The sequence below is a fragment of the Fusobacteria bacterium ZRK30 genome (genome assembly GCA_024628785.1).
In the GTDB taxonomy this organism is placed as follows: Bacteria; Fusobacteriota; Fusobacteriia; order Fusobacteriales; family Fusobacteriaceae; genus Psychrilyobacter.
On sequence record CP102405.1, the window covers coordinates 2,249,188 to 2,364,530 of the forward strand.

Here is a 115,343-nt window from a genome sequence, read left to right on the forward strand (position 1 = left end):
AAAGGAAAATCATGATTATTTAAAAAGTTATCTAAAAATTAAAAATAAGTATTTTGCAGGATATATAAGAAATAATAGAAATCACGTAATAATTGAAGAATATTATAACAATGAATATCTTAAATTACCTGAAGAATTTCTAACAAAAAATCCTAAAAAGATTACATTTTCCAAATTAGGAGACTATAAAAATAATTTTATAGTCAATATTATGGCACCTATCTATGGAAAAGATAATGTTCCCTTGGGAACTATCTCCCTCTATGGTAGACAAACTTATATTGATAATATTTTAGAAAAATACAGATCTATAAATTTAATATCTGAAGGAGATTTCTATTGGTTTGGGTTAGATGAGAATAATAAAATTGATGAATCAAAAAAAACAGAGATCTTAAAAAAAGAGGAACTCCTCCCTATGAATTCTAATAGTGGTTCACTTCTCAGTAAAGATGTCCTATATACCTTCGATACCATAGATTTTAAGAAGCTTCTGCCCAAATTAAGTTTTGGTGAAAATACAGATTCTACTTGGAGGTTGGTTATTAAAGTCCCAGAAACTGAGATAATTGCCATGAAAAAACATTTTTTAGACGGGTACAGACTACTCAGTTTATTTATTTTTTTCATGCTCTCCATCACTATATGGGTTATTTTAAAAGAAACCAATAAACGTAAATTTTATGAAAATAAATTAGAATTACAAAATCAAAAACTAATAGAAAATAATAAGACTAAAGATAAATTTATATCTGTTTTAGCCCATGATCTAAAAAGTCCATTTACTGGAATTACTGGAATTTTTAGTATTTTAACCAGAAAATACGATTCTTATGATGAGGCAAAGAAAAAAAAATTAATCTATTCTATCAATGATTCTATACAGGGAATAAATGCACTTTTAATCAATCTATTAGAATGGTCTAAAATACAGAGAGGACATGTTATACCCTCTCCTATGAAGGTTAAGATAAATGACCTCACTGCTTCAGCATACCAAATTTTAAAATTAAATTTAGAGTCTAAAAATATTAAGTTTTCAAATAATATCTCAGATAAACACTTTATTTGGGCTGATAAAAATATGATAGATGCTGTTTTTCGTAATATTATCTCCAATGCTATAAAGTTTACTCCTAATTCTGGAAAGATTGAACTCTATAGTGAGCGAAAAGATCAGTTCATCTATATATTTATTAAAGATAACGGGGTAGGAATGAATTTAGAGGTTCAGTCTAAGTTATTTAAACTAGATCAGCATCTGACTACTCTGGGAACAGAAAATGAAAAAGGTACCGGTTTAGGTCTTATCATCACAAAGGAATTCATCCACCTTAACAGAGGAAGTCTGGGAGTGGATTCTATTAAAGATCAGGGAACGACTTTTATTCTCAAACTCCCTGCATATAAAGAAATATAAAAATTAAAAGTATTACGTGCAACTAGTTATTCAAAGAAAGGTATAAAGATGAAATATAATAAAATTAAAAATATAGATAAAGAAATATCTCTTTTGGGTTTTGGCTGCTGGGCTCTATCCAAACACGGATGGAAAGATGTTAACCAGGAAGAAGCTATTAAAACTCTGGAGAGGAGTATTGAACTAGGTGTAAACTTTTTTGATACTGCACCAATCTACGGATTTGGGAAATCAGAGGAGATCCTAGGCGAAGTTACAAAGAGTATTCGTAAAGATATAGTTATAGCCAGTAAATTTGGTCTTCGATGGAATGAATGGGGACATGTTACCCATGATATATCCAGAGATTCAATTTTGTTTGAAATAGAAGCTACTCTAAAGAGGTTAAAGACCGACTATATCGACCTCTACCAAGTTCACTACTTAGACAACAAAACATCATTAGAGGCAGTATTTGGGACTCTCAGCGAGTTAAAAGAACAGAACGTAATAAAAGGTGTAGGCGTATCTAATTTTAAGCTGGAGGATCTGAGACAGGCGTCCAATATATGTGATATCAGTAGTATTCAAAATCAATATAATATGTTACAAACCAATGATGAAAAAGATATCCTGCCTTTTTGTCAAAGTAACGATATTGGATATATCTCTTACAGTACTCTAGCTCAAGGGTTACTGTCAGAGAAAGTAAAAAAAGGATATAAATTTGCCAAAATGGATATAAGGAAATTTAATGACTTATTTCATGACAGGGAAACCTTTGATAGAATCGAAACCTTGAAATCCCCTGATAAACCTCTGATAGAAAGTGCTTTTGAGTATGTTATGAAACAAGAACCTCTCAAATCTATCTTAGTCAGCACCACAAAGGTTAAAAATTTAGAAGAAAATATAAGGCTGATAAAAAAATTAAGCAATAGGTAATAAAATAAAAAGCAGAAATTAGAATTATCTAATCTCTGCTTTTTATTTAAATTATATTTGGAAATTAATGCTCAAATAACATGTGAGGCTACTTTTTTACAAACTTAGCCAATACACCATTTACAAATTCATGTGATGTTGCATCCCCATAAATTTTAGCTAATTCGATAATCTCATTCAATACAATTTCAAAACCAGTTTCTTCGTACATCAATTCATATACACCAAATCTAAGTAATGATCTCTCTACATTTCCTACAGTTTCTAACGACCATTCATCCATCTTTTCAGCTATCTCTTGGTTTATAGTACCATAGTGTTTGTCTATTCCTGCTGCAAATTCTTTAATGAATTCCACTTCTGTTTTAGTCAAAGTAAGTTCTTCAACGTTGTTAGAAGTTTCTTCATCTTCCGATATTTCCACTCTTCTGTTCCCATCTTCTAAAAATTCTTCCAATCTTTCTAATGGTGTTACCTTGTTCATGTCAGCTTCAAATAAAAGCTTGAATAACTCTTCTCTTGCGATCTTTCTACTCATAATTTTCCCTTCCTATTCTTCTTTTAATCTATTAATCAATATTTTTTTTAGCTTTTTAATATTTTCCTTATCTCCAAAGATAGACCCCAATAAAGTTGTCAACATAACTACTATCATAGGTATAATACCATGGGTTATAAAGATATAACCAAAAGCAAATCCCATCAGTCCACCTATATATTTTTTACTATTTATTGCTAATCTTTCTATCAATTCCTCTAACATAATTAATCACCTCTTCCATTATTAGATTTATCTTTAATTAACTTAGTTACTCTAAGTTCAATTTCTGTAATACTCAAATCTAAATAACTTTCAATCCGATCTTTAATATCTTGCTGGATCAAATTAAGGTCATCTGAAAGGGACTGACTAGACATTATATCAATAGATACAAAAATTTTCAATTTTTTTCCATTAGTTTTATTTTTTACTTTTAAATTTCTAACTTTTGGATGCTCTCCTACCACTTCTTTCACTATATTATTTACAGAATTTGAAGATATTTTTAACATTCCATTAGGAGTTTTCATCCTTAATTCTTTTGGTCTTTCAAAAAGATTAATCAATTTTTCTACAAATAGTAATAGATAAACAAGTGATATTCCTGCTACAGCACCTCTGGTTATCAGGCTGTTAAAATCCAATATCTCTAAGTATGCCGGAAACATCCCTATATATATCCCAAGTACAGCCAGGATGAAGATCCCTATCCAAGCTATTCCAAAAATAAATTTCATAAACATATCCATTCCCCCAAATTTAAACCTTAAAAATATAAGAGGCGTATAACGCCTCTAGTCTAATATTACTTCTTCTTTTGAAATTTCTTTCACCTTAACATCCTGAATATAGACATTTACTTCTACAACTTTAAGACCAGTCAATTCTGTAATATTTTTAATTATATTTTCCTGTACATTAGTAGCTACTACTGGGATTGGAAAACCATACTCTACAACTATATGTACATCTACACTACACTCTTTCTCTCCTACTTCAACCTTTACTCCCTTAGTCATCTTATTGATACCTAAGATCTTATTCACTTCATCAGTTACTCCACTTGTCATCTTGTAGATTCCATCCACTTCTATTGTTGCTTTTGCTGCTATTACCTTTACTACGTCATCAGCTATTTTAATGTTTCCTAATTCAGACATCTGTCCACCTCCAAAATTATCTTACACTTATAAACAGTTACACTTATAGTATATCATTTTTTTTATCATTTCCTATCTTTTTTATTAATATATACTAAATTAAATTTTGATTTTATTATTTTAAGGAAAAAGGAGGACCATATCCTCCTTTTAAATTTTTATCCCTTTAAATATTCAGGAAAATTTTTCTCTATAAAGTTAGTTGAATAATTTCCACTTTTAAACTCTTCATTTTCTAATACTTTTTCATGGAATTTAATAGTAGTTTCTACTCCCTCTATCTTGTACTCTTCCAGTGCTCTCTTCATTCTGATGATAGCTTCCTCTCTGTCTACCCCATGAACTATTAATTTTCCGATCATAGAATCGTAATATGGCGGTATGCTATAACCTTGGTATGAATGAGAGTCTACTCTAACTCCTATTCCACCTGGAACGATATATCTTTCCAACGTTCCTGCTGAAGGCATAAATCCATTTTCCGGGTCCTCTGCATTTATTCTACACTCAATAGAGTGCCCATGAAGTTCTATGTCTGATTGTTTCACATGGAGTTCATGACCTGATGCTACAATTATTTGAGCTTTAATTATATCAAAACCTGTAATAGCTTCAGTAACAGTATGCTCAACTTGTACCCTTGTATTCATCTCCATAAAGAAAAAGTCATTATTTACATCTACTAAAAATTCCAAAGTTCCAACAGAATCATAGTTTATGGCCTTAGCTAATTTTACAGCTGCTTCCCCCATCTTTACCCTTACATCTTCCGGTAAAGTAGCTGATGGTGCTTCCTCAACTAATTTTTGATGTCTTCTTTGAATAGAGCAGTCTCTTTCTCCTAAATGAACTACATTTCCAAATTTATCTCCTACAATCTGAATCTCTATATGTCTTGGATTTTCTACATATTTTTCCACGTAACAATCTGGATTTCCGAATGCTGCATCGGCTTCATTTTGAGCTGCTCTAAAATTCACTGCAAACTCATCATCATCTCTAGCTATTCTCATCCCTTTTCCACCACCACCGGCAGTGGCTTTTATCATTACCGGGTAACCTATCTTCTCATGAACTACCTTTTTAGCATCTTCCATTTTATGTATTATTCCAGTTCCATTAGTAAGAGGTACTCCATTTTCTACTGCTGTGGCACGAGCTGTAGCTTTATCTCCCATGTTGTTGATACACTCTGGACTAGGTCCTATAAATACTATTCCATGTCTTTTGCAGATCTTTGCAAAGTCAGCATTTTCAGCTAAAAATCCATATCCTGGATGGATAGCTTCTGCACCTGTAGCCTCTGCTGCTGCGATTATATTTGGTATTTTTAAATATGATTCAGTACTCATTGCAGGCCCTATACAAATAGCTTCATCTGCTAAGGTTACATGCAAACTATCTTTATCTGCAGCAGAATATACAGCAACTGTCTTTATTTCTAACTCCTTTGCTGCTCTGATTATTCTAACTGCTATCTCTCCACGGTTAGCGATTAATATCTTCTTAAACATCTTTTTTCCTCCTAATTATTCTCCTATTTTAACCAATACTTTTCCGTATTCGGCAACCTCTCCATTTTTTACTAAAATCTCTTTTATTTCCCCATCAAATTCACTTTTTATATCTGTTTTAATACCTATTGCTTCTACATAACCAACTTTTTGACCTTTTTTTACAGTCATTCCTACTGTAATCATAGGTTTTTCATCTTTATCTATATAGTAAAATCTTCCTACACTTTCAGATATTATCTCTTTTACTTCTTCTGCCGCAGCTACTTCTTCGGCTGCTTCTTCTATTTCTTCTACCTCTTCTACTATACTTCCCCCTAATACTAACTTAGGCTTCTTTATAAGAAGTTTAAAATCTTTTTCCTCTATAGATATCTCTGTAAGTTGTGACTCACCTATTACTTTTATTATCTCATTGATAGTATTCATATCGTTTTTCATCTTGCCTCCCCATAATCTCATTTAGTCGCTCTAAATTTTAACACATATAATATCTTCTTTCAAGAAATAAAATACACCTGTTATTTAATCTTCATTTTATCAATTCCCAGGAGTTCTGCTACCTGATGGATAAATTCTGAGCTAGGTTCTACTTTATATTTTTCTCCTAACTCTACCACTCTGTTCCCGTCTTTTTCCCTAAGTGCAATGTAGACCTTATGCTTTCCCCTGTGATTCAATAATATCTGCTTTAATTTGGGCAGCTTTATCTTGGTTTCTTCATCCACTAATATATATACCTTAAAACTTGGCACTTCTACTATATCTTCTAAATATTTCACTTCTCTCACAACTATCTTTTTTTCTTCGTTTCCACCAAAAAAGTCCAGCTGTACACTGCCCTCTAAATATACAGTATTTCCCTCTACAAGGTAGTTGGACAACTTGTCAAATTCATTAGGGAATACAGTACAGCTAACTGTTCCAAAGTGATCCTCTAAAGTAAATACAGCCATCATCTGTTTATTTTTTTTAGTTATTATCTTTTTTATCCCGCTGATTATTCCGCAAGTCCTTACATGATGTGGTCTGTCGACTTTTAATTCCACCAATTTATCCAGTTCATAGACATTTAGCAGTTCATTGTATTTATCCAATGGATGCCCGGTAAAGTAAAATCCAAGGTACTCCTTTTCTCCCTTTAGAATATTTTCTATCTTATATTCTTCCATAGTTCCCATGGTAAAACTCTCTATAGTAGCACGAGCTTCCCCAAACAGGTTCATCTGCTGAATCTCGTCTTCCTTGGCTACACGAGCTGCATAGACCAAAGATTTTTCTATACAACTATATTTTTCCCTTCTATTCCCTGGTAGATTATCCAATGTCCCTGATAATACCAGTGCTTCCAAAGCTTTTTTATTCATCCCTATCTTCTTGGTCCGAACAACAAAATCTTCAAAAGTTTTATACATACCAAACTCTTCTATATCTTTACTGAGTTTATCTATTATTCCTTCACCTAAGTTTTTTATGGCAGACATACCAAATCTGATCTGATCCCCATCCACTATAAATTTATTGTTAACTTTATTTATATCAGGCAAGCCTACATCTATCCCATGACTTTTAGCATCATCTATATAGATAGCCAGCTTATCGTTATTACCACGTTCAGAGGTCATAAGAGCCGCATAGTAGTATTTCGAATAGTACTCCTTAAAGTACGCTGTCCAATAAGCTATAAGTCCATAAGCTGCCGAATGAGACTTGTTAAATCCATACCCGGCAAATTTATCTATAAGATAGAAAACATTTTCTGCCACCTTTTTTTCATATCCGTTTTTTACTGATCTTTCGATAAAGGTCAGTCTATTCTCTTCCATCAGTTCTGCTATCTTCTTTCCCATGGCACGACGAAGGAGATCAGCTTCCCCTAAGGAATAATTTGCCATAATAGAAGCTATCTTCATTACCTGTTCCTGGTATAATATTACTCCATATGTTTCCTTCAATACCTCTTCCAGACTTTCATGAGGATATTTAGCATCCTTCAATCCATTTTTTACACCTATATAATCGTCTACCATACCCGATCCCAGAGGCCCCGGCCGATATAGGGCTAAAACTGCAATAACATCATCAAAATTATTAGGTTTTAATTTTTTCAATAACTTTCTTACCCCTCTGGATTCCAATTGAAATACTCCTAAAGTATCTCCCCTTTGGAGTGCATCATATACAAGTGGGGCATCTAACGGGACATCACTGAGTTCTATTTTTATCCCCACTCCATCCTCTATATAATCTATAGTTCTTTGAAGTATCGTCAGATTCCGCAATCCCAAGAAATCCATTTTTAATAAACCCAAATCCTCTAACTCTTTCATTTGATATTGGGTACAGACCTGTTCACCTTTAGAATCGGAATATAGCGGCACATCATTGGTCAGAGGATTTTTAGTTATCACTACACCTGCTGCATGAACAGAAGCATGCCTTACCTTATTTTCCAATCCTCTGGATATATCTATTATTTTTTTAGACTCGTCATCTGTATCATAGGCTCTTTTAAACTCACCTATATCACGAATAGCTCTATCTATTGTATAAAACTGGGGGATTAATTTGGCCAATTTATCGACCTTGTAAAGAGGTATATTTAAAGCCCTTCCTACATCTCTTATGGCAGCTCTGGCCTTCATCGTTCCAAAAGTAATTATCTGAGCTACTCTGTCTCTGCCATATTTTTTCCCTACATATTCTATGAGTTCATGCCGTCTTTCCTGGCATATATCTATATCTATATCTGGCATAGATATCCGTTCAGGATTGAGAAATCTTTCAAATATAAGGTTATACTTTATGGGATCCAATTCTGTTATCCCAAGGGTATAAGCGACCATACTACCTGCAGCAGATCCCCTTCCGGGACCTATAGGTATATTCTGTCTTTTAGCATAATCTATGAAATCCCAGACAACAACAAAGTACTCCTCATACCCCATTCTGCTTATGATCTCCAGTTCATACTCTACTCTTTCTATGGCCTTTTCCTCTACTCCATTGGGATACCTTTTATCCAATCCATCATAGACTAATTTTCTAAGATACTCATGTACACCTTTAAATTCTTTTTCGACTTCATATTCCGGGAATTTAAATTTACCAAATTCAATCTCTAAGTTACATTTTTCCGCTATCTTTACTGTATTTTCCAGGGCACCTTCATATTTTCCTAATTTTTCTACCAATTGATCCCTGCTTTTCATAAATAATTCAGTGGTATGGATTCTCATCCTCTTCTCATCATCTACCTTGCTTCCTGTCTGTATACAGATCAGGACATCCTGTAACCCATGCTGTCCATAATGAGCGTAGTGAACATCGTTTGTTCCCACTACTTGAAGATCATATTCCTTTGCCACCTCATATAATTTATCGTTCATAGGGTATTGTTCAGGAATTCCATTATCCTGTAACTCTATATAAAAATCTTCCCTTCCAAATATATCTATATAGGAATTTACAACATCCCCTAACTCCTCAGCAGTTTTTTCATCTGTGATGCCATGGGCTATCTCCCCCTGCATACAGGCTGATAATCCTATGAGTCCCTCACTATATTTTTTCAAAACAATTTTATCTATCCTGGGCTTATAGTAAAATCCCTCTAAGTACCCTATAGATGATAGTTTCATAAGGTTTTTATAACCTACTTCATTTTTAGCTAAAAGTACCAGATGATAGGTTGTTTTTTCCTTTTCTTCCATAGAGCCCAAGCTTATATATGCTTCCATTCCTAAGATTGGTTTTATCCCTCTTTTTCGTGCTTTCTTATAAAATTCTATGGCACCAAACATATTTCCATGATCGGTAATTGCCACACTATCCATCTTTAGTTCCAGAGCACGATCCAGATACTCATCTATCTTCCCCACTCCGTCTAGGAGGCTATATTCTGTATGTAGGTGTAGATGCACAAATTTATTTTTCATAGTTCCCTCCCTTTCTGCTGTTAGTAGTTATGACTTTTTTACTATTTATTAATTAAATAATCATTATTCATTCTCTTTTATAATCTTATTTTAGCACATTTTTTCTAGGGTTTCCTAAAAAACCTTAATTTTTTTATCAATTAAAAAATCCTCCTACAAAACTAAATCACTTTAGATCGTAGGAGGTTTCAATTTTTATTTTATCTTTCCTAAAATGTCTCTTACTGCTAATATTCCCATTACTGCTGCGATATTTAATCCACTTCCATAACCTGAGCTATCTCCTACTGAGTAAAGACCCTTTACAGTCGTTTCCATATTTGAATCGATAGTCATCCTTGTACTTCTAAACTTGATCTCTGGGAAATATAACAATAGATCGTTAGATGCAAATCCAGGAGTTACCTTATCATGTACTTCTATAAATTCCATGATGTTATCTAAAATTCTCTTTGGACAAGCCAATGAAATATCTCCTGCTACGTAATCTTCCGTTGTAGGTTCTATATTCAATCTAGACATTCTCTCCTCTGTAGATCTTCTACCTGCTTTTAGATCCCCATATGACTGGCATAATACCTTTCCACCTGTTAGCATAGTGGACATCTTAGCAATAGAAGCTGCATATTCAAAGGGCTGATTAAATGGCTCTGTAAATGATTTAGTACATAACAATGCTAAGTTTGTATTAGTTGATTTTTTATTCTTATATGCATGACCATTAGCCAGCATAATATTATCACTATGCTTTTCTACAGCTATAAATCCACTGGGATTACTACAGAAAGTTCTCATCTTATCATTGTATTTTTTTGTGTAAAATACCATCTTTGCTTCATAGAAATTTTTGTTGATAGTTTTCATTACTACATCAGGGATCTCTACCCTTACACCGATATCTACCGATCCTGCACTATATCCTATCCCATGTTTTTGGCACATTTTCATCATTTGCTTAGCTCCACTTCTACCTAGAGCTGTTATGATTTTATCACTATAAAAAGTTTTTTCCCCTTCTTTAGTCTCAATAACTGCACCTTTTACCTTCCCATCTTCAATTATTAAATCTTTAAAATCTGAATTTGAGCTAAATTCTACACCTTTTTCTAAAAGAGTATTTATTAATTTAGAGTATAATTCTCTAGAACCATCAGTTCCTAAATGCATAGTAGGGGTATCTACTAATTGAATATCGTTTTCAATACACCTTCTCTTTATTAATTCCATCTCATCATTATAAACTAACCCTGTAGGCTCATCATCAAATCCAAAATTTTTATAGATGTCCGCAACATACTGAATAGTCTCATTAACTAAAGTTTTACTAGTTATAGTATGTACGTCTCCTCCTACCCTGTAGTCCATATTAAATTTTGAATCCGAATAAGCTCCTGCTCCACTCACACCATAAATGATAGCACAAGTAGGACATTTTACACATCTACCTAGCTTCTCTTTAGGACATACTCTTTTATCCAACATTTGACCCTTATCTATCACCATTATCTTAAGGTTTGGATTTTTATTGATAGCTTCATATGCTCCAAAGACACTAGCTTGTCCACCACCAGCAAATATAATATCATATTTCATTTTATACCTCCTAAAAATTAAAAAAATCTAAGTATATACATCTATATTAGTATACACTTAGATTATGTTTTATGTTTTCAAAGTTGCAAGTATCTATCTCATATTTTAACATGAGATTATTTAAACCTATATAGTTTAAATCCAATACTTTGTTCTTCATTTGTTTTTCTCCTAAACTTATCTTATTTTTTAAGCAGTGAATATTTTATCATTTTTTATACTTTTCTACAAGGATTTTTTTTATTTAAGAGATCTGAATAGACAGATTATTCTAATCTATATAAATAAAAAATACTGAATACTATATTACTTTTTATTTATATACATAGGTCATATTTTTACCATTCTTTTTAGCAATATATAATGCTTTATCCGCTTGATTTATAAATTCTTTTTTTTCAATAAATCTCGTAGGTATAACACTGGAAACCCCTATACTGATAGTTACAAATCTAGAGGTGTCTACCCCTTCATTGAGTATCTGTAACCCCTCTACATTTTTTCTTATTTCCTCTGCAATTAACTCTGCTCCTTCAGAATCAGTTTCCGGCAGCAATACTATAAATTCCTCCCCACCTAATCGTGCAACTTCATCAGTTATTCTTCTCAATGTTTTCTCAATTATTTTAGCAACATCTTTTAGACACTCATCTCCTTTAAGATGACCATAGGTATCATTAAAGTTTTTAAAATTATCTATATCAATCATCAATGCTGAAAAAGATCCATTGCTTCTAATGGTTCTAGCCCACTCTAAATTAAACATCTCCTCAAAGGCTCTTCTATTAAAGACTCCTGTCAATTCATCAATTCTTACAAGATGATTAAGTTTTTTTTCTACCAATTCCAGTTGGGTTATCTTTTCTTCTAATGCTCTTGTTTTTTCTTCAATTATTTTCGTCTGTTCATTGAGTTTAACAAATACCTTTACTTTACTTTTTAAAATTTCATTACTTATTGGTTTATATAGATAATCAACCGCTCCTAATTCATAGCCCTTAAATATGTATTCTTCCTCTTTATTGATAGCCGTAATAAAAATAATCGGGATATCCCTTGTTTTATTATTAGCTCTCATCAATTCAGCAACCTCAAATCCATTCATTCCAGGCATCTGAACATCTAAAAGAACAATATCAATTTTTCTTTTTAATAATATTTTTAGAGCATCATTTCCATTAGAAGCAGTCAGTATATTTAGATTTTCACCTTCCAAGATCGCTTCCAATGAAATTAGGTTTGCCCTAGTATCATCTACAATAAGTATATTAGTGCTATAGTTACTCACAGTTGTTTCCTCCTAATTTTTTTATGTACCTATTAATCGAATCTAAGCTCATAAGTTTACATGCGGGAATATATTTTAACGCCGATCGTGGCATAATATCAAAATAGGCTTCTTCGGGATCTTGTACAATGCATTCTCCGCCTAATTTTTCGATTTTTCTAAGTCCTAAAGCACCATCTGAATTAGCTCCAGTCAAGATTATCCCCAAGAGGTCATCTGTATATACCTCTGCTGCAGATTCAAAAAGTATGTCGATAGATGGCCTTGAATAATTAACTTTTTCTTCTACTGATAAAGAAAAAGTATAATCATCTTCAATGGACAGGTGGTAATTTGAAGGAGCAAAATAAATAACACCATTTTTTATATCCTCTTTATCCTCAGCTTCTTTTATTGTCAGTCTGTTCAACCCTTCATATATCTTTGAAAATCCATCTGTTCTTTCCTTGACATGGATAACAATAATTATAGGCAGTTCTATTATTGGCTCTATATCTTTCAATACAACTTTTAATGCTTCTACTCCCCCTGCAGAAGTCCCTATTACAATGGCTTTATATCTCATATTAACACCCTATCTTCTTTTTGTAAATTTTTGTAGTAACAGTAATACTTTCAAATTTTTCATTTACACTGGTAAATCTTAGGTTTTCTTTAGACCCGATACCGATCATCCCTCCCGGTATCAAACTTTCTTCAAATAACTCTAGAACCTGATTTTGTAATTCCTTATTAAAGTATATCAATACATTTCTACAGATGACTAAATTAGCATCAATAAAAGTTTTATCGATCACCAGATTATGTTCTAAAAATGTTACATTTTTCAATAAATCCTGATCAAATATAGCATGATCATATTTTGCAACATAATAGTCTGAAAAAGATTTTTTTCCTCCTGCTTCCTGATAGTTTTTTGTCCATTTTTTTACATCTTCTATTGTATAAATCCCCTCTTTTGCAATATCCAGTACCTTTTTGTTTATATCTGTTGCATATATATTTACCCTATTTAACAGCCCTTCCTCCTTTAATAAAATTGCCATAGAGATAACTTCTTCACCGGTAGAGCAACCAGCATGCCATATATTTATAGATGGGTATGTTTTCAAAAGGGGAATAACATCTTCCCGTAAATCTTTAAAAAATTTGGGAAACCTGAACATCTCCGTTACATTTATAGACAGGTCTAATAATATTTGTTTTAACACCTCTCTATCATAGAGAATCCTTTCTGTTAATTGAGTTATAGTTTTTAAGTTATCTAATTTAACTCTTCTTAATATCCTTCTTTTTAAATGACTTTTTGTATAATTTTTAAAATCATAACCATATCTTGAATAGATGGCTTCAATTAATAATTGTAATTCTATATTCTCTATTTCCAATAATTCTTTTTCATTCATAATTTACAACCAAACCCTGAGTAAAGACAATAATTTATTTGTTTCAATTGGTTTAGAAAGATATTCATTGGCTCCAGCTTCAAGACATGAATCTCTATCACCTTTCATAGCTTTTGCTGTCAAAGCAATAATAGATAGTTCTTTAAATTCATTCATTTTTCTTATCTCTCTAATAGCTTCATATCCATCCATAACCGGCATCATAATATCCATTAAAACTAAATCTATTTTTTCCATATCCTTTAATTTTTCCAATGCTTCAATTCCATCGTTAGCTATTTCTACATCAATACCATTCATCTCTAAAATACTAGATAATGCAAATACATTCCGCATATCATCATCTACAACTAATATTTTTTTGTCTTTAAATATTTCATCGTCATTACTTGTTACAACATTCTTATGTTTTTTTACATTATGAACAAATAGTTTGATCTCATCTAATAATCTCTGGCTTGATCTGTCTCCCTTAATAATAATATTTTCTACTTTATTTCTTAATTTTTTTTCTTCATCCATACAAATTTCTTTACCTGTATAAACTATTATTGGAATATTTGAAAAGTTTTCATCTTCTTTGAGTCTTTCTATAAATTCAAAATCATTATAATCTAACAGTCCTAAATCCAATATCAACAGATCTACACTATTTTCAGTTAGAACTTCTAACGCATCTTCTCCCGATGTACTAGATAAAATTTCAATATCTTTATAATCATGCTTTATTAATTCTGTAAGTGCATCGTTCTGTATTTTATCATCTTCAACTACTAAGATCTTATTAATTTTATACCCATTTAACCCTGCCCCTTCTAATATATTTTCAATTTGAGTTTTACTTACAGGTTTTTTTAAAAATTCAACATCTTTTTCAAACATACTTTTTTCATAATCGCCACCACTAATGATATTAACAGGAATATTCTTTGTTCTTTTGTTATTCTTCAATCTTTCCAGTACTTCTAAACCATCAATTTTTGGCAGTCCTATATCCAATATAATTCCTGTAGGCATATAATAATCCGCGAGATATAACCCTATTTCTCCAGTTTCAGCAACAATCACTTTAAAGTTTTTTGCTCTACTAATATCCATTATGACCTTTGCAAAATTTGGATCATCATCAATAATGAGTAATATTTTATCATTGTCATTGATGTCATGCCTATCATCTAATACATAAGGAACTTCAAAAGGTTTTTTAAATAGTTTTTCCCCCTCTTCCTTATTGATTTCTTCTATCAATTCATCGGATACTTTCTTTACAACATTTGTTTTTTCCTTTTCAAAATGAAAAGTATCGTATGTCACAGGCAGAGTTAAAATAAATTTACTTCCAACATCTTTAGTACTTTCAACCTCCAATGTCCCGCCTAATAAATTGGCATATTCCATAGAAATTGAAAGACCTAATCCTGTCCCGCCAAATTCTCTGCTTATAGTCCCATCCTCTTGCTGGAAAGCATCAAAAATACTTTTAATCTTATCATCTGAAATTCCAATCCCGGTATCATTTATTTCAAATTTAATTTTATTATCATATTCTCTGATGTTTAAATTAACACTTCCCTGTTTTGTAAATTTAAAAGCATTTGATATTAAATTTTTAATAATTTGTTTAACTTTAACTTCATCGGTCATTACATTTTCAGGTAATTTATCTGAAATATCGATTGAAAACTGCAGATTGTTCTTAATAGATATTTGTTCAAACATCCCAAATATTTCACTTTTAAAATCCTCAATATTCATCTTTGAGATATTAACTTCCATTTTCCCCGCTTCAACCTTGGATAAGTCTAAAATATCATTGATTAGTTTTAATAGATCACTTCCTGATGTATTAATAGTTTTTGCAAATTCCCTCTGTTTTTCAGTTAAATTTGAATTTTTTTCACCTAATAGTTCTGAAAGTATCAATATACTATTTAAAGGCGTTCTCAATTCATGACTCATGTTTGCAAGAAATTCAGATTTATATTTATTTGATAAAACTAAATCTTTAGCTTTTTTTTCTAATTCTTTCTGACTGATATTAAGTTCATTATTTTTATTTTCCAGTTCTTTTTTTTGTATCTCAAGCATCTCTGTATTTTCTTCTAACTCTTCATTTATAACCCTTAATTCTTCCTGCTGACTTTCAAGTTCTGCTTGGGAATCTTTTAATACAACTGATTGCGTTTCTAATTCTTCATTTGTAACTCTTAGTTCTTCCTGCTGTACCTGGAGTTTTTCAGCATATTCATTTGCAGCAACCAATAATTTTTCCACAGCTTCAAAATTTAAAATATTATTAATCGCAATTCCTATACTTATTTGAGCCAATTCTAAAAATTCAATCACAAGATCGGAAAACTCCGATGTTGAAGCTATTTCTAACACTGCTACAACTTTATTTTGATAGTTACATGGTATAACTACAATATTAGTCGGAGAACTGCTCCCTACTCCAGAATTTATAGATATATAATCTTTTGGAAGATCCGAAACCACTATTAAATCTTTTTCTAAAGCTGCTTGTCCTACTAAACCTTCACCAAATTTAAAGCCATTGGGTAATCCTTTTCTCCTCTTAAATGCATAGCTGGCAGCTAATTCATATTGTTTTTCATCTGATTTTTCATTCAGTAAATATAATACTCCTACCTGTCCATCGATCTTTTTAGTGACAAAGGAAATTAACTGGCTGAGTAAATTTTGTAAATCATGAGTTGTCTGGGAGATATGATTGATATCCATCTGTCCTTTTTGAATCCAATCTCTGCGTTTTCTTTCATCTAAATTTTCTTTCAACTTATCAATGAGCGAGGCGTATCCCTTTGATAACTCAACAAATTCAGTAGATGAATTCTTTTCAATATCCAATTTTACATCTAATTTATTAAAATCAAAATTTTTCATCCTTTTAACAAAATCAATGATCGGTGAAGTAATTTTATTAATCGCAATCCATAACAATCCCAGTGTTACAATCAATATTATTATTCCTGCTGTAATACTTCTATATGTTGTTTTCACAGTTTTATTTGTCAATACTTTTAAATCTGTAAAAAAATAAATATACCAATTGGTACTTACCTGAGGGATCTCTATCTTTGAAATCACCTCATACCTATCTTTATTTTCCCTTGAAATTATTTTTTTTAGCTTTAGTTCATCAACAATAGAAGTTATCTCTAATCTAATTTTATAAATATTATTCCCGTTTAAACCAGAATTAAAATTATTAAATATAATCTTTCCCTTATCGTCTATCAAGGCCATATTTTCATTTGTGTTAATAAATTCAGATATCAACTTTTCAAAATATTGCATTGAAATGTCTATCCCTACAACTCCTATAAATTTATTCCTGTCATATAGAGGCTTTGCTATTGTAATTATTAACCTTTTTTCCCCGTTTACAACAAAGTTATAGGGTTTTGAAATAATTGTGTCTCCTGCTTTTTTTGCTTCTAAATAAAAATCGTAATTTACAGCATCATTAATCGCAATGATATTAGCTTTACCTTCTTTTATAGTAAGATATGAAATATACTGGCCGTTTTCAGCATATTTTTCATTATTGATATAATCCGAATCTTTCCCCCCAAACATATTCGGTTCCATTATAATGTTATAACCGATTATATTAGGTCGTTTAATCATACTTCTTTCAATAATTTTTTCAAAATTTTGCCTTTTATCACCTATATTATCATTAGCCCTTATTGACATCAATACATTAGAGAACTCCTGATTTATATCTGCAGTATGATATATTTTTTGCTGGATTTTTAAAGTATTTATATTTGCTTTGTCCTCTAATTTTATTACTCCATCTTTAAATTCTAAATCTCTGCTATTTTTATATGAATATCCTATAAGTGTCATTCCTACAAAAAGTATTATACTAAAAGCCCATATAAAACTCTTTATTTTTACAGATCTATGTTTTTCCAATTGAAATTTCCTCCTAATTTTAATTTTGTATATATCTAGTTATTAAAATAAAAAAATGGGGATTCCCCATTTTTTTATTTTAGATTTTTTTAGTATATTCATTTTCATCTAATTTTTTTATTACTTCCTCTAATTTTTCTGGTTTACCGTAGTAATACCCCTGGAAAATTTCTACTCCCATCTCCTTTAACATATTTATCTCTTCTATGGTTTCTGTCCCCTCTACGATAACCTCTAAACTCAAACTCTTACCTAACTCGATGATGGTTTTTATAATCTTCATATTTTCAGTACATTCAAACATATTGATTACAAATGATCGATCAATCTTTAAAGTGGTTATGGGTAGTTTCGACAGATAGGAAAGGGATGAATACCCAGTACCAAAATCATCTATTAAAAAATTGATCCCTATTTTTTTTAAATTTTTCATTTTTTCAATAGATTTATCAATATCGTCTATAAATGCACCTTCAGTAAGTTCAAAATTAATGCCTTTTAAGGTCCCGTGTTTAGTTATTATCTCCTCTGAAAAATATTTTTTATTAAAATGTATTGGAGATATATTCAATGATACAGGAGTTTTTAATTTTACTATATCTTTTTTTACCTGCTCTATTAAAAAATAAGTAAGATCTATAATTAAAGAAGATTTTTCAGCTATAGGTATAAATATTCCTGGAGAGATGTTACCTTTTTCAGGGTGATTCCACCTCATAAGTGCTTCAAATTCAACTTTTTTAGTCTTTAAATTTACTTTAGGCTGATAGTAAATTTTAAACTCCTCATTTTCTATTCCTTTCTTTATATCATTTCCCAACAGATAGAACGCTCCATCTCCATGTTTTTTTTCAAAATCAAGCTGATCAAATAAAGTTTTCATAGCAGTTTTTATAGACAGGTCTCTCTTATATTCCTTAAAAACTTTACAAATAAATATCTTATATTCATTTCCCTTCATCTCATTGAATTTTTCTAGATTTTCTAAAAACCTTTTTTCTAATTTTATTATTTCTCCTGAATCAACTGAACCTTCTATAACCACTAAAAATTGGTCTCCATTTAACCTTATAATTTTATCGCTGCTCCTAAAAGTTTCTCTCAATATAGAAACCAAAGAAATTATAGCTTTATCACCTATTTCCATACCAAATTCATTGTTAATATAAGTTAGATCTACTATATCAAACAATCCAAAATATACCTTTTTATTAATTTTATTGGCATTGTTATAATCTATTAATTCATTTAATTTTTCCATACCTTTTTCTCTTTTTAATACCCCTGTAAGGTTATCAAAGTTAGATTTTATATAGAGTTCTTCGGTGATCTTTTCTTTCTGGCTAAGTATTCTCCTTGTAGTAGAGATCAACAAAAGAACCAGCAATATTATTAAAACACCATTTAATATTATGTAGGTAAATTTTTCTAAAATTCTTAAATTTAAATTTTTCATCTTTATATCTGCACCGGCAATATATTTTCTTCCGTCTTTAGATTCCAACACCAGATATACAGACCTAAATCCTCCACCTTTATCTGTACTATCTATATAATGAATACTTTTATTTTTCAATACATCGATAGTTTCCTTTATAGAGTCATCTTCTAAATCTTGAAAATTTATCCAATAAAGCTCTGTTGGATCCCTGTCTCTTACCTTTCCTAGATATTCCTCAACATCTCCTCCAACTGCTGTATAAGTCGGCATACCTTTTTCATCTACTATAGTATATAGATAGTCAACCTTGTTTGCCTTTGACATCTCATTTAAAATTTCTGTTGTTCTCAATGCTTCTTCATCGGTATGTGAGTTCTTATCCATATTTTTAAATGTATAATCATTTCCTAGATAATATGGTATATTTTTTGCCGCTCTATAGAGGTTAGAATTTATTTCCTGTAACTCCTTATCTCTCAAATACGAATATCCTAAGTATCCATAGATAAATATTCCTATTGTCAGTAGTATAAATATTTTTACATTCTGCTTAACCTTCATCTATTCTCCTTTATTTAAATTATTTATTAAATAATCATACTTTACAGCTATTAGTTATTACACCTGTATTTTTTTCTTACTATTAAATATATATTTTATTTGTAAGTTTTGCAAATTAAAATTCCAATTATTAAAAGAAATTAATTTGTTTTCCAGTTTTTTCATTCTATTTTTACACAAATATTCCTTTATTTACACTTTTTTTGTTCTATGGTATATTTAATTATAAAATAAAAGGGGTTTTTTATTATGACTTATATTGTTGAAAAGTTACATCTAACTAATGAAGAAGAAGTAAGTGAAGTTAGGTCTTTCCTGTCTACATTTCAATTAGATTACGAAAAAGATATCGATTACACTGTTGTAATCAGAGATAAGAATAAAATTATTGCTACCTGCTCAAAAGCTAAAGATGTTTTAAAAGGGTTTGCTGTAAATCATTTGGTTCAAGGAGAAGGAATTACTAATCTCCTCATTACAGCTATCCAAGACAGACTATTTCAAGAGGGAATTTTTCATTCCTTTATCTTTACAAAACCAATCTATGAAACTACTTTTAAGTCCTTCGGTTATAAGGTTGTAGCCAGTGTAGAAGAGGTTACATTATTAGAGTATGGCTTTAATGATATCCATAAAAGCTTGGCTACTATGAAAAAATTATATGAGATTGATAGTTCTATTCCTAAAACAGCACTTGTTATGAATTGCAATCCCTTCACTTTGGGACATCGACATCTCATTGAAGAAGCCAGCTTAAAATCAGAGGAAGTGCTTGTCTTTATAGTTGAAGAAGATAAATCACTTTTCCCATTTGTAGATAGATATCACATGGTAAAAGACGGAGTGGCAGACTTAAAAAATGTTACAGTTATTCCTGGAGGAAAATATATAATCTCCTCTGCGACCTTTCCGGCATATTTCTTGAGGGAAGAAACTAAAGTTTTAAGTGCATATACAAAATTAGATGCTACTGTTTTTTCAAAATATTTTTGTAAACAATTTAATATAACTAAAAGGATGCTTGGAGAGGAACCCTATTGTCCTGTCACAAGAAATTATAATGAAGCATTAGTAAATGTCCTGGAAAATCACGGAGTTGAAGTAGAGGTTATCCCCAGAAAGTGGATATCTACACCTGAAAATTATATAAGTGCTTCAAAAGTTCGAAACCTTATAAAAAAAGAGGGCAGGGAAGCTTTGGATAAGCTTTCAGAATTTATTCCAACAGTAACACTAAACTATTTAAGATCAGAGGAGGGTAAGGACGTAATTAAGAAAATTATAAATTCTAATACTCCCCATTAACTATTATGATAAATCCAATGGACATTTTAGATGCCAGAGAAAATCGTGCTTATTTACAGGAGGAATTAATTAAAAAGTTTAATCTTCCCCTCCTTGTAATACGGGCTAACTACCCGGGAATAGATAAAAATAATAAAACAACTACATATATTATAGAAATGATGTATGAGACAATCTTATCTAGGGTTTCTCCTATTAATATAAAAAAAATCGATTCCTTTGAAGGGATTGTCTATCTTTTAAGTATCGACACTCCTCCTTCTCAGTTAAAAAAAATGACAGTAGATATAGAAACTACCCATCCTTTAGGAAGACTGGTAGATATCGATATATTAGATCTGAAAAACCATACTTTGAGCCGGACTGATCTCGGATCTCCTCCAAGAAGATGCTTTATTTGTTCCGACTCTGCCCATAATTGTGTAAGAAGTAAAAAGCATAGTTTAGAGGAAATTTTGAAATATATAGACATTAAGGTTTCTGATTATAAAAATTTAACTGCAAATTATATAGATAGGTATAAATAAAAAAGGCATCTGACGTTCCATCCAATTAGTCACATTCTAGATATTTACAATCTTTTATTCATTATAAAATTTTATTGTAAAGTTCTATATTTCTAAAATAAACTAATATTTCAAGGTTCTTAAATTCTGTAATGATCTTTATCGGGTAGAAATCTTGGGGATACCCCTTGTGTATATAATTTTCTAGACTAGAATAATAAAAGGAGTTAAAAATGTATAACGACATAATATTTAAATTAGGTGAATTCGCCACTGAAGCTATGATCTACGAAGTTTCCTGCTTCCCCTCCTTTGGTTTAGTTTCCCCTGTGTCTTCTGGAAGTCATACAGATATGGATTACTTTACCTTTATAGACAGTACCACTGCCCTAAACAGATATTTTTTAGAGATGGCTTCTGCCGGATATTCTAACGATCCTATTGATAAAATTTTTGCCGACGCCAGAAAAATTGGTGAAAAAGCTGAGAAGGCTATGTTCAGCAAAACCAATGGTGTTAACACTCATAAGGGGATGATCTTTGTTTTAGGTCTGGGGATAACTGCCAGCAGCAAAATTTTATATGATGGTGGAGATTTTAGTGAGATTTCAAAACTGATAAAAGATATGACCACTGGTATAGTAGAGAGTGAGCTTAAAAATCTCAGCATTAAAACCAGCCTTACTCATGGGGAAAAAATCTTTTTAGAGTATGGAATTAGCGGAGTTCGTGGAGAAGCAGAGATGGGATTTCCAATAGTTTTTGACTACGCCTTGGATCTCTATGATTCTACCAAAGAATTGGGACAAAATAATCGTTTAGTCCAGGCACTTTTAGGGATTATGAGCCGATGTAAAGATACTACTATCCTTCATAGACATGACTATGATACCCTTCTAAATTTACAAAAAAACTCTGAAAATTTAATAAATTTAGGAGGATTTAATAATTTAGATAACATCTCTGAGATTAATAATTTAAATTATCACAATGAAAAAAATGGTATTAGTCCCGGAGGATGTGCAGATCTATTGGCTTTAACAGTTTTTATCAGTAAACTAAAAGAATCTTTTTTTTCTTAAATAAAAAAAAATAAATTTAAGTTGCAATTATTAAAAAATTTTAATATAATAACTTTAAGAAATAAATATTCTTTCCCTAGTAATAATCTTATTTCTTGTTTGGCTCACACAATATTTTTCTTCCCTAGTAAAATTATTGTAATATGGTGAGTCCAAAATAAAAAAACCATACTGAAAAGTGTGGTTTTTTTTATTTATTTTTTAAATTCTTGATTAAAAAAATCAAATATTATATAATTGTTTATAATCTAAATACCTTATTTTTATATCTAAACTAAAAAAAAGGTTTTAAAAGGAGAAATATAAGATGAAACAATTTAGCAGGCAGTCCCTCCTAATTGGAGAGGAAAACACAAAAAAATTAATAAATTCTTCGGTAATTGTCTTCGGATTAGGTGGTGTAGGAGGATTCACTATAGAATCATTGAGTCGTGCAGGTATCGGGACTATAACTTTAGTTGATTTTGATACTGTGGATATCACTAATTTAAACAGACAAATTATAGCTACACATAGCTCTATCGGCGAAGAAAAAACAAAGTTATTTAAAGATCGTATCCTGGATATAAATCCTAATGCTGTAGTTAACATCCATAATCTTAGGGTTACACCTGAGAATGCCAAAACTTTATTTGATCATATGAAATATGATTATATTGTAGATGCCATAGATACTGTTTCCGCTAAATTAGCTTTGATAGAGATCAGCAAAGACAGAGATATCCCTATAATCTCATCTATGGGATTCGGCAATAAATTGGACCCTACAACTATACAGATTTCAGACATCAGTAAAACCAGTGTCTGTCCTTTGGCTCGTACTATAAGACAGGAGCTTAAAAAAAGAAGGATAAAAAAAGTTAAAACAGTTTTTTCTACAGAGATTGCCATAAAGCCTAAGAATCCAAATGGTTCCAGGGAAAAAGCTGTAAATGTAGGAAGTGTCTCCTTTGTCCCTTCAGTGGCAGGACTTATTATAGCCGGAGAAGTAATTAAAGATCTAATAAAAAGTTAAATAGGAGTTGATATAGATGAAAAAAATAGGATTATTTTATGGTACTACCGGAGGAAGAACTACCGGTGTAGTTGATGAATTTGACTTTAACCTAAGAGATGAGGTTGAAATATTTGATGTAGCCAACGGGATCGAGAAAATAAAAGAATTTGAAAACCTGATCTTAGTTACACCTAGTTACGGATTTGGTGAATTAGAAGCTCACTGGGAAGCTGTTATAGAAGATTTTAAAAAAATTGATCTTAAGGGAAAAACTTTAGCTCTTGTAGGTTTAGGAAGCCAGACTACATTTGGAGAATCCTTTGTAGGAGCTTTAGAAATTTTATATAAGATCATCATTAAAAATGGCGGGAAGATTATTGGATTAACTTCTACAGAAGGGTATCATTTTGAAGAATGCGAAGCTATCGTTGAAGGTAAATTTATGGGGTTAGTTTTAGACGAAGAAAATCAAGATGACATGACTCCTGACAGGATCTATGACTGGCTTGAGGTTGTTAAAAAAGAATTTAACTAAAAAATTAATTTAGGAGGATGAAAATCCTTCTTTTTTTTATTTCAAACCCTATCTAAAAATATAGATAGTTTTTATTGACAAATTAAGATTAGGAAGTTATAATAGTTATATATAAATAAAGATAACTAGGAGGAGTTTTTATGAAAGTTTCATCAAGGAAGAATAAATGGGTATTTGAGTTTGATACTATCTCTATTGTCTGTGGTATTACTAAGGTTAACAATACATATACAATATTATTCGAGTTGAATGATAAGATTATAAAAATAAACACCAATGACCTGGATAAAACTTTTTTATCTTTGGAAAGATCTTTTAATTCCAATACTATCTTAAATTATAGATAATTTTAGAAACAACTTTATAGATTTTTGGCGACTACAAGTCGCCTTTTTTTATTTCAAATTTATGATATAATATAGGGAATATAAAACTGTCAATTTGAAAAAGTAAAACTAAAAAAATTATTGAATAACTTAATTTGAAAGGAAATTTATGAATGTATCAATACTAGGGAGTGGAAGTTCTGGAAACTCTATATTTATCGAGATAAACAATATTAAAATTTTAATCGATGCCGGATTTAGCGGGAAAAAAATAAAAGAAAAATTAGAAGTTATAGGAGAAGATATCAGTGATATTCAGGCCCTTCTCATTACCCATGAACACGGAGATCATGTTTTAGGAGCTGGGATTATATCCAGAAAATATAACCTGCCTATCTATATAACCGAGGAAAGCTACGATGCCTGTAAGCATAAATTAGGAAAGATAGACCCTTCTAATTTAAATTTTATAGAGAGTACATTTTATTTAGATGAGATATTAATAACCCCATTTGATGTTATGCACGATGCTGTAAGAACTATTGGCTTTTCTGTAGAATACATGGGAAAGAAACTTACTTTGGCTACTGATATAGGTCATATTACCAACATTGTTCGGGAGCAATTTAAAGGCTCTCAAATTGCTATCATTGAGTGTAACTACGATTACAATATGCTTATGAATTGTGATTACCCCTGGGATCTAAAATCACGTGTTAAGGGACGTAATGGTCACCTCTGCAACGAGGATACTGCAAAATTTTTAACTGAACTATACCATGAAGACTTAGAAAAGGTTTATTTGGTTCATGTGAGTAACGACAGTAACTGCTATGATCTGGCTTATAATACTGTGGAATTTGAATTGATAAAAAATGATATAAATATTGATCTTGAGATCGTAAGACAAAATACTGTTACCCCAATATATAAATCTAAAAAATAAAAAAACTTGGACACGGAAATACTCAGAGAAAAAAAGAGATAATACAGATAAGGTCTCACTGTATCTCTAATTATACATTTAAAATTTTTTATAACTAGAAGAAATTTTAATATTCGTATACTCGCTCAGTGAAACTCTATGTTGAAATATTCTTTCTCCCTAATTGAGGAAGAGAGTGTAAGAAGCTTCTAAAGATTCCATCTTTAATACGGGTCTCTTAGATGTCGCGATTATTTTATTTTCTCTAATAATATTAGAAAAAAATAAAAATGCGAGAAAGAAAACGAGATGCAAAAGTTCAAGAAGTTTCTAATGGTCTTAGTTAGTAATACAGGATCGTCATTGTAGAAACAGTACAGCCGAAGCATAACGACTATAAACTTCAAAATTAAAAGTCAAAAGAAAAGTCAGAACTTAGTCTGCGTCATTTTTTTATTTGACGGAAATAGAAAAGATAGGAGGAAAATATGAAAATTAATAATTTATGGGAAGAACTCAATTTTGAGATAAATACCTGTAAGATTTTTAAGAAAAGTGAAAAAGACAGTAAAGTATTATTAGGAGGGGGAAACAGAAATTCCGACCTTTTATTTATAGGAGATGATCCTAATCTTTTTGAGGACGACAATCTGAGGGTGGCTCCTAACAGCAGCGGTGCATTTTTTAAAAACCTGTATGAATTGGTCGACCTGTCACCTGAAGAATTTTATCTTACCAATATTGTAAAGTGCAATTTAAGGTTAAAGGACCTTTCAGAGGAAGAGAAAAAGATCTATGCAGATGTTTTGGATATGCAGATTGCTCTGTTAAATCCTAAAGTAATCGTTACCTTAGGCCAGGAGGTCAGCCGATTTTTGCTGAGAGACAATACATTAAAGATTTCTGAAATCCGTGGAAAAACTTACGATTGGGATGGTGGAATCAAAGTAAATCCTACCTACGATCCTAATTTTTTAATCAGAAACAGTGACAAGAAAAAAGGCAGCCCAAAATGGCTCACTTGGAAAGATATGGAGGAGATCAAAAAAAATATGGAGAATATCCATGGATAAAAAACAAATAAGATCTGAAGTTTTAAAAAAAAGAAATAACCTATCCAAGGAATTTATTAAAAAATATTCTGAAGAGATTTTTAATGTACTTATTAACTCTCCTATGTATAACGAGGCTGAAGTTGTTATGTCATATATGAATTTTAAAGGTGAAGTAGATACCGACTTTATAAATAACCATATTTTAAAGAGTGATAAAACTCTAATCCTGCCAAAAATGTTGGAAGATGGTGGGTTAGCAGGAGTTATCTACGATGATTCTAAAAAATTTAATGATGATAACTCTTTTAAAATTAAAGAGATCAACGGAGCTTATATAGACATAAAAAAAATAGATTTAATTATAATCCCAGGAGTAGCTTTTGATTTAGATGGTAATCGTGTAGGTTTTGGAAAGGGATACTATGATAAGTTTTTAAAAAATTATTCCGGTCTCATCGTAGCTCCTTACTATGAATTTCAATTATATGAAAGTGTTCCATGGGAAGTCCACGATAAAAAAATAGATTATTTATTGGGAGTATCTCTTAAAAAAACTTCCAATTAAGAAGTCCGTCTATTAAATAAAAAAACTCAAGGATATCCTTGAGTTTTTTTATTTAACTTTCTTTTTTCCCTTCACTTTCCTCTTCAACCTTTCCTTCGTTTATTTCTTCCTTATTTTTTTTTCTCTAACTCTTTAAAATACTTTTCTTTGGTTATTTTTTCTATAGAAAGAATTTTTTCTCCTAATTTAAACTCACTATATTCTGCTTCTCCTTCCTCGACCTCTTTTTCCTTCCTTTTAACTCTATAATAATATTCTATCTTCATTCGATTAGCATTTTTAGAAATTTTATTCAACTCTACAACAGAATCAAAATAATTTTCCCTCATTGCCTTTCCCACCAATAAATCTTCAGCTTTTAATTTTTTCATATTTTCATAATAAATTATCTTATAAACTACATCCAAGGCTGTTGTTCCTGTATTTGTAATTTTAGATACTAAATATGTTTTCTTATTATCGGTAACAACCTGAAAATCATCAAAAACACCACCATACTCTAATTTGCCACTATAGCCATATACTGTAGAAACTAATATATGAATTATATCTAAACTAACTTCTACCTTCCCCTCATCTTTCTCACTATTATTGTATTTTTTTACCGGTATTTCCTCAAATACCAGATGACTTCTATATTCTCCATCTACCAGACCCTTTGGAGGTCTGGCAGCCATCCTAATTACTTTTTTACTATTAGGTTTAAGATAGACAATTTTAGGGTATACTATTACCCAATCCCCCATATAGAGATCTTTTGTTTTTTGGTCTTCAGGTCTTTCAGAATAAATTCTTATTTTTTTTAATTTATTGGTACCGTTTTTCAGATAAATTTTCTGGGTTCCAGGTCTGTCTAAACTTATTTTTTGAATTTGAGGAGCTACCTGAAAATTTGCGTATAGCGTTGAAATCATCAATAAATATATGAATATAGTTCTTCGTTTTATCATTAACACCACCTATTCCTTTTCATAAGAGATAACTTTAAAGTTGTAATCCTCATAATAACTTCCATATTTATCTAATTTAATATTCAATTTCTTAGTTTTTTCTTCAAATTTTAAAACACCTTCTCCCCTGTAATCTATCTCTAAGATATATTTCCCAGGAAGAATTTTATCCAGCATATAAAACCCCTCTGGCTCCAATTTTTGTTCCTTTACAATCTTACCATCGAGAGTCTTTAATTGAATATAAAGCTGAGATATTATAGGAAAATATTTTATTCCATCTACTGTATCACCGCGGAATTCCAAATCTCCCATTATCACTGAAATAGATTGGATAGGGACATCCATATGACCGCCAGTTGCCGGATATAATTTTATATATTTTTTCTCATTGGCCGGTTCTAACATGGGATCCAATGTCTCTATATTAACCTCAAAATCCTTCACTTCATAGGAACTGATATTATCTATAAAATACATACCGTCTGCTCCAGTTACTCCTTTTTTCCTTCCAACATTTACCTCTACACCTTCTAACAATTTTTCCCCTTCATCAAATTGATCATTATTATTGTCGTCCATGAATACCTTTCCTTCCATCCAAGATCTGCTTGGATATGGATTGGAATTATTTGTAAATGGCTTTTCTAAAATAATAGTTTTTTCCATGTCTACACCAGCACTATAATCCGTTTCCTCGTCATCATGAACTAAATAACCTACAATTTCTAACCAATTAAATACTTTATATCTGGCTTCTAATCCTGCTTCGTATTCATTTCTACTATTATACTTCACAAAAATACCTGCTTTTATTTTATTATTTTCTGCAGTTTTAAGAGCTATTTTTAGATCTGTTTTATCTTCAAATTCTTCGAAATCAGAGTTTATTTGGACAACAAAATTAAGACTGGTATCGTAGACTTCAATATTACTATTAGAATAATTATAATAAACTTGAGGAGTTCCGTAGTTCTCTGAAAATGGATAAACCAATCCTAATTCATGAGAGATCTTATCTTTATTCCTATATATACCAACACTACCATATTCCTCTATATATCCAAATTTATCTAAATTATCATATCTCAAATTATATCCCCAATACCTGTTTATAATCCCTCTCCAATCAGCAATATACCTGTTCTCATAGCCTTCTAAAAAGGCTATAAAATCACTATACATATATCCTTCCAGAGAAAGTACATTTCCTCCAAATCTTTGTCTTACCTTCCCTATATGGGTATATCTATTTTCAGTATCATACTCCATATCATAGATCTCTGAAAACTCAAAATATGTAGGGTAGTTCACTGCACCAGTTGTGTAATACAAATTCAATCCCACTAATTCTGTAGGATAATTATAAGTAATCTCTCCCTCTCTATTTTCTGTAAGATCATTTATATATTCAGTTCCTATAGTAAGATTATTAGTTAACCCATAGGAAACTTTAATATTTCCCTCTACAGCTTTCTCCTCTATATCTACTTTTTTTTCTTCCTCGTCCTCATTTATTTCTCTATAAGTTCCTATTAGAAGACCATAATCTATCTCACCTTTTTTTAGAATTTTGCTTCCACTCATCATGGAAACTTGTTTTATCTCTATAGAACCATCAAAATTATATATTTTTATTGTATATACATCGTTATAATTTTGAATATTTATATTTTCAAACAGATAAGTCCCATCTTCTCCTACCCGAGTAAACTTATATAGAGTCCCATTTCTATAAAGTTCTACTCTTGAATTAAAAGGTGCAAATCCTCTAATAGTCGTTTGTCCAATCTCTACATCTCCAACTCCATTCCAGTCTTGAATAGCTATTCCTGTTAAATTCTTAGAACCTAAAAACTCATAGGTCTGCATATAGGCATCTCCTACAATTATGCTTTTTTCATCTATAATTTCATTGTATGTTAAAGCTGTATATCCCAAATAAGTATCCGGATGAAAAAATCCTGTGGTAGTAAAGTCACCGTATAACATGTGGGTATCATACCTTGCTGAAAACGTTCCTTCCTCGTCTTCTATATTATAATTAGTATATCTTGGTCGGAGCACTCCCGGCGTAAATAGCTTTCTATCCTGAGAATATACATCTCCATCATCTACACCTTTCTTGCCGTCAGTCCCCAATCCTTTGAGCCTTTCTTCCTGCTCCAGATAGATCTCATAGGGAGTTTTAAACTTAGTTTTTAACTTAAGAATATATGTTTCTGTACTCCATTCGTAACTTTCTAATTTAAATACCTGAGATAGATCTGTCCCCCTTATATATAAATCTTCCTCTCCTGTAATATATCTAGTATCTCCATAATAAAACTTATAATCTCTTTCTCCCATCCTGCCATAAATTACTTTCTTTTCCCTGTCTATTTTCATACCCCTGGCCATGGTCAAGGCAAATAAGTTCATTACACTTACATAGGGTTCTTCTAGAGAATAATCCATATATATGGGAAAAAATGAATATTTGATTTTTTTATTTACATTTATCTCTATATACCCCTCTTCATAACTTCCCTTAAACTCCTCTCCAAATGAAATTATAGAGCATAATAATAAAAATATAATTATTTTCTTTCCCATCATATTCACCCCCATACATTTTGACTTAGATAATTCTTAATCTAAATAAAAAAATTTCAGCTGTTAAGAATCTAATTTGCATACCTAACTTTTACAGATAGATTATCTGTAATAGTCCTGCGTCCTTGTATATTGTTTAATTCTAATTTTATATCTAATCTGAACTTCCCCCTTCCATTACCATCCAACTTTATCTCTTTTCTTCTGGGTCTGATAATCATTTTATTTCCATCTAAATCATAGGCTTCTGGAACTATAATTTCCACAACTCCCCCGGATTTCCCCTCTACATAAACCCCTACATCGGTCAATGAAACACTTCTATCTCCTTCGACTACTGTTCCAAAATTAAGTGGATCTATACTTGAAATTTCTAACGAAAAAGTAAAACTCATAACCAAAAAAAATAACAAAATTAGCTTTTTCATATTCATTCATCTCCTCTATATTTAATAAATTCTTCTTATTTTTAAATACAAAATAAGTTTTAATTTTCCTTTTATATAAATTTTAATTTCGATCCTAAAAAAATTAACTATTATTTATTTCTATAATTAACAGCAAAAAATAAGCAGGCTTAAAGCCTGCTCGTTTTTTTTACCTATTGCTTACTATTTGTATTCTGCTCTAGCAACTATAACACCAAATTTCAATCCAGCAGAACCAACATCATTAAAGTATGCGTCTACTTCTATTTCTTTCATTCCACCATATAATGTAACCATTCTTGATGCAGATTCTATACCAGGAGTTAATGTACGTGTTTGCATAGGGTAGAAACCATTATGACCCTTAATAGTTACTTTACCAGGAAGGTTAAATAATCCACCATAGAATTTAAATTTAATTTCTGCAGGTCCCATACCTTTAACTCTAAATCCAATATCACCAATATTTAATCCGTCACCAACAACTGCTTGAGTATACAAGAAGTCTATTTCAGATTCAATTTTAATAGGTTCAAGTACATTAAGAAGAATATGAGTAGCAGCTTTATCTTCCCAACCTCTACCTTTGTCTCTGAATATATTGACAGCTTTGTCATTGTGTACTGCGTTATCATTAGTAGTTATGTCACCAAATCCATTTCCAAGTGCATTACTTTTAATAGTTACAGGAGTATACATAGTGTCAGGAGTTCCTAACCCATTAAAAGATATACCTTCAGTTACTGCAAATGCAGTTGATCCAATAGCTAATATGGCAGCAATCAATAATAATTTTTTCATCTTTCCCACCTCCGAAATTAAAAAGACAATAAGCTTTTAACTTCAGTATTTTCCTTGATGTTCTCTTGCTTTACATATAAATTGTTCCCTATCTATAATAAAAAATCTAACGCTCAACTCCCCTTTCATTCACTTTTAAAACCAGAGTAAACGTTCAATTTAGTTGGTAGAAGTGAATCCCTATATGAGCATATTCAAAAAAAATTTAAACTTTTTCAAAAAAAAATGACCTTCTACTGAAAGTCATATTCTTTACTATATATTTAATGCTTTTAAAATATCTTTTACACTTTCCTCTGAAACCTTGTAACAAACTTTTTTCCCATTTTTTCTGGAGCATACTATCCCTGAATTTCTGAGGTGTGCCAAATGCTGGGAAGCACTGGATTGGGATACATTTAGAAGCTCTTCCAAATTTCCTACACAAATTTCATCTCTAAGTGATAACTCTCTCAAAATTCCTAATCTTATTGGATTAGACATCATCTTAAGTAGTAAGGTTGCTTTTTCTATAGTCATCTTTTCCTCCCCTAAATAATTCCATTCCTCGTTAAATTTTCTTTTTCATCCCCAATAGTAGTCATCCCTGAATGGCCATTATATACCTTGGTATCAGCAGGCAGAGTGTCACATAACTTTTTCAAGCTGGCAAATAAGCTCTTTCCATCACTGGTCGGCAGGTCATATCTTCCATAACTTCCCTTAAACATAGTGTCTCCTACAAGAACTATCCCTGATTCCTTATGATAAAAACATTTTCCACCCTGAGTATGTCCCGGAGTATCTATCACTACAAACTCATCTATAGTATCTCCATCCTTTACTGTTTTGTAACTATCTTCATATTTAAAATCTATCTTAGCCAGATAATCTGAAAGACTCAGAGCAGAATCTGTAAAAAATTCCTTCTCTTCCTCCCCTATATATACCTCTACATTGGGATAGATCTCCTTTAATTTTAATAATCCCGCAATATGATCGTAGTGACCATGGGTAAAAATTACTTTTTTTAAAGTTAAATTATTTTCCTCTATAAAGTTTTCTAATTCCGATAAGTTGGCTCCACCACAATCAAATAAAAGAGCTTCTTTATCTTTCCAGACTAAAAAACCATTTGTCGGCATCATTCCAAGTTTAAATTCTTTTATATTCATCTTTTATCTCCTACTTTCATCAATAAATTTAATTTTTTTACATTATACACCTTAATAAAGTGGCCGTCTACAATATAATTATATTTGAATACTTGTAACAACATTAACATATTTTTTATCAAATTACAATCAATTCCATAATCCATTGTGAATTTTATATCTTTCGTATATAAAAATAAATGAGCCCAGAGGCCCATTTATTTTTATTACTTTAATAAACTATAAAAACTAAGGTTATCTTCTATGAATATAACTTCACTTTACTCTTTATACATTGAATAAGAATTCCATTAAATCTCCGTCTTTTACAATATACTCTTTTCCTTCAAGTCTAAGTGATCCTGCTTCCTGGGAACCCTTCCAACCATTATTTTTAACAAATTCATCATAACCTACTACTTTGGCCCTGATAAATCCTTTTTCGAAATCAGTATGGATCTCTCCAGCTGCTTTAGGAGCAGTGTCCCCTACCTTTATAGTCCATGCTCTAACTTCTTTTACACCTGCTGTAAAATAAGTTTGAAGACCTAATAACTTATATCCCCCACGGATAAGTCTGTTTAATCCAGGTTCAGTTACTCCTAGTTCCTCTAAAAACATTTCTCTATCTTCCTCTTCCATCTCCTGTAATTCAGATTCAACCTGAGCTGATACGATTACAACCTCTGCATCAAGATCTTTTACATATTCAATTACCTGCTCTACATATTCGTTTCCTGTAGCAAGGTCACTATCAGATACATTAGCAGCAAACATCATAGGCTTTACTGTTAACAATTGGTATCCCTTTATAGTATCTAACTCTTCCGGAGTTAACTTTAATGTATTTAATAACTTAGAATCTTCCAAGTGAGTTTTACATTTTTCCAACACTGGAATCAATGCCATAGCTTCCTTGTTTTTAGCTCTGACTAATTTAGCCTGCTTTTCTATACCTCTCTCTATAGCGTCTAAATCCGCCAGGATAAGTTCAGCATTTATTACTTCGATATCTCTTATTGGATCTACAGAGCCATCTACATGTACTACATTTTCATCCTCAAAACATCTTACAACCTGACATATTGCCTGGGTATTTTTGATATGTGTTAAGAATTTATTTCCCAACCCTTCTCCACCGGCTGCACCTTTTACTAATCCTGCGATATCTGTAAACTCTACTGTAGCATGTTGTACTCTCTGAGGGTTTATTATCTTAGATAGTTCCTCTAGTCTGCTGTCAGGTACTGTTACCATACCTACATTTGGCTCTATGGTACAAAAAGGGTAGTTTGCTGCTTCTGCTGCTCCTGCCTTTGTTATTGCATTAAATAATGTTGATTTACCTACATTTGGTAGTCCAACGATCCCTATTCCAATCATCTTTCTTTTGCCTCCTAAAATTCTTTTTTATTGCTTAGAAATTTATAAAATTATGTAATAAATTAAGTTTTAAAAATTTAAACTATTCCTAAGTGAACGCAGCTTACCACTGCTTTTTTTACCATTAATTTTATCATTTATAACAAGTAATTACAAGGTAATCTCTGAAAGTTACATTTTTTAAATTTCAAATTTCTTCTAAGTTTTTTTATATCTTATAATTTTTTGAGTAATAAAAAAGCAACGTGATGCTCCATCCAAAAAAGCATAATTAAAGTTTTTATAATTTTTTATTTATTTCATAAATTTTCTAAATAACAAAAAAACCTATAAATATCGATGTTTTTCAAACACCTGTATTTATAGGTTTAAGTTTAAAAATAATTTACTTTAATATACCAATTAAGCTGTTACCTCTACTTCTTCTGCTTCCTCTACAACTAAACTGTTTAACTTCTTGTCTAGTCCCCAAAGGATAATTCCCGCGAAGATAGCAATTGCTGCAATAACAAGATATGCCTTCGCAAAGTCAAACTTTAGCGTATATGCATATAAGTAACCATATGATTTACCTGCAAAGAATACCGCTAATACCCAGATACTCATCATCCCAGTTAATAATCTTGGTGGCGAGAACTTTGCGATAAATGAATTTCCAAGTGGAGAGAACACCATTTCACCTGTTGATAATACAACACCCATTGCAATTATCCAGGCGATAGGAGCAAGATTATTTCCTCTTGAAATGTCAGCTAGTGCAAATATTACATAAGATAGTCCCATAAGCATCATACCTAAAGAAGTCTTTTTAAACATACTAAGGTCACCTTTAGGTCTCTTTGCTAACGTTGACCATACTTTACCTAAAATTGGTCCTAATGCTATACACATAAATGCGTTTAATGAGTCAAACCAAGCTGTAGGAATTGTAAAGTTTCCAATCATCCAGTTTGCAGCTCCGTTGTCTCCACCCCAGTAGTAATAAACAGGCATATATGCTAAGTACCATAGTACCCAGAAGATAATTGAGAAGATCGACACTAAAACAATAGCACCAATTCTTTTCTTTTCAATTGTAGTTAAAGGAACTTTTTCTTCCTTCACTTCAACTTTTTTCTCCTCTTTATTTTCAGCGATTTTAAATGGTTTTTTACCTGTGTCCCCTAAAAATCTCCATCCATATACAAAGAAGATTGCATTAACAAACATTACTATTGCAATAACTAAAAAACAGAAAGAATATCCTTTAAATCCCACAAGTAAACCGATAATAGTTGTCCCCAAAAAAGCACCAACATTAACAAATGAATACTGAGTAGAAAACGCACCGTCTAATTCCCCGGGATCATCAAAAAGTCTACCTGTTATAGCGTTTGTCTGGCACTTAAATAACCCTGTACCTAAAGACAGCAAGATAATCATCAAGTTAACCATCCCAGTAGTATTAGCCTGCCATCCCACTAAGTAACCTGCTCCCATGAGTAACATACCGATAGGCACAAGGTATCTGGCTCCAAATACTTTATCTGAAAGATATCCCCCGATTATTGGCGCTAAATAAGTAAATGCTACCAAATTGGCTGTCATCTTTGCTGCATCCCCTGGTTCAATACCTAATCCACCATCTGCTATCTTTGCAACTAAGAATACTGCGATTAACCACTTAGCTGAATAAAACGAAAATCTTTCCAATACGAAAGCCATTGAACATACGTAAAATCCAAATGGTTTTTTCCCTGCTTTTTCCATTTTTATCATTCCCCCCGATTAAAAAAAATTGATATTGCTTTTGTATTTATAAAAAATCAAGTTACTATCTTTAAATTGTGATAAATAACAATGATTTTAAATACTATAACTATATATTATTAATTATTCAAATAACTTCAATCTTTGTGAAAGATTAAGCAATTAATAATAGATAAATAATTTAAAAGTAACATTTATATTAAAAAACTTTAATTCTCTTTTCTTTTTTATCGCTTAATTTTTAAAACAGTTCTATATTTTGCACATATGTTGAATTTCGTATCAAAAGTTCTAAGTTTGTTTCCTTTCTTTTTATAATGTACTACATGGTAACACATTTCCTTTAATTGAAACAACTTTTTTTTAACTTTTCAAAGATTTGTTTAATATAGCAATTGACATTTGAAGATAATAGTATTATAAATATATTAAATTAATCAAAAACTTAGGATTTTATAAATTATTATTTTAAATTTGATATAAATTTATCACTTCTAAAATAACATCTATAAAGTATTTATAAACTGAAAAATTGTGATTTTTTTTACAACCCATTAAATTAAATTTCATTGATATTCAGAAATCTTATTGTTTAAAAAAAATCTTATCAACTACTCTTTAATAATTAACTATGGAGGCACTATTATGAAAGTTACCGAAGGTTATATGCCGTATTTAGAATACAAAACTTATTACCGTATAGTAGGAGAATGTAAAGGTGATAAAAAGCCACTGGTTTTATTACATGGAGGACCTGGATCAACTCACAACTATTTTGAAGTCCTTGATAAAATAGCAGAAGATGGGCGGGCAGTTATCATGTACGATCAATTGGGCTGCGGTCTATCTGCCACACCTTCTCGTCCCGACCTATGGAGTGCCCAAACATGGATCGATGAATTAATCCAATTACGTAAACACTTAGATTTAGATGAAATCCATCTATTAGGCCAATCCTGGGGGGGAATGCAGGCGATTCAATACGCTTGCGAGTACAAACCTAAAGGAATTAAAAGTTATATACTATCCAGTACTTTACCATCTGCTTCCATATGGGAAAAAGAGCAGCGTAGAAGAGTTGCATACCTTCCAAAAGATATGCAGGAAGCCATTGCTCAAGCTGAAAAAACTAATGATTATTCCTCGAAAGAATACCAAAAAGCAGAAGCCGAATTTATGGTTCGTCATTGTGCAGGTGAATTAACACCAGATTCTCCAGAGTGTTTGAGACGTCCAAAAGTTTCCGGAACAGAATCTTATATAACTGCATGGGGTCAAAATGAATTTTGCCCCTCTGGAACATTAAAAAACTTTGATTTCACAAAAGAAATCGAAGATATTCAAGAGCCTTGTTTAGTTACCAGTGGTTTACTTGATCTCTGCTCTCCCCTTGTCGCAAAAACAATGTATGATAAAATTCCCAATTCAGAGTGGGAGTTATTTGAATACAGTCGACATATGCCATTTGTAGAAGAAAACGATAAATATATAGAAACCCTCAATAGATGGCTGAACAAGAATGACTAAAAACTAAACAACAGTATAAATAAAAAAAGGAGATTTATTTTGATAAACAACTCTCCTTTTTTTAGATTTTTTTAATTTAAAATTTTAAGATCTTCTAAAAAATAAAAAGGCTTCCACTTAGAAAGCCTAAATATAATTTATTTTTTTCTATAACTGAGAGCTTCCATAATATGGGATAATTCTATATTTTCACTTCCCTCTAAATCAGCTATTGTCCTTCCCACCTTGAGCACCTTATCATAACTCCTTCCAGAAAGACCAAATACATCTATGGAATCGATCAATATTTTTTTACTTTTATCATCTAATTTACAGTATATTTTTATCTCCTTAGGGGTCATATTTCCATTAATTTTTGAATTTCCAAACCTTTCCCACTGTATTTTCCTTGCTTTCTCTACCCTTTCCCTTATCTCTATGGAGCTTTCCCCCTCATTGCAGGAGGACAGTTCTGATCTCGATAATTTTTTTATCTCTAAATACAGATCTATCCTGTCCAATAGGGGTCCTGAAATTTTATGCTGATACCTATTTATCTGAAATGGACTGCAGGTGCACCTATTTTCAAATAAATTTCCACATGGACATGGGTTTGAAGCCATTATAAGGACCATATCTGCCGGCATCTCTACCCTGTACTCTGCCCTGGTTATAGATACTTTTTTATCTTCCAGAGGCTGTCTCAATGTTTCTAAAACCAGCCTTGGAAATTCTGTAACTTCATCTAAAAATAAAACTCCATTATGAGCCAGACTTATTTCGCCGGCTTTTGGAACTCTCCCTCCTCCTACAATAGAAACCATAGAACTACTATGGTGGGGACTTCTAAATGGCCTCTTATTTATTATGGGCATATCTTTTGTCAGGAGCCCTGTACTGCTGTATATCTTGGTTGATTCAATTATTTCATCCTCATTCATAAGGGGTAATATAGTAGGCAATCGTTTTGCTAACATGGATTTCCCTGCTCCCGGAGTTCCTATCATATAAAAATTGTGTCCTCCTGCTGCTGCTATCTCTATACACCTTTTCGCCTGAATCTGTCCCTTAACCTCCTTAAAATCTACTGAATAACCGGCCTCCTCCTTACCAGACTCCACTTCCGGTGATTCGATCTCTATCTTATCATTTAAAAATTCAACTACCTGAACCAAATTATCCACTGGTATTATCTCCACTCCCTTTATGACGCTGGCTTCTAAATAGTTTTCCCTGGGCAGGATTATTCCTGAGATACCATTTTCCTTAGCACATATAACCGAATTTATGGCTCCGTCAATTTTTCTGATATTACCATTTAAAGATAGTTCTCCCAACACTATATATTTCTCTAATTTTTTATTTTCTACCTCTCCTAGACTGGCCAATATCCCTATAGCTATAGAAAGATCAAAGGAAGCCCCTTCCTTTCTGATCCCAGCAGGGGAAAGGTTTATTACTATCCTTCTTGCAGGTATTTCATATCCGCTATTTTTTACGGCAGCTCTGACTCTTTCCTTACTTTCAGAGATAGCCACATCTGCTAACCCTACTATATTAAAGCTGGGTAAGCCTGCCATAATGTCAGCTTCCACCTCCAATATATAAGATTCTATACCTATATAACTTGAACTAAGCACCTTGGAAACCATAAAAATCACCCCTAGTTAATTTTTTCTGTATTCCCTAGGTATATTCGAATATAGTTGATCTTTTCCTGTAAAGAAGGTAAAGAAATAACATATAGATAAAATACTTATAGACAACCAATAAAAATTATGATAAACTCGTTAAAACATATAATTTGTATAAAAATATACGCATGTACGCATAAATATATATACAACTAAAAATAAAGGGGGTTATATCATGTCTAAAACAAAAATGATGATTGATGAAGTCGAAAAGTGGAGCGCTCATAATTATCATCCAATTCCAATTGTTATCGCAGAAGGGGAAGGTATATGGGTAACAGATGTAGAAGGCAATAAGTATATGGATATGTTAGCAGCATATTCGGCAGTAAATCAGGGGCATAGACACCCTAGAATAGTTTCCGCACTTATTGAACAAGCTCAAAAAATGCCACTTACTTCAAGAGCTTTTCACAACGATAAGATGGGAGCTTATGTAAAGAAGTTATGTGAATTTACAGGTTTTGAAAAGGTTTTACCAATGAATACAGGTGCTGAAGCAGTGGAAACTGCTCTAAAGGCCGTTCGAAAATGGGGTTATCAAGTGAAAGGTGTAAAGTCTGCAGAAATCATTGCCTGTCAAAATAACTTTGCCGGCAGAACAATCAGTACAATTTCTTTTTCCACAGAAGATCAATACAAAGAAGGTTTCGGACCCTTTACACCGGGTTTCAAAACTGTTCCTTTTGGTGATTTAAAAGCATTAGAAGATGCTATCACAGACAATACCGTTGCTGTAATCATGGAACCAATTCAAGGTGAGGCCGGTATCATTGTACCACCTGAAGGGTATTTAAAAGGTGTGAGAGAAATTACAAAATCCAATAATGTTTTAATGGTCTGTGATGAAATCCAAACTGGATTTGGTAGAACTGGAAAACTTTTTGCCTTTGAACATGATGGTATTAGACCAGATGTTGTAACAGTAGGTAAAGCTTTGAGTGGTGGATTGTATCCGGTATCTGCAATGCTCTCATCAAAAGAAGTGATGGATGTGTTTAGACCAGGGGATCATGGATCAACATTTGGAGGTAATCCATTAGGATGTGCAGTTGCTATGGCAGCGTTAGATGTTTTAGAGGATGAAAACTTAGTAAAAAATTCTAAAGAATTAGGAGACTATCTATTAGAGGAATTAAAAAAGATAGATTCAAAACATATTAAAGAAGTGAGAGGTAAGGGATTATTTGTTGGTGTTGAACTAGATAAACCAGCAAGACCATTCTGCGAAGCTTTAATGAATGAAGGTATTCTTTGTAAAGAAACACACGAATTTACAATTCGTTTAGCTCCACCTTTAGTAGTTAAAAAGGAAGAATTAGATATATGTATAGAGAAATTAAAGAAAGTGTTGAGATAAAACTTAAGTTTTAGATTATTTTTTCTTTTTTAAATTCTTGAATTGTATAATTAAATGCAACAAAAAAAATTCATAAATATTTCCTTGGTATAATGTAAGTGCGACCAAACATTAAAGGAGTATTTATGAATCATAAACATTTTACCATTGAAGAAAGAGAAAGTATATTTAAATTTTTAGCGCAAAAAAAATCAATTAGTTTTATTGCAGCTAAATTAAAGAAAAATAGAGTTAGTATTTATAGAGAAATTAATAGAAATTCAGTTGATGGTGAGTACACTCCTAATAAAGCCCAGTTTTTATACAAAAAAAGAAAACAACTTTGTGGAAGAAAGCACAAATTAAGAGATTCGATCCTTTTGGTAGATATTCAAGAAAAGTTAGAATCAGGTTGGAGTCCAGAACAAATATCAGGAAGAGCTAAATTAGACAACCAATATTCTATTTCATTTAAAACAATTTATAGAGCAATATATCTTGATTTTCTTACGGAGAGTACTAAATACCTTTTAACTAGAAAAGGCAAACAAAAGCCTAGAGGATTGAAAGAAACAAGGGGTAAAATCCCTAATAAAAAGATGATAGAAGAAAGGTCTGAAGAAGCGAATGATAGAAGTGAGATTGGTCATTTTGAAAGCGATACTATCGTTGGCGCAGGAAAAAAGGTGCTATGATGACTTATGTTGATAGGAAATCAAGATATCTTGTAGCGGAGCTAATGATTAATAGAAAATCAGATACTTTTAATGAGGCAACAATAGAGAATTTTAAATATATACCTAAAGAATACATAAAAACATTTACATCGGATAACGGGAAAGAATTCTCTAAATTTAAAGAATTAGAGGAAGCATTAGGTATTAAAGCTTATTTTGCTAACCCTTATCACTCATGGGAGAGAGGAACAAATGAGAATACAAACGGTTTATTAAGGAGAACTTTCCCTAAAGGGACTATTTTTAGTAAGATAAAGAGATGTGAATTTTATAAAGCGGTAAACAAAATTAATAATAGACCAAGGAAGTGTTTAAATTGGAAAACCCCAAAAGAAGTATTTTGGGGTGAAATTGAAAAGTGTTGCATTTAATTTGACAACGTAAGATTTAATTAAGCACATAGGATCACTATGTGTTTTTTTTTATAATTGTAATTAAAAATTTATTGAAGGTTTACCTTTATTTTTTATTCTATTCATATGATTTTTTTTCCTATAAAATCCTATTTTTCATGGTAAACTTTTATTAAGTACTATTAAAAAGGGGGATTATATTATGATCATAGAAAAGATAGAGATTGGAAAGATCAAAGTTCCACTAATTACACCATTTAAAACAGCACTTCGAACTGTGGAAAGTGTAGAAGATATAGTTATAATTATAAAAACCGATACAAATAACAGTGGTTTTGGGGAAGCTCCTCCAACTGCTGTTATTACAGGTGATACCCATGATTCTATAATCGGAGCCATAACTTTAATAGGAAAACAATTAATAGGCAAAAATATTGAAGATTTTAACGACCTGATAAATATTGTACATAAGGCAATAATTAAAAATACCAGTGCAAAGGCAGCTATTGAGATAGCTCTTTATGACCTGTTTGCACAATCTATAAGCAAACCTCTATATAAAGTCTTAGGAGGAGGCCCCATCCATTTAAAAACTGATCTAACCATCAGTGTAGATAGCGTTGAAAAGATGGTAGCCGACAGCCTCAAAGCTGTAGAGAATGGCTTTGAGGAATTAAAAATAAAAGTAGGCAAAAATATTGAAGAAGATATTTATAGGATAAAATCTATCTATGAAGCAGTAGGATCCCATATAAAATTGCGGTTAGATGCAAATCAGGGATGGAGTGTAAAGGAATCAATCTATGCCATCAGGAAGATTGAGGAATATGGGATTGTCTTGGATTTTGTAGAACAGCCTGTAAAAGCCGACGATATCCATGGGATGATAAAGGTGACATCTGAGGTCTTATCCCCAATTTTAGCAGATGAATCTATCTTTTCACCTAAAGATGCAATAGAAGTAATCACTCGAAAAGCTGCCGATATTATCAACATCAAATTGATGAAAACTGGGGGAATATCAAATGCTTTAAAAATAATTAATATCTGTGAGATCTATGATGTTCCATGTATGATTGGCTGTATGTTAGAAGCAGGAATAAGTGTTACAGCAGCAGCTCATCTGGCAGCAGCAAGGAGTTCTGTTATAACCCGGATAGATTTAGACGGTCCAGCTCTCTGCAGTGAAAATCCATTAGATGGGGGGATTACCATGGATGGACCTGAGATAACCTTATCCAACGAACCTGGTTTAGGAATAAAAAATATCACCGGATTTGAACTCATAAAAGATATAAAATAATAATCGACTTTAAAAGTCATTATTTTCATGGTAAAATTCTTTGGAACAAAATCATATATATAGAAGGAGTTATTATAATGGATGGAAGAAATAGAAGTGACATAAAACCCGGTATAGAGGTAGCAATCGTTTTAAAAAATGATCAAAGAAGCGGTAAATTAACTTACGGAACAGTACAGGATCTTCTGACTAACAGTAAGTTCCATCCCCATGGGATAAAGGTAAGGCTTACAGATGGACAAGTTGGAAGGGTAAAAGAAATTATAGTAAAATAAATAAAAAAGCCTCCTGCACCTAGAATTATCTAAATGTAGGAGGCTTTTTTTTATAATCTCAATAACTAATCCAAAATATACTCTGATCTACAGCTCTTTCAAAAACTTCATTAAAATTTTCTTCCCAAACACAGTACAAAAGAGTAGTTCTAGTCAAAATTATATTGTGATTTTTTATAAAGTAATTTAATAGTTTAAACTCCTTATCTGTAAGGTTAATCTCTGTCTGATCAAATCTACAGGTAAAAGTTTTCTCATTAAGACTTATATCTTTATAGGTTATGATTTCCTCCCTATCTTTTATCCTTTTAGAGATAGCATTCACTCTGAGGTAAAGCTCATCCAGATCAAATGGTTTTTTTATATAATCGTCTGCTCCTATCTCAAGACCATTAATAACATTGCTTTGCTCAGTTGAGGCTGTGAGAATAATAATGATTGGACCCCCATATCTATCCTGATTTTTTCTTATTCGTTTACACACATCTTCACCACTAATTCCAGGTAGTTCTAAATCTAATATTACAATCGAATGATTGTTAAGAAATAATTTCTCCAACCCTTCTTCACCAGTTCTAGCCCTTTCAATAACACCTATTTTTTTTAGAGTAATCGAGATCAGCTCTCTAGTTTCATAGTTATCCTCAACAACTAAAATCTTCATAATGTAAAATCTCCTCTATTTTATTATAAAACTCAACTTCATCTATAGGTTTGGAAATATATTCTTTAAACCCCAGACTAAGGTGTTTTTTTCTGCATCCTTTTATAGCCTCTGCCGTTAGTGAAATCACAGGGATATCTTTATTTTTTTCCTTCATTGCTTTTAAAACCTCAATTCCATTTAAAACAGGCATCTGTATATCCAATAGAATTAAATCAAAGTACTCTTTTTCTAATATCTCTAAGACTTTCTTACCATTATCTACAGATTTTAATTCTATACATTTTATTTTTAACATTTCTCTTACTAATTCCCTATTTTCAGCAGTATCATCAGCCAATAGAATCCTGTATTTTCTTCCTTCTGATTCAATCAAAGAACCAAATATTTGTCTGTAATCAATAGAATTAATTATTTGTTTCATGGAATTTAACTCTAACTCCGTATTCCCAAGATCAAAATTTAAATTTTCTGCTATTTTTTTACTCAGCTGATAGATCTCATCAAATTTAAAATTTCCGCTAACTCCTAGTATCATATGGTTTATTTTTTTTGCATTCAGTATATCTTTATTATCTACAGCCTCTTTCAGGGCTTTGATTTTTTTAGGTAACCTGATTATTGCTTTTAAAGTTATTTTCCTTCTCTCTCCCTCTAGATTTTTCAACCAAACTTTTTCTAAATTTTCCATTAAATTTAAATTTGATGTTTGAAAAATTGGAATTTTAACTTTAAAATGACTTCCTTTTTCTAAATGACTGATTACCTCTAGTTTACCTTTTAGAGATTCAATATAATTTTTTATAATATTTAATCCCAATCCCAATCCATTTTTTTGGTTATCTACCTGTTCAAAGGGTTCAAATATTATTTTTAAATTTTCAGTTGAAATACCCATACCGCTGTCAAAGACATCTATAAATAGATATTTATCTTTATTTTGTATTTCAAAAAAAACAAATCCCGCCTCAGTATATTTAATAGCATTGTTTACAAGGTTATTTATTATCTGGTATATTTTTAATCCATCAGAATAAAATGATTTATTTGAACAATTATCTAGTAATCTGGGAGCTGCTGCTGCTACAGCAGTGATTGCAATCATACCTATTGTCATTTTATATGTTTCACTGCAAAAATACTTTGTAAAAGGAATGACCGATGGAGCTGTTAAATAAATTTTAATTTTAGGAGGTAATCTATGAAGCACATACTGGATTCAAAATTTTATAGAAGTGGAAATATTCTGTATAATATTATCTATTTAAATTTTTTGATTTGTTTATCTTCTCTTCCTATTATAACCATGGCTTCAGCAGTCAATGCTGGGTATAAGATGAATGTTTTAGATACCAATCTTAAAACAAAAAATTATTTTAAAGAGTTTAAAAAAAACTTATTAAAAAAGATGCTGATCTCTTCTACATCTTTTATCTTAATACTTTTTTTTATCTATCTTACTCTATTTTTTATCGAAAATAATTTTAATATCTTTATTATAGGAGTTACAGTATTTTTTTTAGTGGAGATATTAATCACTTACTTACATCTAATTTATATGGTAAAAGATAAAGAATTTTATGTTATGGATATAGTCAAGGCAGCTTTTATAAAAGGTAATACTAATCCTGTAAAATCTATTCTCTTTATCCTGATAACACTAGGTTTTGTTTTTCTGTCTTTGACCATGCCAATCCTTTGGTTTTTTATCTTTATCCTGCAAATCGAATCATTTAAACTACTATTTCAAGGAGATCAGCTATGAATATATTTATAAATAAAAAAAAATTACAATTTCACCTGCAAAATAACGAGATAAGTTATATAATTGCCCCTCTAAAAAATAATCATATTGGAAACCTCTACTATGGAGCTAAGATTGAACATCAAAATGATTTTTCCCATATGATCCAGGAATCCGACTATGTCTTACCGGATACTCCCAATATATTTGAAGATAACTTTGGATTTACACTAGACACAGTAAAAGCTGAGTATCCAAGCTTTGGTCAAGGGGACTACCGAGAACCAGCTATAGAAATTTTACAAAAAAATGGAAGTACCCTTACAGATTTTAAATATAAAAGTTATAGAGTCATCTCAGGTAAGCCATCTTTAGAATCACTGCCTGCAACTTATGTAGAAGACGGCAAAGAAGCCCTTACCTTAGAACTTACATTAGAAGATAAAGTTATTGAAAGTGAATTAATATTGACCTATACAATCTATCGAGATTTCCCTGTAATCACAAGAAATGTTAAAGTCATAAACAATTCCAGTGAATTTTTAAATATCAAAAGACTTATGAGTATGAGTTTGGACCTTGACAGAGATAACTACTCGATCTTCCACCTTTCTGGAGGATGGAGCAGGGAAAGGCAATTTATAGAAAGAGAAGTAAAACACGGAAAACTATCTATCAACAGCAGCAGGGGAACCAGCAGTGCCAACCATAATCCATTTATAGGGCTCAAAAGAGGCTATGTAGATGAAAAAGTAGGAGAAGTTTTCGGCTTTAACCTGATCTATAGCGGTAATTTCAAAGGGAGTGTAGAAGAGGACCACTATGGTATTACAAGGGTTTCCATGGGAATAAATCCATTTAATTTTAATTGGGAATTAGAATCTCAGAAGGAGTTTCAATCACCGGAAGCTGTAATGGTTTATTCTAACAAAGGTATTTCTCATATGAGTAAGACTTTTAATACCCTTTATAGAACCAGACTGGCAAAGGGAATCTATAGGGATAAAGAAAGACCCATCCTCCTAAATAACTGGGAAGCCACATATTTTGATTTTAACGAAAAGGAAATTTTAAATATTGCTGCAAAAGCTGAGGAATTGGGAATAGAATTATTCGTATTGGATGACGGATGGTTTGGAGCCAGGAATGATGACAGTCAGGGATTGGGAGATTGGACAGTAAACTATAGTAAACTCCCTAGCGGGATTAACGGACTTTCAAAAAAAATTGAGGAAATGGGGTTAAAATTTGGATTATGGTTTGAACCTGAGATGGTCAATAAAAATAGCGACCTTTATCGCTCCCATCCTGATTGGATCTTAGAAGTTCCTAATCGTAAAGGAACTCCAAGCAGAAAACAATTTACCCTGGATTTTTCCAGAGAAGATGTGAGAGATTATATCTATGAAAGTCTTGAAAAAATAATAAAAACATCATCTATCTCCTATATAAAGTGGGATATGAATCGTCCCATGACTGAAATTATGTCCAATAATCTGCCTTATACAAAACAAGGTGAAGTAGCTCATAGATATATCTTAGGATTATACGAGCTCTTAGAAAAAATAACTAAAGAATTCCCTCATATATTATTTGAGTCTTGTGCCAGCGGCGGGAATAGATTTGATGGCGGAATGCTCTACTATATGCCTCAAGGCTGGACTAGTGATAACACCGATGCTGTAGACCGATTAAAAATTCAATATGGAACATCTATGGTATATCCTATTAGTTCCATGGGAGCTCATATTTCAGCAGTTCCCAATCATCAGACAGGACGTATAACAGATATAAATTTTAGAGCCAGTGTAGCTTATTTTGGAAGTTTTGGATATGAACTGGACCTAAATAAAATAACATTAGTGGAGCAGAATTTAGTCAAAAATCAAATAATTTTTATGAAAAATAATAGAAAGCTATTCCAATTTGGAGATTTTTATAGATTGCGTTCTCCATATAAAGGTGAAAATACTTCCTGGATGGTTGTAAGTAAAGATAAAAGAGAAGCTATTGTAGGAGACTATACCAGATTAATCAATGCTAACTACGGCTTTGATCGTTTAAAATTAACAGGCTTAGACCCTGATCTTGAATATAAAGTTGAAAGTGATTCCTCCATTCAAAATAAAAAAGGTAAGGGGGACGAACTTATGAACTCAGGATTAATTTTTGGAAAAACCTTTTTTGGAACATCTCCTTTAAATGAAAGTATTGGAGATTTTAAAAGTCGAATCATAAAAATTACAGCAATATAATAAAAAACCTCCTAAACTTAGAATTATCTAAGTTTAGGAGGTTTTTTTATTTATTTACTAACTTTTTACTCTAACCTCTCTAGGCCTTCCCACTGCCAAGATTATAAAGTTCATCAAGAATGAAAAAATAATTATGAGATTTCCTGATGTTCCTCCCATTAATTTACCGCAGAGAGCCAGACCTCCTCCCAATAAAATTCCTGATATAGCATATTTTTTTTCACACCTATATCCTATAATTCCTGCCAGGCATGGTACTATAAAGGCTCCTGAATAGACCGCCAGAGCAAGGAGCATAGTCGGCAATATAAAGGTAAATTTCAATGCCACCAGTATAGAAAATCCACCAAAAATAAGGATGAATACCCTGGTTAATTTAATGGATTTCTCCTCCCTCAAGTTCCTCATAAAGATCTGGGCAAAAGTAGAGGAAGCAGTAAGCAGGGTCGTATCTGCTGAGGAGATAACTGCCGATAACAGTCCAAAGTAAAGTAAGATTACTATTGGCTGGGGCAATACTCTGTCTGCTAAAAACATCAACACAGATCCCTTTACTATATCTACCCCGTAATTTGAACTCACATAAACTCCTATCCCTGCTAGAATAAAGCCCAATGGAATTAAGATTACAATGGATAATTTTATAGCTTGTTTAGCCGTCTCCTCATCCCTGGCACAAAATATTCTGGAATAGATATCAGGTCCCACTAAAAAAGTAGATGAATAGGTAAGGATCATGATAAAAAGATCTAAATAACCAAATTTTTCATTGATCATTCCCACTCCGCCTATATCTCCTCCACCTTTTAAGATATAGGTAAAACAAAGAATAACTCCAGCTATTATAAATAAAAACTGAATAAAATCTGTTTTTATAATGGATAATTGACCCCCTAAAAACGTATAGGCAATAAATACCAGACCACTTATAATAACTGCAGTAGAATAGTTTATATCCACAAAAATAGAGATTATCTTAGCCGATCCCATTATCTGGGCTGCGACTATACCTATCCATGCAATGGGGATGATAATAGATGACAGAACCTTTACCTCATTTCCATAAAACTCTCCCATTAGTTCCGGTAAATTATAACTTTTATATTTTTTTAACCTGTCTACCAGGGGTAAAAGGCCTAAAAGGCCTAAAGCTGCACAGAGCATAAACCAAGAGCCGGCCCATCCATTGGCATAAGAAAAATTAACACTTCCTATAATCGCTGAACTTCCTAATACTGTGGCCAAAAGACTTCCCGCAATTTCTTTCACACCGGCATCTTTTCCGGCTATAAAATAGTCTTTCGTTCCTCTAATTTTTTTGTAAGAACTATATCCTATAAAGATAACTAAGAAAAAATATAAACTTAAAATCACCTGATTCATTTAACCACTCCTAAAAATTATAATACAGATATTATATCATATTCTTTAAAGTAAAAATCCCTCCTAAAATTAGGAGGGATTTATTTTTTTTATGCTTCTGCTTCTACTTTTTCCTTTTCTACCTTCTCAATTGAAAATCCTGTATATCCATAGATTATAGCTATAATTGGATTGATTAAGTTTAAGAAACAATACGGAACATAAGTCCATGGTGCCAGCCCTAAGGTAGCTATCATATAAGCTCCACATGTGTTCCAAGGAATTAATGGTGATGTCAGTGTTCCTGCATCCTCTAGTGATCTCGAAAGATTTTTAGGGTGTAATCCCTTCTCTGTATATGCATCTTTAAACATTCTTCCTGGTACAACTATTGAAAGATATTGATCTCCTGCTATTGAGTTTACAAAAATCGGTGTCAATATAGTTACTAAGATCAAGTTTCCAGTAGAGTGTGCTACAGATAAAATCTTCATTGCTAAAGTTGCTAACATTTGTGTCTTTTCCATTATTCCACCTAAGATCATAGCACAAAGAATTAGTGAAACAGTCCACATCATAGAGTCTAATCCCCCTCTATTTAATAGGTCGTCTACCATCGGTAATCCCGATTCAGCTGAATAACCATAGTGTAAAGTTGAAAATACTGATCCCAATGACGCTCCTTGGAAGACCATTGCTGCTATTCCACCCAGGATAGCTCCACCGAATAATCCAGGTATTGCAGGAACTTTCATTATTACTGCTCCGATAACAATAATCGGTACTAATAATAATAATGGGCTAATATTAAAGTTTCCACTTAGAGTAGCTAATATTCCATCAATCATCTCTGTATTTAGCGCAGATCCTGTATATTTACTTCCAATAAATCCAAATAAAATTATAGAGATAATGAAACTAGGTACTGTTGTATACAACATATGCTTAATATGCTCAAATAGTGTAGCTCCTGCCATTGCTGGTGCTAAATTTGTTGTATCTGATAATGGTGATAATTTATCCCCCATATATGCTCCGGAAATAATTGCACCGGCTACTATATTTCTAGGTATTCCAAGTCCCTCTCCTACACCAATAAGTGCTATACCTACTGTTGCCGCTGTTGTCCATGATGAACCTGTTGCTACCGATACAATAGCACATATGATAACTGTTGCCGGTAAAAATATTCCAGGTGACAAGATCTTTAATCCATAAAATATCATAGTTGGTACTACACCAGACTGAATCCAAGTTCCTACTACCATTCCAATTATCATAAGAATTATAATTGCACCTAAAGCCATCTTAATAGTTTCAACCATTCCTTCTTCTATCTCTTTCCATGTGTAATTTAAACCAAATATAGCTACTCCAGCTGCAAAAAATGCCGATACTAAGATAGGTATGTGTACGTCAATGTGTGCAATTTGAATTGCATAAAATAAACTACCTATTAAGAATAACAATGGTATCAGTGCATACATAAATGTCGTTTCCTTTTTCATCTTACTCCCCATAATCAATTCCCTCCTGTTTTTTTTTATAAGTAACAAAAAAGAGCTATCGATAACGCTACCAATAACTCCAACAATAAAACTTAAATAAGGTCTATGCTCAAAATCATTTAATAGCACATCACCAATTTTATATGGTGACAGTCTTATGGGTATTCTCCATAATCCCAACACAAAGAATTCTGACTTTTTTCTTCGCATTTCGGCAAATTTACCTTTCATCTCAGGGTCAAAGCTTGTCATAACTAGCCTAAAATTACTTTTTAATATTTGCAACCTCTATCTAAATTTTTCTTTTCTGAGAGTTATTCTATAATAATCTATTAACTTTGTCAAATTTAATCAAATACCTTTTTCACATAGGGTGACGTGGTCAACTGTAAAAGAGATCCATAATCTAGCTTAAATTCCACGATATCTCCTACCTTATATTCCCTTTTTGAATCAGTTACATCCAACACCAAATGATCACTGCTGGCACCTAATATTATTAACTTTTCATCCATTGGTTCTAAATTAGACTGATCTACATCTTGTTTTCCAATAGCCAAAATAGCCCTTTTTCTCTTTCCTCTATCGACAAATACAGGTTTTTCTCCAAAAGCATTGAGTCCGATCTCCCCAACTGGATAAGATTGCTTTTCCTTTAACTCTATTATTTCTACTTCTAATTTTACACTATCATAGAAACAGCCCTCGAGATCTTTTCCATAAGCCGTTTCACGACCAAAGATAAGTGATTCCCCCAGCCTTAAGTTATTTATTTTAGGAGGCATGTTGTTTTTCCACAATAGATCCAAACTGCTGGAATTTCCCCCTGATATAATATTTAGCTTTAAATTATATTTTTCCTCTATTAAATCTGAAACTTTTTCTAATTGCCCTAAATTATCGAAACTAGGAATAATTCCTCCGTAACACGTTAGATTCACACCTATTCCCTCTAATTTAATATTTTTCATAGAATTTATTTGTTCCATATACCTCTCTACATCTTCTGGCAGGATCCCCTCTCGAAGATCTCCTAATTCAAGCATCAGGATGATTCTATGGACTCTATACTGTTTGCCGGCCTCTTCATTCAAAAGAGCTATAGTAGATATTTCACTGTTTAAACTTATATCTACGTGTTTTATCACCTCTTTTATCTGAGATCTCATTGGCAAACGAATCATTATCTTGGGAACATCCAGGTTTTCATATTTTTTTAAATTTTCCACTCTAGAATCTCCTAAATATCTTACTCCTCCCTCTACCAATACCTTAGCTATCTCTATACTCCCTGAAAAAACCTTGGTTACTCCCACTACATCTATTTGGGATTCCTTGCATTTTTTTGTCAAAAATTTTACATTTTCTCCGATCTTACTTAGATCTACTACTACTCTTGGGTATTCAGTCATAAAGTTTCCACCTCCTCTATTTTTAAACTTTTTTTCAACAATCTAACTGCTGATTCTTTATTATATTTTGAAAGGACTCCCAAAGAAGCCATAATATAATCATTATCTATCAATAATTTTGCCTCTGGCGTAGGCAGGAGTTTATCTCCCTTATTACTCATAGCTACTTTTTTTAAGATCTCTATTCTATTAGGTATACGGGTTAACGCTCCCCCAGTCCCTATTATCCACTTAATACTGGTCAGATCTTTTCCCTCAGCCAGAGTTTTTTTAGTTTCACCAAAGAGATGTCTATATCCCCCAGCATGCCGATGAACCGACATAATCACTGCTTTTTCTGTCAAGATCTCTACTATTTTTATCTCCATTTCACTTTTAGGAATAGGAGGGAAATTCAAAAGATGCTCTGTCAATTCATCTTCTTCAACAGATAATTCCTTGGCTAAGTTTTTTTCCCCGACTATCTCAACTATATTTCTCATATTTACGTATACTCCTAGATCCCCCTCTACAGTTCTTTTGGCTACAGGTTCTGGAGAGATTAAAATCCTCGTTATCTCCTCACTGCCGTCAGTTACCGAGTGGATATCCGTAGTTGCTCCTCCCACATCTATAGTGACCAGATCTCCTATAACTTCTTTTAAGATCTTAGAGGATTCCATTACAGCTCCCGGCGTAGGTACTATAGGCCCGCTTACTATATCTCTTACCCTCTCCATCCCTGGAGCATGAATTATATGCTCTTCAAAAACATCTTGAATTACACGTCTTACAGGCTCTACATTTAACCGATCTATTTTTGGATATACATTTTCTACTATTTTTAAAAGTTTTTCTTTCCCATAGTCCTCAAATATTAATTTTATCTCCTCACAATTCTGAATATTTCCTGCATATATTATAGGAGTATCCAAATCAAGTTTAGCTAGAAGTTCTGCATTGTATAGAGCTGTGTCCCGCTCACCATAATCCACTCCTCCAGCAAGTAAAATTATATTCGGTCTTATTTTTTCTATCTCCTTTAGATCTGTTCTTCTCAATTTTCCCGATGTTACCATATGAATGTTTGCTCCTGCTCCTAGTGCCGCTTCCTTTGCTGCTTTAGCTGTCATATCGTACACCAATCCATGAACAGTCATCTTCAAGCCCCCTGCTGCACTACTTGTAGCTAAGAACTCATCATATTCCAACTCTTTAATCCCCAGTTTTTCTTCTAGATCATATGTAGCATCCATAAGACCCAGATTAACATCCCCTTGATCTACCGTGGTAGGAGCTTGTCCCTGCCCTATAAATTTTGGACTTTCTCCATTTAAATTTCCAAAGGCATTAACAACTGTTGTAGTACTTCCTATCTCTGCTACCAAAACATCTATTTTCATATCTCTGCTCCTCTACCCTCTTTCTTTTGTGATATCTTCCTGGAATATCAAATTAAATATATTAAATACTCAACTTTAAATGGGAACCTCAAAGAAAGAAACCCAAGCAGTAATTTTTATATTAAAACTACTGCTGCAGGCCCCCTCCTATGAAGGGTAAAACATTTATTTAGAAAAGTAACTCTATTTTTCCATCATCTCTTTCTTTCTTTTTACCAAGAATGAAGCTACATTTACTCCCCTGTCGTTCTTTGAGAAACCTTCATCCATACCATTTTTTCTAGCTATTTCAGGGGTTACCTGAGTACCGCCAGCACAGATAATTATCTTATCTCTGATACCTTTTTCAATAGCTAATTCATGTAACTTTTTCATATTCTTATAGTGAATATCATCATGGGATATGATTGTAGAAGCTAAAACTACATCTGCATTTAATTCTACTGCTGCATCAATTAGTTTCTCACAAGGTACAGAAGTTCCTAAATATTCAACTTCCATTCCAAATTTTTCTACTCCTCCATGTTTTATATCTATAACTTCACGAAGTCCTACTGAATGTTCATCTTCTCCTACTGTTCCTGCCACTATCTTCATATCATATTTTTCTACTAATTCTCTGATCTCATCATCTGACATAACTTCTGCTTCTGGTGGTATTACTAAACTCTCTAGATCCAGATCAAATTCAACCTTTCCTTTTACCTGGATTCTAGTTCCCTCACTTATATGCATAACTTCAGAATGGATTACCTCTGGATTTGTCAGGTTCATTTTTTTAGCAAATTCAATAGCTGCAAATTCTGCTACCCTTTGACTTGTAGGCAGGAATAACTCTATCTGTACAGTACCGTCAGCCAGCCATTCTACCTCTGGTTTAATCTTTGATGTAGATCTATATTCCTCATTTTCTGCCATCCTTACATTTACGTTGTCTACATCATCTAATTCATCGATATATACAATCTTATCCGGGTCTTCAAATGTGCATCCACCGATTAAATCAGCTGGATTTTCAGCTCCATATTGATCTATATTATTATTCCCAAAATGACCTGTTACAGGTGCCATATAGTCTTCATCTCTTGCGAATACTCTTCCAGCTCCTACTCCGCCATCTTTTTTCCTGCCTATTCCATCACCATTTTTCTCAGGATAATTACCGGAATCTACAAAGAATCCCTTCTCTACAGCTTCAAAATACCCACCTGTTTCCATCATCTCTTCCAGATAAAGTACAGCTCTTTCCTTTAATTCTCTTACCATTTTTGGAAGGTATCCGTCTTTTCTTATCTCTACCATCTCCAGTAACCCATCCAGCCCTACTAAAGTCTGTTTAGCTGTATCACAGGCCTCTATATTATATACATGCCAAGGTACATTTCTACCTTCGTCAGGTGTGATTGTAGATTGAATATCCGCACTTGTCAACCTAGAGATCATCATATTCATTACATGGGTAACTGTAGCTTCTCTAGATGATGAAGTGATATATTTTGTGTTCATCTGAGCTCTCATCTTATACTCTGTAAATAAATCTCTCAGAGCTACTGCATATGGCAGGTCAAATTTCATAGATGGTGCCGGTGCTGCTGTAGGAGGTACTGTAGATAAACATATATTTTCTTTCTTTATACCTGATTTATAAGAAAATATAGAATTAAGTCCATGCTGAACCATAAGTTCCGGCATTACCTTCCATGCATCTCTAGCTGTTGCATTGGCATTATGGGCTCCATCTATTTGAGCCATTTCAGCCCAGCCCATTATTTTTTTTGATTCTGCTGCATCTATAAATGATCTCACCATATTTATATTTCTATAAAGTACATTGTATTGAGGATCTTGATGAGCTCCATTTACTCCCTCTTCTGCAAACATTACTGCTACGTCAGGTCCTGCTACTCCAGATACATATGAATGGTAGTTTATTGGTCTTCCTACCTCTTCTTCTATCAGATCACAAGCTTTTCTCTGTGCTCTTACTTGCTTTCTCGTGATAGGTACTCCTCCAATTCCTTGTGGTGTCCCCTCTATCAAACCATCAAAATGAGATTGTCCAGCTGTTCTGATTACCATAAGATGATCTGCTCCATGCCATGCTGCCATCCTCATCCTTCTGATATCATCTTCAAACCTTCCTGATGCTATCTCTGTTGTGATTACTTCTGCAGGTTGCGGGTCTAAATTATCAAAATATCTAGCTGCCGGGATCCCTATAGAATTTTTTAATGGTTCTGAGCAGTCAGTAAATTCAAATGCTCCCATCTTTAAATTTTCTACTTTCTTTCTCCAAGTCCAGCCTCTTCTCTTGGGTCTGTAGTTTTCAAGGTCATTTAATATTTCTCTTATGTCCATTTTTTCAGTTGGTATTAATTTTTTCATTATTTTTTACCTCCCTTAAAGATTTCCATAAGGGTATCCCAATGGTTCCCCTCTATCATCTCTTCCCCTGCTTGTCGGATAGAAATTTTCTTTTCTTCTGATACCTTATATACTAAGTGACCTACACCCTTGCCCATAAGTCCTCTATCTATTGCTCCGTCTACCAAAGGCTTAGCTTCTATACTTGAAAATCCCATTCTGAGAAGCACGGATCTCTCAATTGATGGTGTAGTATGGGTCTTAGCCAGATCTAACATTGGGTCCACTAATTTTTCTGCTAACTCCCAAAATCTATTTTTTAATTCTTCATCTGTTAAATTATGCAGATGTTTTCTTCTTGTGGAGAAATCATCTTCTCTTTTTAAATATCCTTTCATCTTATCCCCCCTATTGCTATGGTTAAACTTCAAGGATAGCCATTTGGACTACCTCTATTATTATTAGATTTAATCTATCTTTTTTTCTATTAACTGAAGCAGTTCATCTACATATTCAGAAGTTTCTGCTTCCTTTTCATATATTGGATTATATTCCACTATATCTATAGATGTTACAGATGCCGTATCTATCATCTCAGATATGAGGGTCTTCCCCATTTCACGACTAAGTCCTCCTGCAACAGGTGTTCCAACAGCTGTTATCTCTGCAGGATCTATCCCATCCAGATCAAAACTGATATGCAGGTTTCTACCTTTAAAAAACTCTTTTACCTCACCTAAGGCTTTTTCAAACCCCATCTCTGCTATCATCTTCCAGGTATAATTTTTGATTCCCAATTCATCGATTAATTTTTGTTCCTTCTCATCTATATCTCTCGTTCCAAATAAGATTACATTTTCTTTTTTTACCTTAGTTCCATTGTAGAAACAATCTATCAATTTAGAATGTCCATGTCCTACAGATGTAGCTAACGGCATCCCATGTATATGCCCTGTTCCACTTATCTCAGGTGTATTCATGTCTCCATGAGCATCCATCCATAATATACCGATCTCTTTTTCCTTGGCCACCCCGGCTATACTTCCTATGGCTATAGCATGATCTCCTCCCAAACTAATAGGAAAATCTCCATCTTTTATTATCTTATTTACCCTCACAGCCAACTCTTCACAAGTTTTTGCTACTGTATTCAGATATTTAGCTCCTTTTATGGAAAAATCTTCTTCCTGTCTCTCTACCTCTAAAACTTCTATCTTATCTCTATATTTTGGATATTTCTCTATAAAGTTATTTATACTAAATTCTAAACCACACCTATTGGCTCCAAAATTTAATGGTACCCCTATTATTTTTGTTTTCAAAATATTCAGCTCCTTAATTTTTTTATTTATTGTCATTTTGGTCTCAAGAGCAATATAATTGAGTTCTTCAGCAGTAAATTCACTGCTATCAGAATTTTCTTTACCTTCTTTTTTTACATAATTTTTATTTTAATCTTCCTTTTACTTCTTCTAGTGTTAAGTTTGTCTCAAGGGCAATATAGCTTAGTTCTTCATCAGTAAATTGTCTGCTGTCAGATTTTTTGTTAACCATATTTTTTATATACGATCTTCTTATCTTATCCATATCTAAATCGATAGCTTTTATCATATTTGGATGTTCCGGTAATATTATACTCTTCCCAGGTACTTCATCTCTTGGGTCACCAAAATGCAGATCTATTCCATTATCCCTTGCAAAGGATAACTGTGGCTGAATATGCTTCCCTGCACCTGTATACTCTGTTTCCTGTACTACTATTATCTGCTCTTTATCCATCTCCTGGGCTATGGAAAAAGCTGCTGCTAAAGATGTATTCCCTGCCGGTCCCCTTTCGAGCCCTTCTAACTGAGCCAGAGATTCTGTCATATAAAATACTTCTCCCTGAGTTATCGTTACATATCTATCCATATATCTAAGAGGTCTGGCTGCCGATCTGGGTACATCTGATCTGTCTGGATTAGTTGTAAATGGTATCCCAAACCCAGTATGTCCTGTTGTAAATGATTTCTTATTAAAATCGCTGTCCGATGCCATATGCAGTCCCTTTAAATTTACACTTGCTCCTACTACTTTTATACCTTCTGCCCCTGCTTTTATAATTCCACGGGCAGTTCCAGTAAGATTTCCTCCTCCTGCATTGGTACACACCACTACATCAGGTTGTTTACCGGTTTTTTCAACTATCTGCTCTACCAATTCCGATCCCAGTGTCTCTACCCCTGCTATACCAAAGGGAGTATAGAGTGAAGCATTAAAATATCCTGTTTCTTCCAGTAAATTTAGGAATGAATAAAATAATTCAGGTCCTACAGTCAATTGAACTACCTCAGCCCCATATGCCTCACATTTTCTGGCTTTTTCTACAATTTCAGGCTGACCTTTTCCATTACTGTCATAGCACTCCTGCACTATTATACACTTTAACCCCAGCATAGCTGCCTGAGATGCTACTGCGGCTCCATAGTTTCCGGAAGTTGCAGCAATAACTCCTTTATATCCCAGCTTTTTAGCATGATATACTGCTGTGGCAGCACGTCTGGCTTTAAAACTTCCAGATGGATTAGATGCCTCATCTTTTAAGAATATTCTGGCTCCCTTTCCAGCCGGGGCCATTTTTCTGGCTAAATTAGTTAAATTTCTGAGTTCATATATAGGAGTATTTCCTACTCCGGTTTCACCCTGTATTTTTTTTATCTCTTCCAATGAATACCCAGCTTCTCTCATCATTGCTTCATAGTCAAACTCTATCCCTTCCTTCTCAAAGGTATTATAATCTATTCCTACAGCTTTTTTCATTATCTCTGTCTTTCTAGACATCACAGCATTATAACTTTTATCCATTATTTCCCCTCCCCGCAAAAAAGTAGTTCCTTCAGGGTTTTTCCTATCTGTAAAATTTCAGGTACATGGTTTCCATAGTTGTGTTTATGGTTAGGATGGATTTCCACCAATTTTCCGCTAACCTTTCTTCCTACTATCGTTTCTATATCTGCCATCTCTCCTACTGCAGTATCTTCCAATAAAAATCCCTTTATCCACATCTCCAACGGAACCTTTTTAGTATCCTCCGGTATTTGAGGAGCTCTATCTTTTGGCTCCAATACTATGTTGTAGACCATTACCCAGTCACCTTTTTTAGCAATCATAACTCTCCCTCCCATTCGCATTTTACAAGATCAGATTGAAAAACTAACTCCTTTATTCTGGTTTAGTTTTTCAATCTAGGTAAAAATTCTAATTCTTGATCTTAATTTTTAGTTTTCACTAATTAAGTTCTACCTCTATCATATCCCTATAATCTCCTACTATACATCTAGGGATAGGCAGATCAATCATTGTTTTTAATCCAGGTCTGGAGTTTATAATTTGCGGTATCATGTTGATACACATCGCTATAGTTCCTATCCCTCCGTCTATCTCAGGAGTAATCGCCATATTGACATTAGGAGTTCCAGTCAATGTAATATAGTCACCTGTTTCCACTCCTCCTAATTGTGGTTCTATTTGTTGCGGATGAACCATCTCTACTTTCTTCTCACCATCTACGTATCCATCTCCTAGCATAGAGCAACCAGCTACGTATCCTGCATCCACTTTAATATACTGTGTTTCACGAGGAACATTTGTCACTATAGGAGCCATAGAAGTTTTTAACGGCCCGTCTAATTTCCATCCTACTGCATCTGTCATCATATTTACAGATTCTTCAAACCCAACATGTCCTGCCAAAGTTCCCGCCTTATCTTGCTCTATAAACTCTTCCTTACTAAGCCCTACTCCCTGCTCCTCCATAACTGCATGACCAAATGGAGATAAACTATTTATTCTCTCTGATTTTATATGTGTAAGATCTGTCATAGCTCCTGTCAATGTCAATACCAATAGGTCCATCATAAGTCCTGGATTTATCCCTGTTCCCAGTATTGATACACCATTTTCTTTGGCTATTCTATCTAATTCCAAAGCTTCTTTCGGGCTCTGTGCCTTTGGATATGACATCTCTTCTGCTGTAGATATTACATTTATCTTCTTTTCTAAAACTAACTTTAGTCTAGGAAATGCTTTTTTTACAAATGAATCTGTGGCACACAAACACACATCACAAGACTTTTCTTTCAATACCTCATCTATATTTCCATTTATATAAACCGGAGTTCTATCTCCCTTATTTAAACCTAAAACCTCATGCATCTCTTTATCTACTCTGTCTGGATGAAGGTCGCATACACCTACAATCTCTATCCCTTTTTTGTTCAGGAGTGCCTTAGCCATCCCACTTCCCATTGCTCCAAATCCCCATATTGCTACCTTAATGTTTCTCATCTTTTACCCCCTTAGCGCCTGTGGCGAAAATTAAAAATTTAAGTTTATCTTATCTAACACCTCATCCTTTATCTCTACAATTTTCTTATCTTTTTTATACACTCTGGGAACTCTTTTACTTACATTACATAAAACTTCATAACTTATCGTTCCCAATATATTAGCTATCTCTTCTGGAGTTACTCTATTATATTCATCTTCTCCAAATAAGATAACTTCATCTCCTCCATCTACATCTAAGCCTGTAATATCTACCACAAATTTATCCATACAGATGGCACCAGCCACCCTGGCTACTGCATTTTTACCCTTGATAATTACTCTTCCTTTATTACTGAGTCCACGGCTGTATCCGTCTGCATACCCGATAGGTATAAGTCCTGTCCGGGATTGTCTGTTTACCGTATATGTAAGTCCGTAACTTATCGATTCTCCTTTTTCCAGAGTTCTTATATGGTAGATCTTACTGTGCAGGGACATCACCTGTTTCAAATCAATTACTTTATCTTTCTCCTGCACTTCCGATGGATAGTGTCCATACATGAGGAGTCCTGCCCTTACCATATCATAGTTAAATTCCGGTAGATCCAATATAGCTGCACTATTTGATACATGCTTTATAGGTATTTCTATTCCTAATTTTTTCAATTCCTCTATTATATATTTAAATTCCTCTACCTGTTTTAACGTATACCATTTATCCGATTCATCAGCCACTGCAAAATGGGTGTATACCCCTTCTAAATATAGGTTATCCATCTCACTTATCTCTTTTATAACTTCTACTGTCCTATATTTTATAGGTAATCCTACCCTATGCATCCCTGTATCTACATTTATGTGTACTGCAATTTTTTTCCCATGTTGTCTGGCTAATTCATCCAATACTTTAGCCTGTCTGAGGGAGTATATTGTAGGAGTAATATCCCATTTAATTACCTCCTCTAAGTTGGCATCGGGAGTATATCCCAGTAATATAATCTGTATCTCCTTATCTTTGTTTCTTATCTCTATAGCTTCTGACAATACTGCCACTGCAAATTTATTTATATTTTCTGCTTTTAATGTATCTATAACTCCCAAAGCTCCATGGCCATATGCATCAGCTTTTACTACTGCCATGACCTCAGTTCCTGGTTTTATATGCTTTTTTATCTCTCTCATATTGTGTCCTAGACTATCTAAATTAACCTCTACCCAAACAGGTCTTTTAACATTTAATTCCATTTTTTTACTTCACACTCCTAATATCTTTTTAACGCATATATTTTATATCTTTTTTACACCATACTCATAATATATTAAACGCAGGAACATAACAATTTTTTTATTTAAAATAAATGTCGTAAAAAAAGGCCTCTCAATCTACCACTATTAAATTTATATGTATTATTGATCAATTGAATATATCTTTCACTTTTATATTAATACATTAATCGTCTAAATCCAAACTTTTTGTCTAAAAATTAATCATTTAAGTATATTTTAATATACTGAACACTATGAATTATATATATAATATATATAACATATAGGTTTCACTAAGAAACTTCTCATTTTTCAAACAAAATAAATTTTTCACCATTCAAAAAATGAATGAATCCTCATTTTTTTGTTTAAAAAAAAATAAGGTTACAGACTCAATTTGTCTGTAACCTTATCACTACTTATAATACTAAATATTTTTTTATATCTTCAGCTAATTTCTCTAAATCCGCCTCTTCTACATCTACAATCTTTTCATTCATAACTATTTGAATCTTTTTCTTCCCCTTAGCCTGAGAATATCTTGAGAATAAATTCTTAGCTAAGGTAATTTGATCTTCAGTCAGGTCTCCATATCCTACGATAGCAGGTCCCGGAGTTCCTGCTCCTGCAATATAAAGACTTCCATATTTTTTATATTCAGAAAGTTTGAAGTTATCATCCTTTTCCCTTCCGACAAATAGATATTTACCACTCTCTACTCTAAAGAACCTTCCTCTTTTTGCTAAATGAAATAGGAATGAGAATTTATCTTCTAGAAATCCATCCCCCTCTAAAGTTCTTAACCTTTTAGAATAGTTTGGCTCTGTCAACATACATCCCCCGCCAGGAGTTGGATATTCTACAATTCCCCACTCTTCTACTAATTCTAGCTGAGCTTTTCTACTTCTTCCGTTAATATCCATAAGTTGTTCTCTGTCTATCCATCCTAATTCCTCTGGTTTTGTAATAGGTAATAATTTAGCACATAGCGGCCTTACTATTAACTCTCCTAAATCTACACCAGATAATTTTTTAACTCTATTCAATGAACTAAAATTTTGTGACATGGGTCTTTGTCCTAAAACCTCTCCAGATATCAAAAAACTAGCTCCATATTTTTCTAATAATTCTCCCGCTTTTTCAAACATAAGAGCATGACAATCGATACATGGATTCATATTTTTCCCCCTTCCACTTGGAGGATTTTTAACCAATTCTGTATGAATCTCACTAAAATCTACATATTCTAATTTTACTCCCAATTGTTTAGCCATATTATCCGCTTTCTCGTTTTTTCCACCGAAAAAATGAGATACAAAATTAAGTGCTATAACCTCTATCCCCTGCTTTTGTACTAACTTAATAGCTAGACTACTGTCTAATCCACCTGAAAAAAGTGCTAATGCTTTCATCTTTTGTTCCACCGTCCTTTTAAAATGCTCAAGGAGTTTTATCCCCTCTAAATAAATTGTTTTTTTACTTCATTAGTAAATAAAACATTATACCATTTTTTTCTTTATCCACCAAATAATTAAACCGGTAGTTATCATTTCCGCAAATGGCAGAGTTAACCAAACGCCCTCTATCCCATAGAATCTAGCCATTGGATATAATAGTAACACAGTCACCCCAAGGCCCCTAAGAAACATTACAAACATTGAAATTTTTGTCTGCTCCACAGCTTGAAAATAAGTTCCCATAAATAGATTGAACCCCATAAAAATTATAGCTATAAAAAATAATGGGAATCCATTTGTTGCAACCTCTGTAAGTTCCTTATTTTCATTAACAAATAAGTTTACCAATTCTTCCCTATAAAAAACAACTCCTATATATATCAATATCCCTAGACAAAATGAAGTTATTGCTCCTATTTTCAACATCTCATTTAAGCGACTTTTTAAATTACTCCCGTAATTTATACTTATGATGGGCTGGGATGCCTGGGATATACCTAAATACAAAAGATAGATCATCCAATTTATATTAAGTATGATAGCATAGGCAGAAACTCCTATCGATCCACTGAGTTTAAATAATATTCCATTCAATAAAAAAATTACTATCCCTCCAAATGCATCTGTTATAAAGCTTGGAAATCCTATTTTTACTATTCTTTTTAATATTTTAATATCAATCCCGTCTTTTATTATTCTCAATGTATTTTTCGAACTAATAAAGTGAGTTGCTAAAACCAAGGTATAGGTCAGTTGAGCTATTCCTGTAGCTGCAGCTGCCCCTATCATCCCCCACTTAAATATAAATATGAATATATAATCTAAAACAATATTTGTTACTCCGCAAACCATCATCCCTATCATGGCCAAATTTGGATTATTATCATTTCTGATAAATAAATTCATAGTATGAGGTATTAAATAAAAACATGTAAACAGTGATATCACATTTAAATACGATCTTACCATACTATAAATTTCTGGAGTAGCTCCTAATCCATTTACTATGTCCCTCAAAAAAAACTGCTGTATTATTGTCAATACAACACTTAATCCTACAGCTAGTAGTAATGCATTGGTAAAAGCTATTTTTAAACTATCTTTTTTTCCACGACCTAACTCTATCGCTCCTACAGTAGCTCCTCCCATACCCAGCAATAACCCTATAGATGAATACAGAGTAAACATAGGTACTGCCGTGGTCAGAGCTGCTAACCCTAAACTTCCTATACCACGACCTATAAATAAAGTATCTATAAAAATTAATATCCCCACAGATAATGTCCCTGCCACCGATGGCAGCAGATAATTTAGAAATAATTTTAGTATAGGATCTTTTCTTAAATCCATTTTCATGCCTCCTAAAACAATATTTTAATTAGTTTCGACTATTTTCAATATGTTATAACATGGTCCTATACCATATGCAACCTTTTTTAATTTCTCTCTTAATATTTTTAAATTAAAAAAAGATTCTAACTCCTTAGACGTTAGAATCTTTTTTTTCTATCCAAATATTTCGTTGTTTTCATCTTCTACATAGGATTTTATTCCATCTGGTACAGATACATATACCTTCTTACTCACAGTTATAAACCTAGCTTTCTTTACTTCCATAGCTCCACTTAAAAAATCTAACATCCTCTGAGCTGATTCATTGCTTAAACTCTCTAAATTTACCGTTACAATCTTTTCTTTATTTATATAATTAGCAATTTTTTTACACTCTTCAAAATTAATAGGACTGACAAAAATAGTTTGATAATCACTTATATTTTCACTGTTTTTATATACATTACTCTTTAAACTCGGTGTAGCTGTAGGTGAAGATGGAACGGATAACTCCTCTTCCTCTTTTTCTTCTCCATCCATTTCAACCATTATATCATCTTCAATTTCATTTAATTCTTCTGTCCCTTCAAAACCTAATACCTGTTTAAAATTTTTAAATAATTCCATAATTTCTCCTCCTACTTGAATATCTTACTTCCAACTCTAAGTATTGTTGCCCCCTCTGAAAGAGCTACCTTATAATCATTTGTCATCCCCATAGAAAGCTCTACCAGGCTACCATTAAAATGCGTTTCATTTAATTCATCTTTCAATTTTTTTAGGTCTGAAAAAACCTTCCTTACTACTTCTTCTTCTTCAGTAAAAGGAGCCATAGTCATAAGACCACAGATCTCTATATTTTCAAATTTTAAAAGGTCTGGCAATTCCTCGTATAGTCTTTCTATTGAATACCCCTCTTTACTTTCCTCTTTGGATATATTTACCTCTAACAATACTTTTATCCTTCTATTATTTTGTTTAGCTCTTTTATCGATCTCACTCGCCAGAGAGATCTTATTCACAGAATGAATCATCTCAATATATGGTGCAATATATTTCACTTTATTTTTTTGTAAATTTCCAATAAAATGCCATTTTATATCTCCTGTTTCTAAATCTTCTAAAATATTTCTTTTTTCTTCCAAAGCCTGTACCCTATTTTCTCCTACAACTATGCAGCCTGCCTTCACTACCTCTAAAACACCATAAGCATCTACATATTTTGTAGTGGGCAGCAGTGTTACCTTCCCTGGATTAGGTGAGTATTTTTCTATCTCATTTTTTAATTCTAAAATATTTTCTTTTATTCCCATTAATCCCCCTCTATTCCATGATCTCTACAAAAACATCATTTGCAAACATAAGCCCCTTAGATGTCAGCTTATACCTGCCTTCTTCATTTTTTAAATATCCTTTTTCACACAATTTCTTTATTTTTTCAAAGTAAAGGTTATCTTCTGCCTCTATCCCTTTATTTAGAAGACGGAGTCCCAAAATATAATAATTTTCTATCCTGTCTTTCTCACTGACCTCTTCTTCTTCCATTAAAGGTTTTTCAGCTGTACCTATCTTTTTATAATAATCAGACAGCTCTATCTCATTTTTATATCTAATCCCTTTATAATATCCAGAAGCTCCCAGTCCAACTCCTATATATTCTACATTTTTCCAATATTTACTGTTATGTCTTCCTTCGTATCCTTGTTTTGCAAAATTAGATATCTCATAATGAAGATATCCTATTTTTTTCAGCCTTTCTATTATTAATTCATACATCTTTGCTTCCAAAGAATTATCCAAAGGGTTTAATTTTCCACTGTCTAAAAGATCCATAAATTTTGTCCCTTCCTCCCAGATTAAGGAATATATAGATATATGCTCCGGAGAGATTCTTTCAACTATCTCTAAATCTTCTTCAAGTTCCGCAATAGTCTGATCAGGCGTAGCAAAAATCAGATCGATACTGATATTTTCAAACCCTGCTTTTCTAGCATCATTATAGGTTCGGAGAGCTATCTCCTTACTATGAATTCGTCCTAAAACTTTTAATTTTTCATCGTTAAAACTTTGTATCCCAATACTCAGCCTATTGATTCCTATTTTCTTGAATCCTTCTAATTTTTGCATATCCACTGTTTGTGGGTTTACTTCCAGAGTGATCTCAGCCCCTTTATTTATAGATAGTTCACCTAAGATCTTTTCGATCTCTTCTACTTCTAATAGAGATGGTGTTCCTCCTCCAAAATAAACGGTATCATATCTTAAGTTCGGATATAACCTTATCTCCTCTATCAATTTTTCTACATATTCACTCCTGTCTGCCTTACTTTTTTCCTCACATGAAAATGAAAGAAAATCACAATACCCGCATTTTTTCACACAAAATGGAATATGAATATATATAGCGTCACACATAATTTTTCATCCCTTCTATTACTTAATTAATTTTTTATTTTTAAAATACCTTATAAAATTCTATACTTTTTAAATATAAGTTAATTATAACAAAAAAATCAACTTATTAGAAACCATTTTATAAATAAAAAAAGCAACGTGACGTTGCATCCAGTTAATCATAATTAAACTTTTAATAAATTTTATCGCAAAATTCTATGTTTACAGAGTAAACTAATATCTCAAGATTCTTAGATTATGTAATAATCTTTATCTCAAAGTTCTTAATTTACATTGTAAATTTTTAGAGACTTTGGTGATACTCTTTATCTAGTAGAAATCTTGGTGATACTTCTTGCGAGTAGTATTTTAGTGATGCCCTTGGGGGGAAAATTTACTGAACTAAAAAAAAACCTAGGAAAACTCCTAGGTTTTAAAAAATTATTTTAATTTGATTGAACCATCAATTATACCTTGCTTAATCTCTTCTAATTTTTGTATTTTTTCTTCACCGATAACATCTCTAGTATACTCAAATTTAGATGTTCCCACACCGTTATTAGCTATACCAAATCTATTTACTCCAGCTTTAAAAATTCCCTCTTTAACATCTTTTATTGTTGCAAAAACTGCCTGGTCTACATTTTTTGTCATAGAAGTAAGCACTGTTCCCGGAGCTACATAGTCTTGATCTGAATCTACACCAATTGCATAGATCCCCATTGCTTTGGCTCCCTCGATTACTCCAGTTCCTGTTCCACCAGCTGCATGGAAAATTACGTCTGCACCTTGATTATATTCTGCAATTGCATTTTCTTTTCCTCTAACCGGATCGTTAAAAGGATTTGGTCCAGTAGTATATAACGTTTGTATTTTAATATTAGAGTTAATATATTTTGCCCCTTGTACATATCCTCTTTGAAAATTTTTAACTATAGGTACTTCCATTCCACCAACAAACCCAATTGTATTAGTCTTTGTCATCATAGCTGCTAAAGCTCCTACTAAGAATGACCCTTCATCCTCTGCAAATAATAATGAAGTTACATTAGGTGCATCTATAACTCCTTCTATCATAGCAAATTTAACATCTGGAAATTCTTTTGCTACGGCTTCTAGTGAATCTGTCATTAAAAACCCTACACCTACTACTAAATCATAGTTATTTTCAGCAAACTCTCTTAAAAATTGTGTATCTTCCGCTGGAGAAGCCGGCTCTACATATTTAAATTTAATCCCTAATTTTTCCTCTGCCATAGTAAGTCCTCTGTAAGCTGAATCATTGAATGACTTATCTCCTAATCCACCTGTAGATAAAACGATTCCAACATTGAGAGGTTTTTCCGCATTAACATCTTTCGTTTCCTCTGTTTTCCCTCCACATGCAGTTAAAAGTATAGTAAAAACTACTGTAAGTAATATAAATATTTTTTTCATCTGTCCTCCTGTTAAATATTATTCTGAGATTTATAGTATCATATTTTTTTAGCCTATTCAATAATTAAAATAAAACATATTTACAAAATTTAACATTAAAAGCCTTTCAATCTATAATAAAAAAATTTAACAGATCCTATCTAAATAATCAGGTTATTTTTCAAAGTTATTTTCAATAATGGAACTATCCATTATATATTCGATATATTTTTTATGTTTTAATTATGAAATTTAAACATAAAAAAAACCTAGGAGTTTTCCTAGGTTTTAAAAAATTATTTTAATTTGATTGAACCATCAATTATACCTTGCTTAATTTCTTCTAATTTTTGTATTTTTTCTTCACCGATAATATCTTTAGTATACTCAAGTTTAGATATTCCTACACCATTGTTAGCCACACCAAATCTATTTACTCCAGTTTTAAAAGTTCCTTCTTTAACATCTTTTACTGTTGCAAAAACTGCCTGGTCTACATTTTTAATCATAGAAGTAAGTACTGTTCCCGGAGCTACATAGTCTTGATCTGAGTCTACACCAATTGCATAGATTCCCATTGCTTTGGCTCCTTCAATTACTCCAGTTCCTGTTCCACCAGCTGCATGGAAAATTACGTCTGCACCTTGGTTATATTCTGCAATTGCATTCTCTTTTCCTCTAACTGGGTCGTTAAAAGGATTTGGTCCAGATGTATATAACGTAGTTACTTTGATATCAGAATTTATATATTTTGCCCCTTGAACATATCCACTTTCAAATTTTTGAATTAAAGGTACTTCCATTCCACCAACAAATCCAACTGTATTTGTTTTTGTCATCATAGCCGCTAAAGCTCCTACTAAGAATGAACCTTCATCTTCTGCAAATACTAATGAAGTTACATTAGGTGCGTCGATTACTTCGTCTATTATAGCAAACTTAACATTTGGATGTTCTTTTGCTACTGTTTCTACTGAATCTTTCATTAAGAATCCTACACCTACTACTAAATCGTAGTTGTTTTCAGCAAATTCTCTTAAAAATTGTGTATCTTCCGATGGAGAAGCTGGTTCTACATATTTAAATTTAATCCCTAATTTTTCCTCTGCCATAGTAAGTCCTCTATAAGCCGAGTCATTGAATGACTTATCTCCTAATCCACCTGTAGATAAAACGATTCCAACATTAAGAGGTGTTTCAGCCTTAACTTCTTTCGTTTCCTCTGTTTTCCCTCCACATGCAGTTAAAAGCATAGCAAAAACTACTGTGAGTAATATAAATATTTTTTTCATCTCTTCCTCCCGTTAAATATGATTCTAATTTATAATAACACATTTTTTTACCGTATTCAACAATAAAATGAAAAAATATGTTCATAAAATTAACTTTTCAAACACTTTCAATCCATAATAAAATGATTACATTTTTATACTTTTAATATTAGTGTTGTAGCATTTCCCCCTTTTTAAATGACCTTCAGTCTTTGAGATATCCTCATGGGTGATCTTAGTGATTAGGTTATTTTCAATAAGAATAGATACATTTCTTTGTAGTTCTTCGTTTTTACCATCAAAGACATTGGCATTAATAATTAGTTTTTTCATAGTTAATCCTCCCTTTTCTTTTATAAGTTATTGTAGGATATAAAAAAAAGGAGTTAATTTATAAAAATTAACTCCTAAAAATATTTATTTTAATTTTGACATCTCTGCTGCTACATCAATTTTACCTGATATAATATCTGCTTTGATCTCTTCTATCCTTTTTAATTTATCTTCACTAATTTGATCTTTAGTATATTGAAGATCTGTTATTCCCACACCATCATTAGCTAGATTAAAGTCTTTTTGTCCTGCTGTAAATCCTTTTTCTTTTGTTTCTTTGATTATAGCAAATACTGCTTTATCCACTTTTTTAAGCATAGAAGTAAGTACTGTTCCTGGTACTACTCCATCTTGATTAGAGTCTACACCTACTGCGTATACGCCTCTTTCTTTAGCTGCTTCAAATACTCCCATTCCTGACCCTGCTGCTGCATGGTATACAACATCTGCTTTACTATCGATCATAGATAAAGCCATTTCTTTTCCACGAGCTGGGTCGTTAAATGGACTGTTTCCACCAACATATGCTTCAAATGTAGTCATTTTAGGATTGATGTATTTTGCTCCTGCCATAAATCCATCTCCAAATCTTTTGATAAGTGGTACTTCCATTCCACCTATAAATCCTATTGTATCTGTTTTTGTCATCATTCCTGCCAATGCTCCTGCAACAAATGATCCCTCTGGTTCATTGAATGTAGCTGATATTACATTAGGCATATCGATAGGTTCATCTACCATTAAGAAGTGTACCGCTGGATATTCCTCTGCTACTTTAACTATAGAATCTCTCATTTGGAATCCTATACCAACTATTAGATCGTAATCTGCTTCTGCAAACTGTCTTAAAAACGTATCAAATTCAGATACATTTGCCGGTTCTACATATTTTATTTTTACTCCTAATTTCTCTTCTGCTTCTTTAAGACCTGCATAAGCTGAGTCATTAAATGATTTGTCTCCTAATCCCCCTGTAGAGAGTACTAATCCTACTTTTAAAGCCCCATTATCCTCTACTTTTTCTTCCTTTGCTCCACCACATGCTGTTAATAATAATGCCATAATAACCATTATAAGTGTTATCATTTTTTTCATCTCTTCACCACTCCTTTTATAAACTTTCAGTATTATACACTAATATCATCCCAATAAACAGGACCTATGTCCTTATATTACCTTTTATTAAATGTAAAAAAAAAAAGGATTAGCTATATACTAATCCTTAACTCTCACCTATCTAACTTTATCTACTATGATAATCTCTTTTCCCATAGCATTTAATAGATTTTGTACAAATTTTAATCTAGGATCAATAGCTCCTATTTCAAATCTACCTACTGCTGAAGTATGTTTTCCTAATTTTTCTCCTAACTCTCTTTGTGTAACTCCATTTTCCCTACGGTATGTCCTACATTCTTCAATTAATCTATCTCTTAAGTTCATTATATTCCTCCCAATCATTTCACTAAGATCTTTTAAAGTGATTATAATCTCCCTTTTAATTAAAAAATTTCATTAATTTTGGAGGTCACTAAAAAAATGCATTAGCTTCACTCATGATAACATATAAGTCAAGAAAAATCAATGATTTTCCTATTTTTTTATAAAAAAATTAAGTAGCACTTAATTTTTAATTCCTTTCTCCATCTTCCTCCACCTGTTTTTCTGGATAAAGATAATAAAAAACAAAGGAAATTCCAAAGGAGATGGCTGAAAATATAGTGGTTGCATATACACCACTTCTCTCTACTCCCTGTGGTTTTGAGGTCATAGCATCTATTAAACTCCCTGCTCCTGCCACTAATAAGATTGGCAGAGTAGCTATGGATACCAAGAATGCCATTTTAAGGAAAAAACCCTGAATCCCAAAACATATTCCCTCGACCTGGGTTCCGCTGTCCTTAGTTATACGAGTTCCTATCTCACTGAGCATTGCCGGCGGATAGATAAATGCTGCACCTGCAACTGGTATCCCGATCAATCCAAATAATGCAAATCCATATTTAACCGGCACTCCCCGTCCAAGGTAGTTCAGCAGTAGTGATGTAATTATCAAAATAAGAAGTGAGATCAGCATAGGTTTTTTATAGCCTACTTTTTTACAAAGTCTGTTGGTTGGGTAGAAAAATAATGCTGACATCCCAAACAATACAGCTGAAGCCACAGTTATAGCTTCCTTTCCTAACCCCATAACATCCTCCACAAAATAGTTCATCGTTCCACGAAGTGTATTGAATCCTATGAAGAAAAACAGTAGTCCAAGGAGATAATAGATAAAAGATCTATCCTCAAATATTATCTTAATTGAATTTTTTAAAGATTCTGTAGATTTCCTTCCATGGGATAATTTCTTCTCCGGTACACCAAATATAGTTATGAGAGCCGGCAAAACAGAAAATACAGCTAACACAATAACCATTCCTCTGACACCTTTCTGGGTATCTCCTCCACCTATTACTTTTATCAAAACTCCTGGTAAGATCATCGCCAATGCAGTATATAAAAGTCTGAATACAGACTGCCAGGTAGATAAATTAAGTCTCTCTTCCTTGGTATTACCTATCTCCGGGATCATGGCGTTATATGGAGCTCCTACTATGGTATAGAATACAAAAAATACAGACCCTGTGCACATTAAATATATAAATGTTATCCAATCGTTTCCTAATATCGGATAAAAAAACGCTATAGTCGACAGTGCCAGGGGTACAGCTCCCGCTGCTATAAAGGGTATCCTCCTGCCCCACCTGGTATCCACCCTGTCTGACCAGAATCCCACCAAGGGATCTGAGATCATATCTACAGATCTCGATACAATTAATGCTAAAGATATTAAGATCGGTGCCATTATAGGTGTTAATCCTGAATTTTCAGGGGGCAGGTAATAATACAGCACCCACTGGGCAAATATCTGATCCACTATGGCATAACTGACTCCTACCCCATAAAATATCTGGTATTTTAAACTTAATTTTGTTTGTTCCAATTTTTTCCTCCTTATCATAATTTCTAAGAAACCTTACAGGTAATTCATAGGTTGCCTGTACATAACAAATCTTTTAATTTTTATCCCTTAATTATTTTTAATAATTATAGGAAACTTTCTCTCCTCATAGGGATTGATTATTCCATATATTCTGTCACATTTTATCTCAAAATTTAGGAGTTCCCTCTCCCTTTCATCTAAGATCAGACTGACATTTTTCAACCCTGACAAAGGTTTTATCCTCAATGTATCCTTTTTTTCCTTGAGATACCTGCTCCCTTTTTGTGAAAACCCTAATATTTTTACATATGTAGTCCCGGTCTTGGTTTCATCTATTATTTTTTTATCTATCTTCAGAAGAATATGTGTGAGCACCCTCTGGATCCTTCCATTGGTATATCTCTTGGTCATGAGGTTTTTATAAAAATCATGAAAATCCGGGTATTTTACTGCCATCTCAAAAATCCTGTTATCTAACCCTACCTCTATATCGGCAATAAACTTAAGCTCCTCATAGTTATTTAAAATCTCATACCTCAATAAGGGATAGAAATTTTCCAGATAAGTAGGGGTGCCTAAAAATTCAAGACTCTCTGCCGGCATTACTCTTTTTATCTCACTTGTCCTCCCCTCCTTTATCATCTCCCTTATGGAGGTAGCACTGGTAATCTCATCTATTATTTCCTTGTCATGATATCCTACAGCCTTTCTCTCTATGAGTCTGGCTTCCATAGAGGAACCTAACTTTCTGATGGCTTTGATATACTCCACTCCCAGTATATCGTTGGGTTTCAAGATACCTTTTTCTCCTAAAAGTTCCTCTATAACAGAGTTTATGGCATTAGGATAGGATACCCCTCCATCCATCCTTTCCTTTATCTTTTCATCTACAACTTCTTTTTCATCTATCTGCAGATAAGCAATTTTTTTTAATTTTTTCAGATCTGAAGATTCTGAACCGAAAATTAAATTTTCTGCCCCTAATTTATCTAAGATATCTACAGCTCCATGGGAAAATATCTCCGCTGCCTGGGCAGAATAAAATACAGGTAGTTCCACTACAATATCTACCCCATTTTTAAGAGCCATATGAGCCCTGGTCCACTTATCATATATGGCAGGTTCCCCCCTCTGTAAAAAATTTCCACTCATTACTGCTATAACCAGATCACCATTTTTTTTAGCTTCCATTAAATGAAGTTTATGTCCATTATGAAATGGGTTATACTCCACCACTATTCCTGTCGCTCTCATCATTCTCTCCTTTTAAACCTGGAATAATCTTGTAAATTCACCTGTTAATTTTTTTTCTAGATAATCACAAAACCTCTCCTTTATAAATCTAATTTACATCGTTTAAACTTTTACTTTTAATTTAATTTTTTTCCGACTTTAACTTTTAACTTTTTTATCCATTACCACTATTATACATAATTTTTTTATATTCTTATATATATTTTAAAAGTATTGAAGATATTTAGTATCTATATTATAATAACTTGATTACCTAGATAACCTTTTTTTAGGTACAAAATAAATTTTATTTTAAGAGGAGTTGAGTTGTATGGACGATTGTATACGCAGGCTGGATGTGATGAAAAAAATGTAAACCAATAGGAGGACTATATGTGAAAAACATACTATTAGAGTTAATAAAAGAAAAAAAGTTTAACAAACTTAAGGAAGAATTGATCAAATTAAACCCAGTTACCATCAGTGAGATCATTAGCGAGGTACCTACTAGAGAGGAAATCATAATCTATAGGCTGCTACCTAAGGAGCTGGCAGTAAGATCGTTTTCCTATTTAGAATCCGAGGAACAGTTAAGACTGATAACCTCATTTTCTAAAGGAGAAACAACAGAATTAATAGATGAATTATTCTTTGATGATTTGATAGACTTAATCGAGGAGATGCCGGCCAATATCGTAACCAAGCTATTACAGGTATCTACCGTTGAGAACAGAAAAAAGATAAATCAGTTTTTAAGCTATCCGGAAGAATCAGCAGGTAGTCTTATGACCACTGAATACCTTTCTTTAAAAGAAGATATGAGTATCAGTGAAGCACTAAAACATATTAGAAGTACAGGAAAAACTTCAGAAAGTATCTATACAGCTTATATTACCGATAAATCTATAAAACTCTTAGGAGTTTTATCCCTTAGATCGATTATCTTAGCTGAATTAGATCAAAAAATATCGGATATATATAAATCAGATGATATAGTTACTGTAAATACTTTAGATGACCAAGAAATTATTGCAGATAAATTTAAAAAATACGACCTTATCTCCATTCCTGTTGTAGACTTAGAGGGAAGACTCACCGGGATAATTACCATAGATGATATTGTAGAAGTTATAGAGGAAGAAAATACCGAAGATATGCAGAAAATGGCTGCTATCAATCCCCTTACAGATAAATATATGGATGTAAACTCCCTTGATATGGCAAAGAAAAGGATCCCATGGCTCCTTATCCTTATGATTTCTGCCTCTTTTACCTCTGGAGTAATCGGAAAGTATGAGCACACTTTGGCTCTTCTTCCTATACTGAATGGATTCATCCCTCTATTGATGGATACAGCAGGGAATTCCGGTGCTCAGACATCTACCCTTGTAATCAGGGAACTCTCTCTGGGAAATATCAGTTTAGGAGACTGGCTCAAGATAATGATAAAAGAATTTAAAGTCAGTTTTCTTGTGGCTCTTATTCTATCCATCATTAATTTTTTAAGGTTATATTATTTAGAGATTACTCTTTTTGGAAGGGCAAATAAGTTAGAGATTGCATTTGTAGTTTCAGCTACTCTATTTTTTACTGTTGTCTTAGCAAAATTAGTGGGAGCTATTCTTCCCCTAGGGGCACAAAAATTAAAGTTTGATCCCGCTCTTATGGCCGGGCCATTAATTACAACAATTGTAGACGTACTGGCATTGGTTGTTTATTTTCACTTAATTACCACTTTTATGCCTGTATAAGAAGGAGGATATAATGTTAATAGCATTTGATATCGGAAACACACACATTGTCACCGGGGTCCTGGATGACAAAGGAAATTTAATAACTAGTTTTAGAATTGCTACAAAGGATAATATCACAGAAGATGAACTTTTTTCATACTTAAAAAACATTACTGATTTCAATGAGATCAAATTAACTAATGTATGTGGAGTTATCGTATCTTCTGTAGTCCCTGGACTTATCAGGATCTGTGATTATCTGGCAAAAAAATATTTTAATCTGTCCCCATTAATTATAAATTTAGACCTTCAACTGCCTTTCACTTTCGCAGAAGGATTAAACAACTCCGGGTTCGGAGCTGACAGAATAATAGATATAGTGCAGGGATTAAAGTTACATCCAAACAGAGATCTTGTAGTCTTTGATTTTGGAACTGCTACTACCTATGAGATCCTTATAGATAATGTCTATGTAGGAGGAGGAATCCTCCCAGGGATAAATATGTCTATAAATTCCCTCTTTGGAAACACAGCTCAGCTGCCTAAGGTAAAGTTTGAGAATCCCCATACAATAGCTGGAAAAAATACAGTTGAACAGATTCAAGCTGGAATTTTCTATGGATATACCGGGCAGATCAAGGAGATCATCAGAAAGATCAAGGAGATCTATCCAGATACCTATGTTATTGCCACTGGCGGCTTAGGACAGATCATCAGTAAGGAAGTTGACTCCATAGATGAATACCTTCCAAATCTTAGTATTGAAGGAATGTATTCCATCTGGCTGGAAAATAAATAGAACAGTTAAAAACTCCCCCTCCTAATTTAGGAGGGGGAGTTTTTTTATAAATCCGAGATTACTTTTTTTAACTCCAGAAAAAACATTTTAAACCTCAAAAACTTTTCCTGTATTGAACTCCTCTATCTGCCTTCCCAATACTTTTTTTAACACACCAAATCCTTTTTTTCCCGTACAATGTCCTGTATATATATGAGGTATGTTTATTAACTTTTCACCTATATTTATAACTCTTTCTCTAGGTTCCGCTAAATTTTTAGTTATATTATTCTGTAAGTGAAATCCTCCTATTAATCCCTCTATCTTTTTATTCGGATATCTGTTTTCCACACTCTTCACCATATTCAATATTCCGCCATGGGAACATCCTGTAAATACGATCAATTGATCTTTTATTTCCTCTACCACCATAATAAGCTCATGGGAAAAGTCATCTAAAACATAGCCCTCTTTACTCTTTTTATAGAGGTGGGAGTTTCCTTTGAGAGGAGCTCCTTCATGATAGGTATTCATCATAAAACCTATATTTTTATCTAGTTTAAATTCCTTCTCCACCAAAATAAACCTCTCTATATTTTTTTGTAAAAGTTCATTTTTTATCCCTATATACTTATAAAATCCCAATCTTTTTGAATAAACTTCTCCTTGGGCACCTCTATTAACTATTATCTTAGCAGTTTTATTAAGTTCTAAAAATTTATCCAATCCCCCTATATGATCGTAATGGGCATGGGATAAAACCAGATAATCAACTCTACCTATATCTATCCCTAAGATCTGGGCATTTCTATAAAATAAATCATCTTTTCCTGTATCGAAAAGTATTTTCTTATCAGCTGTCTCTATATAGAGACTTAATCCATGCTGAGATCCAAGATTCTTAGATATCTCTTTCTCACTGCAGTATAGATTATTTTCAACCAATGTAGTTATCTTCATATATACCTCCTTTTTTATATAATTTTAACAAGGAAATATTATTTTTTAAAGGTATAATATTAAAAAGATGGATCCGAATTAAAAAAATTCCAATGTGATTATAGGTTCCGGGGAGGGGAGATTTTATGTCCGATAAAAGAATTATAGATAGTGAGGAGTTACTTCGTTTAATTAAGGTTAACTCCAGGAAAAATGAAAATGAGGAGGGAGACCTGGACTACGATATATTTGTCGGCTTTGACGACGGTACCTACGAAGGAATCGAAGTTGATACCAGTTATCATATTCTCGTTAGGAATGAATTTTTATTTGTTTCTCAGATAAAAGAATTTTTAGAGATATGGGATGGAGGAAATTTAGAAAAAGAGGGAGAAAATGCTACCTGGTTTATCTCTGATTATTTCTCCGATGGAAATATCTATGAGTTAGAAGATGTTGATAGGGTCTTTAAAGAATATATTGTAGAGGGAGATGAGTTTATTGTGGTAAAAAATCACTATGAACTCTTTAAAAACATGATTGAAAATCCAGGAAAAAGTCTTGTGGTAGAGTGGAGCAGATAATTTTAATTTTTTAGACTAAAAAAGCAATATGACATTGTACCCAATTAACTCTAATTAAAGTTTTCATTTACTCTAACCTCTTCATAAATTTTATAATTAATCTATAACTAAAAAAAGTAGTCCTAGGACTACTTTTTTCTTATAGATTAATTATCCTGCTGCGATAGCTTCTACTGGACATGATCCTGCACATGCTCCACAATCGATACATGCATCTGCGATTTCATATTTTCCATCTGTGTCAGCTGAAATTGCTGCTACTGGACAAGTTCCTTCACATGCTCCACATCCGATACAAGCGTCTTTATCAATAATATACATAAGTGTTACCTCCTAAAAATTTAATCTAACTACTCATAATATACTCTAAATATTTCTATATGTCAATATTTTTTTCTTCTCTAACCCTTGTTTTTACTAGGTTTGTTTGGTTATCAAACTATATCTAAATCTTTGTTTTTCTATCGAAACTTAATTTATAAATGACATCTATTTTTTATTTATTTATTTACAAAAAAAAAGAACAACTTAGGCATAAAATTATACTCAAGCTGTTCTTATTTTTAGACTTTTTTTATTTTATTTTACACTTGGTTTTACAAGTTTTAGCACTAGAGCATCCTCCGCATTTAGATTCGCCCTTAAATGATTTAAATAAACTTCTCAAAGAGTAATATGAGATTCCTATTAATATTAAACTTAAAAATATAGTTTTCATAAGTTCACACTCCTTCTACCCTGTCTAAACAAACAATCTTCCTATTTGATAGATCAATGTAGATGCAACATACGGTACTAAGACCAAGAAACCTGTTACAAACCACATAAATTTATTTCCAAATTCCTGCTTTATAGCTGCTAAAGTTACTATACAAGGTACTACCAACAAGATAAATACCATGAACGAGTATGCTTTCAATGGTCCCTCTTTATCCCCGGCCCATAGATTTGATACAGCTTGTACAACTCCAACTCCTTCTTCCTCTACAGTCTCTGCATCTGGTGCTTCAAACAATCCAGCTATAGCCCTTACATCTACTATTCCTATAAATGAATCTTTTAATGCAAATCCTAACCCTCTTACCTGCTCCACGACATCTTCTGTAAAAGTAGTCACTTCTTCAGTTTCTTCTTCGTCAGCTTCTTTTAGAGGCAATACCTGAGCCATAAATCCTACTACAACTTCCTTAGCTGCTATACTAGGCACAACTGCGGCTACCGCTTCCCATCTATCTCCAAAACCTGTAGGCTTCATAATAGGAGCTACTGATTTTCCAAACTTTGCCATATATGAGTTTTCTGTATCTCCATGATTCGGGAAATAAGTCAGTGCCCATAAGATTATTAATACACCCATAATTACTGTTGTAGCTTTCTTTAAGTACGACCCTGTTCTTGTGAATGCTGATCTGGTGATCATCTTAATACTAGGTACTCTGTATGGCGGTAACTCTATCAATAATGCTCTGTCATCAGTTTTAAAATATTCATGTTTTCTAAAAGTTAATCCTACAAGCATTGCAATAAAAATACCCAAGAAATATAAACTCATTACTATCATTCCTGCAGTCTTACCAAAGAAAGCCGCTGTAAATAATCCGTATACCGGTAATCTTGCCCCACAAGACATAAATGGTGCCATTAAAGCAGTTAATCTTCTAGATTTTTCATCTTCTAAAGTTCTTGTAGCATAGATTGCAGGTACTGTACACCCAAATCCTAATACCATCGGTACAAATGCTTTTCCATTTAGTCCCATAGATCTCATGATCTTATCCATTAAAAATGCTACTCTGGACATATATCCACTTTCCTCTAATATAGCCAGGAAGAAATATAAAAATAACATCAACGGAACAAAGACTAATACTCCTCCCACACCTGCAATCAATCCATCTAACACAAATGAATTTAACCAGTCAGGGGTCCCTTCTACAAGGATTCCTGCATATTTACCAATAAACCCATTTATAAACCCATCTAACCAGTCCTGTAACGGAGCTGCACCATTAAATACTACTCCCATAAGACCTGCAATTAATATTAAAAATATAGGTAATCCTAAGATTTTATTCAGTAAGACCTTGTCTACCTTGTCTGTAAAATCTAATCTTGACTTTAGTGATGTCTTCAATGTATGAAGGAGGATTCCCTTTACAGCTCCATATCTGCTCTCTGCAAATACAGTTTCTACATCTTCATCGAATTTATCCTCTATCCTTTTTTTAGATTCCTCTATAGAATCTAATTTGTTTATTCCATAACCTTTTAATTTCCCTAAGAAATGGTTGTCACCTTCCAATAATTTTATAGTTATAAAATCCATAGAATATTTTTTCATTACAGGGACAAATTCATCACTATTTCTGACAAATTCTTCTACTTTTTTCATCTCTGTTTCTAAAAATTTATCAACTCTTAATTCATATTTAGAGTGTACCTGCTCTTTATGTTCAGCTGCTACCTTTAGAGATTTTTCTAACAGTTCTTTCAGTCCTCTATTTTTCAATGCACTTGTTGGAACAGCTTTCATTCCTATATGTTCTTCAAAATGTTTTAAATCTAATTTATAGTTCAGTTTTTCAAATTCATCTATAAAATTCAGTGCCATGATCATAGGTTTCCCTAATTCTTTTAACAGCATAGTCAGATATAGATTTCTATCTAAGTTTGTTGAATCTACTACGTTTATTACAACATCCGGATTCTCGTCTATGATATAATCACGGGTGATTTTTTCCTCTAAAGTATAAGGACTAAGGGAATATACTCCCGGCAGATCTACTAATTTAATAGTCTGTCCCTCAAACTCAAACTTTGCTTCTTTTTTTTCTACTGTAACTCCCGGCCAGTTTCCTACCTTTAGAGAGGAACCTGCTATTTCATTTATTAATGCTGATTTACCTACATTTGGATTTCCTGCAAACGCAATTTTTATCATTTCTTATCTCCCCTATGACGACTTTTAGCCGAATTATCTCAAAGTTCTTAATTTTAACAGTGAATTTCTCTCTCAAAATCCTATGTTTACCCAGTAAACTAATGATATTTTGTTGATACCATTCCCTGGCAGATACTTTGGTTATACCCTTTACGGATAGTTATTTTTTTATTTTCATACTTAACATTTATTTGATTTCTGCAACATTTTTTATTTCAATGTGATCAGCATCTTCTTTTCTAATAGCTATTCCTGTACCCTTTATTAAAAATTGCTGGGGGTCTCCTAGTGGAGCATCTCTTTCTAACTTAATAACTTCACCAGATGTTATCCCCATATCTGTTAATCTTTTTTTCAATTCTCCTAATTTTCCTATTTTTACAATTATGGCTTTTTCCCCTCTGTTCAACTCTGTTAACTTCATCATGCCCTCCAGTTATATTACTTATTTAAACCTATTGTCTTATATTATATTTTGACTTTCAAACCATTTTGTCAAAAAAATACGCAGACTATACCTCGTCTACGATAATTTTACTCGCTAACCCAAATCCTACTGCATATTTTGAAGTTTTTGTTTTAAGGATTATATTCCCTCTACAACTCCCCTCAGAAACACAGAGACACTCTCCTACACAAAGTCCCCTGTCTAAAAGTTTCCCCTTTGCCCTATCTCCACCTAATATTTCAACAATTTTTAATGTTCTATCTGATGCAGCAAATGTTATTGGACAAGCCATGAGATCCCTCCTAGTAGTCATTCTAAATTAATGATTTACTTCTATAATAGAGTCTACCAACTTATTAAACATTTGTCAAGAATAAACTTTGACAATAAAAGTATTTTTCTTTCTGCACATTTATTTTAAATATTTTGATTTTTTCCCCTAAATATATGATAGGATAACCTTGAGGTTATACTAAAAACTTATAACTAATCACGGATTATACGAATTTATACAAACAAAGTAATATAGTCATAATGATAAATGGTAAAGATATTTTGTTGAAAAAATCGATATTGGTTCGTAAAAAAAGTAGGAGGGGCATGTATGTTTAGTAAAGAAACTTATATTGAAAGAAGGAAAAAATTAAAGAAAGAGATGAAATCAGGTCTTGTTCTCATCACCGGAAATAGTGAAGCTAGTATGGACTATCTGGATAATACATACGAATTTAAACAGGACAGCAGTTTTAGGTATTATTTTGGTATCGATCGTGCTGATATGTTTGGTCTTATAGATTTGGACAGCAATAAAGATTATATCTTTGGATATGATTATACCATCTCTGATGTAATCTGGATGGGTCCTCAAGATTCTTTAAGGAATGAAGCTCTTAATTTTGGAATAGAAAACACAGGATCATATGAAGATCTAAAAATATTTTTAGAAAATAACAGAGATAAAAAGGTCCATTATCACCCTCAATATAGAGGTGAGAACCTTATAACTTTAGGAGAACTTTTAAATAAAACTCCCCAGGATATTAAAAATGGATGTTCTGAAGAACTCTGCTACGCTATAGCTAATCAGAGAAACTATAAATCTCCCGAGGAGATCAAAAAGATAGAGGCAGCAGTTAACGTTACCCGTGCCATGCACTTAAAAGCTATGCAGACTGCAAAGGCCGGGATGAAGGAATATGAAGTTACAGCAAAGATCCAAGGGATACTTCTAGGTAATCACTGTACCAATAGTTTTCCAACTATCTGCTCAACTAACGGTCAGACTCTCCACAACCACTATCATGGAAATACCCTGGAAAATGGAAGGATGCTTCTTGTGGACTGTGGAGCAAAATCAGCCTCAGGTTATTGCGGAGACATGACTACAACTTTCCCTGTAGACGAAAAGTTTACTCCTAAGCAAGCTGTAATCTACAATATATTAATAGATGCATACGATCATGCTGAATCTATATTAAAAGCAGGAATCACATATAAGGAAGTTCATTTAGCTACTTGTTCTAAAATTGCAGAAGGACTGAAATCTTTAGGACTTATTGTAGGTGAGATTGATGAAGTCGTTAAAAATGGTGTCCATGCACTATTTATGCCTCATGGATTAGGTCATATGATGGGAATGGATGTACATGATATGGAAAATTTTGGAGAGGTTATTGTAGGGTATAATGGAGAAGCAAAGTCAACTCAATTTGGATTATCTTCACTTAGAATGGGGAGAATCTTAGAGGATGGATTTGTTTTCACTGTAGAACCTGGAATCTACTTTATCCCTGAACTTATCAAAAAATGGAAAGATGAGGGGATTAATTCTGAATTTTTAAATTTTGAAAAAATCGATGAATATCTAAATTTTGGTGGTATGAGATATGAGGGAGACTATGTTATAGAAAATGGCAGGTCTCGTAGATTGGGATTGAAGATGCCTAAAACCATTGAGGAAGTAGAAGCTGAAAGAGCAAAAGCTTATTCAAAGTAGACAAAAAAAGAATAAAGGTCTAACGTCAGTTAGATCTGTATTCTTTTCTTCCACAATAACTAATTAAAAATTCTTTTATTTGAATCAAATATCTCCACAGCTACTGTCCTTCCTAAGCTGTCATATTTTATTAATTTTTCTTTTTTATTATTTTTATCATAGTAAAAATCACGCCATCTTCTAACAGAACCATCTGATTTATAGTCGGTTCTTCTTATAATTTTCACGCCACCCTTACTCTCATCTGTGTATTTACTTTCACTTTTTAATTTACCATCTAAATCTACCTCTACTCTGGATACTAAATTTCCAGAGGAATTATAGATATATCTTCCCTCTCCTACTACCTTATTACCTTTATATACCAATTCCTTTAAAGGTTTATCATCTTGATTATATTCCACTACCTTTGTCCCCTTAGATACCTTATCTTCACCGCCAAAGTGAGGTATTCCTTTTTTAACATTCTCGGAATATTCAAACTTAGAGACTACCTTTCCCTTATCATGGGTTATTATATAATATTTATTTATCCGGTCATCTGAGGTAAACCATCTTTTATCGGTCCCAACTCCATTTACTCTCATTATAATATATTTATTTTCATCTATAATATGTTTAGCATCATACCCTATGAATTTATTTGCACCATTTATCGCCAAAAAATATCTGGATGAAACTTCTGAATTTTTTATATAAATCTTGTCTGTCAAAGGCAGTGCAGAAGCTCCTGCTACTATATCCATATTATCTTCAGGCCCTTTTAAAGTGAAAGATAATGCAATTGCTGCTATTGCTATTATTCCTATAATTCTCTTATTCATCTTTCCTCCCTTGTTTATTTACTAAATTAATCACCAATGCCTACAGTTTAGTAGTTTGTTATTATTTTGTCAACACTCTCTCAAAAGTTTAAGTAAAGCTTATCTAAGGGTTGAATATATTAATTATTTTCTAATAATTTTTTTCAACTAATAATAAAAGTTAAACCAAAAACGAACCAGATTTACTCTGATCCGCTGGGATTTCTGCTATTTTATTTTAAAAATAAGATTATTTCTATTTAAATATGGATAAGTTATTTATTTCTAATTTTATTTTATCTACCTCTTTAACTTCCATCCTTCCATAGGTTTCATAGGTTTCATAGGTTTCATAGGTTTCATACCTTGATTTAGATGGATAATATCTCTCACGGCCCCTGCCGAGTTTGTTCCGGTCATCTATGATCTCTGTAGTATAGGAGGTCAGTCTCTTTCCTGTACTATCTATAAATATAATTTCTACATTGAGTTTTTCGATTACTCCTCCGCTGCTGTTATATATCCTATATCTGATCTCAAAGATGTTTCCCCTTTCTTTATGGGATACTACCTCAACCTTGACACCTTTTTTTATGGCTCTGGGTTTGAAGTTTTTTTCATCTTTAAGAGGTGCAGCAAATATTGTAGCAGCCATCAATAAAAAAATTAATTTTTTCATAAACTTCCCTCCTAAAATATAATCTGATCCAATTCTTCCGACCCTATAAAATCATATGGAAAGACCATAAATCCCCCATCACTGTCTAAGTCTAAATCATACCCAAGTTCTTTAGCAGTAATATAATATATATACCATACATACTTAGAGCAATAAAAACTATTGGTATTTTTTCTTCCGCTTATAAAGTATCCTTTATCAGTATGTTTTTTTAAATTTTCCTCAAACAACTCTCTAAATTTTTCATCAAAATGTTTATATCTTAGAACCATAACCTTTCTGTCTTCATAAAGCCAGGAATATGTATCAATCTCATAATATCCCACTCCTAATTTTGGATAATCACCTATAGTATCTTTTCTTACCACCATAGCTGCATGTCCATACCAACCGAGAGGATCCTTTGCCACCTTATTCTTTATTATGATATCCCCTACCCTTAATTTTTCCGTCCTATACCTTACCCTTTTTATATCCTGCCATTCCCTCTCTACAGGTATACTGGCACAAGATGTAAAAACAAGTAAAAAACAAAACAAAATAAAGGTTTTAATAAATTTATTTTTTCTTAAAGTATATGAATGCTCCATTTCTGCCACTTAGACCCCCGTCCCTTCTGTAAGAATGAAATTCATCCCTATAAGTACAACTATTAGAAATTATTATATTTTCTTCCCTTATTCCCAGTCTCAACAATATTTGTTTATTAAATTCTATATTATCGTAGTAGTATCTATCTGATTTTATAGAAAATACCAACCTCGTCATCTCCTTCCCATACTGCCTGTAGTATGCCTCAAAGAATTCCTCTCCTACCGGGTAGTTATCAACAGATATTCCTATTCCCAGCCCGATTATAATATCTTCTGCCAAAGATCCATATTCAGAGATCATCTTTTCTATCATATTTTTTTGTATCCCGTCAAAAGCTCCCTTCCACCCTGCATGACAGAGTCCTATCACCTGATTTTTCTTGTCATAGGCATATATGGGCAGACAGTCTGCATACTGGGTAAATAAAACCAAATCTTTATTTTGAGTTATAAATCCATCGGTATCCAGGTAGATATCTTTTGCCTTATCTCCTACCACTGCTATATTTACTGAGTGGGTCTGGCCTGCAAAAACTATAGTTTTATCCTCTATATCCAAAAGTTTTTTTATCCTATCTTTAGATACCGGATCCTGCTTTATTATCCTGCTATCCATTAAATCTTTAGTGGTATAGATTGCTCCTATCCCTAAATTATCAAATTCCTCTATCTCATAATATTTATCTTTTTTTATAAAAATTTTATTCCCCTCCTGCTCACCTTCAAATTCTAAATATAGCAAAAGAAGAATTCCAGCGGAATTCTTCTTTTGCTAATATTACTACATTCTATCTACTGTTTTCATTCCTAATAATCCTAATCCCTCTTTTAGAGTTTTAGCTGTTCTGTCAGCAATCAATAATCTAGAGTATAAGATCTCATCCTCTTGATTTAATATTGGGCAGGCATTATAGAAAGTATTGAATTTCTTAGCTAATTCAAATAAATAATCTGTGATTAAGTTTGGCTTATATGTTGTAGAAGCCTTCAATACCACTGCCGGGAATTGATTCATATGCAGTGCCAATGCTTTTTCTGCTTTTTCTATGAATTTAACTTTTGCATTTCCATCTAAGTTTTTAGAAGCTTCAGCCCCTTTTCTAAGGATAGACTGGATTCTGGCATATGTATATTGTAAATAAGGTCCTGTGTTTCCTTCAAAACTTAAGATCTTATCCCATTCAAATATTATTGCACTCTGTCTGTTTTGAGAAAGGTCCGCATATTTAACTGCTCCTGTTCCTACTACTTCTGCAATAACTTCTTTTTCTTCTGCAGATAGTGTAGGATTTTTTTCCTCTACAACTTCTAATGCTCTTCTTTTAGCTTCATCTAAAAGTTCCTCTAATTTGATTACATTTCCCTTTCTAGAAGAGAATATACCGTCAGCAAATCTCATTATTCCAAACCATATGTGCTTCTTTTCAATATCCCAATCCATCATCTCAGTTATTGCAAAGAATTGCTTAAAGTGATCCTGTTGTCTTTCATCAGTTACATAAACCAACTTATTTACATCATAGTTTTCTTTTCTAAATTTAACTGTAGCTATATCTGAAGTTGCATATAGGTATGCCCCGTCTCCTTTTTGCACTAAACATGGGTTTAATTTTGTTTCTTCTGGGAAAAATACAACCTGGGCTCCTTCAGATTCCACAGCTATCTTCTTTTCCTTTAATTCCTCTATAACTCCCGGCATTATGTCATGGTAGTGAGATTCACCGAAATATGTATCAAATTCAATATCTAATCTCTTATATACCTTGTTATATTCATTTAACGATACCTCTATAAACTCCTTCCAAAGTTTATAATTTTCTTCGTCACCTTCATGTAATTTTTTTAATTCCAATCTTGCCTGATCGTTTAATTCCTCGTTGTGCTCTGACTCCACAGCAAACTTTACATATACTCTTTCTAATTCATCTATAGGAGCTGCCTTATATGCATCCTGGTCCAGCCAGTTTCTATATCCGATAATTAATTTCCCGAACTGAGTTCCCCAGTCACCGATATGGTTATCCGCTACTGTATTATATCCTAAATGATTATATATTCTCTTAATAGAGTCACCTATGATTGTAGATCTAAGATGACCTATATGCATTCTTTTGGCGATATTAGGAGAAGAATAATCTATAATTACATCTCCATGGGTATCTAAAAATGAAAAATCATATTTTTCAGTGGTCATGGTATTTATTCTTTTTCCTAAATACTCTTCCTTTAAATATATGTTAATAAATCCAGGTCCTGCGATCTCTAACTTTTCAATGATCTCATTCTCAAAGAATCCCTCTAATAATTTAGCAGCTATGGCTCTTGGATTATTTCCTATTATTTTAGAATTCATCATGGCAAAGTTTGTTTGGAAATCTCCAAATTTATCATTTGTAGCTGGCTGGATATCAACTTCCCTTAACCCTTCTACCCCTTCAAATGAATTTTTTACCATCTGATTAAATATACCTGCTATCTCTTTTTCAATAAGTAACATATTTTCAACTCCTATTTCTTCCAATTTTATAATTTATTTACTTTATATTTTAACATATTTAATTAGAATTTTGGATTTTTTTTACCCATATATTTTTTGCCATGTATTTCTAAGATTTATTATTCTATCTCCTTTTTAAAATTATAAATTAACTCCTAAACCTTTACACTAAGCTCACAAAGTAGTCGCTAGGGCTATCACCAAAGAACTACTCGCAAGAAGTATCACCAAAGTATCTAAAAATTTACGATGTAAATTAAGAACTTTGAGATATTAGTTTATTTCATAAACATAGAACTTTGAGAAAAAAACCAGATAGGTCATTAAGATAATCTTTTTTCTTGGTCAGAACCTATTTGATTTTAATCGAAGTTTATAGTCATTCAACTACAGCAGTGCTGTTCCTACAGTGATGAATGTGACAGAGGTTATTGCTTCGTCTTCCCCATTTAGGGGAAGATGTAACGAGAACGCTAAAGAATCTTCTTGATTTTAAGCTGTTTTTCTTTTGACTCTAATGCTTTTTCTAGATGTTATCCTACCTTCTCAAAATATCTCTTGCGAGTTTCGTCGCACCAACTATGTCCGTCAGGCATCCCAATAAGAAACGGGGATTCATGGGCTCACTTTATAACATCATTTAGAAAAAGTCTGCTTTTCTTTCGTTTATTTCTTTTTCAGAAAAAAAGAAAGAACCCATATTTAAAGATGGAATCTTTAGAATTTTTTCTACTCTTTCCTTGTTCGCGTTTTCTCTAATTTATAGCGATCACTTATAAGTATCAAAAAAAGAATATAGAGGATAGATTTTAATCTATCCTCTATATTCTTTTTCTATCCTTTATGCCATCTCTTCTGAAACCTTAAATTCTTCCACTGCTTCCACTCTATTGTATTTCTTATAGAAAACTACTATAAGCATAAGGGAAGCTATTATATATATAGTTCCTGTAACATAGTAAGCCATTGCATATCCTCCTGGTCTAGAGAATAAGAATTTCATTCCCAGTCCACCAGCTATAAATTGAGCCGATCCCTGGATTATAAATATTATTGAACTGTAAGCTGGTCTCATCTCTTTAGATACAAACTCCATAGGTAAACTTTGTTGTACCGGTTGAGAAGCATTCATAAATCCTGATCTTAAAAATAATGCCATTCCAATAGCTATTACCTTATAGGCTCCAAACATAGCTCCATTTGCTATTACCAGCATAAATGGTATAGACACAAGTGCTAATCCTCCTAAAGCTCCTACTCTTCCAATTCTCTTTACTATCCAAGGTGATACTGCTACAAATATTACCATTGCAAAGTACTGATATGAGATAAGTGAAGAAGTTGTAGCTCTGTCTATTCCCATTCTACTCAAATAAATTGGAAAATATGGTGTTACCAAAGCTGCTCCTAATCTGATCAGGAATCCAAAAGCTAAGAAGAAGATAACATATTTATTAGCAAAATCTTTCCAGTTTGTTTTTACTTTTACTTTCCCTGTATCTGCTGTTACTTTTGTATAATCCTTTTTTTCTTCCTTTAACATAAAGACAGGAATCATAGTAACCAGAGCTACTCCTATAAAGATTAGGAGTACATCACTATGAGCTCCTATATATTGAGTTAATTGCTCAGGACTGAAGTTCTTGATGTCCTCTGTAAGTTTACTACCCTCTTCATATGAAAGACCTAATCTAGAAGAAAATCTTGTTGCAATTAATCTCCCGCCAACCCAAGTTCCTATTACCATTCCTAGGATATTTGTCCAGATTGTTGTAGAAAAAACCTTTTGTTTCTCTTCATCGGTAGTATAACAGCTTAAAAATGGAGGAAGGATAGCATCAAACATACACACTCCTATCATCACAAGCCCTGCACATATAAATACGATAGAAACATTATGTATCTTAGTTATCATAAGTATTCCTGCACTTATAATCACTGGCCCTGTAAGTAGAATTTTTTTATATCCAACCTTAGGTATAAAAAATAACAATCCTGCTCCTCCAACAAACCCAATACCCATTATTATAGACATACTAGCCGCTACTGCTTTAGTGCTTTCTGAAGCATCTAAAAAAGTTACCATTGTATCTAGTGCTACTCCTGCTAAGATCCCCATAAAAGCATAAATAACAATAAATAACCACGTGTTCAGTTTTTTTCTCTTTCTCTCCTCCATTTTCTTCCCCCTTGTTAAATTTATTAAAAGTAATTACTTTTTTCACTTATTGACCTAAAAAAAATAAACTTGTACTCTTTCGAATTACTTTATTCATCTTTATAACAGTATTATATAACATTTCAATAAAAAGTCAAGAATAAATTAAGTTTTTTTTAAGATTTTTAAGAAAAAAACTATATTACCTTCTCTACACCAATAGTACCAATAAAAACTATTGCATCGATAAATACCAAAAAAAAGTACAGTAAATAGATTTTATCTATTTACTGTACTTTATAAATTTATTTTTTCTCATATTTTAAAAACTATTCATCTATCTTTTTCATATAGGTCAAAATTTCCTTGGTATAACTTAAAAAATCTTCTCTGCCTTTTTTTACAATAAATTTTATCACTTCTAATTCTACAGATTGATATTCGTGTATAACTATATTCCTGAATCCTACCATTTTTTCCATAAGATTCGATGTTTTTTCTGTAAGAATACCATTTTCTTTTAATAAAGCAAATGAATCTCTACTTGATTTTGGTATTCCAAAAGCTAATTTTGAACATAAATACATGGATAGATCTATAGACTGCTGACAGGCCCTCTGAATATTTAAAACTATGGCATCCTGATATAAATAATCATTCAATCTCTCGATCTCACCGCCATATATCTCATCTATCCTTTTAATACACCTTTCAATACTCTCTATTTTACTCAGTACTACTCTTTTCATTGAAAACACTTCCCCTATTATAGATTTCATCTAAAACTATCTTCCTATCCTCTTCAAAAACTAAATATTCAGCTAAAATTTTATATTCTAACAGGTCATTTTTTTCATCATTTAAACAATAGATCAACTCTCCGTTTGTTATTATTTCTGCCTGAAAATTTAAATTAGATCTGTTAAAATCTATAAGATCTATCTTTCTTCCTAATTCTTTTTCTAAATCACAAATAAAATTCAATCTATCATCAAAATTAAAATCTCCTATAACAGCTATATCTATATCACTCTCTTCCCTCATTTCACCTCTTGAGACAGATCCAAATACATATACCCCCTCTATATTTTCTTCTTTTAAAGAAAAATATTTCATGATTTTTTTTTTATAGTCTTGAACTTTCTCTTCAGATATAAACTGATTTTTTTCCTTCATCTTAACCTCCTCGCAATATTCTATGTTTACGACAGTAAACTGATAGCATACTGGTGATACCCACTGAAAACCCAAACCTTCATCACGAAACTCACGAAGTAATTGCTAGGGCTATCACCAAAGAACTACTCGCAAGAAGTATCACCAAAGTATCTAAAAATTTACGATGTAAATTAAGAACTTTGAGATATTAGTTTATTCCATGAACATAGGACTTTGAGAAAATAACCAGAGAGCACACAAAGAAACCTTTTATTCTTGATTTTAAAAATGAAGTTTATAGTTGTCCCACTTCAGCAGTATTATTTCTACAACAACGATTGTGACCTACTAATTAAGACAAAATACTTATTGCTTCAGGCTCTTCAATAAATATAAGCTTTATAATTCATGATCGGATTTAATTTTTTCATCTATCGTTTTAAAAAATTCCTGAAATAAAACTATATATTCTTTTTTTACTTTATCATAAATTTCCCAAGCTGTATCTTGATTATAAGTATGAGAAGTTCTATTTCTATTTTCCATCATCTTAATCCATGCAGTGCCATTTTCTATTAATTCAACTTTAAAAGCTTCTCTAAAAGCTCCTCTAGGGCTATTAACTTCTATCCCATCATATTCTAGATAACCTTTCATAAGTTTCCAACTAAGTTCAAAGACAAATTCAAATCTTTGAATGGTCCCATCTAAATATAGATCGTCCTCATGGGGATCTTTTTTTAAAGAATCTTCTAATCTACATAAGGCTTTTCTTAAATCTTCTAATTTTAGTTTTAATTTATTTTCATTCATAGTTACTTTTCCCCTTTCATCTGTAAGAAATATTATACAACCTTCTTCATCAATAAATTTTTTTAAATTTTCATTGGTATTTTTTTTATAGTCAATTATATCAATTGTATAGGGTAAAGAAGTTTTATAGAGTTCATCTTTTAAATCTAATAATTTATCCTCTCTAAATTGAATAACTAAATCTATGTCTGAAGTTTTTTTATAATCACCTCTAGCTCTAGAACCGAAAATTTTAACCCATTTTATTTCTTTGGAGTAGTTTTTTAATACTTCTATTAATTTATAAAATTCTTTTTCTGTTAATCCATACATAATTTACCTCCTTCGCAATATCCTATATTTATATAATAAACTAATAGTATATTGGTAATGCCCACTTCGGGTACCACAAAATCCTACTCATAATTTTTTATCTCTTATCTTTCAATTTTCAACTAGATACTTTCAACTATGTTTTATCTTCTTATTATACCATAAAAAAAAGAGGTCAATACCTCTCTTAAACTTTTTCTGCCACCAATTTATAATATCCTACTGCTACAGCACAGGAGTCTTTTCTTTTTACCGCCAATTTTCGCTAATAAAATTTTCTCAATACAAAGATGTATAGTAATATTAAAAAAACCTTCTTTTGTCATGAATTACACTAAAAAAACTTTTCTTTTTTGAGCCTGACTTATAACTGACTAAATCTGACTTTTTTTGAAGTGCATATTACAGGTTATCTTCTCTCTTTATTATGTTATCTCCATTCAGTTTAAAATCAGATTTTAGTCAGGCTCTAAAAAACCACTTCCAAGTTCATCAAAGACACTGTAGCAGCATTCTATAATTTTTTTAGTTAAATCTTCATGTAAATATTTCTCCATTATTTCACCTCCACTCAGCTTAAAGTCAGATTTTAGTCAGGGTCAAAAAATTATGTTTAAAACTTTTTCTTCAATTATATTACTTGTTTTCATATTTCCCCTTTGTAAATTATAAAAAGTACAGAAAATAAATTAGCTATCTCTGTACTTAAATTATATACTGCTATTTAATTTTTTTCTTCTTTTGACTTTCGTTATACATCGTACATTGTCAATTGTTCATTATCTTTTTAGTATCTTGCAAACAAATCTCTCGTATAGATTTTTTCTATTTATTATACATTTCCTCATAATACTTGGCATAGTCACCACTGACTACATCATCTACCCACTCTTGGTTATCCAGATACCACTTGATAGTTTTTTCTATCCCTACTACAAATGGAGTCTCCGGGTAAAAACCTAATTCCTTTACAGTTTTAGTAGGGTCGATGGCATATCTTGTATCATGCCCTAACCTGTCCTGCACATAGGTTATCAGATCATAGTTAATATTACTAATATCAGTTTTTACTATATTTTTATATTCATCTTTCAACTTTCCATTTTCAACTATTAGTTTATAAATAGTATCAATGGTCATCTTGACAATATTAATATTGGTTTCCTCATTGAATCCGCCGATATTATATGCCTCACCAAGTTTCCCACCATCTATTACCATATCTATACCCTTACAATGATCCTCTACGTAGAGCCAGTCTCTGACCTGTTTCCCGTCTCCATATACCGGCAACTTTTTCCCTTCCAATATATTTTTAATTATAAGGGGAATTAATTTTTCAGGAAAATGATAAGGTCCATAGTTATTAGAACACCTGGTTACATTTACCGGAAAATGATAAGTTTCATCATAAGCTCTTACCAGCATATCTGCACCGGTTTTAGAAGTAGCATAGGGCGACCTAGGATCTAGAGGAGTACTCTCAGTAAAAAACTTACTCCCAAAAATTTTAGGCATAGCTTCTCTTCCATTCAATACTGTCTTTAATTCATCTTTCTTTAACCCATTGCTAATTGATAATTCATCATTGTTAATTAGAAGTTTCCCTTCTGGAAATTCTCTTTCTAAACTTCCGTAAACTTCATCGGTACTTACCTGTAAGAATTTTTTCCCTTCCTTATAGACCGGGTATCCAAATTCATCTTTATCAATAGTCCAATGTTGTTTTGCTATATCCATAAGAGTCTGAGTTCCCAGAATATTAGTCTTTAAAAATATTCCCGGATCTTCAATAGATCTGTCTACATGAGACTCTGCTGCAAAGTTTACTACAAAGTCGATTTCATGGTTCATAAAGATATTTTCTACTAATTCCTTATTACAGATATCTCCCTTTACAAAAGTTACCCTCTCATCTTTTATCTCTTCACTTATAGTTCCAAGATTTCCTGCATAAGTAAGTTTATCTAAAACTATTAATTTTATTTCTTCTTTATTACTATTATTTTGCTTTAATTTATACTTTAAAAAGTTGGCGCCTATGAACCCTGCAGCACCTGTTATTAAATATGTTTTCATAATTTAATTCTCCTTTTTTAAATAAATATTTTTATAATTTTATTATTTCTATAATCCTATTGCTATATTATACCATAAAAAAAAAGAGGTAAATACCTCTCTTAAAAATATAGTTCATAGGTACACGGTTCAGGTCTGTTAATAACTCTTAAAACCCAAACCTCATCACGAAACTCACTAAGAAAACCTCTTCTTTTTTTATCATCGTTAACTAGTAGATCTATATCATTTCCATTTTCGCCCTTTGCGGGTAGTGTGGTAACATCCGTGTTCTATTGTTATTTATTTTTATTTAATTTATTTTTTACAAATTCTAAAATTTTCAAACTATCATTTTTTGCTTCCTCAACTAAATCATGAGATGGTACCAAACCAAAACCTGTATCCATATATCTGTAAGCTGTAGAATATGGAGTCAAATTTTCTGCTGATTCATATAATTTTTCAAACTCTTTATCTAATTCAATTATTTTATCTAAAACATTTGATAAATCATGATTTTTAGGAACTTTAGCTTTATAAAAAAATAAAATTGATTTCAAAGCCTTTTCTCCAGCTTGCTGAAAATGATAGATAGCTTGGTCTTCTAATTCAGAATCCAATAAAATAATACCTGATTTATAATCTCTCTCAGCCTTAAACAACATTATTTCACTATCTTTAATTGGTATTTTCATAAATTAAATACCCCCTTTCTAAAATATCACTTTCAATCCGATTTTCTATCTTTGAATTTATTTTAAATTCCATTTCACTTTCTACGATTATATCTTTAGGAAACCCAATCCCTCTCAACGCTTTTATCCCACGTCTCATATCTATAATTTTATTTTTACAATCTTTTGTAAGGACCATAATATCTAGGTCACTATCTTCAGTTGGTTCTCCCCAAGCATAAGATCCAAATATATATATTTTTTTAGGACTAAATTCTTTTACTAATCTATTTTTAGCTTCTTCAAGTTTATTTAAATTAATCATTTCTACCTCCTCGCAAAATTCTATGTTTACAGAGTAAACTAATAGTTTTTTGGTGATGCCCACTTCGGGTATCGCAAAGTTCTTTATTATATTTTTTCCTCTAACTATTAATTTTCAACTGGCAACTTTCAACTATATTTTCTTCTATTATACCATATAAAAAAAAGAGGTAGATACCTCTTTAAAAATATAGTTCATAGGTACACGGATCAGGTCTGATAATAGCTATAATTTTAAAACCAAAACCCTTATACGAAGATCACGAAGAGAAGCTTTTCTTTTGAGCCTGACTTAAAACTGACTACTTCTGACTTAACCCATAAATCCAAAATTTTTATTTCCACTGTACATTATATATTGTCAATTCTACATTTTTCTCTATAGCTCTAGTAATTCTTTTAGATCTTCTTTTGTTATTCCACCATAGCTACCTTTACTATCAACCATAGTTTCTATCATTTTTTTCTTCCTCTCTTGTATCTCTATTACCTTTTCCTCAATGGTATTTTCAGCTATTATCTTGATTACTTGAACTACACTTTTTTGTCCTATACGATGTGCTCTATCTGTCGCTTGGTTTTCTATTGCAGGATTCCACCAAGGATCAAAATGTATTACAACATCTGCACTTGTTAAGTTCAGACCTGTCCCACCAGCTTTTAGAGATATCAGAAATATATCTTTTCCCCCACTATTAAACTCATCACACATCTCTATTCTTTCCTTAGAGGGTGTTTTTCCATCTAGTACTAGATAACTCAGGTTATTTTCAACAAGCCTCTTTTCTATCACATCAAAAACCTTTGTAAATTGTGAAAAAACTAAAACTTTATGACCTGACTCCTTTAATTCTAAAAGTAGTTCTAAGAGAGTATCAATCTTTGCACTCCCACCCTTATAATCTTCTATAAATAATTCAGGACTACAGCATATTTGTCTAAGTCTTGTTAGTAAAGACAATATCTTAACTCTACTACTATTAAATCCATCTTTTCCCATTATAGTTTTTGCTTCTCCCTTTATTTTTTCAAAAAATGAGAGGTAATATTTTTTTTGTTTTTTCTCTAGGTCTATTATCAAGTTAGTTTCAATCTTATCTGGTAGTTCTTTTAGCACTTCTTTTTTTATCCTTCTAAGCATAAATGGTGAAACTATCTTTTTTAATGAAATCATCCTATCTATATCGTCTGTAGGGTAACTTTTCTTCATATAGTTTTGTGTAAAACTCTTTTGAGTTCCTAGATAATTAGGAGATGTAAAATCTAGTAGTGACCATAGATCAAGCAGATTATTTTCAATAGGAGTTCCAGATAGGATAAACCTTATATTAGATCTTACTTCTTTCACGGCTTTTGTTATCTTTGCCTTAGGATTTTTTATCTTTTGTCCCTCATCTAATACTACCATTTCAAAATCCATATTTTTAAAAACTTCTAGATCGTTTCTATAAGTCCCATATGTTGTTATTATTATCTTTGAAGATATATCACTCTCTAATATTTTTTCCCTTTCTTTTTTTGTTCCCTCTAATATTTTTAATTCTAAATTAGGAGAAAATTTTTCTATCTCTTTTTTCCAGTTATGAAGTAGTGATTTTGGTACGATCAATAGACTTGGTTTTTCTTTTTTTTCCTCTATATAGATAGATGTAAGTAAAGCTATTATTTGTATTGTTTTTCCTAGTCCCATATCATCTGCTAAGATCCCTCCTAACTTAGAGTCATATCTATTTTTTAGCCAACTATAACCTTTTCTCTGATAGTCTCTAAGGGTAGCTTCTAGTTTTGGAGGAGTTTTTTCATTACTATTCACTAAGTTTTCTAGCTTTTCCTTTATAGGTGTTTTCACCTGAGGATTGGTAAGGGTTAGTTTTAGCAGATCAAATTCTGAAACATCATTCTTTGCCCTATCTATCCCTAATCTTCGGAGTTCTGAGATAATTTTTGCTTGAGTTTCATCGATCTTATATATCTTGTCTCCTAGAAAGACTTGATCTATTCCTACTACGACTCTTTCAAAGAGGATCTCTTGTTCCTTTTCATCTAAGGTGTCTATACCAATAGATAGTTCTAATTTATCCGCTTTCTTATATATATCTAAAAGCAATTTTCCTTCTATTTTTTCTATTATTGGTAGATCTTTTGAGATTACCTTTAGATCTACTATCTCTTTTAATTTTTCTTCATTTTCATATATAAAATTAGAAACCTTTGAAACACCATTGATTGTGTGATGTCCATCTTTTATAAGGTTTTTCATACTCTTTTCTATTGCAAATTTACTTAATTTTTTATATGAGCTATCATCATAGTCTAATACATATTTTATCCCGTTTTCTTCCTTTATGTTATTCATATCTAATCTCAATTCCATCTTATCTCTTTTACCTGATAGTATGATTTGAGGTTTCAATTTTTCCTCTGATCTCTTTGCTATAGGTAGTTTTAACTTTTTTACGATCTTTTCTAGTCTTTCTTTATATTCTTTTCTTTTCTCTTTACTCTCATTTTCTATCATTGCTGCTAAAAGTAAGGCACTACTCTCTTTATTATTTAATTGTATAATTTTATTGTTAGATATGAGAATACTTCCATCTTCTATTAGAGTATCACACTTAGCATAAGTATAGCTGTCCTTCTCTTCTATCAAAAGAACACTATCTTCAATAGATCCGGTTTCATATAGAACACCATTTATATAGATCTCTCCCCTAAATTTTTTAAAAAATTGAGTAGTCATCTGATCATTTAATTTTAAATTTTCTTCATTCCCATAATAAGATAAGCTTCTTAGTAAATTAAGAAGAAGATCTATATGTTCAAAGTTAGTTATATCTTTTTTATCAAAAACATAATCCTTTAAATCAAGAGTTATATCTTTACTTAACTTATATTTATTTTGAACTCCTTCTACAAAACGATAAAAATCAAAAAAAGTTTTTATAACAAATAGTTTTTCATCTCCAACCTTTATCTGAAGTTTATAAGACTCATCCATACTTATGCTACTCTTTAGATGATATTCTACCTTTAATAATTTTCTATCTTTCCCCTTATCTTCTAAGATGCCAAAGATCTCTTCTATATCTGGATTTGTATCATCATCTTCAAAATCTTCAGATAATATATTGTTTGCCAAGCTAAAAAATTCCAATGCTCCACCTATCACGTGTTTACATGCTCTAAAAGAATATTGCTTACTTGCAGGACAAGTACAAGTATGTTTTTCAATATTCCCTTCTGGCGATAGAGTAATGATAAAATTATAAACTTTACTTCCAAAAGCCCTACCACTAATGATAGTTTTATCTCCTTTCTTAATTATTTTTTCTGTTAATTTTATTTTTCCAGATGAAAAGTATTTCATTCCATTATCAAAATTTTTTTGACTTCCAGCAATTTTTTCAACCTCATCTATGTAAAACATATATATTCTCCTTATTTTTTATTTTATTATACCATAAAAAAAAGAGGTAAATACCTCTATAAAAATAAAACTAATTTAAAATCTTTGAAAACCTGTAACGAATTAAAAAACCTCAACGCAGAGACACAGATTACACAGATTAATACAGATTTTTAATATTCTCCTGCTACAACAAAGACGTTTTTTTCTTGGTTTTGAGTGAAGTTTATAGTCGTCCAACTTCAGCCCTCTGTTTCTACAATGACGATTGTGTATTATAATGTAAAGACAAAATGGTTATTGCCTCGGCTTTCCCGTTTAGGGAAAACCTAACGAGGAAGCTAAATAACCTTCTGGTACTTTTTGTTTTAACTTTCCACTTTCAATTTACAATTTTCAACTTTTAACTCTCTTCTCTTAATTTTTTTCAGAAAAAAAGCACAGTTTCCTGCACTCTTAATTCTCAACTATTTTCCTTACTTGTTTTTATTATACTTACAAGCAACTTTATAATTTCTTCTAAATCTATTATTAAACTTTTTTCTTCTTTTTCATCCAAGTAATCTGTAGCTTTCATAAGATTAATCCAATATCTACTTTCATTTGCTTCTTTAAGTGCAATACTTAATTTAGATATAAAATCCTTCTTGCTTTGTGCTTCAATACCTTCGCTTACATTTGCTCCAATACTGGTTCCGCACCTCATAAGCTGTTTAGACATAATATATTCTTTTTTTGTTTCCTTGAGATGTTTATAAAGCTTAACTATTCTTATTGCAAATTTAAAGGATTTATCATATACAATACTATTTCGTCGCATAAATAACCACCCCTTTATATAAGTTGAAAATTGATAGTTGCCAGTTGAAAATTAACTTCAAAAACCTTCACTATCACTTTTCATCTTTCCACTTTCAACTGTCTTTTCAGGTTCTAACTTTCAATTTTCATCCGTTTTTATAATTTGCAACTTTCATCTGTCATTCCGCTTTTAACTTTCCATTTTCAATTTGCATTTTCAACTATTCTTTGTCTTTTCAGGTTTTAACTTTCAACTTTCAATTTGCAACTTTCAACTAATTAGTCTCTTGCAAACAGATCTCTCGTATAGATTTTTTCTTCCACATCACTAAGTTTGTCACAAAGACGATTTGTCACTATCACATCAGAAACTTTCTTGAACTTATCTAAATCCCTGATTACTTTGGAATTAAAGAAACTCTCTTCCTTTAAGCTCTATCTCACACTCAATACATCATGAAGTCTTACTACCCCTAATAATTTTTCTCTTTCTATTACAGGTAAAACAGAAATTTGATTTTCCCTTTCTTCCATCAATTCTAAGGCATCTATTGCCATCTTATCCTCAGTTATAGAAGTAAATTTTTCTATCATAATATCTTTTGCCTTATAATTAAAAAATTCTTCTTTATTAGATAATGCTCTTCTAATATCTCCCTCTGTTATAATCCCTCTTAACTCACTATCTTCTACTATACAAACTATCCCTAATTTTTTCTCTCCCATTTTAACGATCACCTCTTCAATAGAAGCTTCTGAAGTTATAATTGCTAGATTAGCATTAGAATGCATTACATCTTTAACCTTTGTCAGCAATCTTCTTCCTAAACTTCCTCCTGGATGATATACTGCAAAATTTTCTGGCTGAAAATTTCTCATCTTAATAAGTACTGTAGCAAGAGTATCCCCCATAACTAAAGTAGCTGTTGTAGAACAAGTCGGAGCTATATTCATAGGACATGCTTCTCTATCTACACCTATATTCAATACTATATCTGCTGCTCTTCCCAGTTTAGATTCTTTATTTCCTGTCATAGCTATTATTTTAGCTCCTATTTTATTTATAGAAGGAATTATATTTACTACTTCATCACTATTCCCGCTATTTGATATAGCTAAAATAACATCTTCAGAATGAACCATTCCAAGATCTCCATGTAGCCCTTCTGCCGAATTCATAAATACAGTCAGTGTACCAGTGGATGCCATAGTTGCAGCTATTTTTTTCCCAATTATTCCAGATTTTCCGATTCCAGTTATAACGACCTTTCCTTTAGAATTAAATATTAATTTAGCCGCTTCTTCCAATTCATTTCCTAATTTTTCTTTTACCTTTTTTAGTTCTTCTATTTGTATATCAAATACTTCTTTTCCACATTCTAGTATATTCATTATTGCGCTCCTCCTGTATATTTTTTTAATACTTTTTCCCATATTCCTTGTTTTTCTAAAATTATTTCAATGATCTCCCTTACGGCTCCTTCTCCACCATTATACTCTGAGATCAAATCAGATATACCCCTAATTTGTTTCACGGCATCCCTTGGGCATCCTGAATATCCTACTAATTTCATTACCTCTAAATCATTTATATCATCTCCTATATAGGCAACATTATTATAATTTAAATTTTTATCTTTTAAAACTTCCTCTATCTTGGTTTTTTTATCTTTTATCCCTTGATATATTTCTGTTATTCCAAGCTCTTTTGCCCTAACTTCTACAATTTTAGATTCTCTTCCTGTAAGAATTAAGATATCCAGGCCATTTTTTATTCCTTGAGCTATAGCCATTCCATCCTTTACATGAAAAGCCTTTGTTTCAACTCCATTATTATCTATATATAACTTTCCATCTGTCAAAGTGCCATCGACATCTAAGACTACTAGTTTAATATCTTTCATTATTTTAATATCTCCCTTACTTTTTCTAAATCTTCTATAGTGTCTACCCCTACAAGGTTTTCATTAGTTTCAAGAACTTTTATCTTATAACCATTTTCTATAACCCTTAGTTGTTCCAGTGATTCAGATAACTCTAATTTTGTAGGTTTCATCGTAACATAGTTTAATAAAAATTCCTTTCTGTATCCATAAATTCCAATATGTTTATAAAAATCTATATCTGTTTCTTCCCTTTCATATGGAAGGGGTAATCTGGAAAAATAAATAGCATCATTATTTAGATCAGTTATTACCTTAACACAGTTAGGATTTTCAATCTCTTCTCTATTATTTATTTTTGTTTTCAAAGTACTCATTTTACAATTTTTATCTTCAAAAGCTTCTAAAACTCTATCAATAACTTTCCCTGATATAAGCGGTTCATCTCCCTGAATATTCACTATTATATCTGCCTCTATCTTCCCTGCTACTTCTGCTAATCTAGAGCTCCCATTCAAATGATCCTTTGACGTCATCATAACATCACCGCCAAATTCTTTTACTTTATCAAAAACTCTTTCATCATCAGTAGCTACAATTACACGGTCTAAATTTGATTTAGATGTATTTTCATATACCCACTGAATCATAGGTTTGCCATTTATATCTGCTAGTGGTTTCCCCGGTAATCTCGTAGAGGCGTACCTTGCAGGTATTATTCCAACTTTTATCATTTTACTCCTCCTAAAAAAGCCACAGCAAAAGCTGTGGCTTAAATTTATAATCCTTTTACGATACTATCTATCTGTACAGCTGTTTTTAATATATTTTCAAGATCATCTAACTTTAACATATTTGGTCCGTCACAAGGAGCATTATCTGGATCTTCGTGTACTTCTGCAAATATTGCATCTACACCCACTGCAAGAGCCGCTCTCATTAATGGCCCGACATATTCTCTATTTCCACCAGTACAAGTTCCTTGCCCACCTGGTATTTGTACTGAATGAGTTGCATCAAAAACAATTGGATAACCAAAAGTTCTCATTTCTAAAAATGATCTCATATCTACAACAAAATTATTATACCCAAAGGTAGTTCCCCTTTCACATAGCATAAAGTTTTCACTTCCAGCTTCCTGCATCTTATTCACTACATTCTTCATATCCCATGGAGCTAAAAATTGTCCTTTTTTTACATTTACAGGTAAACCTGTTTTTGCTGCTGCAACTAATAGATCTGTTTGTCTGCATAAAAATGCAGGAATTTGTAACATATCTACATAAGGAGCTACTTTTTCTGCCTGCCAAGGTTCATGGATATCTGTAACAACAGGAACGCCAACTACTTCCTTTACCTTCTTGAGGATTCTTAAGCCTTCATCCATTCCAATTCCTCTATTTGAATGAATAGAAGATCTATTAGCTTTATCATATGAAGATTTAAATATATAATTTATCTCTAATCTGTCACAGATCTCTTTTATTCTTTTAGCTACTCTAATACTCATCTCTTCAGATTCTATAGCACAAGGTCCTGCTATCAGAGTAAATCTTTGGTTTCCACAAATTGTAAATTTATTAGCTATTTCTACTTTTTTCATTAATTCTTCTCCTGTATTATACTAGTATTTTTTTATCACTTATATTAAGTATTACTTATAATCCTTTTTGAAGTTATACAAATCAAATTTTTAAGAATAGTTTCAAATTTATTTATAAATATTTAATCCTTATTTTTACTTTTTATTATTATTTTTTTTACTATTTGGTTTTTGATTTTTCTCAACTTTAATTTCAAATAAATTTTTCTTATAAAATTTTCGAAATTAAAATTAAGAGGTGAGTCCAGTATACTTTCAATACTTTTATTTTTCATTTGGCTATTCAAAGTAGTTTTAGGTAATTTTTCTATAATTTCATTACTCTCTAAATATGTACTTAATATGTATTTTTGATATATATTTTTTTCTTTATTTCCATAATAAAAATCTTTTAAACTTTTTTTTATATCTAGTCCAGGGATCAGATTCCAAGCACTCCTTAAAAAAACAGGGTCATCTCTATAAAAAAAGTGACAAACTTTTCGTTCATTAAACATCGATTCTAAACTTATACTACTAGGTGTTGTTATCACATGAGTTATATCTGAAATTGATTCTAAAAAATTACATTCTATTACATTTTCATAACTTTCATAATTTTTAAGATGTTTTATTAACTCTTTATCAAAAATTCTAAACTTAAATTTTATATTTAATTCTTCAAGAACATCAATGGTTTGATTCATTAAATTAATTAATACTTTTTTTTCATCCAAATCAAAATAAGAGGTATTAGCTGTTGTTATTAAAAAAATAATTTCTTTTGGAAGTTTAATTTTTTCTTCTTTTATTATTCGTTTTGGTAAATACTGAAATGCTTTATCACCCTTAAATTGAAAATATCCTAATTCAAATTTCCCTAAAACAAAAAAATAATCATGGATAATAGGATGAAATGTTACTAACTTTTTCTTTTTTGCAAATTTCCAATTAAATAAATATGTCCAATCAACAATCCCATCACTCACTAAAATAGTTTCAATTCCAAGTTCATTTGCTTTAGTAATAATATAATTACACATTGGATTCAAATACATAAATGATATTATATAATCATATCTTTTTAAAGCATCATTTTTTTTATAATATTTAATACCGTTATATTCTACAGTAATTTCATCTGAAATTTTTAATCCTAAGTTTTTATAATATTCTCTTTCTTCTAAAAATAAAATTTTCATTACTTCCTCCTAATTATAATTTTTCTTAAATCTTTCTCTAAAATAAATATCAACATTATAAAATATATTCCAAATAAACTACATTTTAATAGTATAAATAAAATAGCATTATTTACTTCAAAATTCTTAGTATATACATATAACATACTAAGATTTAATAAAATAAAAACTAAGAGTTTAAGAGTTTTCTTATTAAATGGAGTTATATTATGTATTTTTTTGACAAAATAATAGTTATAAATATTTCCAAGAATAAGAGAGGTTGATGTTGTTAATGCCGCACCAATCACTCCAAATTTAGGAATAAATATAAAATTAAATATTGTATTTATTAATAATACAATTATACTACTGTATAAATTATATTTTGGATACCCTGTCATTCTATTTATTTCATATACAAATCCTAAAGATGTATTTATTAATTGACCAATAGCTAATATAATTAATGTTGTATAACCACTTATAAAGCTTGGTCCAAATATTAATAATATATCTTTTCCTAAATACAGTAAAATGAAAAAAATCATCAATGAAAGATAAGTTACTCCCCTCACAATATCAAAGTATAATTGTTTTAATTCATTGATTTTATTTTTCTTAAAATAATCAACTATTTTTAATTCAATAACGTTTGAAAATGCCATAAAAGGAAATAGTACCAAATTAGATATAACAAAACTAATCTCATATATTGCAACTTTTTCAGTATTTAAAAAATAACCTATCATTAAAATATCTAATCTACTCGCTATCAAGATAATAAAACTATTAAACATTAAAGGTGAAGAATAATGTAGCATCTTTTTTAAAACTTTATAATTAAATTTACCAATTGATTTTCTTTTGATTTTTAAATTAAGCGTATACTTAGAAACTATAATCAATAATATAAAAGAAATAAAAGTACCATATATCAACCCATCACTTTTGAAATTAAATTTTATAAAAATAAAAAATATTATAATTTTAAAAACTCTTAATAAAATACTTCTGATAAAAACATCTTCTCTAATTTTACTATAACTTCTTAATAATGAACTATATAGTAAATAATATGCATTAAAAAATATTATAGGAAATGAAATCAAATAATCTTTTACAGATATTTTAGAATTAAAAACCTTTATGATAATAAAATCTTTAAAAACGTATAATAAAATTAATAAAAATATATTAAATATTATTACAATTAATTTTGTCCCCATTTCAATGTTATAAATATCTGTCTCATTTTTTTCTATAATAGCTTCTCTAGTAAATTTTAAAAGGCCAACATCTAAACCTAAGAGATTTAAAAAGACAAATAATCGTATAAAAGCTAGAATTTGTTTATATTTTCCATATTCTGATGCCCCTACCATATTTGTGATAAAAGCTATCATAATAAACATTAGTAATAAACCCAAAATAGACATTAATAAGTTTAATAATGATGTTTTAAATATTTTTTTTATCATCTTTTTTTTACCATTTTTATAGGAATTCCTACATATACAGTATCTCTTTCTATTTTTTTTGAAGTTACTACTGAATTTGCTCCTATTACACAGCCAGAGCTTATTATTGAACCTGCTAAAACTCTTACTCCACAACCTATCCAGACATTACTATTTATTATTGTTTTTTTTAATTCCATTCCTTGATATTTAATAGGAATATCATTTTTCATATAAAAATGATTTGATGATAGAATACTTGTATTATGTGCAATCGAAACATTATCTCTAATTAAAATTCCCCCTTCTGAATCAATATAACAATTATTGTGAATACTAATATTATTTTCTAGAGATAAACCTTCTATATTTTTAAATGTTACATTTGGTCCAATCATAATATTTTCACCACAACTTTCAATTATATTTTTAATAAGGCAATAACGTAAACCAATATATAGAAGCCCCTCCTTATATTTAATCATATTCATAATTCTAACACAGTTTCCCCTCCCAAAATATGAAAATAAAAAACTTATAACTGCTAATTGCTTTGCTACTTTTTTAAATTTTAAACTCATCTTTTTTTATAATAAACTAATTAAAGTTAATATTATACAACCTCCTTTATATTATTTTTTTTATAAATTTATTAAATATAAATATTATTAATACTGGTAATATTGTATACCACCACATACTTTTAGTGAAAATCTGGAATTCTGACCTAAAAATTCTCATCATGTTTAGAATAACAAATATATAAATAATTTCAAAATAACAAGATTCTCTTCTTTTTTCAAAACAATATGAAAATAACCCTAAAATATAAAAATATATAAATACACCTATATATTTAGCATTCATATAAGCGTCTAAAACACCAGAAAAGCCTCTTCCTCCCCCTTCTTTAAAAATTTGAGGGTAGTATTTATTCATAAACCATTTTGTCATAGAAAAATCATTTTTCCCACTTAACGGTATGATAAATGATTTCATCATAGATTTAAAAGCTTCTCCTTTAAATTCAAACTCTATAGAGGAATGATCTATTTTTTTATAATTTTTTATCCAAGTAGTTAATTCACCAAAATTTCTTTGGATTTTAATATCATATCCCTTTAACGAATACATAAAACTTTTATAATATAGTAATATGAAAATTAACATAATACCTAAAATAATAATTGTTTTTTTCTTTATAATTTTTTCTTTCTCAAAAAAATAAATATTTACTATGAAAATATTCATTATATCTAACCTTGAATTTTCTAATAAAGCTAATATTAAGTATAAAGAATTTAAAAATATTAAAAACTTTTTTAATCTTTTATTTTTTCTTGAAAAGTAGTTTTGATACAATAAAATTAACCCTATCATAAAGAACGGCTTAAAAGAATTTAAATAAGACATTTTTTTTAGATAAAAAATCCTTACAGCTCTAGATTTAAAAAAATAATTATTAATACCTATTTTTGAAACTAAAATAAAAAATAATAATAAAGAAAAACATATTACTAAACACCCTGTAAATAGCATTAGTTTATTTTCTTTGATTTTTTTATATTGAACTTTACGAAATACATTGATTCTCGAATAATTAAAAGCTACAACCGCAATTATAGAAAGTATACTCAACTTTTTATATTGATAAAAATCTAAGCCTTCTCTCATTAAAAATAAACCATAACCAAAATACAAAATGGATAATATATTAAAAAAATTAGTTCCCGAAATCAACTGTTTTTTTCTATTTAACAATAAAAAATACACTATTACTAGTATTAAAATACTATGCATAACATTTTAACTCCTACTTTTTTTATTCACTTTTCTTGAATTACAACTAATCCCTTTTATATAAATCACGAGTATAAACTTTTTCTTCAACATCTATTAATTTATCACAAAGACGATTAGTAACTATTACATCAGAAATTTTCTTGAATTCATCTAAATCCTTTATTACTTTAGAATTAAAAAATGATTTTTCCTTCAACACAGGTTCATAGATCACTACTTCTACTCCCTTGGCTTTGAGTCTCTTCATAATTCCCTGCACTGCTGAAGCACGAAAGTTATCTGAATCCATCTTCATAGTAAGTCTATAGATTCCTACTACTTTTGGATTTCTCTTTAATATCTTCCTGGCAATATGATCCTTTCTTGTTGTATTGGCATCTACTATTGCTTGGATTATATTGTTTGGTACATTCTCATAGTTGGCTCTAAGCTGCTTAGTATCTTTTGGTAAGCAGTATCCTCCGTATCCAAATGAAGGGTTGTTATAATGATCTCCAATTCTTGGATCAAGTCCTACTCCCTCTATGATCTGCTTTGTATTCAGTCCATGTACTTCTGCATAACTATCTAATTCATTAAAATATGCTACTCTTAAAGCAAGGTAGGTATTAGAAAATAACTTCACCCCCTCTGCTTCTGTAGATTCTGTAAATAAAATAGATATATCTTCTTTAATCGCTCCCTCTGCTAAAAGATTAGCAAAGATTCTAGCTCTTTCACTACTTTCACCTACTATTATTCTAGAAGGATGAAGGTTGTCATAGAGTGCTTTTCCTTCTCTTAAAAATTCAGGTGAAAAGATAATGTTATCTACACCAAATTTTTCTTTAACACTTTTAGTATACCCTACTGGTACTGTAGATTTAATTACCATAATAGCCTTTGGATTTATTTTCAATACATCTTTAATAACTACCTCAACTAAGCTGGTGTCGAAGAAGTTGTGTACTTCATCATAGTTTGTAGGAGTCGCTATAATTACATATTCTGCTCCTTCATACGCTTCTTTTTTATCTAAAGTCGCCTTTAGATTTAATTCCTTATTAGCTAAATAATCTGAGATATAGTCATCTACTATAGGTGATATCTTATTATTTATCATCTCTACCTTTTCAGATATTACATCCAGTGCTACTACCTCATGATTTTGTGCTAAAAGTACTGCATTTGATAGCCCTACATATCCTGTTCCTGCAATTACAATTTTCATTTCTCTTCATCTCCAAACTGTATTAGTTGATAGTTGATAATTAATAGTTGCAAGTTAATAGTTAATTGCTTTTTTTAACTTGCAATTATTTACTAGCAACTTTTAACTGCACTTTTGCTATCCACTGGCAACTCTTAACTATATTTTCTTAACTATTGTTCAAACTATTTTTTGTTGTTTTTATTATACTTGTCAATAACTTTATTATTTTTTCCAAATCCCTAATAAGGCTTTTCTCTTCCTTTGCCTCTAAGTATTTGGTAGCTTGTAATAATTTTATCCAATATTTACTTTCATTAGCTTCTTTTAAAGCTACATGAAGTTTTGCAATAAAATCTTTTTTGCTTTGACCTTCTAAAGCTTCGCTTATATTTACTCCAATGCTAGTTCCATTTCTCATGAGTTGTTTTGACATAATGTATTCTTTTTTATTTTTTTATTTTTTTATTTTTTTTTAATATTCATATAGTTTTACTATTCTAATCGTAAAATTAAAAGATTTATCATACACAATGCTTTTTTCATTTAACTATCAACTATTCTCTGGCAACTATTAACTATCTTTTCCTATACCATTCTACAAATTTCTCTATTCCCTCTTCAAAAGTAAGGCTTGGATTATACCCTGTCATCTCTTTTAACTTACTCACATCTGCATAGGTTCTGTCTACATCTCCAGGTTGCATAGGTAATCTATCAATGATAGCCTTTTTATCTAAGACTTTTTCAATTGTTTCTATCATCTCTGTCAGCGACACTGGGCTATTACTTCCAATATTGAATATTTCATACACGTTTTCATTATTTTCCACATAATCTATAGATTTAATTATTCCATCTACAATATCACTTATATAAGTATAATCTCTAGAAGTACTTCCATCTCCATAAACTGGTATTGATTCTCCTGCTAGAATTAATCTTGTAAATTTATTTATAGCTAAATCCGGTCTCTGTCTTGGACCGTATACTGTAAAAAATCTTAAAAATGTCATATTTATCTTATAAAGGGAATGATATACATGCCCCATTACTTCATTGGCTTTTTTTGTTGCCGCATATGGAGAAATAGCAAAGTCTACCACGTCAGTTTCTTTAAATGGTACTATTTTGTTATTTCCATATACAGAAGAACTAGAAGCAGCAACTATATTTTTTACGCCATATTTTCTACAGCATTCTAATATATTATGGGTTCCTCTACCGTTTACTTCTTGATATAAAATTGGATCTTCTATGGAAGGTCTAACCCCTGCTCTTGCCGCAAGATGAATTACTGTATCTACCTTATTTTCAGAAAAGATTCTTTCCAAACCTTCAAGATCTCTAAGGTCAATAACCTCAAGAATGTAGTTCTCAGAATCTACCAATTTTTTTAATTCTTTCAATTTTTTTTCTTTTGAATTATTCTCTATTAACTTGTAACTATTAACTAACAATCCACAGCTTTCAATTGTATTATTTATTTTAATCGTCATATCATAGTAATCATTAAAATTATCAATATTTATTACTTTATTGCCCACCGATAAAAGTTTTTGAATCAAAGTTGAACCTATAAAACCTGCACCGCCTGTTATTAAATATGTTTTCATAATACATCTCCTAATTCTTTAAGATATTTCCCCAAAATAATATTAACATCAAATTCTTTTTCAACTTTACTTCTACCATTTTTTCCCATTTTTTTTCTTTCTTCGCTATTCAACTTTAAAAATTTTTCTATTTTCTCGACTAAACTTTCCACACTTTTAACTTCTGCTAAAAAACCATTATATCCATCGCTTACTATATCTTTACAACCTACATTCTTGGTTGTAATGATTGGCTTTGCCATAGCAGCAGATTCTATAAGACTTCTCGGAACACCTTCTCTATAATATGTTGGTAAAATTATACAATCTGAATTCCTAATATTTTCCTTTATTGTATTTGTTACTCCAAGATATTTAATTACTCCTTGCTTTTCGTATTTTTCTAACATTTTTAAACTCAAAGAACTTTTATTTTCTTTTTGTATTCCACCAATCATTTGAAATTCTATATTTTTATATTCTTTTTTTATTAATTTAGCAGCTTCTATATATATTTCCGCTCCCTTTTCATAACTAATTCTCCCTATAAATAAAAATACTATTTTATCATTTATTTTATTTTTCTCTAAAAATTTATATTCCATTAAATTAATTCCAGACCCTGGTAGCCTATCACAAATTTCTTTTTTTACAAGTTTATTTTCTAAAAATAAATTCATATCATCATAATTTTGAAAAAATACTTTTTGAGGATATTTGAATGATATTTTATAAAGAATCTTTATTATCCTATTTGTTATTCCTGTATCTAAAAATGCATATCCTAGCCCCGTGATGTTATTAATTGCTTTTATTTTTGCTATTTTACATGCTAAAGTTCCATATATGTTTGGTTTTATTGTAAAATTTAATGAATAGTTTATATCATACCTCTTATATTTTTTTATCAGATCAAACATCCCTTTTATATCACTTAGAGGGTTTTTACTGTGATTACTTAATAATAACTCTCTGATTTCGCATCCCATCTCTTCTAGTTTTTTCTTATATTCGTCATTATCATTTACAGAAAAAATGTATACTTTATGCTCCTTGTTTAATGCTTCTATCAAATCTTTCCTAAAAATATATACTTGACTTATTTTATTTATCACTAATGCTATATTCATGTATTCTCCTATTTAAACCTTAAACTTCCGTATAAACTTTTAACGATTTTAGGTTTTATCCTGTATATTAAATTAAAAACAAGCTTTGGAAGTCTAATTAATTTTATTTTTTTATTATTTTTTTTCGCTAACTTTTCTATGATTTCTTTTATAGATATATCTAATTGGTCTTTTGGAATAAATATTCCTTTTTTTTCCTTTTTTATTATTGCATTAGTTTCTTCCGTTAGTTTATTTATATCTATCATAGTTCTTTTATTTTCTGAATAATTGAATGGCAGTATTGAAAATATTTTTACTAGTTTTTCTAATTTAGGTAGATTACCAGGACACCCTTCACCATAGATCATTGGAGGCCTTAGAATCGACACTTTAAAAATATCGCCTTTTAAATTTTCTAAAATTTTCTCAGCTTCTATTTTACTTTTAGCGTAAGGAGTTTTAGGATTAGTTGGTGTTTCTAAAGTTATTATTCTGTCATGGTCAAAATATCCATGCGTTCCCCAAACTCCTACTGTAGAATAAAATACAAAATGTTTTACACCTTTTTCTTTAGCCCTTACAGCCAATTTTTCAGTCAAATCTCTATTTATCTCAAAATATTTTTCTTCTGGTGCTCCCTTCATCTGATGAACTAGGGCAGCTAAGTGAAGTACACAATCTACATTTGTAAACTCTATATCTTCTACCTTAGTAGTTCGTAGACTTATAGGGACAATATCATATCGATCACTATATTTTTCAATAAAGTTTCTCCCTACAAACCCACTGGCTCCCGTAACTATAACTTTTTTCTTTTCCAACTTTTCACCTCCTGTAAATGTTTTACAATAGAATAAAGATGACATAGAACTTTTCTATAGTCGCAGATTTCTCAGATTACCTCAGATTTCTGCATAACAACTCTTTCTATTTCTACGCTTTTATTTCCAAAATTAATTATAATTCCAACTTCTTTCCCTGTCGCCTTTAGATAATTAGCCAACTGTGCTTTATAAATACCTATTATTTTAGATGTACATTTTAATTCTAATATTATCCTATCATCTACAATTATATCTGCTATATAATCACCAATAACTTTATTCCTAAAATAAATCTTTATCGGTTCTTGTTGAATAGCTGTTATATTATTTTCTTCTAATAACATCATTAAAGCATTTTCGTATACTTTTTCAAGAAATCCAGTACCTAATTCCCTATGTACTTCCATAGCTAACCCAATAATTTTATATGATAACTCTTTATATAAAAATTCATTCATATTTATCACTCCAACATAATCTGCGTAATCTGCGACAAAAGATAGCTTTTTTTCTTTGTGTTCTTTACTTTTATAATCAGTATTTACTCGTAGCTTCTACTAGCTCACGGTGCTCTCCTAACAATTTCTCATCCTTCACTACCTGATTGTTTTCTATCTTTTTCAATATCTTCAATACTGTAGCTATTATCAGCCACATATCATAGAAAAAACTTTTATTCTCTATATAGTAATGATTTAACTTTATCTTATAGGGTCTAATCTGCTCCATATAAAACTTCTCAGGATCTTCTACCTGATCCATCAGATATTCCTCATCTGAAAACACTATACTTGCTGTAGATGATATCCCGCTCCTCACACAAAATATTTCCTTTTCCCACTCTGTATAGCGGCTTAATCTCCTGGGTAGTTCTGCCCTGGGACCAATGATTGCCATATCTCCATTCAATACATTGAATAACTGAGGCAGTTCATCTAATTTAGTCTTTCTGATAAACTTCCCAACTTTAGTAATAGCATTAGAACCACCCTTTACCTGCACTCCTACACCATTTTTATCAAAGTCAGTTCTCATACTCCTAAACTTATATATATTAAATTCCCTTATACCTTTAGTTAACCTTTTTTGCTTGAATAATACCGGACCCTTAGATTCTAATTTTATAGCAACAGCTACAATCAACATCACAGGCCAAAATATTAATATAGCTGCCAGACTAGCCACAAAATCAAATATTCTTGTCATAACTTTCTCCTATTTCAAATTTATCTTAAATTAACAAACTTTTTTGACACAGATTTCCATAGATTTAAAACCAATCTTCACAGATTTAATTCTTTTCTTCTTGGTTTTAAACGAAGTTTATAGTCGTTGAGCTTCAGCCCTCTGTTTCTACAATGACGATTGTGTATTACAATGCAAAGACAATTATAAACCTTCTTGATTTTCTTTGGATCTTTTTCTTGCATCAAGGCAAGAAATGATCTCAGTTAAGGGCGAAACCCTTAGAACTTTTTTCTTAGCACAGAGGCTCAGTGCTCTCTGAGTTAATTTTTTTCTCGCTTCTAATCAATTTTTAATCCTCTCTCTGATCTCTATCTTTTTCCCTCAGTGTATCTCTGTGTCCAAGTCTTTTAATTCACTTTTAACTAGTCACTAATCTCTCTTCCCCAACTCTAACCTTCACTTCTTCCTCTGTAGAAGTCAGAACAGAGTTCTTCACCTCTCTATTGACTTCTTCCGGCTCCTTAAAAGTAATAACGACCTTTTTCATAACCTCTTTTAATCTCTCATATTCATGAACTTTTAAAATATCTTTCAGTTCCTCTAAGTATTTTAAATTCCCTACTTCATCTTCATCGTGAAGCTTTCCTATAAATATCTTTTTATTTTCTGTCTTTTCTGCACTATTGACATCGTAGAGTAGTTCCTCATATAATTTTTCCCCAGGTCTGAGTCCTGTTATCTCTATATTTATATCTTCCCCTAATGTCAGTCCCGATAATTTTATAAGGTTTTTAGCCAGATCCATTATCTTTACTGGTTCCCCCATATCCAAGATAAATACTTCTCCGCCTTTACTCATTGTTCCAGCTTCTATCACCAGACTGGCTGCTTCTGGTATAGTCATAAAGTACCTGGTAATCTCTGGGTGAGTTACAGTTATATTTTTCTTTTCTTCAATTAACTTCTTAAATAGCGGAATCACACTTCCATTACTTCCTAATACATTTCCAAATCTGGTTGCCATAAATTTTGTCTTACTGATCTTATTTTTTTCCTCTACTAATAACTCTGCAGCTCTCTTTGTAGCCCCCATAATATTAGTTGGATTTACTGCCTTATCTGTAGAGACCAAGATAAACTTTTCTGCCTGATGAATATCTGCCAGATCGATTATATTTTTAGTTCCAAACACATTATTTTTTACTGCTTCCTCTGGGTTATGTTCCATGAGAGGAACATGTTTATGAGCTGCTGCATGGAATACAATATCAGGATTATATTTCTTAAACAAATATTCCATCTTCTCATATTCCCTTACATTACCAATCTCACTTATAATTTCAAGATTTTTATATTTTCTCTTTAATTCCAATTCTAAAAAATAAATTGAATTTTCATTTAAATCTATATTTATTAATTTTTTAGGATTATATTTAGCTATCTGTCTCGATAATTCCGAACCAATAGATCCTGCTCCTCCAGTTATAAAGATTACCTTTCCCTCTATTCCACGGGCTATATTTCGGCTGTTTACCTCTATTATCTCACGACCCAATAGATCTTCTACCTTTACATCCCTTACCTGGTTTAAAAAGGAACCTCCTTCTAATATCTCATCATAACTAGGCAGTATTTTAATCATCACCTTATCAGTATCTATCAATTTATATACTTCTTTAATCTGCTTACTCCTCATAGAAGGGATAGCTATTATAATTTCGTCGATATTAAATGCATCTACCAGCCCTGGAATATCAAATCTGTTTCCTAAAACTTTTTTCCCATAGAGAACCATATTTTTCTTTCTGGGATCATCATCTACTACTCCTATTATTTCCAGTTTTAGATGAGGGTTTTTAAGATTCTCT

104 protein-coding genes, 2 pseudogenes and 1 riboswitch (2 of these 107 only partly in view) are annotated in these 115,343 nt (G+C 31.7%); of the genes and pseudogenes, 22 read left to right on the top strand and 84 right to left on the bottom strand.

Features of this window, described 5'->3' with window-relative positions; all coding sequences use genetic code 11:
* Both NRK67_15950 and NRK67_15955 read left to right on the top strand, forming a co-directional pair.
* Positions 1-1,420 carry the 3' portion of a sensor histidine kinase gene (locus NRK67_15950; protein UUV18759.1) on the top strand. The gene continues 260 nt to the left of window position 1, outside the view, so only the last 1,420 of its 1,680 coding nucleotides appear in the window; the start codon falls outside the window, past its left edge; its stop codon occupies positions 1,418-1,420.
* Positions 1,421-1,468: 48 nt separating this feature from the next.
* The gene (locus tag NRK67_15955) at positions 1,469-2,344 is read left to right on the top strand and encodes an aldo/keto reductase (GenBank protein ID UUV18760.1); all 876 of its coding nucleotides are present in this window, start codon (positions 1,469-1,471) and stop codon (positions 2,342-2,344) included.
* Between the two features lie 88 nt (positions 2,345-2,432).
* On the opposite strand, the gene nusB is transcribed toward NRK67_15955, so the two are convergent.
* From nusB to NRK67_16020, 13 genes are all read right to left on the bottom strand, one after another.
* Complete coding sequence (gene nusB / locus NRK67_15960; GenBank protein UUV18761.1) at positions 2,433-2,882, bottom strand: transcription antitermination factor NusB; 450 nt, start codon at positions 2,880-2,882, stop codon at positions 2,433-2,435.
* A 12-nt stretch (positions 2,883-2,894) separates the two neighbouring features.
* Positions 2,895-3,107, bottom strand: coding sequence for a DUF2273 domain-containing protein (locus NRK67_15965; protein ID UUV18762.1), 213 nt, complete (start codon positions 3,105-3,107; stop codon positions 2,895-2,897).
* 2 nt (positions 3,108-3,109) lie between these two features.
* Positions 3,110-3,628, bottom strand: coding sequence for an alkaline shock response membrane anchor protein AmaP (gene amaP, locus NRK67_15970; GenBank protein ID UUV18763.1), 519 nt, complete (start codon positions 3,626-3,628; stop codon positions 3,110-3,112).
* Positions 3,629-3,679: 51 nt separating this feature from the next.
* Positions 3,680-4,045, bottom strand: coding sequence for an Asp23/Gls24 family envelope stress response protein (locus NRK67_15975; GenBank protein UUV18764.1), 366 nt, complete (start codon positions 4,043-4,045; stop codon positions 3,680-3,682).
* Positions 4,046-4,203: 158 nt separating this feature from the next.
* Positions 4,204-5,559, bottom strand: coding sequence for an acetyl-CoA carboxylase biotin carboxylase subunit (accC, locus tag NRK67_15980; GenBank protein UUV18765.1), 1,356 nt, complete (start codon positions 5,557-5,559; stop codon positions 4,204-4,206).
* 15 nt (positions 5,560-5,574) lie between these two features.
* Positions 5,575-6,000, bottom strand: coding sequence for a hypothetical protein (locus NRK67_15985; GenBank protein UUV18766.1), 426 nt, complete (start codon positions 5,998-6,000; stop codon positions 5,575-5,577).
* A gap of 80 nt (positions 6,001-6,080) precedes the next feature.
* A complete protein-coding gene (locus NRK67_15990) occupies positions 6,081-9,497 on the bottom strand; it encodes a DNA polymerase III subunit alpha (GenBank protein UUV18767.1) in 3,417 nt (1,138 codons plus the stop codon).
* 195 nt (positions 9,498-9,692) lie between these two features.
* Complete coding sequence (locus NRK67_15995) at positions 9,693-11,090, bottom strand: FAD-binding protein (GenBank protein UUV18768.1); 1,398 nt, start codon at positions 11,088-11,090, stop codon at positions 9,693-9,695.
* Positions 11,091-11,403: 313 nt separating this feature from the next.
* Complete coding sequence (locus tag NRK67_16000) at positions 11,404-12,378, bottom strand: diguanylate cyclase (protein UUV18769.1); 975 nt, start codon at positions 12,376-12,378, stop codon at positions 11,404-11,406.
* Positions 12,371-12,943 (bottom strand): chemotaxis protein CheB, encoded by a 573-nt coding sequence (locus tag NRK67_16005; GenBank protein UUV18770.1) that lies wholly within the window; start codon positions 12,941-12,943, stop codon positions 12,371-12,373. The genes NRK67_16000 and NRK67_16005 overlap by 8 nt, the downstream gene beginning before the upstream one ends.
* A gap of 1 nt (position 12,944) precedes the next feature.
* Complete coding sequence (locus tag NRK67_16010) at positions 12,945-13,784, bottom strand: protein-glutamate O-methyltransferase CheR (GenBank protein UUV18771.1); 840 nt, start codon at positions 13,782-13,784, stop codon at positions 12,945-12,947.
* 3 nt (positions 13,785-13,787) lie between these two features.
* Positions 13,788-17,729 carry a response regulator gene (locus tag NRK67_16015; GenBank protein UUV18772.1) on the bottom strand — a complete coding sequence of 1,314 codons (3,942 nt, stop codon included), beginning with the start codon at positions 17,727-17,729 and terminating at the stop codon, positions 13,788-13,790.
* A 79-nt stretch (positions 17,730-17,808) separates the two neighbouring features.
* Positions 17,809-19,731 (bottom strand): bifunctional diguanylate cyclase/phosphodiesterase, encoded by a 1,923-nt coding sequence (locus NRK67_16020; protein ID UUV18773.1) that lies wholly within the window; start codon positions 19,729-19,731, stop codon positions 17,809-17,811.
* 249 nt (positions 19,732-19,980) lie between these two features.
* On the opposite strand from NRK67_16020, the gene citC reads away from it, so the two are divergent.
* The 9 genes from citC (at position 19,981) to NRK67_16065 (ending at position 27,027) form a co-directional block, all read left to right on the top strand.
* Complete coding sequence (gene citC / locus NRK67_16025) at positions 19,981-21,036, top strand: [citrate (pro-3S)-lyase] ligase (protein ID UUV18774.1); 1,056 nt, start codon at positions 19,981-19,983, stop codon at positions 21,034-21,036.
* A gap of 5 nt (positions 21,037-21,041) precedes the next feature.
* Positions 21,042-21,563 (top strand): citrate lyase holo-[acyl-carrier protein] synthase, encoded by a 522-nt coding sequence (gene citX, locus NRK67_16030; protein ID UUV18775.1) that lies wholly within the window; start codon positions 21,042-21,044, stop codon positions 21,561-21,563.
* A gap of 212 nt (positions 21,564-21,775) precedes the next feature.
* Positions 21,776-22,624 (top strand): triphosphoribosyl-dephospho-CoA synthase CitG, encoded by an 849-nt coding sequence (gene citG / locus NRK67_16035; GenBank protein UUV18776.1) that lies wholly within the window; start codon positions 21,776-21,778, stop codon positions 22,622-22,624.
* Positions 22,625-22,931: 307 nt separating this feature from the next.
* Positions 22,932-23,639: a tRNA threonylcarbamoyladenosine dehydratase gene (locus NRK67_16040; protein UUV18777.1), complete on the top strand. Its 708-nt coding sequence runs from the start codon at positions 22,932-22,934 to the stop codon at positions 23,637-23,639.
* 16 nt (positions 23,640-23,655) lie between these two features.
* Positions 23,656-24,156 (top strand): flavodoxin, encoded by a 501-nt coding sequence (locus NRK67_16045; GenBank protein ID UUV18778.1) that lies wholly within the window; start codon positions 23,656-23,658, stop codon positions 24,154-24,156.
* Positions 24,157-24,296: 140 nt separating this feature from the next.
* Positions 24,297-24,503, top strand: coding sequence for a hypothetical protein (locus NRK67_16050; GenBank protein ID UUV18779.1), 207 nt, complete (start codon positions 24,297-24,299; stop codon positions 24,501-24,503).
* 148 nt (positions 24,504-24,651) lie between these two features.
* Positions 24,652-25,428: an MBL fold metallo-hydrolase gene (locus tag NRK67_16055; protein ID UUV18780.1), complete on the top strand. Its 777-nt coding sequence runs from the start codon at positions 24,652-24,654 to the stop codon at positions 25,426-25,428.
* A gap of 467 nt (positions 25,429-25,895) precedes the next feature.
* The gene (locus NRK67_16060) at positions 25,896-26,480 is read left to right on the top strand and encodes a uracil-DNA glycosylase (protein ID UUV18781.1); all 585 of its coding nucleotides are present in this window, start codon (positions 25,896-25,898) and stop codon (positions 26,478-26,480) included.
* Positions 26,473-27,027, top strand: a complete 555-nt coding sequence (locus NRK67_16065; protein UUV18782.1) for a 5-formyltetrahydrofolate cyclo-ligase — start codon at positions 26,473-26,475, stop codon at positions 27,025-27,027. Before NRK67_16060 ends, NRK67_16065 begins: the two co-directional genes overlap by 8 nt.
* A gap of 110 nt (positions 27,028-27,137) precedes the next feature.
* On the opposite strand, the gene NRK67_16070 is transcribed toward NRK67_16065, so the two are convergent.
* From NRK67_16070 to NRK67_16110, 9 genes are all read right to left on the bottom strand, one after another.
* Positions 27,138-27,977: a fimbria/pilus periplasmic chaperone gene (locus NRK67_16070; protein UUV18783.1), complete on the bottom strand. Its 840-nt coding sequence runs from the start codon at positions 27,975-27,977 to the stop codon at positions 27,138-27,140.
* Positions 27,978-27,986: 9 nt separating this feature from the next.
* A complete protein-coding gene (locus NRK67_16075) occupies positions 27,987-30,575 on the bottom strand; it encodes a hypothetical protein (protein UUV18784.1) in 2,589 nt (862 codons plus the stop codon).
* Positions 30,576-30,643: 68 nt separating this feature from the next.
* Positions 30,644-31,000 carry a hypothetical protein gene (locus NRK67_16080; GenBank protein UUV18785.1) on the bottom strand — a complete coding sequence of 119 codons (357 nt, stop codon included), beginning with the start codon at positions 30,998-31,000 and terminating at the stop codon, positions 30,644-30,646.
* 183 nt (positions 31,001-31,183) lie between these two features.
* Positions 31,184-31,801: a hypothetical protein gene (locus NRK67_16085; protein UUV18786.1), complete on the bottom strand. Its 618-nt coding sequence runs from the start codon at positions 31,799-31,801 to the stop codon at positions 31,184-31,186.
* Between the two features lie 255 nt (positions 31,802-32,056).
* The gene (locus NRK67_16090; protein UUV18787.1) at positions 32,057-32,320 is read right to left on the bottom strand and encodes a metalloregulator ArsR/SmtB family transcription factor; all 264 of its coding nucleotides are present in this window, start codon (positions 32,318-32,320) and stop codon (positions 32,057-32,059) included.
* Between the two features lie 11 nt (positions 32,321-32,331).
* On the bottom strand, positions 32,332-32,955 hold the full coding sequence (locus NRK67_16095; protein ID UUV18788.1) for an MBL fold metallo-hydrolase: 624 nt from the start codon (positions 32,953-32,955) through the stop codon (positions 32,332-32,334).
* On the bottom strand, positions 32,952-33,101 hold the full coding sequence (locus NRK67_16100) for a hypothetical protein (protein ID UUV18789.1): 150 nt from the start codon (positions 33,099-33,101) through the stop codon (positions 32,952-32,954). Before NRK67_16100 ends, NRK67_16095 begins: the two co-directional genes overlap by 4 nt.
* Before the next feature lie 121 nt (positions 33,102-33,222).
* Positions 33,223-34,317 carry a redox-regulated ATPase YchF gene (gene ychF / locus NRK67_16105; GenBank protein ID UUV18790.1) on the bottom strand — a complete coding sequence of 365 codons (1,095 nt, stop codon included), beginning with the start codon at positions 34,315-34,317 and terminating at the stop codon, positions 33,223-33,225.
* A 402-nt stretch (positions 34,318-34,719) separates the two neighbouring features.
* The gene (locus NRK67_16110) at positions 34,720-36,066 is read right to left on the bottom strand and encodes a peptide MFS transporter (protein ID UUV18791.1); all 1,347 of its coding nucleotides are present in this window, start codon (positions 36,064-36,066) and stop codon (positions 34,720-34,722) included.
* A 645-nt stretch (positions 36,067-36,711) separates the two neighbouring features.
* On the opposite strand from NRK67_16110, the gene NRK67_16115 reads away from it, so the two are divergent.
* A complete protein-coding gene (locus tag NRK67_16115) occupies positions 36,712-37,593 on the top strand; it encodes a proline iminopeptidase-family hydrolase (protein UUV18792.1) in 882 nt (293 codons plus the stop codon).
* A 137-nt stretch (positions 37,594-37,730) separates the two neighbouring features.
* On the opposite strand, the gene NRK67_16120 is transcribed toward NRK67_16115, so the two are convergent.
* Complete coding sequence (locus NRK67_16120) at positions 37,731-39,224, bottom strand: YifB family Mg chelatase-like AAA ATPase (protein UUV18793.1); 1,494 nt, start codon at positions 39,222-39,224, stop codon at positions 37,731-37,733.
* A 217-nt stretch (positions 39,225-39,441) separates the two neighbouring features.
* Here NRK67_16120 and rocD point away from each other — a divergent pair, with 217 nt between their 5' ends.
* The 4 genes and pseudogenes from rocD (at position 39,442) to NRK67_16140 (ending at position 43,273) form a co-directional block, all read left to right on the top strand.
* Entirely contained in the window at positions 39,442-40,626 is a 1,185-nt protein-coding gene (gene rocD / locus NRK67_16125; GenBank protein ID UUV18794.1) for an ornithine--oxo-acid transaminase, read from the top strand.
* 125 nt (positions 40,627-40,751) lie between these two features.
* A pseudogene (locus tag NRK67_16130) lies at positions 40,752-41,713 on the top strand (IS30 family transposase).
* A 184-nt stretch (positions 41,714-41,897) separates the two neighbouring features.
* Positions 41,898-42,998, top strand: a complete 1,101-nt coding sequence (locus NRK67_16135) for a dipeptide epimerase (GenBank protein ID UUV18795.1) — start codon at positions 41,898-41,900, stop codon at positions 42,996-42,998.
* 77 nt (positions 42,999-43,075) lie between these two features.
* A complete protein-coding gene (locus NRK67_16140; protein UUV18796.1) occupies positions 43,076-43,273 on the top strand; it encodes a YwbE family protein in 198 nt (65 codons plus the stop codon).
* A gap of 58 nt (positions 43,274-43,331) precedes the next feature.
* Here the strand turns inward: NRK67_16140 and NRK67_16145 are convergent, their stop codons facing one another.
* Both NRK67_16145 and NRK67_16150 read right to left on the bottom strand, forming a co-directional pair.
* On the bottom strand, positions 43,332-43,937 hold the full coding sequence (locus NRK67_16145; GenBank protein UUV18797.1) for a response regulator transcription factor: 606 nt from the start codon (positions 43,935-43,937) through the stop codon (positions 43,332-43,334).
* Entirely contained in the window at positions 43,918-45,054 is a 1,137-nt protein-coding gene (locus NRK67_16150) for a response regulator (protein ID UUV18798.1), read from the bottom strand. The genes NRK67_16145 and NRK67_16150 overlap by 20 nt, the downstream gene beginning before the upstream one ends.
* 84 nt (positions 45,055-45,138) lie before the next feature.
* Between NRK67_16150 and NRK67_16155 the strand changes: the two genes are divergently transcribed.
* On the top strand, positions 45,139-45,702 hold the full coding sequence (locus NRK67_16155; GenBank protein UUV18799.1) for a hypothetical protein: 564 nt from the start codon (positions 45,139-45,141) through the stop codon (positions 45,700-45,702).
* Positions 45,699-47,936 carry an alpha-galactosidase gene (locus NRK67_16160; protein ID UUV18800.1) on the top strand — a complete coding sequence of 746 codons (2,238 nt, stop codon included), beginning with the start codon at positions 45,699-45,701 and terminating at the stop codon, positions 47,934-47,936. Before NRK67_16155 ends, NRK67_16160 begins: the two co-directional genes overlap by 4 nt.
* A 57-nt stretch (positions 47,937-47,993) precedes the next feature.
* Here NRK67_16160 and NRK67_16165 read toward each other — a convergent pair whose 3' ends face one another.
* The 23 genes from NRK67_16165 to NRK67_16275 form a co-directional block, all read right to left on the bottom strand.
* On the bottom strand, positions 47,994-49,319 hold the full coding sequence (locus NRK67_16165) for a sodium:solute symporter family protein (GenBank protein ID UUV18801.1): 1,326 nt from the start codon (positions 49,317-49,319) through the stop codon (positions 47,994-47,996).
* 89 nt (positions 49,320-49,408) lie between these two features.
* Entirely contained in the window at positions 49,409-50,818 is a 1,410-nt protein-coding gene (nhaC, locus tag NRK67_16170) for a Na+/H+ antiporter NhaC (GenBank protein UUV18802.1), read from the bottom strand.
* A 103-nt stretch (positions 50,819-50,921) separates the two neighbouring features.
* Positions 50,922-51,105: riboswitch (Lysine riboswitch) on the bottom strand.
* A gap of 48 nt (positions 51,106-51,153) precedes the next feature.
* On the bottom strand, positions 51,154-52,218 hold the full coding sequence (orr, locus tag NRK67_16175) for an ornithine racemase Orr (GenBank protein ID UUV18803.1): 1,065 nt from the start codon (positions 52,216-52,218) through the stop codon (positions 51,154-51,156).
* Positions 52,215-53,600 carry a GlmL-related ornithine degradation protein gene (locus NRK67_16180; protein UUV18804.1) on the bottom strand — a complete coding sequence of 462 codons (1,386 nt, stop codon included), beginning with the start codon at positions 53,598-53,600 and terminating at the stop codon, positions 52,215-52,217. The genes orr and NRK67_16180 overlap by 4 nt, the downstream gene beginning before the upstream one ends.
* 183 nt (positions 53,601-53,783) lie before the next feature.
* On the bottom strand, positions 53,784-55,985 hold the full coding sequence (gene oraE / locus NRK67_16185) for a D-ornithine 4,5-aminomutase subunit OraE (GenBank protein UUV18805.1): 2,202 nt from the start codon (positions 55,983-55,985) through the stop codon (positions 53,784-53,786).
* Positions 55,985-56,362, bottom strand: coding sequence for an ornithine aminomutase subunit alpha (locus NRK67_16190; GenBank protein UUV18806.1), 378 nt, complete (start codon positions 56,360-56,362; stop codon positions 55,985-55,987). The genes oraE and NRK67_16190 overlap by 1 nt, the downstream gene beginning before the upstream one ends.
* 69 nt (positions 56,363-56,431) lie before the next feature.
* Positions 56,432-57,286, bottom strand: a complete 855-nt coding sequence (locus tag NRK67_16195) for an arginase (protein UUV18807.1) — start codon at positions 57,284-57,286, stop codon at positions 56,432-56,434.
* Positions 57,287-57,410: 124 nt separating this feature from the next.
* Positions 57,411-58,808, bottom strand: a complete 1,398-nt coding sequence (ortB, locus tag NRK67_16200; GenBank protein UUV18808.1) for a 2-amino-4-oxopentanoate thiolase subunit OrtB — start codon at positions 58,806-58,808, stop codon at positions 57,411-57,413.
* Positions 58,808-59,110 carry a 2-amino-4-oxopentanoate thiolase subunit OrtA gene (ortA, locus tag NRK67_16205; protein ID UUV19959.1) on the bottom strand — a complete coding sequence of 101 codons (303 nt, stop codon included), beginning with the start codon at positions 59,108-59,110 and terminating at the stop codon, positions 58,808-58,810. The genes ortB and ortA overlap by 1 nt, the downstream gene beginning before the upstream one ends.
* Positions 59,111-59,231: 121 nt before the next feature.
* Positions 59,232-60,290 (bottom strand): 2,4-diaminopentanoate dehydrogenase, encoded by a 1,059-nt coding sequence (gene ord, locus NRK67_16210; protein UUV18809.1) that lies wholly within the window; start codon positions 60,288-60,290, stop codon positions 59,232-59,234.
* A gap of 30 nt (positions 60,291-60,320) precedes the next feature.
* Entirely contained in the window at positions 60,321-61,517 is a 1,197-nt protein-coding gene (gene alr / locus NRK67_16215; protein ID UUV18810.1) for an alanine racemase, read from the bottom strand.
* A 440-nt stretch (positions 61,518-61,957) separates the two neighbouring features.
* Positions 61,958-62,950, bottom strand: coding sequence for a 7-cyano-7-deazaguanine synthase (locus NRK67_16220; protein UUV18811.1), 993 nt, complete (start codon positions 62,948-62,950; stop codon positions 61,958-61,960).
* An 87-nt stretch (positions 62,951-63,037) separates the two neighbouring features.
* Positions 63,038-64,345, bottom strand: coding sequence for an MATE family efflux transporter (locus NRK67_16225; protein ID UUV18812.1), 1,308 nt, complete (start codon positions 64,343-64,345; stop codon positions 63,038-63,040).
* Between the two features lie 156 nt (positions 64,346-64,501).
* A complete protein-coding gene (gene sepF / locus NRK67_16230) occupies positions 64,502-64,954 on the bottom strand; it encodes a cell division protein SepF (protein UUV18813.1) in 453 nt (150 codons plus the stop codon).
* 11 nt (positions 64,955-64,965) lie between these two features.
* On the bottom strand, positions 64,966-65,640 hold the full coding sequence (locus NRK67_16235) for a YggS family pyridoxal phosphate-dependent enzyme (protein UUV18814.1): 675 nt from the start codon (positions 65,638-65,640) through the stop codon (positions 64,966-64,968).
* Between the two features lie 10 nt (positions 65,641-65,650).
* Entirely contained in the window at positions 65,651-66,742 is a 1,092-nt protein-coding gene (gene hemW / locus NRK67_16240) for a radical SAM family heme chaperone HemW (GenBank protein UUV18815.1), read from the bottom strand.
* Positions 66,743-67,162: 420 nt separating this feature from the next.
* Positions 67,163-68,158: a BMP family ABC transporter substrate-binding protein gene (locus tag NRK67_16245; protein ID UUV18816.1), complete on the bottom strand. Its 996-nt coding sequence runs from the start codon at positions 68,156-68,158 to the stop codon at positions 67,163-67,165.
* 275 nt (positions 68,159-68,433) lie between these two features.
* Positions 68,434-69,429 carry a BMP family ABC transporter substrate-binding protein gene (locus NRK67_16250; GenBank protein UUV18817.1) on the bottom strand — a complete coding sequence of 332 codons (996 nt, stop codon included), beginning with the start codon at positions 69,427-69,429 and terminating at the stop codon, positions 68,434-68,436.
* Between the two features lie 126 nt (positions 69,430-69,555).
* On the bottom strand, positions 69,556-69,741 hold the full coding sequence (locus NRK67_16255; protein ID UUV19962.1) for a hypothetical protein: 186 nt from the start codon (positions 69,739-69,741) through the stop codon (positions 69,556-69,558).
* 84 nt (positions 69,742-69,825) lie between these two features.
* A complete protein-coding gene (locus NRK67_16260; protein ID UUV18818.1) occupies positions 69,826-70,836 on the bottom strand; it encodes a BMP family ABC transporter substrate-binding protein in 1,011 nt (336 codons plus the stop codon).
* 138 nt (positions 70,837-70,974) lie between these two features.
* On the bottom strand, positions 70,975-71,184 hold the full coding sequence (locus NRK67_16265) for a helix-turn-helix transcriptional regulator (GenBank protein ID UUV18819.1): 210 nt from the start codon (positions 71,182-71,184) through the stop codon (positions 70,975-70,977).
* 187 nt (positions 71,185-71,371) lie between these two features.
* Positions 71,372-72,745, bottom strand: a complete 1,374-nt coding sequence (locus NRK67_16270; GenBank protein ID UUV18820.1) for an MFS transporter — start codon at positions 72,743-72,745, stop codon at positions 71,372-71,374.
* Positions 72,746-72,814: 69 nt separating this feature from the next.
* On the bottom strand, positions 72,815-73,984 hold the full coding sequence (locus NRK67_16275) for a nucleotidyltransferase (protein ID UUV18821.1): 1,170 nt from the start codon (positions 73,982-73,984) through the stop codon (positions 72,815-72,817).
* Between the two features lie 371 nt (positions 73,985-74,355).
* On the opposite strand from NRK67_16275, the gene mgtE reads away from it, so the two are divergent.
* Positions 74,356-75,711 carry a magnesium transporter gene (mgtE, locus tag NRK67_16280; protein UUV18822.1) on the top strand — a complete coding sequence of 452 codons (1,356 nt, stop codon included), beginning with the start codon at positions 74,356-74,358 and terminating at the stop codon, positions 75,709-75,711.
* A gap of 13 nt (positions 75,712-75,724) precedes the next feature.
* Complete coding sequence (locus tag NRK67_16285; protein ID UUV18823.1) at positions 75,725-76,492, top strand: type III pantothenate kinase; 768 nt, start codon at positions 75,725-75,727, stop codon at positions 76,490-76,492.
* Positions 76,493-76,579: 87 nt separating this feature from the next.
* Here the strand turns inward: NRK67_16285 and NRK67_16290 are convergent, their stop codons facing one another.
* Positions 76,580-77,431: an MBL fold metallo-hydrolase gene (locus tag NRK67_16290; GenBank protein UUV18824.1), complete on the bottom strand. Its 852-nt coding sequence runs from the start codon at positions 77,429-77,431 to the stop codon at positions 76,580-76,582.
* Positions 77,432-77,556: 125 nt separating this feature from the next.
* Here NRK67_16290 and NRK67_16295 point away from each other — a divergent pair, with 125 nt between their 5' ends.
* A complete protein-coding gene (locus tag NRK67_16295) occupies positions 77,557-77,994 on the top strand; it encodes a hypothetical protein (protein UUV18825.1) in 438 nt (145 codons plus the stop codon).
* Positions 77,995-78,144: 150 nt separating this feature from the next.
* On the opposite strand, the gene NRK67_16300 is transcribed toward NRK67_16295, so the two are convergent.
* The 4 genes from NRK67_16300 to NRK67_16315 form a co-directional block, all read right to left on the bottom strand.
* Positions 78,145-78,315, bottom strand: coding sequence for a 4Fe-4S binding protein (locus NRK67_16300; GenBank protein ID UUV18826.1), 171 nt, complete (start codon positions 78,313-78,315; stop codon positions 78,145-78,147).
* Positions 78,316-78,736: 421 nt separating this feature from the next.
* Positions 78,737-80,935 (bottom strand): ferrous iron transport protein B, encoded by a 2,199-nt coding sequence (gene feoB, locus NRK67_16305; protein ID UUV18827.1) that lies wholly within the window; start codon positions 80,933-80,935, stop codon positions 78,737-78,739.
* Between the two features lie 187 nt (positions 80,936-81,122).
* Positions 81,123-81,359 (bottom strand): ferrous iron transport protein A, encoded by a 237-nt coding sequence (locus NRK67_16310; protein UUV18828.1) that lies wholly within the window; start codon positions 81,357-81,359, stop codon positions 81,123-81,125.
* A gap of 88 nt (positions 81,360-81,447) precedes the next feature.
* The gene (locus tag NRK67_16315) at positions 81,448-81,675 is read right to left on the bottom strand and encodes a ferrous iron transport protein A (GenBank protein UUV18829.1); all 228 of its coding nucleotides are present in this window, start codon (positions 81,673-81,675) and stop codon (positions 81,448-81,450) included.
* Positions 81,676-81,987: 312 nt separating this feature from the next.
* On the opposite strand from NRK67_16315, the gene NRK67_16320 reads away from it, so the two are divergent.
* Positions 81,988-83,379, top strand: a complete 1,392-nt coding sequence (locus NRK67_16320) for a Xaa-Pro aminopeptidase (protein UUV18830.1) — start codon at positions 81,988-81,990, stop codon at positions 83,377-83,379.
* Between the two features lie 59 nt (positions 83,380-83,438).
* Here the strand turns inward: NRK67_16320 and NRK67_16325 are convergent, their stop codons facing one another.
* The 31 genes and pseudogenes from NRK67_16325 to NRK67_16475 form a co-directional block, all read right to left on the bottom strand.
* Positions 83,439-84,203, bottom strand: a complete 765-nt coding sequence (locus tag NRK67_16325) for a hypothetical protein (GenBank protein UUV18831.1) — start codon at positions 84,201-84,203, stop codon at positions 83,439-83,441.
* 235 nt (positions 84,204-84,438) lie between these two features.
* On the bottom strand, positions 84,439-84,861 hold the full coding sequence (locus tag NRK67_16330) for a hypothetical protein (GenBank protein ID UUV18832.1): 423 nt from the start codon (positions 84,859-84,861) through the stop codon (positions 84,439-84,441).
* Between the two features lie 11 nt (positions 84,862-84,872).
* On the bottom strand, positions 84,873-85,460 hold the full coding sequence (locus tag NRK67_16335) for a hypothetical protein (protein UUV18833.1): 588 nt from the start codon (positions 85,458-85,460) through the stop codon (positions 84,873-84,875).
* Entirely contained in the window at positions 85,420-86,196 is a 777-nt protein-coding gene (locus NRK67_16340; GenBank protein ID UUV18834.1) for a polyphenol oxidase family protein, read from the bottom strand. Before NRK67_16340 ends, NRK67_16335 begins: the two co-directional genes overlap by 41 nt.
* Before the next feature lie 39 nt (positions 86,197-86,235).
* Positions 86,236-87,951 (bottom strand): arginine--tRNA ligase, encoded by a 1,716-nt coding sequence (argS, locus tag NRK67_16345; protein UUV18835.1) that lies wholly within the window; start codon positions 87,949-87,951, stop codon positions 86,236-86,238.
* An 841-nt stretch (positions 87,952-88,792) separates the two neighbouring features.
* Complete coding sequence (locus NRK67_16350) at positions 88,793-90,130, bottom strand: MFS transporter (GenBank protein UUV18836.1); 1,338 nt, start codon at positions 90,128-90,130, stop codon at positions 88,793-88,795.
* A 308-nt stretch (positions 90,131-90,438) separates the two neighbouring features.
* Positions 90,439-90,858: a DUF86 domain-containing protein gene (locus NRK67_16355; GenBank protein ID UUV18837.1), complete on the bottom strand. Its 420-nt coding sequence runs from the start codon at positions 90,856-90,858 to the stop codon at positions 90,439-90,441.
* A complete protein-coding gene (locus tag NRK67_16360; protein ID UUV18838.1) occupies positions 90,836-91,285 on the bottom strand; it encodes a nucleotidyltransferase domain-containing protein in 450 nt (149 codons plus the stop codon). The genes NRK67_16355 and NRK67_16360 overlap by 23 nt, the downstream gene beginning before the upstream one ends.
* Positions 91,286-91,666: 381 nt before the next feature.
* Positions 91,667-92,392 (bottom strand): HI0074 family nucleotidyltransferase substrate-binding subunit, encoded by a 726-nt coding sequence (locus NRK67_16365; protein UUV18839.1) that lies wholly within the window; start codon positions 92,390-92,392, stop codon positions 91,667-91,669.
* A 458-nt stretch (positions 92,393-92,850) separates the two neighbouring features.
* Complete coding sequence (locus tag NRK67_16370; protein UUV18840.1) at positions 92,851-92,949, bottom strand: GxxExxY protein; 99 nt, start codon at positions 92,947-92,949, stop codon at positions 92,851-92,853.
* A gap of 268 nt (positions 92,950-93,217) precedes the next feature.
* Complete coding sequence (locus NRK67_16375; protein ID UUV18841.1) at positions 93,218-94,471, bottom strand: dTDP-glucose 4,6-dehydratase; 1,254 nt, start codon at positions 94,469-94,471, stop codon at positions 93,218-93,220.
* Between the two features lie 278 nt (positions 94,472-94,749).
* Positions 94,750-95,148 carry a HEPN domain-containing protein gene (locus tag NRK67_16380; GenBank protein UUV18842.1) on the bottom strand — a complete coding sequence of 133 codons (399 nt, stop codon included), beginning with the start codon at positions 95,146-95,148 and terminating at the stop codon, positions 94,750-94,752.
* Positions 95,132-95,452 (bottom strand): nucleotidyltransferase domain-containing protein, encoded by a 321-nt coding sequence (locus NRK67_16385; protein UUV18843.1) that lies wholly within the window; start codon positions 95,450-95,452, stop codon positions 95,132-95,134. The genes NRK67_16380 and NRK67_16385 overlap by 17 nt, the downstream gene beginning before the upstream one ends.
* A gap of 378 nt (positions 95,453-95,830) precedes the next feature.
* A complete protein-coding gene (locus NRK67_16390; protein UUV18844.1) occupies positions 95,831-98,878 on the bottom strand; it encodes a DEAD/DEAH box helicase in 3,048 nt (1,015 codons plus the stop codon).
* Between the two features lie 442 nt (positions 98,879-99,320).
* Positions 99,321-99,677 carry a four helix bundle protein gene (locus NRK67_16395; GenBank protein ID UUV18845.1) on the bottom strand — a complete coding sequence of 119 codons (357 nt, stop codon included), beginning with the start codon at positions 99,675-99,677 and terminating at the stop codon, positions 99,321-99,323.
* Positions 99,678-100,093: 416 nt separating this feature from the next.
* Positions 100,094-101,050: a KpsF/GutQ family sugar-phosphate isomerase gene (locus NRK67_16400; GenBank protein UUV18846.1), complete on the bottom strand. Its 957-nt coding sequence runs from the start codon at positions 101,048-101,050 to the stop codon at positions 100,094-100,096.
* A complete protein-coding gene (locus tag NRK67_16405) occupies positions 101,050-101,562 on the bottom strand; it encodes an HAD-IIIA family hydrolase (GenBank protein UUV18847.1) in 513 nt (170 codons plus the stop codon). Before NRK67_16405 ends, NRK67_16400 begins: the two co-directional genes overlap by 1 nt.
* On the bottom strand, positions 101,562-102,275 hold the full coding sequence (gene kdsB / locus NRK67_16410) for a 3-deoxy-manno-octulosonate cytidylyltransferase (GenBank protein ID UUV18848.1): 714 nt from the start codon (positions 102,273-102,275) through the stop codon (positions 101,562-101,564). The genes NRK67_16405 and kdsB overlap by 1 nt, the downstream gene beginning before the upstream one ends.
* 44 nt (positions 102,276-102,319) lie before the next feature.
* Complete coding sequence (gene kdsA / locus NRK67_16415) at positions 102,320-103,144, bottom strand: 3-deoxy-8-phosphooctulonate synthase (GenBank protein ID UUV18849.1); 825 nt, start codon at positions 103,142-103,144, stop codon at positions 102,320-102,322.
* 122 nt (positions 103,145-103,266) lie between these two features.
* Positions 103,267-104,325 carry a hypothetical protein gene (locus NRK67_16420; GenBank protein ID UUV18850.1) on the bottom strand — a complete coding sequence of 353 codons (1,059 nt, stop codon included), beginning with the start codon at positions 104,323-104,325 and terminating at the stop codon, positions 103,267-103,269.
* Complete coding sequence (locus NRK67_16425; GenBank protein UUV18851.1) at positions 104,325-105,785, bottom strand: oligosaccharide flippase family protein; 1,461 nt, start codon at positions 105,783-105,785, stop codon at positions 104,325-104,327. Before NRK67_16425 ends, NRK67_16420 begins: the two co-directional genes overlap by 1 nt.
* Positions 105,782-106,249, bottom strand: coding sequence for an acyltransferase (locus NRK67_16430; protein UUV18852.1), 468 nt, complete (start codon positions 106,247-106,249; stop codon positions 105,782-105,784). The genes NRK67_16425 and NRK67_16430 overlap by 4 nt, the downstream gene beginning before the upstream one ends.
* A gap of 142 nt (positions 106,250-106,391) precedes the next feature.
* Positions 106,392-107,564 carry an oligosaccharide repeat unit polymerase gene (locus NRK67_16435; GenBank protein UUV18853.1) on the bottom strand — a complete coding sequence of 391 codons (1,173 nt, stop codon included), beginning with the start codon at positions 107,562-107,564 and terminating at the stop codon, positions 106,392-106,394.
* A 46-nt stretch (positions 107,565-107,610) separates the two neighbouring features.
* A complete protein-coding gene (locus tag NRK67_16440; protein ID UUV18854.1) occupies positions 107,611-108,777 on the bottom strand; it encodes a nucleotide sugar dehydrogenase in 1,167 nt (388 codons plus the stop codon).
* 148 nt (positions 108,778-108,925) lie between these two features.
* Positions 108,926-109,291 (bottom strand): annotated as a pseudogene (locus NRK67_16445) (four helix bundle protein).
* A 43-nt stretch (positions 109,292-109,334) separates the two neighbouring features.
* The gene (locus NRK67_16450) at positions 109,335-110,372 is read right to left on the bottom strand and encodes a GDP-mannose 4,6-dehydratase (GenBank protein UUV18855.1); all 1,038 of its coding nucleotides are present in this window, start codon (positions 110,370-110,372) and stop codon (positions 109,335-109,337) included.
* On the bottom strand, positions 110,369-111,481 hold the full coding sequence (locus NRK67_16455) for a glycosyltransferase family 4 protein (GenBank protein UUV18856.1): 1,113 nt from the start codon (positions 111,479-111,481) through the stop codon (positions 110,369-110,371). Before NRK67_16455 ends, NRK67_16450 begins: the two co-directional genes overlap by 4 nt.
* An 8-nt stretch (positions 111,482-111,489) precedes the next feature.
* Positions 111,490-112,284 (bottom strand): NAD-dependent epimerase/dehydratase family protein, encoded by a 795-nt coding sequence (locus tag NRK67_16460; protein ID UUV18857.1) that lies wholly within the window; start codon positions 112,282-112,284, stop codon positions 111,490-111,492.
* Positions 112,285-112,355: 71 nt separating this feature from the next.
* Complete coding sequence (locus tag NRK67_16465) at positions 112,356-112,745, bottom strand: GxxExxY protein (protein ID UUV18858.1); 390 nt, start codon at positions 112,743-112,745, stop codon at positions 112,356-112,358.
* Positions 112,746-112,821: 76 nt separating this feature from the next.
* A complete protein-coding gene (locus tag NRK67_16470; protein ID UUV18859.1) occupies positions 112,822-113,493 on the bottom strand; it encodes a sugar transferase in 672 nt (223 codons plus the stop codon).
* A gap of 400 nt (positions 113,494-113,893) precedes the next feature.
* On the bottom strand, positions 113,894-115,343 hold the 3' portion of the coding sequence (locus NRK67_16475; protein UUV18860.1) for a polysaccharide biosynthesis protein. It continues 476 nt past the right edge of the window; the window shows 1,450 of its 1,926 coding nt (coding positions 477-1,926); its start codon lies beyond the right edge, outside the window; its stop codon occupies positions 113,894-113,896.

Bases quoted from the DNA above. Each gene is read 5' to 3' on its own strand.
- NRK67_15955 (UUV18760.1), top strand. From the start codon at position 1,469: ATGAAATATAATAAAATTAAAAATATAGATAAAGAAATATCTCTTTTG.
- nusB (UUV18761.1), bottom strand. From the start codon at position 2,882: ATGAGTAGAAAGATCGCAAGAGAAGAGTTATTCAAGCTTTTATTTGAA.
- NRK67_15965 (UUV18762.1), bottom strand. From the start codon at position 3,107: ATGTTAGAGGAATTGATAGAAAGATTAGCAATAAATAGTAAAAAATAT.
- amaP (UUV18763.1), bottom strand. From the start codon at position 3,628: ATGTTTATGAAATTTATTTTTGGAATAGCTTGGATAGGGATCTTCATC.
- NRK67_15975 (UUV18764.1), bottom strand. From the start codon at position 4,045: ATGTCTGAATTAGGAAACATTAAAATAGCTGATGACGTAGTAAAGGTA.
- accC (UUV18765.1), bottom strand. From the start codon at position 5,559: ATGTTTAAGAAGATATTAATCGCTAACCGTGGAGAGATAGCAGTTAGA.
- NRK67_15985 (UUV18766.1), bottom strand. From the start codon at position 6,000: ATGAAAAACGATATGAATACTATCAATGAGATAATAAAAGTAATAGGT.
- NRK67_15990 (UUV18767.1), bottom strand. From the start codon at position 9,497: ATGAAAAATAAATTTGTGCATCTACACCTACATACAGAATATAGCCTC.
- NRK67_15995 (UUV18768.1), bottom strand. From the start codon at position 11,090: ATGAAATATGATATTATATTTGCTGGTGGTGGACAAGCTAGTGTCTTT.
- NRK67_16005 (UUV18770.1), bottom strand. From the start codon at position 12,943: ATGAGATATAAAGCCATTGTAATAGGGACTTCTGCAGGGGGAGTAGAA.
- NRK67_16010 (UUV18771.1), bottom strand. From the start codon at position 13,784: ATGAATGAAAAAGAATTATTGGAAATAGAGAATATAGAATTACAATTA.
- NRK67_16020 (UUV18773.1), bottom strand. From the start codon at position 19,731: ATGAAGGTTAAGCAGAATGTAAAAATATTTATACTACTGACAATAGGA.
- citC (UUV18774.1), top strand. From the start codon at position 19,981: ATGACTTATATTGTTGAAAAGTTACATCTAACTAATGAAGAAGAAGTA.
- citX (UUV18775.1), top strand. From the start codon at position 21,042: ATGATAAATCCAATGGACATTTTAGATGCCAGAGAAAATCGTGCTTAT.
- citG (UUV18776.1), top strand. From the start codon at position 21,776: ATGTATAACGACATAATATTTAAATTAGGTGAATTCGCCACTGAAGCT.
- NRK67_16040 (UUV18777.1), top strand. From the start codon at position 22,932: ATGAAACAATTTAGCAGGCAGTCCCTCCTAATTGGAGAGGAAAACACA.
- NRK67_16045 (UUV18778.1), top strand. From the start codon at position 23,656: ATGAAAAAAATAGGATTATTTTATGGTACTACCGGAGGAAGAACTACC.
- NRK67_16050 (UUV18779.1), top strand. From the start codon at position 24,297: ATGAAAGTTTCATCAAGGAAGAATAAATGGGTATTTGAGTTTGATACT.
- NRK67_16055 (UUV18780.1), top strand. From the start codon at position 24,652: ATGAATGTATCAATACTAGGGAGTGGAAGTTCTGGAAACTCTATATTT.
- NRK67_16060 (UUV18781.1), top strand. From the start codon at position 25,896: ATGAAAATTAATAATTTATGGGAAGAACTCAATTTTGAGATAAATACC.
- NRK67_16065 (UUV18782.1), top strand. From the start codon at position 26,473: ATGGATAAAAAACAAATAAGATCTGAAGTTTTAAAAAAAAGAAATAAC.
- NRK67_16070 (UUV18783.1), bottom strand. From the start codon at position 27,977: ATGATAAAACGAAGAACTATATTCATATATTTATTGATGATTTCAACG.
- NRK67_16075 (UUV18784.1), bottom strand. From the start codon at position 30,575: ATGATGGGAAAGAAAATAATTATATTTTTATTATTATGCTCTATAATT.
- NRK67_16080 (UUV18785.1), bottom strand. From the start codon at position 31,000: ATGAAAAAGCTAATTTTGTTATTTTTTTTGGTTATGAGTTTTACTTTT.
- NRK67_16085 (UUV18786.1), bottom strand. From the start codon at position 31,801: ATGAAAAAATTATTATTGATTGCTGCCATATTAGCTATTGGATCAACT.
- NRK67_16090 (UUV18787.1), bottom strand. From the start codon at position 32,320: ATGACTATAGAAAAAGCAACCTTACTACTTAAGATGATGTCTAATCCA.
- NRK67_16095 (UUV18788.1), bottom strand. From the start codon at position 32,955: ATGAATATAAAAGAATTTAAACTTGGAATGATGCCGACAAATGGTTTT.
- NRK67_16100 (UUV18789.1), bottom strand. From the start codon at position 33,101: ATGGATTATGGAATTGATTGTAATTTGATAAAAAATATGTTAATGTTG.
- ychF (UUV18790.1), bottom strand. From the start codon at position 34,317: ATGATTGGAATAGGGATCGTTGGACTACCAAATGTAGGTAAATCAACA.
- NRK67_16110 (UUV18791.1), bottom strand. From the start codon at position 36,066: ATGGAAAAAGCAGGGAAAAAACCATTTGGATTTTACGTATGTTCAATG.
- NRK67_16115 (UUV18792.1), top strand. From the start codon at position 36,712: ATGAAAGTTACCGAAGGTTATATGCCGTATTTAGAATACAAAACTTAT.
- NRK67_16120 (UUV18793.1), bottom strand. From the start codon at position 39,224: ATGGTTTCCAAGGTGCTTAGTTCAAGTTATATAGGTATAGAATCTTAT.
- rocD (UUV18794.1), top strand. From the start codon at position 39,442: ATGTCTAAAACAAAAATGATGATTGATGAAGTCGAAAAGTGGAGCGCT.
- NRK67_16135 (UUV18795.1), top strand. From the start codon at position 41,898: ATGATCATAGAAAAGATAGAGATTGGAAAGATCAAAGTTCCACTAATT.
- NRK67_16140 (UUV18796.1), top strand. From the start codon at position 43,076: ATGGATGGAAGAAATAGAAGTGACATAAAACCCGGTATAGAGGTAGCA.
- NRK67_16145 (UUV18797.1), bottom strand. From the start codon at position 43,937: ATGAAGATTTTAGTTGTTGAGGATAACTATGAAACTAGAGAGCTGATC.
- NRK67_16150 (UUV18798.1), bottom strand. From the start codon at position 45,054: ATGACAATAGGTATGATTGCAATCACTGCTGTAGCAGCAGCAGCTCCC.
- NRK67_16155 (UUV18799.1), top strand. From the start codon at position 45,139: ATGAAGCACATACTGGATTCAAAATTTTATAGAAGTGGAAATATTCTG.
- NRK67_16160 (UUV18800.1), top strand. From the start codon at position 45,699: ATGAATATATTTATAAATAAAAAAAAATTACAATTTCACCTGCAAAAT.
- NRK67_16165 (UUV18801.1), bottom strand. From the start codon at position 49,319: ATGAATCAGGTGATTTTAAGTTTATATTTTTTCTTAGTTATCTTTATA.
- nhaC (UUV18802.1), bottom strand. From the start codon at position 50,818: ATGGGGAGTAAGATGAAAAAGGAAACGACATTTATGTATGCACTGATA.
- orr (UUV18803.1), bottom strand. From the start codon at position 52,218: ATGACTGAATACCCAAGAGTAGTAGTAGATCTAAGTAAGATCGGAGAA.
- NRK67_16180 (UUV18804.1), bottom strand. From the start codon at position 53,600: ATGAAAATAGATGTTTTGGTAGCAGAGATAGGAAGTACTACAACAGTT.
- oraE (UUV18805.1), bottom strand. From the start codon at position 55,985: ATGAAAAAATTAATACCAACTGAAAAAATGGACATAAGAGAAATATTA.
- NRK67_16190 (UUV18806.1), bottom strand. From the start codon at position 56,362: ATGAAAGGATATTTAAAAAGAGAAGATGATTTCTCCACAAGAAGAAAA.
- ortB (UUV18808.1), bottom strand. From the start codon at position 58,808: ATGGATAAAAGTTATAATGCTGTGATGTCTAGAAAGACAGAGATAATG.
- ord (UUV18809.1), bottom strand. From the start codon at position 60,290: ATGAGAAACATTAAGGTAGCAATATGGGGATTTGGAGCAATGGGAAGT.
- alr (UUV18810.1), bottom strand. From the start codon at position 61,517: ATGGAATTAAATGTTAAAAGACCTGTTTGGGTAGAGGTTAATTTAGAT.
- NRK67_16220 (UUV18811.1), bottom strand. From the start codon at position 62,950: ATGAAAGCATTAGCACTTTTTTCAGGTGGATTAGACAGTAGTCTAGCT.
- NRK67_16225 (UUV18812.1), bottom strand. From the start codon at position 64,345: ATGGATTTAAGAAAAGATCCTATACTAAAATTATTTCTAAATTATCTG.
- sepF (UUV18813.1), bottom strand. From the start codon at position 64,954: ATGGAATTATTTAAAAATTTTAAACAGGTATTAGGTTTTGAAGGGACA.
- NRK67_16235 (UUV18814.1), bottom strand. From the start codon at position 65,640: ATGGGAATAAAAGAAAATATTTTAGAATTAAAAAATGAGATAGAAAAA.
- hemW (UUV18815.1), bottom strand. From the start codon at position 66,742: ATGTGTGACGCTATATATATTCATATTCCATTTTGTGTGAAAAAATGC.
- NRK67_16245 (UUV18816.1), bottom strand. From the start codon at position 68,158: ATGAAAAAAATATTTATATTACTTACAGTAGTTTTTACTATACTTTTA.
- NRK67_16250 (UUV18817.1), bottom strand. From the start codon at position 69,429: ATGAAAAAAATATTTATATTACTCACAGTAGTTTTTGCTATGCTTTTA.
- NRK67_16255 (UUV19962.1), bottom strand. From the start codon at position 69,741: ATGAAAAAACTAATTATTAATGCCAATGTCTTTGATGGTAAAAACGAA.
- NRK67_16260 (UUV18818.1), bottom strand. From the start codon at position 70,836: ATGAAAAAAATGATAACACTTATAATGGTTATTATGGCATTATTATTA.
- NRK67_16265 (UUV18819.1), bottom strand. From the start codon at position 71,184: ATGAACTTAAGAGATAGATTAATTGAAGAATGTAGGACATACCGTAGG.
- NRK67_16270 (UUV18820.1), bottom strand. From the start codon at position 72,745: ATGATAAGGAGGAAAAAATTGGAACAAACAAAATTAAGTTTAAAATAC.
- NRK67_16275 (UUV18821.1), bottom strand. From the start codon at position 73,984: ATGATGAGAGCGACAGGAATAGTGGTGGAGTATAACCCATTTCATAAT.
- NRK67_16285 (UUV18823.1), top strand. From the start codon at position 75,725: ATGTTAATAGCATTTGATATCGGAAACACACACATTGTCACCGGGGTC.
- NRK67_16290 (UUV18824.1), bottom strand. From the start codon at position 77,431: ATGAAGATAACTACATTGGTTGAAAATAATCTATACTGCAGTGAGAAA.
- NRK67_16295 (UUV18825.1), top strand. From the start codon at position 77,557: ATGTCCGATAAAAGAATTATAGATAGTGAGGAGTTACTTCGTTTAATT.
- NRK67_16300 (UUV18826.1), bottom strand. From the start codon at position 78,315: ATGTATATTATTGATAAAGACGCTTGTATCGGATGTGGAGCATGTGAA.
- feoB (UUV18827.1), bottom strand. From the start codon at position 80,935: ATGATAAAAATTGCGTTTGCAGGAAATCCAAATGTAGGTAAATCAGCA.
- NRK67_16310 (UUV18828.1), bottom strand. From the start codon at position 81,359: ATGAAGTTAACAGAGTTGAACAGAGGGGAAAAAGCCATAATTGTAAAA.
- NRK67_16315 (UUV18829.1), bottom strand. From the start codon at position 81,675: ATGGCTTGTCCAATAACATTTGCTGCATCAGATAGAACATTAAAAATT.
- NRK67_16320 (UUV18830.1), top strand. From the start codon at position 81,988: ATGTTTAGTAAAGAAACTTATATTGAAAGAAGGAAAAAATTAAAGAAA.
- NRK67_16325 (UUV18831.1), bottom strand. From the start codon at position 84,203: ATGAATAAGAGAATTATAGGAATAATAGCAATAGCAGCAATTGCATTA.
- NRK67_16330 (UUV18832.1), bottom strand. From the start codon at position 84,861: ATGAAAAAATTAATTTTTTTATTGATGGCTGCTACAATATTTGCTGCA.
- argS (UUV18835.1), bottom strand. From the start codon at position 87,951: ATGTTACTTATTGAAAAAGAGATAGCAGGTATATTTAATCAGATGGTA.
- NRK67_16350 (UUV18836.1), bottom strand. From the start codon at position 90,130: ATGGAGGAGAGAAAGAGAAAAAAACTGAACACGTGGTTATTTATTGTT.
- NRK67_16355 (UUV18837.1), bottom strand. From the start codon at position 90,858: ATGAAAAGAGTAGTACTGAGTAAAATAGAGAGTATTGAAAGGTGTATT.
- NRK67_16360 (UUV18838.1), bottom strand. From the start codon at position 91,285: ATGAAGGAAAAAAATCAGTTTATATCTGAAGAGAAAGTTCAAGACTAT.
- NRK67_16365 (UUV18839.1), bottom strand. From the start codon at position 92,392: ATGTATGGATTAACAGAAAAAGAATTTTATAAATTAATAGAAGTATTA.
- NRK67_16370 (UUV18840.1), bottom strand. From the start codon at position 92,949: ATGGAGAAATATTTACATGAAGATTTAACTAAAAAAATTATAGAATGC.
- NRK67_16375 (UUV18841.1), bottom strand. From the start codon at position 94,471: ATGAAAACATATTTAATAACAGGTGCTGCAGGGTTCATAGGCGCCAAC.
- NRK67_16380 (UUV18842.1), bottom strand. From the start codon at position 95,148: ATGAAAATACCAATTAAAGATAGTGAAATAATGTTGTTTAAGGCTGAG.
- NRK67_16385 (UUV18843.1), bottom strand. From the start codon at position 95,452: ATGATTAATTTAAATAAACTTGAAGAAGCTAAAAATAGATTAGTAAAA.
- NRK67_16390 (UUV18844.1), bottom strand. From the start codon at position 98,878: ATGTTTTACATAGATGAGGTTGAAAAAATTGCTGGAAGTCAAAAAAAT.
- NRK67_16395 (UUV18845.1), bottom strand. From the start codon at position 99,677: ATGCGACGAAATAGTATTGTATATGATAAATCCTTTAAATTTGCAATA.
- NRK67_16400 (UUV18846.1), bottom strand. From the start codon at position 101,050: ATGAATATACTAGAATGTGGAAAAGAAGTATTTGATATACAAATAGAA.
- NRK67_16405 (UUV18847.1), bottom strand. From the start codon at position 101,562: ATGAAAGATATTAAACTAGTAGTCTTAGATGTCGATGGCACTTTGACA.
- kdsB (UUV18848.1), bottom strand. From the start codon at position 102,275: ATGATAAAAGTTGGAATAATACCTGCAAGGTACGCCTCTACGAGATTA.
- kdsA (UUV18849.1), bottom strand. From the start codon at position 103,144: ATGAAAAAAGTAGAAATAGCTAATAAATTTACAATTTGTGGAAACCAA.
- NRK67_16420 (UUV18850.1), bottom strand. From the start codon at position 104,325: ATGAAAATTTTATTTTTAGAAGAAAGAGAATATTATAAAAACTTAGGA.
- NRK67_16425 (UUV18851.1), bottom strand. From the start codon at position 105,785: ATGATAAAAAAAATATTTAAAACATCATTATTAAACTTATTAATGTCT.
- NRK67_16430 (UUV18852.1), bottom strand. From the start codon at position 106,249: ATGATTAAATATAAGGAGGGGCTTCTATATATTGGTTTACGTTATTGC.
- NRK67_16435 (UUV18853.1), bottom strand. From the start codon at position 107,564: ATGCATAGTATTTTAATACTAGTAATAGTGTATTTTTTATTGTTAAAT.
- NRK67_16440 (UUV18854.1), bottom strand. From the start codon at position 108,777: ATGAAAATTGTAATTGCAGGAACAGGATATGTAGGGCTATCAAATGCA.
- NRK67_16450 (UUV18855.1), bottom strand. From the start codon at position 110,372: ATGAAAACATATTTAATAACAGGCGGTGCAGGTTTTATAGGTTCAACT.
- NRK67_16455 (UUV18856.1), bottom strand. From the start codon at position 111,481: ATGAATATAGCATTAGTGATAAATAAAATAAGTCAAGTATATATTTTT.
- NRK67_16465 (UUV18858.1), bottom strand. From the start codon at position 112,745: ATGAATGAATTTTTATATAAAGAGTTATCATATAAAATTATTGGGTTA.
- NRK67_16470 (UUV18859.1), bottom strand. From the start codon at position 113,493: ATGACAAGAATATTTGATTTTGTGGCTAGTCTGGCAGCTATATTAATA.